A 113119-nucleotide genomic window follows, 5' to 3' on the forward strand; every position below is an offset into this window, starting at 1 on the left:
ACAGCGGGGAACTCCGCGCCGACCTCGACATCGAGCTGGCCATGACGCTGCTCAGCGGGCCCATGCTGATCCAGCGGGTGCTGCGCTGGCACCCCGAGCTGGACGAGCGGATCCTCCCCGAGCGGGTCGTGGACAGCGTGCTCGAAGGCCTCCGCGCCCGCTGACCCCCGGCCGCCCGGGTCAGGCGGCCGGGGTGCGCAGGCGGTGCAGGCGCAGCGCGAGCTGCACCTCCAGGGCGCGCTCCGGCTTCTGCCAGTCCGCGCCGAGCAGCTGCCCGACCCGCTCCAGCCGCTGGGTCACCGTGTTGACGTGCACGTGCAGCAGCTCCGCGGCACGGGCCAGGCTGCCGCCCACCCCGAAGTACGCCTCGAGGGTCTTCACCAGCGCCGTGCCGCGCCGGGCGTCGTAGTCGACCACCGGCCCCACCGTCGCGGTGAGGAAGCGGGCCACGTCCCGGTCACCCGAGTCGCCGACCGCACCCAGCAGCAGCCCCACGAAGCCCAGCTCGGCGGTGCTCGCCCCCTGCCCGGCCCGGCCCAGCGCACCCAGCGCGGTCAGGCACCGCTCCGCCTCGGCGAACGTCGTGGCCAGCGAGGCGGGCCCGGTCGACGGCCCGCTCGAACCGGCGGTCACCGGGCGGCCGGTCACCCGGGACAGGTCCCGGGCCACCGCCCGGGCCGCGCCACCCGCGTCCTGGCCGGGCAGCATGAGCACCACCCGCCCGTCGCGCGCCGCGGCCAGCCCGCCCCGGGTCGAGGCGTACGTGGTCGCCCAGGAGAGCACCCGCTGCCGGGCCGAGCCGGTGGCGGCGATCGCGTCGTCGCCGACCGCCACGAGCACGTGCGGGGCGTCCAGGTCCACGCCGAGCCGGCGGGCGCGGCTGCGCAACGCGTCGGCGTCGCGCAGTGGCCGGGCGATCAGGTCGTCCAGCAGCTCGCCCCGGACCCGCCCCTCCGCCTCGGCCACCGTCCGGCGGAACAGCAGCAGCAGCGCCGTGACCAGCGCGGCGCGCTCCAGGATCCGCTGGTCGGCGTCGACCAGCTCGCCGTCCGGGCGCAGCACCAGCGCGCCCAGGTTCTCCGCACCGGCGACCACGGCGGCGTACCAGAGCGGACCCCGGCGGACGCTGCGCCCCTCGGTGCGGGAGGCGGCCACCGCCTCGACGATGTCCGCCCGGTCCGGCTCCTCGATCTCGCCCACGCGGGCCAGCCGCCGCCCCTCGGCGTCCAGCGCCAGCAGCGCCCCGCCGAGCACCTCGGTGACCGCCGCCGCCACGTCCTCCATCCCGCCGCCGCGCACCACCAGGGCGGTCATCCGGTCGTGGGCGGCCGCGGCCCGCTCCACCGAGCTGCTGTGCGCCCGGATCGTGCTGTTCGCCGCCGACAGCTCCTCCAGCGCCGACCGGGTCTCGGCCAGCAGCCGGGCCGTGTCGATGGCCACCGCGGCGTGCGCGGCCAGGGAGACCAGCAGCGACACCTCCTCCCGGGCGAACGGCCGGGCGGAGCGGTTGGCCGCGTACAGCACGCCGATCACGCTCGACCCGAGCCGCAGCGGGACACCGAGGATGGCCACCAGGCCCTCCTCGCCCACCCCGCCGTCGATCTCCCCGGTGTGCTTGAAGCGGTCGTCCTCCTGGTAGTTCGAGGTGACGTACGGCGTGCCGGTCTGCGCCACGAGACCGCCCAGGCCGTCGCCCATCTCCAGCCGCAACCGCTGGAACCGCGCCGAGATCGACCCGTCGGTCACCCGCATGTAGGTGTCGCCGCGCTCGTCGTCGTTGAGCGTCATATACGCCACGTCGGTGCCGAGCAGGATCCGCGCCCGGTGCACGATGGCCCGCAGCACGTCGTCCAGGTCCCGCAGCCCGGCCAGGTCGCTGGCCGTGTCGTACAGGCCGGACAGCTCGGTCTCCCGGCGGCGCCGCCGCTCCAGCAGCGCGCGGACGCGCAGCGCCACCAGCTTGGCCTGCTCCAGCTCGGCGAGGCGCTCGGCGGGCAGGCCGGCGGCGCGGGCGGCGACCAGCGGCCCCTCGAACTCGACCGCGGCGGCCTCCCGCGCCAGCAGCTCCAGGAACTCGACCGGCGACGACATGACCGACATTGTGCGCGAGGCCACTAGTTGGCCGTCCAGCCCCCGTCGAGGGCGATCGACGCGCCGGTGATGAACGCGGCGGGCGGCGAGCACAGGTACGCCACCAGCTCCGCCACCTCCTCCGGCTCGATCAGCCGCTTGATCGCCGCCCGGGCCAGCATGATCTTCTCGACCACCTCGTCCTCGCCGATGCCGTGGCTGGCCGCCTGGTCGGCGATCTGGCTCTCCACGAGCGCGGTCCGCACGTACGCCGGGTTGATGCAGTTGGCGGTCACCCCGTGCGCGGCGCCCTCCAGCGCCACCACCTTCGACAGCCCCTCCAGGGCGTGCTTCGCCGACACGTACGCCGCCTTGTACGGCGAGGCACGCAGCCCGTGCACCGAGGAGATGTTGACGATCCGGCCCCACCCGTTCGCGTACATCCGGGGCAGCGCCCGGCGGATCAGCAGGAACGGCGCCTCGACCATCACCCGCTGGATGTACTCGAAGCGCTCGACGGGGAAGTCCTGCACCGGCGCGACGTGCTGGAGGCCGGCGTTGTTGACGACGATGTCCACGTCGACGTCGAGCCGGTCCACCGCCTCCGCGTCGGCCAGGTCGACGCCCTCCGCCCGGCCGCCCGCCTCCGCGGCCACCGCCTTGGCCGCCTCCACGTTGCGGTCGACCACCAGCACCGCCGCGCCGGCCGCCGCCAGGCGCAGGGCGCAGGCCCGTCCGATGCCGCCGCCACCACCGGTCACCAGCGCGGCGCGACCGGAGAGGTCGACGTTCACGACGTGGGGGACCGCCACGGGTTCTGCCGTCATGGCGCAAGAAGTTACGAGCTGTGTGGCCGGCGGCACATGGGCCGGCGACACATACTCGACCGCTTCAGTGTGTGGCGCGGATCGAGTGCGCCGCTCCCGGCGTGTCCGGCCGGTCGGGCGTCGGACCGCACCAGTAGGGTGTCGAACACACGTACTGCTGGAGCTCGGGGAGGAGGCGGCGTGCGCGTGCTGGGCGTCGACCCGGGGCTGACCCGGTGCGGGGTCGGCGTGGTCGAGGGCGTGCCGGGCCGCCCCTGCACGCTGGTCGCCTACTACGTGGTCTACACCGATCCCGCCGACGACCTGCCGCTGCGCCTGCTGCACCTGGACCGCTCGCTCACCGAGCTGGTCGCCGAGCACCGCCCCGACGCCGTGGCCGTCGAGCGGGTGTTCAGCCAGCACAACGTCCGCACCGTGATGGGCACCGCGCAGGCCAGCGGGATCGCCGTGCTCGCCGGGGCGCGGGCCGGGCTGCCCGTGCAGACGTACACCCCGAGCGAGGTGAAGGCGGCGGTGACCGGTTCCGGCCAGGCCGACAAGGCGCAGATGACCGCCATGGTGACGCGGCTGCTGCGGCTGCCCGAGCCGCCCCGCCCGGCCGACGCCGCCGACGCCCTGGCCCTGGCCATCTGCCACGTCTGGCGCGGCGGCACCCGGTCCAAGCTGGCCGCCGCGGCGGAGCGGGCACGACGAGGAGGAACGCGATGATCGCCAGCGTGCGCGGCACGGTGACCGCGACCGGTCCGGACCACGCCGTGGTGGAGGTGGGCGGCATCGGCCTGGCCGTGCAGTGCGCCCCCGGCACCATCGCCGAGCTGCGGGTGGGCCAGACCGCCCGGCTGGCCACGAGCCTGGTCGTCCGGGAGGACTCGCTCACCCTCTACGGCTTCGCCGACGACGACGCCAAGCAGCTCTTCGAGCTGCTCCAGACCGCCAGCGGGGTCGGGCCGCGGCTGGCCCAGGCGGTGCTCGCCGTGCACACCCCGGACGCGGTCCGCAAGGCCATCGCCAACGCCGACACGGTGGCGCTCACCCGGGTGCCCGGCATCGGCAAGAAGGGCGCCGAGCGGCTCGTGCTCGAACTGCGTGACCGGATCGGCCCGGTACCGGTCGGGGTCGACGGCGCGGCCGGGGTGACCGGCGGCGCCTGGCCGGAGCAGGTCCGCCAGGCCCTGATCGGGCTCGGCTGGACCGCCGCGCAGGCCGAGCAGGCGGTGGCCGCGGTCGCGGAGACCGTCGACGGGGAGACCCCGCCCGTGCCGGTCCTGCTCAAGCAGGCCATCCGCCTCCTGGGCCGCACGCGATGACGGGCGACAACCTCGTCTCGGCGTACGTCAGCGACGCGGAACGGGACGCGGAGGCCAGCGTCCGGCCCAGGCGGCTGGAGGAGTTCATCGCCCAGCACCGGGTCCGCGATCAGCTCGACCTGCTGCTCCAGGGCGCCATGCGGCGCGGCTCCCCGCCCGACCACATCCTTCTCTCGGGGCCGCCCGGCCTCGGTAAGACCACCCTGGCCAACATCGTGGCCGCCGAGCTGGGCTCGGGGATCCGGGTGACCAGCGGCCCCGCCATCGAGCGCTCCGGTGACCTGGCCGCCATCCTGACCAGCCTCGCCGAGGGCGACGTGCTCTTCATCGACGAGATCCACCGGATCGCCAAGCCGGCCGAGGAACTGCTCTACAGCGCCATGGAGGACTTCCGGGTCGACGTGGTGGTCGGCAAGGGTCCGGGCGCGACCGCCATCCCGCTCGACGTCGAGCCGTTCACGCTGGTCGGTGCCACGACCCGGTCCGGCCTGCTCACCGGCCCCATGCGGGACCGGTTCGGCTTCGTGGCGCACCTGGACTTCTACTCACCGGCCGACCTGGAGGCGCTGCTGCACCGCTCGGCGCGGATCCTCGGGGTGCCGATCACCGCGGACGGGGCGGCGGAGATCGCCGGCCGGTCCCGGGGCACGCCCCGGATCGCCAACCGGCTGCTGCGCCGGGTCCGCGACTTCGCCGAGGTCCGCGCGGAGGGGGTGGTCAACCTGGAGACCGCCCGGGCGGCCCTGACCGTCTACGACGTCGACGCGCTGGGCCTGGACCGCCTGGACCGGGCGGTGCTCACCGCGCTGGTCGACTCGTTCCGGGGCGGGCCGGTGGGGCTGTCGACCCTCGCCGTGGCGGTGGGGGAGCAGCCGGACACGGTCGAGGAGGTGTGCGAGCCCTTCCTGGTGCGGGCCGGGCTGCTGGCGCGTACGCCGCGCGGCCGGGTCGCCACGGCCGCCGCCTGGCACCATCTGGGGCGTACGCCACCGAATGGTACATTTGGCGCGGATGCCGCTCCGGTGCCCGATCTGTTCTCGGCGCAGGCCGATCAGCCGTGATGCGAACGTGATCTGTGCCGCATTCGGTGTTCTCAGGTGCAGGGATTAGACTTCGCCGCGGTTTGTACAGGACGTGAGAACTCGCCTCCGCTCCGGTGCCCCACCGGGCGGCGCGGAGGCCAATGGGAAGGTCGACAACCGTGCTTTACGCAGCAGCGAGTGGCGGGGGAGCCGGCGGTCTGACGCCGATCCTCATGATCGCTCTGCTCTTCGGCGTCATGTACTTCATGATGATCCGCCCCCAGCAGAAGCGTCGCCGTGAGGCCGAGCAGATGCAGTCCGCGCTGGGCGTGGGCGACGAGGTGGTCACCATCGGCGGGCTCTACGGCACGGTGACCGGGGTCGAGGACGAGACCGTCCTGCTCGAGGTCGCCCCGGGCGTGCAGACCCGGTACGCGCGCCCGGCGATCGCCCGCGTGGTGAAGCGGGTCGAGGCCCCCGAGGCCGAGACGATCACCGAGGAAGCCGAGCCGGTCAAGGAGTGACCACCGGCCCCGGACGGGGCAGCGGATTCACTCACACAAGTGGATAGTTGGGTCGGCGTCCGACGCCGGCACGCGGGGAACCCCGCGCGACGCCGCCGCGTCGTGCGCCGGGGAGGCGTGCCGTCCGGCGGCGCCGACCCCCCGGAGCAGTCGGGCGGACACCCCCGGCCCGACAATCTCGCCGCTGCCGAAGCGGCGCGACCGTACAGGGAGACAGGACAGCCGTGGCACCACCTCAGGGACAGATGCGCCCCGGACGGCAGCTCGCCGTCCTCGGGTTCATCTTCGTCGTCCTCTATCTTTTGGTGTTCTTCTCGGGCGGCGCCAGCGGTGGCTGGAAGGACCGGCTGGAGCCCCGGCTCGGCCTGGACCTCATCGGCGGCACCCGGCTGACGCTCGAGGCCACCAACACCGTGGACGGCAAGCCCCCGACCTCCGCCAACCTGGAGGAGGCGCGCCAGATCATCGAGAACCGGGTCAACGCCTACGGCGTGGCCGAGGCCGAGGTGGTCACCGAGGGCAACCGGAACATCGTCATCTCCCTGCCCGGCCAGAACCGGGACCTGACGAACGTCGGTGAGGCCGCCGAGCTGCGCTTCCGCAAGGTGCTCAAGGCCACCGACGGCAGCGGCGCCGCCGCCGCGCCCGCCCCGACCGCCAGCGCCACGCCGGCCCCGTCGGGCAGCGCAACGCCGGCCCCGTCCGGCAGCGCGACCCCGCAGCCGTCGGGCAGCGCCGCGCCCAAGGCGACCGCGTCGCCGACCGCCGGCGGTCAGGGCGGCATGGCCCCGACGCCGAGCGCCAGCGCCGCCGCACCGACCCCGTCGGCCACGCCGAGCGCCGCCGCGCCGAGCCCGAGCGCCAGCGAAGCGCCGGTGCCGCAGAGCATCGAGCAGCAGCGCAAGGCCATCGAGCAGAAGGTGGGCGCCGCCGCCTGGGCCGCCGCGTCCGGCCTCCAGGCGCCGGCCGACCTCTCCGCCGACCCGTCGCTGGCCGCCAAGCTCAAGCCGTTCGGCACGCTCTCCCCGCAGGAGATCGCGGTCCTGCCGGTCGGGATGCAGTTCAACGTCCCGACCATCACCTGCCAGCAGCTCGACAACCGGCCGGCCGCGTCGATCAAGGACGAGAACCAGCAGGCCGTGGCCTGCGAGTCCGGCGCCAAGTACCTGCTCGACAAGGCCAAGGTGCTGGGCACCGACGTCGACGACGCCAACGCCGTGCTCGACCAGACCAGCGCGTGGGTGGTCAGCCTGAACTTCACCGGCAAGGGCCAGGAGAAGTGGACGGCGCTGACCCGCGAGGCGTTCAACAACGAGGGTCAGGCCTGCGACCAGACCGCGCTCGGCCAGGACGGCAAGTGCCGGGTCGCCGTGGTGCTGGACAACGAGATCGTGTCCTCCCCGGAGATCCAGGGCGTGCTGACCGGTGACTCGCAGATCACCGGCAGCTTCGACAACAAGAGCGCCAACGCGCTGGCCAGCCAGCTCCGCTACGGCGCGCTGCCGGTGACCTTCGAGCCGCAGGAGCAGCAGAACGTCACGGCGACGCTGGGCGACAGCCACCTGAAGGCGGGCCTCCTGGCGGCCGGCATCGGCATGCTGCTGGTCATCATCTACTCGTTCTTCTACTACCGGCTGCTCGGCTCGGTCATCTTCCTGAGCCTGGTGCTCTCGGCGCTGCTGGTCTTCGGCGCGCTCGTGGTGCTCGGCCGGTCGATCGGCTTCACCCTCACCCTCGCCGGCATCGCCGGCATGATCGTGTCACTCGGTGTGGCGGCGGACTCGTTCGTCATCTACTTCGAACGGCTCAAGGACGAGATCCGGGAGGGCCGCAGCCCCCGCAGCGCCGTGCCGCGGGCGTGGGTCCGGGCCCGCCGGACGATCATCTCGGCGAACGCCATCACCCTGATGTCGGCCGTGGTGCTCTACATCGTCTCGGTCGGCGCGGTGAAGGGCTTCGCCTTCGCGCTCGGCCTGGCGACCGTCCTCGACCTGGTCGTCGTGTTCCTCTTCCGCCACCCGATCATGACGATGTTCGCCCGGACCCGGGCGTTCCTGTCCCCGCGGGTCAGCGGTCTCGGCCGGGCCCTGCCGGCCCGGTCGGCCGAGTCGGGCTCCGCCCGCAACCCGCGCGTCAAGGAGGCCTGAGATGGCTAAGAGTGGTCTGGCCGCCCGGCTCTACCGGGGCGAGGCCGATCTCAACATCGTCGGGAAGCGCAAGCTCTGGTTCGGCGTGGCCGGCGTGCTGGTGCTGATCGCCGTGCTGAGCTTCCTGCTCAGCGGTTTCAAGCTCGGCATCGAGTTCGCCGGCGGCAACTCGTTCCAGGTGCCGGCCAGCGTCGGCACCCTGGAGCAGGCCGAGGCGAAGGTCGACGCGGCGCTCGCCGCCAAGGGCGGCGGCGCCGAGGTGGTCACCGCGCAGAAGGTCGGCAGCACCAGCGGCGAGTACTACGAGCTGCGCACCGGGCAGCTCTCCGCGGAGCAGGCCAACGAGGTCAAGACCGAGATGGCGCAGTCGTTCGGCATCCAGGCCGACCAGATCAGCGGCAGCCAGGTCTCGGAGGCGTGGGGCAGCCAGGTCACGTCGCGCGCCCTGCTCGGTCTCGTGATCTTCGTGGCGGTGGTGGCGATCTACCTCATCCTCCGCTTCGAGTGGCGGATGGCGGCCGCGGCGATCGCGTCGCTGTTCACGAACCTGGTGCTCACGGCCGGCATCTACTCGTTGGTCGGCTTCGAGGTCACCCCGTCGACGATCATCGGCTTCCTCACGATCCTGGGCTTCGCGCTCTACGACGTGGTGGTGGTCTTCGACAAGGTCCAGGAGAACACCCGGGGCATCACCGCCAACAACAACCAGACCTACGGCGAGGCAGCCAACCTCGCGTTGAACCAGAGCCTCATGCGGTCGCTGAACACCTCGGTGGTCGCGCTGCTCCCGGTCGGCGGCCTGCTCTTCATCGGTGCCGGCCTGCTGGGTGCGGGCACCCTGAAGGACCTGGGTCTGGTCCTCTTCGTCGGTATGGCGGTGGCCTTCCTGACCTCGATCCTGCTGGCCACCCCGCTGCTGGTGCTGCTCAAGAACCAGGACCCGCGGATCAGCGCCCACAACAAGCGGGTGCTGGCCCGCCGGGGCGCCATCGCCCGCGGCGAGGTCACCCCGAAGGGCGCCCCGCGCGCCGCGACGGCCACGGCCGACGAGGCCATCGACCCCGAGGCGGCCGCCCTGGCCGGCGCCGCCCCCAAGGTCGGCGCCCGGCCGGCCGGCAAGCGCCCCAGCGGCGCCCGGGGCGGGCGCCCCGCCGGTGGCGGGGGCAACCGGCCCGGTGGCGCGAAGCGCCGCTGACCGCCCACCCGGTAGAGATCGACCTGGCGGCGTCCGCCATGCTGTGAAAGCGGCATGACGGACGCCGCCGTCGTTCGAGAGGACATGGGACGCACCGTGACGGAGACCCACACCACCGGGGTACGGGGAGACAGCGGCCCGGAGGTCGCCCGCCTGGTCGCCAGCCGGGTGCTGGACGTGCCGGACTTCCCGAAGCCCGGGGTCATGTTCAAGGACCTCATGCCGCTCTTCGCCGACGGCGCCGCCTTCCGCGAGGTGATCGACGGGATCATCGCGTACCACGGGCGGGACTCGTTCGACGCGGTGGTCGGCATCGAGGCGCGCGGGTTCGTGCTGGCCGCGGCCGTCGCGTACGCGACCGGGGTCGGCGTGGTGCCGGTGCGCAAGGCCGGCAAGCTGCCCCGGGCCACCCACTCGGCCTCCTACGCCCTGGAGTACGGCGAGGCGACCCTGGAGGTGCACCAGGACGCCTTCACGGCCGGCCACCGGGTCCTGGTCCTGGACGACGTGCTCGCCACCGGCGGCACCGCCGAGGCCACCCTGGACCTGGTGGAGCGGGCCGGCGGCACGGTGGCCGGTTTCACCGTCCTCATGGAGCTGGGCTTCCTCAAGGGCCGGGAGCGGCTCGCCCCACGTCCGGTCCATGCCCTGCTGACCGTTTGAGCCGACCGGCCCGTCGGGCGGACCCGGTGCGGTCCGTCCGGCGGAGCGGCGGCGTACCCTGCGTACGGGTAGCATTGCCCTTTGCTTGACCGGCCGGGTGACCGTCCGGTCAGCGCGCGGGGCTGCCGGGCCGCGAGGTTCCGATGCCCGGCGCGGAACAACTCCGGCCCCTCGGCCGGTTGGACAGGACGTCGGCCGCACGGCCGGCGCAACCCGGCGAGCGGTGAGGAGGCCGGTGTCCCACGATGTCGTCCCTCCGGTGGAGGGCACGGTGCACCCGACAGGCGACGCGGACGGCTCGGTGACCGAGCGGAGCGGCAACCCGCCGGCACCGCTGACCGGGCCGGAGGTGAAGGCGGACGGCGGGGCGGTCGTGGTGCCGTTCCCGACCGACGGCGCGGCGGACCCCACGCCGGCCGGCGGCTTCGCCCTCTCCAACGCGCCGACCGGCCGCCGGGTGCGCGCCCGGCTGGCCCGGTTCAACGCGCCCTGGCAGACCTCGCAGGTCAGCGAGGTGCTGGAGCCGCTGATCGCCACCCACCGCGAGAACCACCCGAAGGCCGACGCCCGGCTGCTCCAGCGTGCCTTCGACACGGCCGCGCGCTGGCACTCGGGTCAGTACCGCAAGTCCGGTGACCCCTACATCACCCACCCGCTCGCCGTGGCGACCATCCTGGCGAACCTGGGCATGGACACCACCACCCTGGTCGCCGCGCTGCTGCACGACACGATCGAGGACACGGAATACACCCTCGACCAGATGCGCGCCGACTTCGGCGGCGAGGTGGCCCTGCTGGTCGACGGCGTCACCAAGCTCGACAAGGTCAAGCTGGGCGACGCGGCCAAGGCGGAGACGATCCGCAAGATGGTCGTGGCCATGGCGAAGGACCCGCGCGTCCTGGTGATCAAGCTGGCCGACCGGCTGCACAACATGCGTACCCTGACCTTCCTGCCCCGCCCCAAGCAGGAGCAGAAGGCCAAGGAGACCCTGGAGATCCTCGCCCCGCTGGCCCACCGCCTCGGTATGAACACGATCAAGTGGGAGCTGGAGGATCTCGCCTTCGGCACCCTGTTCCCGAAGCGGTTCGAGGAGATCAACCGGCTGATCGGGGAGCACCAGCCGCAGCGCGAGGCGCTGCTGCGCCAGGTGACCCAGAAGGTGTCCACCGACCTGAAGGCCGCCAAGATCAAGGCGGAGACGACCGGCCGGCCGAAGCACCTCTACTCGATCTACCAGAAGATGATCGTGCGGGGGCGCGACTTCAACGACATCTACGACCTGGTCGGGGTGCGGATCCTGGTCGACACGGTGCGGGACTGCTACGCGGCGCTGGGCGTCATCCACGCCAACTGGCAGCCGGTGCCGGGCCGGTTCAAGGACTACATCGCCATGCCCAAGTTCAACATGTACCAGTCGTTGCACACGACGGTCATCGGGCCCACCGGCAAGCCGGTGGAGATGCAGATCCGCACCTACGCGATGCACCGCACCGCCGAGTTCGGCATCGCCGCGCACTGGAAGTACAAGGAGCACAAGGGCACCCCGGTGGTCGGCCCGCCGGCGCACATCGACGAGATGACCTGGCTGCGCCAGCTGCTGGACTGGCAGCGCGAGGCGGCCGACCCGAGCGAGTTCCTCGACGCGCTGCGGTTCGACCTGTCCAGCCAGGAGGTGTACGTCTTCACCCCGAAGGGCGACGTCATCCCGCTGCCGACCGGGTCGACGCCGGTGGACTTCGCGTACGCGGTGCACACCGAGGTCGGGCACAAGTGCATCGGCGCCCGGGTCAACGGCAAGCTGGTGCCGCTGGAGTCGACGCTCTCCAACGGCGACGTGATCGAGATCTTCACCTCGAAGTCCGACACGGCCGGCCCCACGCAGGACTGGCTCGGCTTCGTCAAGAGCCCGCGCGCCCGCACCAAGATCCGCCAGTACTTCAACAAGGAGCGGCGGGAGGAGGCGATCGAGGCCGGCAAGGACTCGATCGTCAAGGCGATGCGCAAGCAGGGCATGCCGCTGCAGCGGATGCTCACCTCCGACGCGCTCATGGCGATCGCCCGGGACCTGCACCTGGCCGACGTGGCCTCGCTCTACGCCGCGGTCGGCGACAGCCAGGTCTCCGCCCAGTCGGTGGTGCAGAAGCTGATGGCCGCGTACGGCGGCGAGGAGGGCGCGGCGGAGGACATCGCCGAGACCGCCGTCGCCACCCGGCCGCCGCGCAGCCGGCAGAGCAGCGCCGACCCGGGCGTGGTGGTCCGGGGGGTCAGCGACGTCTGGATCAAGCTGGCCCGCTGCTGCACCCCGGTGCCGCCGGACGCGGTGTTCGGCTTCGTCACCCGCTCCGGCGGGGTGAGCGTGCACCGGGACGACTGCGCCAACGCCGAGGACCTGCGGGCGCAGAGCGAGCGGGTGGTCGAGGTGAGCTGGAAGCTCACCTCCGCCTCGACCTTCCTGGTGGCCATCCAGGTGGAGGCCCTCGACCGGCACAAGCTCCTCGCGGACGTGACCCGGGTGCTCTCCGACGAGCGGGTCAACATCCTCTCCGCGACGGTCACCACCACCCGGGACCGCGTGGCGGTGAGCCGGTTCAGCTTCGAGATGGCCGACCCGAAGCACCTGGGGCACCTGCTGGCCGCGGTCCGCAAGGTCGACGGCGTCTTCGACGCCTACCGGGTCACCTCGGGCGCCTGACCCGGGGCACACACGGAAGAAGCGCCCGCCGGCGGCCTGCCGGCGGGCGCTTCGTCGTCGTGCGGTCGGGTCAGGCGCCCTGGATGTCGCTCATGCTCAGCTTCTTGATGACGATCTCCTTCTTCGGGTGACCGCCGCCGGCCTGCTGGGCGAAGGCGCCGTCGTCACCGGCCGCCGCCACCTGCTTCACCACGTCCATGCCGCCGGTGACGGTGCCGAGGACGGTGTAGTTGGGGTCGAGCTGGGAGTCGCCGTAGACGATGAAGAACTGGCTGCCCGTGCTGCCCGGCTGGCCGGAGTTGGCCATCGCGATGACGCCCTCCGGGTACGGGGGCCGCTTGTCGGTGGGCAGGTTCTCCTCGCCCACGTTGTAGCTCGGCCCGCCGGTGCCGTCGGTCTCCCGCCAGCCGTTGCCGGTCGCGCTCGGGTCGCCGCACTGGAGCACCTTGATGCCCTGGGTGACGAGCCGGTGGCACTTGGTGTTGTCGAAGAAGCCCTTGCTGGCCAGGTGGGTGAAGCTGCCCGCGGTGCACGGCACCAGACTGCGGTCGAGCTTCGCGGTGATCGGGCCCAGATTGGTGTCGATCGTCATCGTCTGGGTGCCCTTGGCGGCCTGCTGGGTCGGAGGCAGCCCGACGTCCTTGATCTGCTTCGGGCGCCCCTCCTTGGCGACCTCGTTGTACGTGCACTGCGAGAACCCCGGGTTGCCGGCGGTGTTCTGCTTCTCGTCGTCACCGCCGAGCGACGTGGCGAGCCAGACGGTGCCGGCCACGACGAGCACCAGCACGGCCGCGGCGCCGACGATGGCCTGGGTCTGCCGGCGCTTGCGGGCCCTGGTGGCGCGCTCGGCCATCTCCCGCTCGAGGCGGGCCCGCGCCGCCGCGCGCTGCCGCTCTCTCGTGGACGTCACGGTCACTCCTCACATGCTTCTCGGGTACGGCGCGACGCGCCGCTGCTCAGGTGGGTCGGCCGGGTCAGCCGGCGCTGGGGCTCGCCGCCGGCCCGCTCGTGGCGGCCGGCGCGGCGTTCGGCTCGCCGACGGTGAGGCTCTGGATCACCACGTCCGTCTTCGGCTTGACCTTGGCCCCACTCCCATTGTCCACGGTCGGCAGGGCACCGATCTTCTCCACCACGTCGAGGCCGCCGGTGACCTTTCCGACGATCGTGTAGCCCGGGGTCGGCGGGTTGAAATCCTTGAAGAAGATCAGGAACTGGCTGCCGTTGCTGCCGGGCGGGTTGCCGATCATGGCGACCGTGCCCTTCGGGTAGGCCGGGGCCTGCGCCGGCGCCGGCGAGGCCGACGGGCTGGCCTCCGGCTTGGTGGGGACGTTCTCGTTGTAGAACGAGTAGGTCGGGCCGCCCAGCCCACTGCCGCTCGGGTCGCCGCAGCGCAGCGCCCCCTCGGTGGTGATCTCGTGGCACTTGGTGTTGTCGTAGAACGACTTGCCGGCCAGGAACGAGATGCTCGCCGCGCCGCACGGTGCGGAGGCCAGGTCCAGGTCGGCGGTGATCGGGCCGCCCTGGTTGGTGGTGACCGTCATGGTGCGGGTGCCGGCGGTGGGCAGGCCCTTGGTGGGTGGGGTGCCGCCGACGTCCTTGAGGTTGGTGTTGGCCGTGGCGTCCTGCGGCGTCCAGAGGCAGGTGTCCTCGGCGGCCGGCTTCTTCGGATCGGAGTCGAAGGCGCCGAGCGCCCAGGCCGAGCCGACCACGATCAGCGCGAGCACCACGGCGGCGCCGACACCGGCCTGGATCTGCCGGCGGCGCTTCGCGGCCGCGGCCCGCCGGGCGAGCTGCCGGTCGAGCTTGGCCCGCGCCAGTTTGCGCTGTCGGTCCCTGCTGGAAGCCACCCGTGCTCCCCTTCCTCTACCCTGGTCCTCGCCGGCGCCGGGCGCTGCCCGCCCGCGCTCGCGGGGGTGCGCCACGCCACACGCCCGCCAGAGTGTACGGGTACCGGCTGGGAAAGTGGTGTACGAGGTCCAGCCTCGGTTTATCGGGCGTTGTCACTGTGCCTGGCGGGGCGACTGGGGCCGGTGGTCGGCGAAACCCGGTCGCCCGTGCCGCTAGGCTGCTGACAGGGACGACGAACCGGACGGAAGGGGAGCGGACGTGCTCGTGGCCGGCTTTCCCGCGGACGCCTTCGGCACCAACTGCTACGTGGTGGCGACCGCGCCGGGGGAGCAGTGCGTGGTGGTCGACCCCGGCATCGGGGTGCTCGACCGGCTCGACGCCGTGCTCGCCGAGCACCGCCTGCACCCGGCCGCCGTGCTGCTCACCCACGGCCACCTCGACCACACCTTCTCGGTGGCCCCGGTCTGCGGCGCGCGGGGCATCCCCGCGTACGTCCACCCGGAGGACCGGGAGCTGCTGGCCGACCCGTCCAAGGCGCTCTCGATGGACCTAACCCAGCTCTTCGGCGGGCGGCTGCCGTACGCGGAGCCGGACGACGTGGCGGAGCTGACCGACGGCGCGACCCTGTCGCTGGCCGGGTTGGAGATCACCGTCGACCACGCCCCCGGCCATACCGGCGGGTCGGTGCTGTTCCGGCTGCCCGGCGCCGGCTCGCCCTGGGAGGCCGAGCAGATCTGCCTCTCCGGTGACGTGCTCTTCGCCGGCTCGATCGGCCGCACCGACCTGCCGGGCGGCAGCATGCCCCGCATGCTGGCCAGCCTCCGGGAGAAGGTCCTCCCGCTGGCCGACGACACCGTCGTCCTGCCCGGCCACGGCCCGCAGACCACCGTCGGCCGCGAGCGCGCGACCAACCCGTACCTCGTCGAGGTGTCGGGCACCGGCGGCGCGCGCCCGGCGGCACCCGCCCGCGGCCTGTAGCCGCACCACGACCTCCCCGCGCGGGTCCCGCGCGGGACGCAAGGAGTACGCCATGAGCAAGCCCACGCCCATCTCCGGCTTCCCGGAATGGACGCCCGCCCAGCGCATGATCGAGCAGTTCGTGCTCGACCGGATCCGCGCCACCTTCGAGCTGTACGGTTTCGCACCCCTGGAGACCCGCTCGGTCGAGCCCCTCGACCAGCTGCTGCGCAAGGGGGAGACCTCGAAGGAGGTCTACGTGCTGCGCCGGCTCCAGGCCGACACCGACGGTCCGGCCGGCGACGACGCCCTCGGCCTGCACTTCGACCTGACCGTGCCGTTCGCCCGGTACGTGCTGGAGAACGCCGGCAAGCTCCAGTTCCCGTTCCGCCGCTACCAGATCCAGAAGGTGTGGCGGGGCGAGCGCCCGCAGGAGGGGCGCTACCGGGAGTTCCTCCAGGCCGACATCGACATCGTCGACCGGGACACCCTGCCGGCCCACTACGAGGCCGAGATGCCGCTGGTGATCGGCGACGCCCTGCGATCGCTGCCGATCCCGCCGGTGCGGATCCAGGTCAACAACCGCAAGATCTGCGAGGGCTTCTACCGGGGCGTCGGGCTGACCGACCCGGAGGCGGCACTGCGCGCCGTCGACAAGCTCGACAAGATCGGCCCGGCGAAGGTCGCCGAGCTGCTGGCGGAGACCGCCGGGGCGAGCGAGGCGCAGGCCAAGGCGTGCCTGGCCCTCGCCGAGATCTCCGCGCCGGACGCCTCGTTCGCCGACGCGGTGCGCGCCCTCGGGGTGACCGACCCGCTGCTGGACGAGGGCATCGCCGAGCTGACCGCGGTGGTGGAGACCGCCGCCGCGCACTCGCCCGGCCTGTGCGTGGCCGACCTGCGGATCGCCCGGGGCCTGGACTACTACACGGGCACGGTCTACGAGACGCAGATGATCGGCTACGAGCGGTTCGGCTCGGTCTGCTCCGGCGGCCGGTACGACAACCTGGCCAGCTCCGGCAACGTCCGCTTCCCCGGGGTGGGCATCTCGATCGGCGTGACCCGGCTGCTCGGCCTGCTCTTCGGCGCGGGCGCCCTGTCGGTCTCCCGGGACGTGCCGACCTGCGTGCTGGTCGCCGTGACCACCGAGGAGGAGCGGCCGGCGAGCAACAAGGTCGCCGAGGCGCTGCGCTCCCGGGGCGTCCCGACCGAGGTGTCGCCGAGCGCGGCCAAGTTCGGCAAGCAGATCCGGTACGCCGAGCGGCGCGGCATCCCGTACGTCTGGTTCCCCGGCGCGGAGGGCGACGAGGTGAAGGACATCCGCTCGGGCGAGCAGGTGCCTGCCGCCGCGGGGGAGTGGACGCCGCCCCGGGCCGACCTGAAGCCGCTGGTGGGGCCGGCCGCCGCTGGCGTCTGACGACGATTGGACCTACGGTGGCGTAAGTTACGCCACCGTAGGGAGATCGCCGTGACCGTGCTCAGCCAGACCGCTCTGCTCCTCGAACTCGAACCCGTGGTCGAGAAGAACCTCGACCGGCACCTGTCGCTGGCCAAGGAGTGGTTCCCGCACGAGTACGTGCCGTGGAGCGAGGGGCGGACGTTCGACGGCCCGCTCGGCGGGGAGCCGTGGACGGAGGCGGACTCGACGCTGCCCGAGGTGGCCCGCACAGCGCTGATCGTCAACCTGCTCACCGAGGACAACCTGCCCTCGTACCACCACGAGATCGCAACGCTGTTCGGGCGGGACGGCGCGTGGGGGACCTGGGTGCACCGGTGGACCGCCGAGGAGGGGCGGCACGGCACGGCGATCCGCGACTACCTGACGGTGACCCGGGCGGTCGACCCGGTGGCCCTCGAACGGGCCCGGATGACCCACATGTCGGCGGGCTACGTCAACACCCACGACGACGAGGTGCTGCACTCGCTGGCGTACGTGTCGTTCCAGGAGCTGGCGACGCGGATCTCGCACCGCAACACCGGCCGGGCGACCGGCGACCCGGTCTGCGAGGCGCTGCTGGCCCGGGTGGCGGCCGACGAGAACCTGCACATGGTCTTCTACCGCAACCTGCTCGGCGCCGCGTTCGAGCTGGCCCCGAGCCAGGCCATGCGGGCCGTGGCCGACGTGCTGGCCGACTTCCAGATGCCGGGCGTGGGCATCGACGGCTTCGCCCGCAAGTCGGTGGCGATCGCCCTGGCCGGCATCTACGACCTGCGCCAGCACCGGGACGAGGTGGTGGTCCCGGTGCTGCGCCAGTGGAACCTGTTCGAGGCGACCGGTCTGGACGCCGACGGCGAGGCCGCCCGCGACCAGATCGCCGCCCACCTCGACATGCTGGAGACCCAGGCGTCCCGCTTCGAGGAGAAGCGCGCAGCCCGCGCCTCCCGCCTAACGGCGACCCGCTGACCCCTCCGCCCCCTCCCCTCCACCCCTCCGCCGCGTCGATCATGGACTTGTGGTCCCGGACAAAGGTGGATGAGAGCGGCACCTCGGGCGCCACGACTCCATGATCGACGGGGTGGGGTGGGGTGGCGGTGGGGCGGGTTACGCGGGGTGGTCCAGGGGGAACAGGAGGCAGCTTGACGTGGCGTGGGCGATCAGGCGGCCCTGTCCGTCGGTCAGGCGGGCCTCGGCCAGGGCGGTGCGGCGGCCCCGCTGAAGCACGGTGCCCTCGCAGCGCAGGGTGCCGCTGGCGACGGTGACCGGCCGGAGGAACTTCACGTTCAGATCCAGCGAGGTGTAGCCGACGCCGGCCGGCAGCGTGGTGTGCACGGCGCAGGCGGCCGCCGTGTCCAGCAGCGTGGAGAGGACGCCGCCGTGCACGGTGCCCAGCGGGTTGTAGTGGAACTCCTGCGGCACGAGCTCGACCGCGACGCGGCCCTCGTCGGCCTCCATCCGGGACATGTCCAGGAGGTGCATAACCGGTGGCGCGGCCAGTTCCCCGGCGATCATCGCGCGCAGCAGCTCGAGGCCGCCGCGCCGGCCGATGTGGGCGGCCCCGGCCACCGGGTCGGACCAGGTGAAGGTGCGGCTGCGCTCCTGCGTCTGTGTCATGGACTCAGCCTCGCAGCGCGTTGCTGAGTCTGTCAATCAGACCTAGCCTGGTCGGCATGAGACCCGCGGCACTGGACTGGTCGGTGGAGAACTGCACGATCGCCCGCGCCATGGAGATCCTCGGCGAGCGGTGGACCCTGGTCGTGCTCCGCGAGGTCTTCAACGGCGTGCGCCGCTTCGACGACATGCGGGTGCGCACCGGCATCCCCCGGCAGGTGCTCACCAACCGGCTGGCCATGCTGGTCGAGCAGGGGGTGCTACGACGGGAGCCGTACCGGGAGCCGGGCAGCCGGCTGCGGCACGAGTACCGGCTCACCGACAAGGGCCTCGATCTCTGGCCGGTGCTCGTGGCGGTACTCGGCTGGGGCGACCGCTACCTGGCCGACCCCGACGGCTCGCCGCTGGACGTGGCCCACCGTGACTGCGGCGCCGAGGTGCGGGTGGCGCTGCGCTGCGCCGAGGGGCACGACGTGACCGACCCGCGCGACGTGCTGCCGCGACCGGGACCGGGCGCCCGCCGCCGGAGCTGAGCGCGCCGCCCGGCTCTGACACCCAACGGCGTCGATGTTGCTTCGCGGTTACATCGTACGGCCCCGCGAATTCGGGCAAAGCCACGTCTTGCTTACGATCTTAAATATGTGAATACTTGGGTCGCCCGGACGGTTTCCCCAGGTCGGCCGGGTTGCCCCCGGGCGCGTCTGCATGACAGTGCCCGTCACCCCCACCCGGAGGTTGTTACATGCGACCCACGAGGTCAATGCTCCGCCGCGCCGCCGTCGTCGCCATGGCCGGCACCCTGGTCACCGGCTCGCTGCTCGGCGCACCCGCCCAGGCGGCCCCCGCCTCGCCCGCGTCGCCCGACGCCGCCGCCGCCCTCGCCACGAAGCTCGGAGACCGCGCCGCCGGCGCGTACGCCGACAGCAGCGGCACCATGGTCGTCGCGGTGACCGACGCCGCGGCCGCCCGCCAGGTCCGCGCCGCCGGCGCCACCCCGAAGCTCGTCACCCGGGGCGCCGACAAGCTCGCGGCCGCCACCAACGAGCTGGAGCGGTCCGCCAAGATCCCCGGCACCGCCTGGTGGACCGACCCGGCCACCAACCAGGTCGTCGTCTCCGTCGACAGCACCGTGACGGGCGCCAAGCTGGACAAGGTCAAGGCCGCCGCCGCCCGCACCGGTGGCGCGGTCCGGATCGAGGCCGAGGCCGGTGTGCTGAGCACCCGGATCTCCGGCGGCAACGCCATCTACGCCGGCGGCGGCGGGCGCTGCTCGCTCGGCTTCAACGTGCGCAGCAGCTCCGGCGTGAAGTACTTCCTCACCGCCGGGCACTGCACCAACATCTCGGCGAGCTGGTACAGCAACTCCGCCCAGACGAGCCTCCTCGGCAGCCGGGCCGGCACCAGCTTCCCCGGCAACGACTACGGCATCGTGCGCTACAGCAACCAGACCACCACCCAGCCCGGCAACGTCTACCTCTACAACGGCAGCTACCAGGACATCACCGCCGCTGGCAACGCGTACGTGGGCCAGAGCGTCCGGCGCTCCGGCAGCACCACCGGCGTGCACAGCGGCTCGGTGACCGCCCTGAACGCCACCGTGAACTACGCCGAGGGCAGCGTCTCCGGCCTGATCCGCACCACCGTCTGCGCCGAGCCCGGTGACAGCGGCGGCTCGCTCTTCGCCGGCAGCACCGCGCTCGGCCTCACCTCCGGCGGCAGTGGCAACTGCTCCTCCGGCGGCACCACCTACTTCCAGCCGGTGACCGAGGCGCTCAGCGTCTACGGCGTCAGCGTCTACTGATCGACACCACGTGAGCGGGCCGCCGGGCGACCGGCGGCCCGTTCCGCGTCTCCGGCCCGCCGGCACCGCGCCCCGCCGGCCGGGGTCGGTCAGGTGACCGGCGTGTCCGGCCGGGCCGGGTCCGCCACCGGCGGGTCGGGCCGCAGCGCCGACCAGCGGCGGTGTGCCCGGCGCGCGGAGAGGACGGCGGCCAGCGGCCAGAGCGCGACGGCGAGCGCCGCTACCCGCTCGGCCAGCCCGGTCCGCGAGCCGCCGGTCACCTCGACGACGAACCAGCCGAAGAGGACCAGCAGCAGCGCGGTCGCGGCCAGCGCCACCGGGCGGCGGAACGCCCACGGCGGTGTGCCGGCGGGCGAGGCGGCCACGCCGCGCGGCACGGCCCGGGGCAGCCGCAGCGCCGACCCGGCCGGCCAGAGCGACAGGGCGAGCACCGCGATCGTGGCCACCGTCCCGTGCGCCGGCGAACCGCCGACCTGCGGGCGGGGAAAGGCGATGAGCGCGATGGTGGCCATCCCGCCGAGCGCCAGCAGGAACCGGCTGGGCAGCCCGGCCGCATGCAGGACCAGCGCCGTGCCCAGGTAGCAGCAGCCGAGCAGCGCCAGGCAGCCCGCCATCAGCCACGGGTCGGTGGCGCCCTCGCCGGCCAGCTCGCTGATCGTGTCGCGGACCGGGTCGTAGCCGGACGGCTGGCGGGCCCCGGCCACCGTCCAGCCCGCCACCAGCAGGACGGGCGCCGCAGCGGCCGTGGCCACGGCCCAGCTCGGTACGGCACGCACCCGGCCACGGTAACCGCCCGGACCGGCCCCGGCGCGGGGTTCGTCCCGGCCCGTCCCGCCGGGTGCCCGGGAGCCGGCCCGCCCGCCCTGACAGAATGCGGGGAGCAGACGTGGACCAGATGAGGAGACGCAAGCCGTGATCCGTACCCACAATGCCGGAAGCCTGCGCGCCGCGGACGCCGGCTCGACGGTGACGCTCGCCGGGTGGGTGGCCCGCCGGCGCGACCACGGCGGTGTCATCTTCGTCGACCTGCGCGACGCCTCCGGCGTCGTGCAGGTGGTGTTCCGCGAGGAGGACGCGCACGCGCTGCGCAACGAGTTCTGCGTCAAGGTGACCGGTGAGGTGACCCGCCGCCCCGAGGGCAACGAGAACCCCGACCTGCCGACCGGCGAGGTCGAGGTGACCGTCGCCGCGCTGGAGGTGCTCTCCGAGGCCGCGCCGCTGCCGCTGCCGGTCGACGACCAGATCGAGGCCGGCGACGACATCCGCCTCAAGTACCGCTACCTCGACCTGCGCCGCGGCGGCCCGGCGAAGGCCATGCGGCTGCGCTCGCGGGCCAACCAGCTCGCCCGCGCGGTGCTGCACGAGCGGGACTTCCTGGAGATCGAGACCCCGACGCTGACCCGCTCCACCCCGGAGGGCGCCCGCGACTTCCTGGTCCCGGTCCGCCTCCAGCCGGGCAGCTGGTACGCGCTGCCGCAGTCGCCGCAGCTGTTCAAGCAGCTGCTCATGGTCGGCGGCATGGAGCGCTACTACCAGATCGCCCGCTGCTACCGGGACGAGGACTTCCGCGCCGACCGGCAGCCGGAGTTCACCCAGCTCGACATCGAGATGTCCTTCGTCACCGAGGACGACGTGATCGACCTCGGCGAGGCGATCGTGGCGAAGCTCTGGTCCGACCTGGCCGGTTACGAGATCCCGCGGCCGATCCCGCGGATCACCTGGCACGACGCCATGTCCCGGTACGGCTCGGACAAGCCGGACCTGCGCTACGGCGTCGAGCTGACCGAGCTGACCGACTACCTGCGCGGCACGGAGTTCCGGGTCTTCGCCGGCGCGATCGACGCGGGCGGCTACGTGGGTGCGGTGGTCATGCCGGGCGGCGCGAGCCAGACCCGCAAGGAGCTGGACGGCTGGCAGGACTGGGCCAAGGCGCGCGGCGCGCGCGGCCTCGCCTACGTGGTGCTCGACGCGGAGACCGGTGAGGCGCGCGGCCCGGTGGCCAAGAACCTCTCCGAGGCGCACCTGGCCGGCCTGGCCGACGCGGTCGGCGCGAAGCCGGGCGACGCCGTCTTCTTCGCCGCGGGCACGGACGCCCGGGAGGCGCAGGAGCTGCTCGGCGCCGCCCGGATCGAGATCGCCAAGCGGGCCAAGCTGGTCGACGAGAGCGCCTGGGCGTTCTGCTGGGTGGTCGACGCGCCCATGTTCGAGAAGACGGACGAGGGCGGCTGGACCGCCGTGCACCACCCGTTCACCTCGCCGAACGCCGAATGGGTGGACCGGTTCGAGGAGGCGCCGGACCGGGCGCTGGCCTACGCCTACGACATCGTCTGCAACGGCAACGAGATCGGCGGCGGCTCCATCCGTATCCACCGCGGCGACGTGCAGCAGCGGGTGTTCGACCTGCTCGGCATCACCGCCGAGGAGGCGCAGGACAAGTTCGGCTTCCTGCTGGAGGCGTTCAAGTACGGCGCCCCGCCGCACGGCGGCATCGCGTTCGGCTGGGACCGGGTCTGCATGCTGCTGGCCGGCGCGGAGTCGATCCGCGAGGTCATCGCCTTCCCGAAGACCCGCGGCGGCTTCGACCCGCTGACCGGCGCGCCGACGCCGATCACCGCCCAGCAGCGCGCCGAGGCGGGCATCGACGCCAAGCCGAAGGCCCCGACTGGCCCGCACGCCGGCACCGCCGGCCCGGCCGCTCCGGTGGCCGACCCGACCTGATCCGCCGCTCCTCGCCGTCGATCATGAGGATGGCCGGGGCCGCTCCGGCGTGTCCCGCGGCTGTCCTCATGATCGACGCGGGGCGAGGGGTGGATGGACGGCGGCTGCCCCTCGGGCGTTCCTCGGGGCGGCGGACTCAGGACGGCCGGCGTGCGGCATGGGCCCGGATGAGTCCCTCGACGCCGTGGAGAAAGGTCTCGGAGATCAGCGCCGGGTCGAACAGGCACCCGGCCGCCATGGCGCCGTCGCGGAGCATGACGAAGTGCCGCGCGCCGGACTCGGCCTCGGTTTCCTCGATGCTCGCCAGCAGGGTGGTGATCGTGTCGAGGAACCACTGCCGATGCGCGAGGACGGCCTGGTGCACGGGGTGGTCGGGGTCGGGATACTCCGCCACGGCGTTCAAGAAGGCGCAGCCGCGGAAGCCGGCGGACCGGATGTCGCGGGCGATCGACTCCGCGATGGCCCGCAGGGCGTCGGGTGCCGGCAGGGCGGCGGCGGAGGCTGCGTCCACCTGCTCACGGATGGCGTGATCGGCCGCCCGCAGATAGGCGAGGACGAGATCCTCCTTGCCCGGGAAGTGCCGATAGAACGTGGCCCGGGTCACCTTCGCCTCGGCGATGATCCGATCCACGCCGACGGAGTGGATTCCCTCGCCGTAGAAGATCCTGGTCGCGGTGGTGAGGAGGCGCTGCCGCGCCTCGGACGGCCGGACGCCGGAGTCGCTACGTGCCATGGGCCCAGCCTAACGAACAGAACGTTCGGTCTTGACGGGGGCGGGGCGTCGTCGTTACGTTACGACAAGACAGAACGTTCGTTCTGCTGGCGTGATGCGCCAGCCGCGTGCCCCCTCTCGTCGCGGTCCCTCAGGAACCACCGGAAGGATGACCATGACCTCGACCATCGTTGCCGCCCCCGGCATCCCGACCACGGCGTCCGCCCTGCGACGGCTGTACTTCGTCCGCTTCGCCTTCGCCATCGTGTGGGCCGGCGTGGCGTTTGCGCTCGCCCGAGACCTCAGCCCTCTCGCCGTCACGCTCTTCGTGATCTACCCGCTGTTCGACGTGGCCGCCGCCGTCGTCGACGCCCGCGCGTCGCGCGCCACCGGATCGCCCACCTTGCTGTACGTGAACATCGCGGTCAGCCTGCTCGCCGCGATCGGACTGGCCGTCGCCGGCACGTCCGGCGTCCCGGCGATGCTGCGCGTCTGGGGTGCCTGGGCGATCGTGGCCGGGCTCGTGCAGCTGATCGTGGGTGCAACCCGCCGCGGCATGGGCGGCCAGTGGCCGATGATCATCAGCGGTGGCCTCTCCGTGCTCGCCGGCGGGTCGTTCGTCGCGGCCGCCTCGGCGGACAACCCGGCGCTGACCAACGCGATCGGCTACGCCATCCCCGGCGCGGTCTTCTTCCTCATCTCGGCCGTCCGCCTCGGCCCCGCCCGGAAAGCGAGCTGACCTGGCGAACACGAGATGTGGCTGCGTTTTGCTGGCGGCGTAGTTTCCCGGAGGCGTACGGCCGCATGCCGAGGTGGCGTCGGGTCACGCCTCGGAGTCGCGATCGCCAAATGCCGACTTCTCGGGCCCGACCGACGGGGCGGCAGGCTCCAGCGGCCGTCCCCGGCTCAGCAGCGCGTCGAGTAACGCGACCAGGGCCAGCACTCCGGCCACCACGCTCAGCCCGACCATCGGTGCCCAGCGGGCCAATGCGGGCGTGAACAGCAGCAGGGCCACCAAGCCGAGCACCCGGGACTCGGAGACCCGGCCGAAGATCTCGTATTCCAGCAGCGTTCGGGCGACGAGGAAGAGCACCGGGCCGCCGACCACGAACAGGAGCAGACCGGGCCGTGGCGGCCCGAACGGATGGTCGATCACCACCTCGTAGCCGACCGCGGTGACGAGCACGCCGAGCACGATCAGCAGGTGCGCGCGTTCCGACACCGTGCCGAGCCGGCCGGGCTTTCCCGCCCGACCCAACGCCTCGGGCAGCAGCAGGCCGGCGCGGTGGAAGTAGATCCGCCAGAGCAGCGCACTGGTGGCGAATGCGATCCCGAAGGCCGCGGCCCGCACCGAGGAGTAGCCCGCGCCGCCGAACACCATGCTGATGACCAGGATCGTCTCTCCGAGTGCGACGAGGAACATCTGCTGGTGACGGTCGGCAAGATGCGTCCCCGCGATCCGCCATTGGTGCACCGCCGAGGCTCCGAGCCGCGGCACCGGCCAGCCCAGTGCCCAGGCGAGGTAGTCGACAGCGAGGGCGGCAGCCCACAGCGGCAGGCGAAGTGCGTCGGGTCCCACCGCGCCGGCCAGCCAGAGCGGCGCGCTCGCCGCGGCCCATGCGGCAAGCCGGAGCGGCACCAGACGTCGCGGGTGGCCACGCAGCGCGGCGGCGACCACCAGCGGCCGCACCACCATCACCACCAGGTACGCGGCGGCGAACGGCAGCGCTCGCTCCTCCAGGGCGCGTGGCAGCGTCACCGCCATGACCAGGCCGGCGAACATGGTGCCGACCACGACGGCCTGGATGATCGACCGCTCTGGTTCGTAGCGACTGGTGATCCAGACGGTGTGGGACCAGATCAGCCAGAGCGCCAGGAAGAGCAGCAGGGTGCCGCCGAGCCCCACGACGAGCGCCCAGCCGGTGTGAGCGCTCCGATCGACGAACCGTTGTGTGACCCGGGTGAGGGCCACGACGAAGGCCAGGTCGAAGAAGAGCTCCAGGAACGTGGCACGACCCGAACTCGTGGGAGGGCGCAGCAGGCCGGCCCCTCGTCCCCCCGCCATCGTCGCCTCCGTCCCCCTCGCCGCACCAACGAGCCAGCCGCCGGAGACGTCGCGTCTGCCTCGACGGCGTCCCCCGCACCCCGCTGCGCGCCCCGTGGCCCGGCCTGATCCTGACTCGACGCAGGGTCCGCGCCATGATGGCGCGGGCCTTTCGACGTCTGGAGGACGGGATGAACCTGCTCGTGGTGGGGGCCAGCGGCTTCCTCGGTGCCGAGGTGTGCCGGCAGGCGGTCGAGGCGGGGCACCGGGTGGTCGGCACGTACCACTCGGCCGCCGTCGCCGTGCCGGGTGTCGCGCCGCGCCGCCTCGACGTCACCGACCGCGCCGCCGTGCGCGCGCTGCTGACCGGGGTACGCCCCGACGCCGTCGTGGCCACCCCCTACCGGTACGGCGACTGGACGGTCACCGCGGACGGGGCGGCCCACATCGCGTGCGCCGCCGCCGAGGTGGGTGCCCGGCTCGTGCACCTGTCCAGCGACGCGCTGCACGGCGGCCGGCCGACGCCCTATCTGGACGACGACGTGCCCACGCCGGTGAACGCGTACGGGGCGGCGAAGGCGGCCGCCGAGACGGCGGTGCGGGCGGTGGACCCGGGGGCGCTGCTGGTGCGGACCTCGCTGATCGTGGGGGAGGGGAGCAAGCAGATCCAGCTCTGCCGGGACGCCCTGGCCGGCCGGGCCGTCCTCTTCACCGACGAGGCCCGCTGCCCCGTGCACGTGTCCGACCTCGCCGCGGCGGTGCTCGAACTGGTGCCCACCGATCTGGCCGGCCCGCTCAACGTGGCCGGCCCGGAGGCGGTCAGCCGTGCCGAGATGGGGCTGCTCGTGGCCCGCCGGCTCGGTCTCGACGCCGGTGGGCTCAGGACGACCACCACCGCAGAGCTGGGCCGGCGCCACCCCGGGGAGGTGCGCCTCGACTCGTCCCGGGCCGCCGGGCTGCTGCGTACCCGCCTGCGCGGCATCACTGAGGTGCTGGTCTGACCTTCCTTGCACAGTTTCTGTGCACAACTCTTGTGCACAGAAACTGTGCACAGATATTGTGCATGGCATGGACATCGAGGGATCGCGTCCCGAGCCGCGCGAGGTGCGGCTGGACCACCGACAGGCGCGGGTGCTGGCCCACCCGCTGCGGATGCGCCTGGTCGGCGCCCTGCGGGTGAAGGGCCCGTCGACCGCCACGGCGCTGGCCGAGATGCTCGGCACCAACACCGGCGCCACCAGCTACCACCTGCGGCAGCTCGCCGAGGTGGGGCTCGTCGTGGAGGACCCGGACCGGGGTACCGGCCGGCAGCGCTGGTGGCAGGCCGCGCACGACGTCACCAACTGGGAACCGAGCGACTTCGACGACGACCCGGACGCCCGCGCCGCCATCGACTGGATCCAGGGTGACCAGGTGCGCCTCCTGGCCCAGCACGCCGAGCAGTGGTTCGCCACCCAGCACGAGTGGGCGCCGGAGTGGCGGGACGCCTTCGGCATGAGCGACAGCTTCATGACCGTCCCGGCCGCCCGGCTCACGCAGATCCAGGCCGAGGTCTGGGAACTTCTCGAACGCCACCGCAGCGAGGCCGACCCGGCCGAGCCGGGCGCCGAGCCGGTGCAGATCTTCCTCGCCACCTACCCGCTGCCCAAGGAGTTCCGGTGACCGCGCTCTCCGTACGCCAGGTCCGGTTCCGTTACCTCACCCTCTACGGGCTGCGCTGGCTGCCCACCGGCCTGCTCATCCCGGTGATGATCCTGCTCATGCAGGAGCGCGGCCTGTCGCTGTCCCAGATCGGCCTGGTGGCCACCGCGCAGGGCGTGCTCGTGCTGGCGCTGGAACTGCCCACCGGCGGCCTGGCCGACGCGCTCGGCCGCAAGCCGGTGCTGTTCGTCGCCTGGGCGGTCTGCCTCGTCTCGCTGGTGCTCTTCGTGGTGGCCGACTCGTTCTGGATGTTCTTCCTGGTCTGGGCGTTGCAGGGGATCTACCGGGCGCTCGACAGCGGCCCCCTGGAGTCCTGGTACGTCGACGCCACCCTGGCCGCCGACCCGGAGGCCGAGTACGAGCGCGGGCTCGGCTGGGCCGGCACGGTCATCGGTGTCGCCATCGGCGCCGGCGCGCTGCTCGGCGGCGGCCTGGTCGCGCTCGGGCCGGTCGGGCCGGTCAGCGCGCTGACCCTCCCCGTGCTGGTGGCCATCGTCCTGCAGGCGGCCGCGCTGGTCGCGCTCACCGTGCTGCTGGTGGAACACCGGCCGGCCCGGGGCGCCGCCGCCGTGCGGGCCTCGGTGGCCGAGGCACCCCGGATGGTCGGCCAGGCCGTCGGCCTGCTGCGCCGCAACCGGGTGCTGCTCGCGCTGGTCGCCGTCGAGCTGTTCTGGGGCTTCGGCATGATCACCTTCGAGTCGCTGCTGCCGGTGCGCCTGGCCGAGGTGGTCGGCGGCGCCGACCGGGCCGCCGCGCTGCTCGGCCCGGCCAGTTCGGCGGCCTGGCTGGCCAACGCGGCCGGCGCCGCGCTGACCCCGCTGCTGCTGCGCCGCCTCGGTGCCGCGCCCGCCGCCGCGCTCATGCGGGTGCTCCAGGGCGTCACCGTGGTCGGGATGGGCCTGCTCGCCGGCCCGGTCGGCGTGCTCATCGCCTACCTGGCCTGCTACACCGTGCACGGCGCGTCGAACCCGCTGCACATGGGGCTGCTGCACCGGCAGGTCGACGGTCCCTACCGGACCAGCGTGCTCTCGCTGAACTCGATGATGGGCCAGCCGGCCGGCGCGCTCGGCGCGGTGGTGCTGACCGCCCTGGCCGACGCCACCAGCGTCACCGTCGCCATGCTGGTCGGCGCCGTGGTGCTCGCCGTGGCCGCCCCCCTCTACCTGCCGGCCTGGCGGGTCGGGCGCCGGACGGCGACGGCGGAGCCCGAGGCGGGCGAGCAGCGGCCCGGTGACTCGGCCGCCGGCCCGGGCCACCCCGGCCGGGCGCTCGACCCCGCCGGCCCGGTGGACCCCGGCACGGTCGTCGTCTCCGCGCCGGCCCGGTCGGACTGACCGCCGCTTCGCCCCGTCCGGCCGGTCACTGCCGGCCGGGCGGGGTCCCGGGGGTGCGGAAACCGCCGGACCGGCGAGGTGGCGCGCGCCGGGTGGTTGAGGGGCCGGGCGTGGTGGCGGGGCTGAGTCGGAGGTGGTCGTGGTGGGTGGGTCAGGCCAGGTGGACCGAGGTGCGGGGCTCGGTGCCGGCGTAGCCGAGCCGGCGGTAGAGCCGGATCGCCCCCACGTTGGCGGTGTAGACGCCGAGCGCCACCTGGTCGTGCCGGCCCAGCAGGGCACGGGTCATCCCGGCGGTGAGCGCCGCGCCGAGCCCGCGGCCCCGCCGGTCGGGCGCCACGGTCAGCCCGGCCAGGAAGCCGATGTCCCCCCGGCTCCGGTCGGCCCCGCACGCCACCAGGCGGTCGCCGTCGCGGATGCCGTACCAGTCGACGATGCGCGGGTCGCCCGGGCGGGAGGTCGTGCTGGGGAAGGCCTCCTCGATGAGCGCGGCCAGCGCGGGGTGGTCGGCCTCGCCGAGGCGGACGACCCGCCCCTCCTCCGGCTGCTCCGGCGGCGCGGCGGTGGTCCAGAGGAAGTCCCACTCGTCGAGCCGGGCCACGGTGAGGCGGTCGACCACCGCCGCCGGGTCCGTCCGGGGCAGGTGCAGCCACTGGCCGGCGTGCAGCGTCCCGTCCGCCACCAGGCCCGCGAAGACGTCCAGCGCCGGCCCGGGCGCCCCGAGCGCGCCGCCGGCCGGCCCGTGCTCCGGCGGGAGCAGCCAGCCGACCGCACCGTCCCGCCGCCAGCCCCGCGCCTCCTGGTCCCGCCAGAGGGCGTGCCGGGCGTACGGGTGGTGACCGGTGGCGGCGAGCAGGGTGTCCCGCCCCAGCAGGACCTGGTCGGCAGTGATCATGCGGCCAGCCTACGAGAGGAGAACTCGTGACTCCCGTCCACTCCGTACGACCGGTGCGACTGACCGGTTCCCGCTGCGAGCTGCGCGAACTGGGTGACGCCGACGTCGCGTCGCTGTACGCGCTGATGACCGACCCGCGGGTCTTCGACCGGGTGCTCGACGAGCAGCCGCCCTCCCCGGACGAGCTCCGGGACGCCGTGTCGGCGTGGCGGGCCGAGGCCGACGGCGACCCGCGACCGGTGTACCGGCTGGCTGCCGTCGAGGGCGACCGGCTGGTCGGGCTGGGCACCCTGACCGTGGAGAGCCCGCAGCACCGGCGTGGGGAGATCGGCTACGTGGTGCACGCCGACCACTGGGGCCGGGGCCTCGGCAGCGAGATCGCCGGCCTGCTGCTGCGGCTCGCGTTCGAGCAGGTGGGCCTGCACCGCGTCGAGGCGACCACCCGCCCGGACCACGTCGCCTCGGTCCGGGTGCTGGAGAAGGCCGGCCTGCGGCGGGAGGGGATCAGCCGGGACCACCTGCTGGTCCGCGGCTCCTGGTGGGACTCGGTCCGGTACGCGATCCTCGCCACCGACCGCTGACGCGACCGGCCGTCGGCAGGGCGGGCGTTCCACGGTGGAGATTGACGAACAGACCGATTGGGTACATCCGTCGCCGACCTACTGGGACCCCCCACCGGAGGAACGACCATGCTCGCCATTCTCGCGGCCATCGTGTTCGGCTTCGCCCTGTTGATCGATTTCCTGAACACGAACCTCGGCGCGCCCGACCTGTTCAACACCCACACCCTCATGCTCATCGGCTTCCTGCTGCTCTCCCTCTACCTGGCCGGGGTCGGCTCGGGCACGCGGGGCGGTGGCGGCGGCCGGTGGTACCGGGGCCGGCGCCCGGGTCGCGGCTGACCGGAAACGACCATCCGGGCCGGGCCGGCGGCGCGATTCCAGCGTCGTCGGCCCGGCCCGGTACTGTTCTCGTGATGGAATCCGACGCCCTCTTCACCCTCGGCGAGCCCGCCGGAGCGCCCAGCGCCCCCGCAGGTTCCGGCGGCGTCGACGGGTTCACCGCCGCCGCGGCGGATTCGCCGCTGCCCGTCCGGATGCGGCCGGCCACCATCGACGAGCTGGTCGGCCAGGACCACCTGCTCGCGCCCGGCGCCCCGCTGCGCCAGCTGGTCGAGTCCGCGGCCCCGATGTCGGTGATCCTCTGGGGGCCGCCCGGCAGCGGCAAGACCACGATCGCGCACCTGGTGGCCCGCGCCACCGACCGCCGCTTCGTCGCCATGTCGGCCCTGACGGCCGGAGTGAAGGACGTGCGGGCCGTCATCGAGACGGCCCGCCGCCAGCGCCGCGCCGGTGGCCCGCCGACCGTGCTCTTCATCGACGAGGTGCACCGCTTCAGCAAGACCCAGCAGGACTCGCTGCTCGCCGCCGTCGAGGACCGCACGGTCACCCTGCTCGCGGCGACCACCGAAAACCCGTACTTCTCGGTCATCTCGCCGCTGCTGTCCCGCTGCGTGCTGCTGACCCTCCAGCCGCTCGACGACGACGCCGTCCGCGGCCTGCTGCGCCGCGCGGTCGCCGACGAGCGCGGGCTGGGCGGCGCGCTCACCCTGGCGACCGACGCCGAGGACCACCTCGTCCGCCTCGCCGGCGGTGACGTCCGCAAGGCGCTCACCGCGCTGGAGGCGGCGGCGGCCACCGCGACCGCCCGCGGCGCCGACCGGATCGACCTCGCCGTGGCCGAGCAGGCCGTCGACGTGGCGGCCGTCCGCTACGACCGCGACGGCGACGCCCACTACGACGTGACCAGCGCGTTCATCAAGAGCATGCGCGGCTCGGACGTGGACGCCGCGCTGCACTGGCTGGCCCGGATGCTGGTGGCCGGTGAGGACGCCCGGTTCATCGCCCGGCGCATGGTGATCTTCGCGAGCGAGGACGTCGGCATGGCCGACCCCACCGCGCTGACCGTCGCCACCGCCGCCGCGCACGCCGTGGAATACGTCGGCCTGCCCGAGGCCCAGCTCAACCTGGCCCAGGCGGTCATCCACCTGGCCACCGCCCCGAAGTCCAACTCGGCCACCACCGCCATCGGCGCGGCCATCGCCGACGTGCGCGCCGGCCGCGGCGGTGTGGTGCCACGCGGGCTGCGCGACTCCCACTACGCCGGCGCCCGGGGCCTCGGGCACGGCACCGGTTACCGCTACCCTCACGACGACCAGCGCGGGGTGGTCACCCAGCAGTACGTCCCGGACGACCTCGTCGGGACCGACTACTACCAACCCAGCGGGCACGGCGCGGAGCGGGCGGTGGCCACCCGGCTCCCGTTGCTGCGCCGGATCGTGCGCGGGCTGCCCGCGCCACCGGCACGGGTCGAGGCCGCGGTGAGCGGCGCCCGCCCGGCGGACGCCGCGCGGGCCGACGGCGCGAACGAGGGCGGCGGCGACGCCGTCGGGGAGGGTCAGCAGTGATGGCGCGTGGTCCGGAGCGGCCGGCGGACGGCCCCGACGAGCGGCGGGACCCGCGTGCCAAGGGCCGTCGGTGGGGCCGGGGCAGGGCCGACGCCGAGCCGGCCGAGGCGACCGGGGGCGAGGAGTTCGGCTGGATCGACGACCTGCGGACGGCCAAGCAGCAGCGCAGCGACCTCGGCCCGGACGGGGAGGCGCCCGGCGCCGTACCGCCCGCCCGGGGCGGACTGCCGCCCGCCGCTCCGGGGCCGCGCCCCGGTCCGTCCGCGCCGCAACCGCCCGGGGCCGCCCACCCGTCCGCGCCGCAACCGCCCGCGGCTGCCCGCCCGGCTGCGCCGCAACCGCCCGCGGCTGCCCGCCCGGCTGCGCCGCAACCGCCCACGCCCGCCCGCCCGGCTGCGCCGCAACCGCCCGCCGCCGCCCGCCCGGGGGCGGCACCGCAGTCCGGAGCCTCCCGGCCCGGGCCGGAGGCCCCGCCCGCCCGCCGTGGCGCCGAGGCCGGCCCGGCCGGGCCCGCCACGCCGCCGCCGCGCCCCGGCGGCCCCGATCCGGCGGCCCCGCGCCGCCCCGTCGACGGGCCGTGGCCCGGCGCACCCGAACCGCCCCGGCGCCCCGCCGAGCCCACCCGCGGCCCCGGCGAGGCGTCCCGCCCGCCGCGCCGCAACCCGGACGCGCCGACCGGCCAGCAGCCGCCGGCTCCCGGCCGGGCGAGCGGCCCGCCCGGCCCGCGCGTCGCGCCCCCCGCCGGGCCGATGCCCGGCCGGGCCGGCCAGGGCCCCGCAGCCGAACGCGGTTACGGCGGCCCGAACCCCGGTCCCGCCTGGCCCGGCCCGGACGGTGCCCGGAACGCGGTTCCGGCCGCCCCGCCCACCCCGCGCGGCCGGCACGGCGCCGAGGCGCCCACCGGCCCCCGGCCGGGTGGCGTGGACCCCGCGGCGCGCCCCGTCTCCGGTGGCGGCCGGCGAGCTCTGCCCGACGACGTCGACCCGGGCGCCCGCCCCGTCTCCGGCGCCGGTCGCCGGTCGGCCCCCGACGGCGGCGCGCCCGCGCCGGGCCGTCGCGGCGCACCCGGCGTCGACCCCGGCGTCCGGCCCGTCTCCGGCGGCGGCCGGCGAGCGGCGCCCGAGAGTGCTCCGCCCGCCGCCGGCCACCCGGCCGCCACGGGCGCCGGCGACCCCGCGGTACGGCCCGTCTCCGGCGCCGGCGGGCGCGCCACCGTCGAGCCCGGGCGCACCGGCGTGCCCTCGGCGCGCGCCGCCGCGCCCGGTGTCGGCCGCCCCGCCGACCCGGTGACCGGCGGACCCCAGCCCGGTGACCCGCAGCCGCGCCGGGGCCGCGCCCCGCAACGCCCCGATCCGTCCACCGTCGGCGGGCCTGTCGTCGACGGTGCCGTCGGTCGGCCCGGTGGCCGACGTCGCGCCGGGGACGCGGACCAGCCGGTGGTGCCGCGCAGCGGGAACGCCCCGCCGCTGCCCGGTGCCGGTCCCGACATCGACCGCCGAGCGGACGGCCCCACCCCGATCCCGCGCCGCGCCGCCGCCGCGCCCGCCCCCCGGCCCGGCGCCGACGTCCCGCCCGCGGGCCGCCGCGCGGGTACCGTCCCGCCCTCCACGCCGGGCCACCACGCGGCTCCCGACGCCCCGGCGGTCCCACCCGGGCGCCGGGCCGCGCCCGACGACACCGCGTCGCCGGCCACCGGGCGCGGCGGGCCGGACGCCGTCGCCGCCCCGCGAGGCCGCCGTGCCGCTCCCGACGAGACGGCCATGCCGTCCGGCCGGCGGGCTGCCGCCGGCGACGCCACGGCGCCGGGCCGCCGGAGTGCCCCCGACGGCACGACGCCGACGCCCGGCCGCCGGGTCCCCGGCGACGTCCCGCCGGCGTCCGGCCGCCGGGCCGCGCCGGATGCGCCGGCCGAGCGCCCTGCCGCTCCCGACGCCCCGACCGGCCGCCGTGCCACCGCAGACCCCCCGGCGGGCCGCCGTGCCGCCCCCGACGCCCCGACCGGAAGCGGCGTACCCGGCGACGCTCCGCCGGCCCCGCGACGCGCGGCCCGCGAGGCCGCCGACGAGGCCCGGCCGCAGCGGCCCGAGCGGCCCGCGGACTGGCTCCGACAGGCCGGCCGCACCTCGCACAGCGATCCCGCCATGCCGGCCGTCCGCCGCCCCGGCGGCCCCGCCGACGATCCGGCCGCCGCACGGCACGGTGGACCGGCCGGCCCGGACCGTGGCGCGGCCGGCCCGGACCGTGGCGCGGCCGGCCGGGCCGGCGCGGCCGTGCCGCCGCTGAAGCCCGACCAGGCCGCTCCCGCCCGCGGCGCGGCCCGTCCCGGCGGCCCGGCCGGTCCCGGCGACGGCGACCGCACCGGCGGGCTGCCGCCCGTCGGCCCCCGGCCCGGGGGACGCCCGCCCGCCGACGACCCGGCCCGCACCGGTGGTTTCCCCGCCGGCGGTGACCCCGCCCGCACCGGTGGTTTCCCCGTCGGCGGTGACCCGGCGCGCACCGGTGGCCTGCCGACGGGCGATCGTTCCGGCCGGCGTGGTCCGGCCGGTGCCGGTGGTTTCGCCGCCGGCGACCCGGCCCGGACCGGCGGGTTCCCGACCGGCAGTGAGCCGGAGCGCGCCGGTCCCGACGCCGGCCGTCGCCCCGCCGCGCCGGGACGCACCGGAGCGGGTCCAGCCGGCGGCGACGCCCGTGGTACAGCCCGTGGCGCGGCCCGCCCGGACGGCGGAGCGCCGACCGGCGACCTCCACCCGGCCGGGGAGCCCCGCGCCGCGGCCGCTGCGGCGCCGGTGGCCCGGGCTGCCGCCGGGGTGGCCCGCCCCACGGGCCCGGATGAGCGCCCGGCCGGCCGGGCGAACGCGCCGGCGCCCACGCGGCCCGGCCCCGGTGGCCAGGGCGCGGTGCCGCCGGGACCCGGTGCGCCGGCGGTGGCGCGGGCCGCGGCGGTCGTACCCCCGGGGGAGCCGGCCGTGGCGCGGGCGGCCGCCGTCGTACCGCCGGGGGAACCGGCGGGGGCGCGGCCGGGACCGGGTGACGGCGCCGGACCAGCACTGCGCCGGGCCGAGGCCGGTCCGGGGGAGACCGACGACGCGGTGGGCGGCCTGCGGGGCGCCCGCTCCGAGCTACGCCGGCAGATGCGCGAGCGGCGGCGGCTGCGGATGGGCATCCTCGCCCTGGTCAGCGTGCTGCTGCTCGGCGCCGTGCCGCTCTACTTCGGGCTGCGCACGCTGAGCCACGACCCGGTCTTCGACACCCTCGACGCGCTGAGCGTGCCGGGCTGGGCGGCGACGAAGACCGTCGACAACGTCAGCGGGAGCCGATGGTGCTTCCAGGACTGCCGGCTGCGGGAACGCACCGTCGAGTCGCAGAAGGCCTGGAAGGAGACCGCGCAGGCCTACGAGGCGGCCCTGTCCGAGGACGGCTGGCGGCGCTGGAAGGTGGACCGCTGCCCGGAGCAGCAGGTCAAGGGCAGCTACACCTGCTGGCGGCGGGACGAGCTCACCCTCGACCTCTGGGTACGCGAGCCCACCTGCGTGCCGCCGGCGGTGGAGGGTGTGGCCCCGCCGTCTCCCGCGCCCAAGCCCGCAGCGGGGGAGTGCGCCGGCTCGTTGGTGTCGGTGAAGGTGCGCAATGCGATCGACGACGAGCGGACCGGCCCGCAGCCGACCACCGATCCGTCACTCACCGGTGAGGATCCGTACCCGACCCTCACCGACGACCCGCTCGGTGAACCGACACCGTCACCGTCCTGAGCCGGTTTCCATCACGGACGGTAGGGTCTGGGGCTGGCGGGCCCGCCCGCGCCCGCTGACCGGTCCCGGGTCGGCGGGCGGCGGACCGGGTAGGTACGGTCGCGCGTCCCGGGGCGTCGGGCCCCGGGACCCTGCTTGAGGAGGACATGCGCGTGAGTGGCGGAGAAATCGCTTGGCTGATCCTGGCCGGCGCGTTCCTGATGCTGGTGCTCGTGCTGGCGGTGCCGATCCTGCGGCTGCGGCACACCGTCGACGCGACGACCCGCATGATCACCGAGCTGAACGACCGCACCACCCCCCTGCTCACCGACGTCAACACCACGGTGAAGAACGTCAACGTCGCGCTGGAGCAGGTGCAGACCTCCCTCGACGGGGTCAACCTGCAACTCGCCAAGGTGGACACCATGACCACCCACGCGCAGAACGTCACCGCCAACGTGGCGAACCTGGCCGCCGTGGTCTCCGCCGCCGCCGCCAACCCGCTGGTCAAGGTGGCCGCGTTCGGTTACGGCGTGCGCAAGGCCGCCGCCGCCCGCCGGCACGCGGAGGACGAGCGCGAGGCCCGCGACATCATCAAGCAGCAGCGCCGCGCGGCCAAGCGCGCCAACCGCTGACCTGGCCGGCTTACCGCGGGAGGATGAGAGCATGAGGCGGTTGTTCTGGCTGGGCATCGGCCTGGCCGTGGGCGTGCTGGTGGTCCGCAAGGCCACCAAGACCGCGCAGGCGTACACGCCGGCGGGCATCGCCAGCGGGCTGTCCGAGTCGGCCGGCGGTCTCGTCGAGTCGGTCCGCAGCTTCGTGGACGACGTCCGGGCCGGCATGGCCGAGCGCGAGCAGGAGATCCACGAGGCCTTCGCCCGCGGCGAGGCGTACGACGACCAGTTCGCCGAGCTGCGGGAGGACCCGCGGTTCGGTGACCGAGAGATTTTCCCGGAGGAGCACCAGCGATGAAGACGGCGGAGATCAAGCGGCGGTACCTCGCCCACTTCGAGGCCAACGGCCACACGGTGGTGCCGTCCGCTCCGCTGCCCGCCATCAGCGACCCGAACCTGCTGTTCGTCAACGCCGGCATGGTGCAGTTCGTGCCCTACTTCCTGGGCCAGCAGACCCCGCCGTACCGGCGCGCGGTCAGCGTGCAGAAGTGCATCCGGACGCCGGACATCGACGAGGTCGGCAAGACCAGCCGGCACGGCACGTTCTTCCAGATGAACGGCAACTTCTCCTTCGGCGACTACTTCAAGGACGGCGCCATCCCGCTGGCCTGGGACCTGGTCACCAAGCCGGTCGAGGCGGGCGGATTCGGGCTGGACCCGGAGCGGATCTGGCCGACGGTCTACCTGGACGACGACGAGGCGTTCCAGATCTGGCGGTCGGTGGGCGTCCCCGCCGAGCGGATCGTCCGCCGGGGCAAGGCCGACAACTTCTGGTCGATGGGCATCCCGGGCCCGTGCGGCCCCTGCTCCGAGCTGTTCTACGACCGCGGCCCCGAGTACGGCCGCGAGGGCGGCCCGGCGGTCGACGAGGACCGCTACATGGAGTTCTGGAACCTCGTCTTCATGCAGTTCGAGCGGGGTCCGGGCACCGGCAAGGAGGACTACCCGATCCTCGGTGAGCTGCCGGCGAAGAACATCGACACGGGCATGGGCCTGGAGCGGATGGCCTCCATCCTCCAGGGCGTCGACAACCTCTACGAGATCGACGAGGTCCGGCCGATCCTGGCCCGGGCCGCCGAACTCACCGGCAAGCGCTACGGCGCGCACTCCGGCCACGTGGCCAGCGAGTCGCACCCGGACGACGTGCGGCTGCGGGTGATCGCCGACCACGTGCGCACCGCGCTCATGCTCATCGGCGACGGGGTGACCCCGTCGAACGAGGGCCGCGGCTACGTGCTGCGCCGGATCATGCGCCGGGCCATCCGGGCGGTCCGCCTGCTCGGCTACCAGGACCGGGCGCTGCCGGAGCTGCTGCCGGTGGCGCGGGACTGCATGGCGCCGTCGTACCCGGAGCTGGCCGAGGACTTCGGCCGGATCTCCCAGTACGCGTACGCGGAGGAGGACGCCTTCCTCGCCACCCTGCGGGCGGGCACCACGATCCTGGACACCGCCATCGCGGAGACCAAGTCGGCCGGGCAGGCGTCGATCTCCGGCGACAAGGCGTTCCAGCTGCACGACACGTACGGCTTCCCGATCGACCTGACCCTGGAGATCGCGGCCGAGCAGGGCCTCCAGGTCGACGCGGAGGGCTTCCGCCGGCTGATGGCCGACCAGCGCAGCCGGGCCAAGGCCGACGCCCAGGCGCGCAAGACCGGGCACACCGACGTGTCGGCGTACCGGTCGGTGCTCGACGGCGGCGGGGCGGTGGAGTTCACCGGCTACACCGAGCTGACCCGGGAGTCCCGGGTGCGCGCGCTGCTGGCCGGCGGCGCGCAGGTGGCCGCGGCGGTCGAGGGCGACACCGTCGAGCTGGTGCTCGACACCACCCCGTTCTACGCCGAGGGCGGCGGCCAGCAGCCCGACCAGGGCCTCATCACGGTGGGCGGCGGCCAGCTGGAGGTCTTCGACGTGCAGCAGCCGGTGCCGGGTCTGATCGTGCACCGGGCCAAGGTGCTGCGCGGCGAGGTGCGCGCCGGGGAGACCGGCTACGCCGAGATCGACGTGTCCCGCCGGCGGGCCATCTCCCGCTCGCACACGGCCACCCACCTGGTGCACCAGACCATGCGCAACTTCCTCGGCGAGTCGGCCACGCAGGCGGGTTCGCTGAACGCGCCGGGCCGGCTGCGGTTCGACTTCAACACCCCGACCGGGGTGGCGCCGAGCGTGCTGCACGACGTGGAACAGCAGGTCAACGAGGTGCTGCTCGCGGACCTGGAGGTGCACGCCTTCATCACCACGCAGGAGGAGGCGCGCCGGATCGGCGCCATGGCCCTGTTCGGCGAGAAGTACGGCGAGCGGGTCCGGGTCGTCGAGGTCGGCGACTACGCCCGCGAGCTGTGCGGCGGCACGCACGTGGCCCGCTCGGCCCAGCTCGGCCTCGTCAAGATCCTCTCCGAGGCGTCGGTCGGCTCCGGCGTGCGCCGCATCGAGGCGCTGGTGGGCATGGACGCCTTCGGCTTCCTGGCCCGTGAGCACCTGCTGGTCTCCCGGCTCGCCGAGCTGTTCCGGGTCCCCGGCGACCAGGTCGCCGACCGGGTGGAGCAGACCGTCACCCAGCTCCGCGACGCCGAGAAGGAGCTGGAGAAGCTCCGCGCCCAGCTCGTGCTCGGCGGGGCCGCGGCCCTGGCGGCGCAGGCGAAGGACGTGCGCGGTGTCGCGTACGTCGGCACCGAGGCGCCCGAGGGCGCGGCCGGCAACGACGTGCGGACCCTGGCGCAGGAGATCCGGGGCCGGATCGATCCGGCCCGCCCGGCCGTGGTGGCGGTGGCCGCCCGCGCCAACGGCAAGGCGTCCCTCGTGGTGGCCGTGAACCAGGCCGCCCGGGGTCGGGGCCTCACCGCGAAGGACCTGGTGAAGGCGGCCTTCTCCGGCCGCGGCGGCGGCAGCGACGACCTCGCGCAGGGCGGTGGCCTGCCCGCCGCGGAGGCGCCGAACCTGCTGGCCACCGTGGAGAAGGCGATCGCCGACGCCTGATGTGCGCACCGATGGAAGCCAGGGCGGACCACTCGGTCCGCCCTGGCCCGTACCGGGGGAAAGGTGTCCGGTAGATGGCTGAAGTGTCCCGTGGTGTCCGGCTCGGCGTCGATGTGGGCCAGGTCCGGGTCGGGGTGGCCCGCTCCGACCCGCACGGCATCCTGGCCACCCCGCTGGTCACCCTGGCCCGCGACCTGACGGCCGCGCCGGACGCGGTCCCCGCTGACATGGCCGAGCTGGTCCGGCTGGCCGCGGAGCACGAGGCGGTCGAGATCGTGGTGGGACTGCCGGTCAACCTCGCCGGGAAGCATGGCCCCGCGGCGACGAACGTCTCGGCGTACGCTGCCCGGTTGGCCGATGTAATGGGGACGATTCCGGTGACGCTGACGGACGAGAGGATGTCGACCGTGGTGGCGAGTCGTAGGCTGGCCGAACGGGGCGTCCGGGGTAAGCGCCAACGGGCGGTGGTCGACCAGGCCGCCGCGGTGGAGATTCTGCAGAGCTGGCTGGACGCGCAGCGGAGGCGGACGCAATGATCGACGATCTTGATCTGGGCTTCGACGAGGCGGAGAGGGGGGAGAAGGGCCGGCACCGGCGCGGCGCCGTGCGCAAGCGCAACGGCAAGTCGGGTGGCGGCCACGGCAAGACCATCTTCGCCCTGTTGATGGCGCTCGTGCTGCTCGGCGGCATCGGCGGCGGTGCCTACGTCGGCTTCGACCGGATCCGCAACCACTTCGTCACCCCCGACTACGACGGCCCCGGCTCGGGCGAGGCACTGGTCGAGGTGAAGGCCGGCGACACCCTCACCGACATCGGGAACACCCTCTACGACGCCGGTGTGGTGAAGAGCACGAAGGCGTTCATCGAGGCCGCCGACGCGAACTCGCGCAGCAAGAACATCCAGGTCGGCCGCTACAAGGTCCGCAAGCAGATGAAGGCCGCGGACGTGATCACGCTGATGCTCGACCCGAAGAGCCGGGTGATCAACGGGGTGACCATCCCCGAGGGCACGATCAGCCTGAACATCTACCAGATCCTCTCGAAGCAGACGAAGATCCCGGTCAAGGACTTCCAGGACGCCGCGAAGGACCCGGTCAAGCTGGGTGTGCCCGCCTTCTGGTTCAACCGGGAGGACGGCAAGAAGGGCCCGAAGAGCATCGAGGGCTTCCTCTACCCGTCGACCTACGAGATCCCGCCGAAGGCCACGGCCGAGCAGATCCTGTCGATGATGGTGGACGAGTTCCTCCGCGTCACACAGGAGCTCGACTTCGTCGACCGGGCGCAGAAGGAACGGAAGATCTCCCCGTACGAGGCGCTGATCACCGCCTCCATCGCCGAGGCCGAGTCGGTCAACGCGGTGGACCTGCCGAAGGTGTCCCGGGTGATCTACAACCGGGTCTACGCCGGCAAGATCGGCTGCAAGTGCCTCGGCATCGACAGCGGCATCAACTACTACTTCCGTCTCCAGGGCAAGGATCCGAAGGACTCCGACGACCTGCTGCAGAGCGAGATCAACGACCTGAAGAACCCGTACAACACGCACAACGTGGCGGGCCTGCCGATCACCCCGATCAGCAACCCGGGCCAGGCCGCGCTCAAGGGCGCCCTGGAGCCGCCGGCCGGCGACTGGATCTTCTTCATGACGGTCGACAAGAAGGGCACCATGGGCTACGGCTCGAATGACGCCGACTTCCGCAAGCTGCAGAAGCAGATGTGCGACAACAAGGTGCTCACCGGGGAGAACTGCACCTGATGAAGGCCGCCGTCGTCGGCCGGCCGATCGCCCACTCGCTCTCCCCGGTGATCCACAACGCCGGGTACGCGGCGGCCGGGCTGACCGGGTGGTCGTACACCCGGATCGAGTGCGGGGCCGACGAGCTGGCCGGCCTGGTCGCGGGCCTGGGCCCGGAGTGGGCCGGCCTGTCGGTGACCATGCCGGGCAAGGAGGCGGCGCTCGCGCTGGCCGACGAGGCCTCGCCGGTCGCCGCCGCGGTCGGCGCCGCCAACACGCTGGTACGCCGGCCGGACGGCACCTGGTACGCCGACAACACCGACGTCGGCGGCATGGTCGACGTGCTCACCGCCGCCGGGTGCGTCTCCGGCGCCACGGTCACCGTGCTCGGCGCGGGCGGCACCGCCCGGGCGGCCGTCGCGGCGGCGGCCCGGATCGGCGCCGCCGAGGTGACCGTGGTGGCCCGCCGCCCGGAGGCGGTGCGGGAGCTGGGCCCGACGGCCGCGGCGCTCGGGGTTCCGCTGGCCGGCGCGCCCTGGGACGGCGCTCCGGCGCACGCCCGGGCCGACCTCGTGGTCTCCACGGTGCCGAAGGGCGTGGCCGACCCCCTCGCGGACAACTTCGACTGGCGGCCCGGGACGGTCTTCTTCGACGTGGTCTACGACCCGTGGCCCACCCCGCTCGCCGCGGCGGCGCTGGCCGCCGGCTGCCGGGTGGTCTCCGGGCTGGACCTGCTGCTGGCCCAGGCGGTGGGCCAGTTCGAGCAGTTCACCGGTGTGTCCGCCCCCCGGGAGGCGATGCGCGCCGCGCTGGCGTCCGCAGGGCGGGACGCGGCGGGCAGTGCGAGGTCTCGCACACCGGGCGTGACAGACTGACCGCTGTGTTGCGCTGGCTGACTGCAGGTGAATCGCACGGACCCGCCCTCGTCGCGCTGCTGGAGGGGGTGCCCGCCGGCATCGAGGTGACCACCGCCGAGATCTCCGGCGAGCTGGCCCGGCGCCGGCTCGGCTACGGCCGCGGCGCCCGGATGTCCTTCGAGCAGGACGAGATCGAGATCATCGGCGGGCTCCGGCACGGTGTGACCATCGGCAGCCCGGTGGCCATCCGGGTGGGCAACTCGGAGTGGCCGAAGTGGCGCACCGTGATGGCCGCCGACCCGGTCGACGCGGAGGAGCTGGCCGGGCAGGCCCGTAACGCCCCGCTCACCCGCCCCCGCCCCGGGCACGCCGACCTGGCGGGCATGCAGAAGTACGGCCACACCGACGCCCGGCCGATCCTGGAGCGGGCCAGCGCCCGGGAGACCGCCGCCCGGGTCGCCGTGGGCGCCGTCGCCAAGGCCCTGGTCCGGCAGGCGCTCGGCGTCGAGATCGTCTCCCACGTGGTGGAGCTGGGCCCGATCGGCGTGAAGCCCGGCCTGCGGCCGACCCCGGAGGACGCCGCCCGGATCGACGCCGACCCGCTGCGCTGCCTCGACCCCGAGGCCAGCGCCCGGATGGTCGCCGAGGTCGACGCCGCCAAGAAGGCCGCCGACACGCTCGGCGGTGTGGTCGAGGTGCTGGCGTACGGGGTGCCGCCGGGCCTGGGCAGCCACGTGCAGTGGGACCGCAAGCTCGACGCCCGCCTCGCCACCGCGCTCATGTCGATCCAGGCCATCAAGGGCGTGGAGATCGGCGACGGCTGGCAGCAGGCGCGTTCCCGCGGCTCCGAGGCGCACGACGAGATCCTGCCCACCGCCACGGGCGTGCGCCGGGTGACCGACCGGGCCGGCGGGCTGGAGGGCGGCATCACCACCGGTGAGCCGCTGCGGGTGAAGGCGGCTATGAAGCCGATCTCCTCGCTGAACCGGGCGCTGTCCACGGTCGACGTGCTCACCGGGGAGCCGGCCACCGCCATCAACCAGCGCTCCGACGTGTGCGCCGTGCCGGCCGCGGCCGTGGTGGCCGAGGCCATGGTGGCTCTGGTGCTGGCCGAGGCGACGGTGGAGAAGTTCGGCGGCGACTCGGTCGCCGAGATGCGCCGCAACCTGACCGGCTACCTCGACGCCCTGGTGATCCGGTGAGCACCCGGCCGGTCTGCGTGCTGGTCGGGGCGCCCGGCTCCGGCAAGACCACGGTGGGGCAGGCGCTCGCCGCGGCGCTCGGCGTCGAGTTCCGCGACACCGACGCCGACATCGAGCAGCTCGCCGGCAAGCCGATCCCGGAGATCTTCGTGGACGAGGGGGAGGAGCACTTCCGTACCCTCGAACGGGCCGCCGTGGCGGCGGGCCTGGCCTCGCACGCGGGGGTGCTCGCCCTCGGCGGCGGCGCGGTCCTCGCCGAGGAGAACCGCGCCGCGCTGATCGGGCACACCGTGGTGCACCTGTCCGTGGAGCTGCCCGACGCGGTCAAGCGGGTCGGTCTCGGGTCCGGCCGGCCGCTGCTGGCGCTGAACCCGCGCGCCACCCTGAAGCACCTCATGGAGCAGCGCCGCCCGCTCTACGCCGAGGTGGCCACCGCGACCGTGCTCACCGACGGGCGCACCCCGGAGGAGATCGCCGGCGAGATCGCCGCCCTGCTCAAGCCCTGACCGGGACCGAGCCGGCCCCGAGATCGTCCGGTCAAACATCGGCGGATCGGGCACGGAGTGGACAGACGCCGCCCCGCGGTCGTCCGCTGGACTAGGCTGCCCGCGATGGACGAGGTGACCCGGATTCCGGTCGGCGGCGACCGGCCGTACGACGTGCTGGTGGGACGCGACCTGCTCGACCCCCCGCCCCGGCTGCTGCCCGGCGCCGAACGGGTGGCCTTCCTGCACGCGCCCCCCCTCAAGGGGCTGGCCGAGGAGCTGGCCGAGCGGGTGCGCGCGGCGGGAGTGGCCCCGCTGCTCATGGAGGTGCCGGACGCCGAGGCGGGCAAGCACGTCGACGTGGCCGCGGCCTGCTGGGACCGGCTCGGCGAGGCGGGCTTCACGCGTACCGACGCAGTGGTCGGGGTGGGCGGCGGCGCGGTGACCGACCTGGCCGGGTTCGTGGCGGCCACCTGGCTGCGCGGGGTGCGCTGGGTACCGGTCGCGACGTCCCTGCTCGGCATGGTCGACGCCGCGGTCGGCGGCAAGACCGGCATCAACACGGCCGCCGGCAAGAACCTGGTCGGCGCCTTCCACCCGCCCGCCGGGGTGATCTGCGACCTGGCCACGCTCGACAGCCTGCCGCCGGCCGACCTGGCCGCCGGCATGGCCGAGGTGGTCAAGTGCGGGTTCATCGCCGACCCGGTGATCCTCGACCTCGTGGAACGGGACCCGGCTGCCGCGCTGGACCCGGCCGGGCCGGTGACCCGCGAGCTGATCGAACGGGCGGTGCGGGTCAAGGCGGACGTGGTCTCGGGTGACCTGCGCGAGTCCGGGGTGCGCGAGGTGCTCAACTACGGGCACACGCTGGGCCACGCGATCGAGAAGGTGGAGGGCTACCGCTGGCGGCACGGCCACGCCGTCGCGGTGGGCCTGGTCTACGCGGCCACCCTCGCCCGGCTGGCCGGGCGGCTGGACGCGGCGACCGCGGAGCGGCACCGGGCCGTGGTGGCGGCGCTCGGCCTGCCCACCGGCTACCGGGCCGACGCCTGGCCGGACCTGCTGGCCGCCATGCGGGTGGACAAGAAGGCCCGGGGGAGCCGGCTGCGCTTCGTGGTGCTCGACGGGCTCGGCCGCCCGGCGATCCTCGAGGCGCCCTCGGACGAGCTGCTGGCGCGGGCCTACGAGGAGATCAGCTCATGAGGGTCCACGTGCTCAACGGGCCGAACCTGGGCCGGCTCGGCACCCGCCAGGTCGACGTCTACGGGGTCACCAGCTACGCCGAGCTGGTGACCATGTGCGAGACGACCGGCCACGAGCTGGGTCTGGACGTGGTGGTCCGGCAGACCGACGCCGAGCACGAGCTGCTGGGCTGGCTGCACGAGGCGGCCGACGAGGGCGCGGCCGTGGTGCTCAACCCGGCGGCCTGGTCGCACTACTCGATCGCGGTCCGGGACGCCTGCGCCATGCTGCGCGGCCCGCTCGTCGAGGTGCACATCTCCAACATTCACGCCCGGGAGGAGTTCCGGCACCACTCGGTGGTCTCCGCGGTGGCCACCGGGGTGATCTGCGGGCTGGGCGTGGACGGCTACCGGCTCGCCCTGCACCACGTGGCCCGGCGCCTGGCCGACGGCGCCGCCTGACGACGGTTCCGGTGCCGGTCCCGGTGCGGGTCCCGTCCCGGCCGGTTGAGCCGCGGCCGCGTTCGTGGCTCTCCGTGTTTGTTCCCTAGGTCACCCACCGTGATACTCCTCGCCGCCCGGCCGGCTGCCCTTCTCCTCGCTTTGCTCTGCAGCCATGGACGCACAGGGCGGTTGACCTGCGGGTGGCGTGAACCTGGTCGGGCGGGACGCGGTGGCCGCTGATCGCGGAGCGTCACCGCTGCGCCGATGGCTGCAGAGCAAAGGCGGCGGCGGGTGGGTCCGGGGCGCACAGCTTCGGTTGCGCTGCGTGACGTTCCGCACGTCCGGGTCGTGTCCAGCACGGCGACCCGGTTCGACACAGCTAGTAGACTTCGTAGGTCTGTCCGCCAATTGATGATCAAGGCAGGAAATGGCCACCACCAACGACCTCAAGAACGGCCTGGTACTCAACCTCGACGGCGAGCTGTGGTCCGTCGTCGAGTTCCAGCACGTCAAGCCCGGTAAGGGCGGTGCGTTCGTGCGTACCACGCTGAAGAACGTGCTGTCCGGCAAGGTGGTCGACAAGACCTTCAACGCGGGCACCAAGGTCGAGACCGCCACCGTCGACAAGCGCACCATGCAGTACCTCTACGCCGACGGCGAGGACTACGTCTTCATGGACCTGGAGACGTTCGACCAGATCACCGTCCCCGGCGGCACCGTCGGCGAGGCGGCCAACTACCTCCTCCCCGAGGCCGAGGCCACCGTCGCCACCCACGAGGGTGTGCCGCTCTACATCGAGCTGCCGACCTCGGTCGTGCTCGAGATCACCTACACCGAGCCGGGCCTGCAGGGCGACCGGTCGACCGGCGGCAACAAGCCGGCGACCGTCGAGACCGGCGCGACCGTGCAGGTGCCGCTCTTCATCACCACCGGCGAGAAGATCAAGGTCGACACCCGCGACGGCCGTTACCTCGGCCGAGCCTGATGGCTGAGGGTCCCAAGCAGCAGATGCCGGCGCGCCGCAAGGCGCGCAAGCGGGCGCTGGACGTGCTCTTCGAGGCCGACCTGCGGGACCGGCCGCCCGTCGAGGTGCTCGCCGGCTACCTGGAGCGGATCGAGAAGCCCCGCCCCGAGCACGTCGACTACGCCGTGGCCCTGGTCGAGGGCGTGGCGGCCCACCTGGACCGGATCGACGAGGTGATCGCCAGCTACGCCGAGGGCTGGACGCTGGACCGGATGCCGGCGGTCGACCGCAACCTGGCCCGCATCGCGGTCTACGAGCTGCTCTACGTCGACGAGATCGACGACGCGGTGGCGATCAGCGAGGCCGTCGAGCTGGCCCGGCAGATGTCGACCGACGACTCGCCGCGCTTCCTCAACGGCATCCTCGGCCGGATCGCCGAGTACGCCACCCGCTGAGGCCCCCACGGCAACTCCGGCTCAGCGCGTCTGATGCGCGCTGTGACCTGGAGCCGCCGACGACGAAGGGCCCGCGCCGTCCGGCGCGGGCCCTTCGTCGTGAACGGGTCAGGACGCGAAGAACGCCCGGGGGTCGGCGACCAGCACACCGTGCTCGGTGAGCCGCTCGATCAGGCCCGACGGCGAGGCGTCGTAGACGATCGCGAGGGCGCGCAGGTCGTCGGCGCGGATGGAGAGCACCCGGCCGTTGTAGTCGCCGCGCTGCTGCTGGATGGCGCGGGCGTACCGGGCGACGTAGGCCAGGTCCTCGGAGGCCTCGTCGTAGAGCCGCTCCAGGTCCAGAACGATCTTGCTGGTGGGCTCGTGGCGCACCCCGCTGCCGTCGGGCAGCAGCTCCGAGACGGGCACGCGGTAGAAGTCGGCCAGCTCCGCCAGGCGGGACACGGTGACGGCGCGGTCGCCACGCTCGTACGAGCCGACCACCACGGCCTTCCACCGCCCGTTCGACTTCTCCTCCACCCCCTGCAGGGACAGGCCCTGCTGCTGGCGGATGGAGCGCAGGCGGGCGCCCAGCGACTTGGCGTATTCAGAGGGCATTCGGACACTCCCAGTGCTGCTCGGGGTTCTCCCAGCTATCGCTACGGAGCGTGACGGTACGGGGATTGCGACACGCGGTCAAGTGTTCGTGACGTCCCCGGTCGTACTGGCGTACGGCTTGTCCCCATTTCTCCACGCTGACCCGCCGGTCAGTACCGGCGGCGGCCGGCCCGGTGACCGCTGGTAACGTGGCGTGAAGCCCCGGTCCGGGCCCTCCGCGGCCCCCCGGAGTCGACAAGACGTCCTTTAACGACCCGTCCCGTGAGGCGGGGAAGGAGGTCCGCCGTGGCCTACCCACCGGCTGCCCACCCGTCGCCGCCGCGACAACCCTCGGTGAAGGTGATCCTCTCCGCCGCCGACGTGTCGCGGGTGGTCGACCGCATCGCCCACCAGATCCTCGAGAAGACCCAGGGCGCCGCCGACACCGTCCTGCTCGGCATCCCCACCCGCGGGGTCCCGCTCGCGAGGCGCCTCGCCGCCCGGATCAGCACCTTCGAGGACGTGACCGTCCCGGTCGGCGTGCTCGACATCACGCTCTACCGCGACGACCTGCGCCGGCACGCCACGCGCGCGGTCGGCCCCACCGAGCTGCCCCCCGGCGGGATCGACGGCCGGCGGGTGATCCTCGTCGACGACGTGCTCTTCTCCGGCCGCACCGTGCGGGCCGCCCTGGACGCGCTCAGCGACGTCGGCCGTCCGGCCTCGGTGCAGCTCGCCGTCCTGGTCGACCGGGGGCACCGCCAGCTGCCGATCCGCGCCGACTACGTCGGCAAGAACATCCCCACGGCGCTCGCCGAGAACGTCAAGGTCACCCTGGCCGAGACCGACGGCGCCGACGAGGTACGCCTGCACGGAGGCGCCGCATGATCCGCCACCTGCTCTCCGGGGCCGACCTGGACGCGGCCACCGCCACCGAGATCCTGGACACCGCGGCCGAGATGGCCACCGTGGCCGGCCGCGAGGTCAAGAAGCTGCCCGCCCTGCGCGGCCGGACCGTGGTGAACCTCTTCTACGAGGACTCCACGCGGACCCGGATCTCGTTCGAGGCGGCCGCCAAGCGGCTCAGCGCCGACGTGATCAACTTTTCCGCCAAGGGCTCCAGCGTCGCCAAGGGGGAGAGCCTGAAGGACACCGCGCTCACCCTCCAGGCGATGGGTGCCGACGCGGTGGTCGTCCGGCACCCCGCCTCCGGCGCTCCGCACCGGCTGGCCAACTGGGTGGACGGCTCGGTGGTCAACGCCGGCGACGGCACCCACGAGCACCCCACCCAGGCGCTGCTCGACGCCTACACGATGCGCTCCCGGCTGGGCCGCCTGGACGGCCTGCACGTGGCGATCGTCGGCGACGTGCTGCACTCCCGGGTGGCCCGCTCCAACGTGCTGCTGCTCTCCACCCTCGGCGCGAAGGTCACCCTGGTCGGCCCGCCGACCCTCATCCCGGTCGACATCTCGCCGGCCCTCGCCCCCGGCACCGATGTCTCCTACGACCTCGACGCCGTTCTTCCGGGTGTGGACGTGGTGATGATGCTGCGGGTGCAGCGGGAGCGGATGAACGACTCCTACTTTCCCTCGGCCCGCGAGTACGCCCGCCGCTACGGCCTGGACGGGCCGCGGATGCGCCGGCTGCCCGGGCACGCGATCGTCATGCACCCCGGCCCCATGAACCGGGGGATGGAGATCACCCCCGAGGTGGCCGACTCGCCCCGCTCCACCATCGTCGAACAGGTCGCCAACGGGGTCTCCGTGCGGATGGCCGTCCTCTACCTGCTGCTCGGAGGGAACAACCGGTGACCGCGTACCTGATCCGGAACGTGAGTGTGGTCGGCGGCGCGCCGACCGACCTGCTGATCCGCGACGGCGTCGTGGCGGAGACCGGCGCCGGCCTGGCCGCGCCGGACGCCACGGTCCTCGACGCCACCGGCCTGGTGGCCCTGCCCGGCCTGGTCGACCTGCACACCCACCTGCGCGAACCGGGCCGGGAGGACGCCGAGACCGTCGAGTCCGGCTCCCGGGCCGCGGCGCTCGGCGGCTACACGGCGGTCTGCGCCATGGCGAACACCTCGCCGGTGGCCGACACGGCCGGCGTGGTCGAGCAGGTCTGGCGGCTCGGCCGGGAGGCCGGGCTGGTCGACGTGCAGCCGATCGGCGCGGTCACCGTCGGCCTGGCCGGTGAGCGCCTGGCCGAGCTGGGCGCCATGGCCGACTCCGCCGCCCGGGTGCGGATCTTCTCCGACGACGGGCACTGCGTCGCCGACCCGAAGCTGATGCGCCGGGCCCTGGAGTACGTCAAGGCGTTCGACGGGGTGATCGCCCAGCACGCCGAGGAGCCCCGGCTCACCGAGGGCGCGCAGATGCACGAGGGCGAGGTGTCCACGCGGCTCGGGCTGACCGGCTGGCCGGCGGTCGCCGAGGAGGCGATCATCGCCCGCGACGTGCTGCTGGCTGAGCACGTCGGCAGCCGCCTGCACATCTGCCACGTCTCCACCGCCGGCAGCGTCGAGGTGCTGCGGCACGCCAAGGCGCGGGGGGTGAAGGTCACCGCCGAGGTGACCCCGCACCACCTGCTGCTGACCGACGAGAAGGCCACCACCTACGACCCGGTCTACAAGGTCAACCCGCCGCTGCGCACCGCCGCCGACGTCGCCGCGCTGCGGGCGGCCCTGGCCGAGGGCGTCATCGACATCGTCGCCACCGACCACGCGCCGCACGCCGTGGAGGACAAGGAGTGCGAGTGGGCGTACGCCCGGCCGGGCATGCTCGGCCTGGAGACGGCGCTCTCCATCGCGCTGGACGTGCTCGGGCCGCAGTGGGACCTCATCGCCGAGCGGATGTCCCGGACCCCGGCCCGGATCGCCGGACTGGACGGCCACGGCCTCGACCCGGCCCCCGGCGTACCGGCCAACCTGACCCTGGTCGACCCGGCCGCCCGCCGCGTGATCGAGCCGGCGGAGCTGGCCAGCCGCAGTCGCAACACCCCGTACGCCCGCATGACGCTGCCGGGTCGCATCGTGGCGACCTTCCTGCGCGGCGAGCCGACGGTCCTGGACGGAAAGGCTGTCAAGTAAATGGCGAAGCGCAGAAGCGCGATCCTCGTCCTGGAGGACGGGCGCACGTTCCACGGCGAGGCGTACGGCAGCGTCGGGGAGACCTTCGGTGAGGCCGTCTTCAACACCGGCATGACCGGCTACCAGGAGACCCTCACCGACCCCTCCTACCACCGCCAGGTGGTGGTGCAGACCGCGCCGCACATCGGCAACACCGGCGTCAACGGCGAGGACGACGAGTCCGCCCGGATCTGGGTGGCCGGCTACGTGGTGCGCGACCCGGCCCGGATCGGCTCCAACTGGCGGGCCACCGGCGGCCTGGAGGACCGGCTCGCCGCCGAGGGCGTGGTCGGCATCAGCGGTGTGGACACCCGGGCGCTCACCCGGCACCTGCGCGAGCGCGGCGCCATGCGGGTCGGCATCTCCAGCGTCGACGACGACGCCGCCGGCCTGCTCGACCGGGTCCGCCGCGCGCCGCAGATGGTCGGCGCGGACCTCTCCGCCGAGGTGACCACCGAGAAGCCGTACGTCGTCGAGGCGGTCGGCGAGCACCGGTTCACCGTGGCGGCCCTGGACCTGGGCATCAAGCGCAACGTGCCGCGCCGGCTCGCCGCCCGCGGCGTGACCACCCACGTGCTGCCCGCCGGCTCCTCGATCGAGGACCTGCTGGCCACCGGCGCGGACGCGGTCTTCTTCTCGCCCGGGCCGGGCGACCCGGCCACCGCCGACGGGCCGGTCGCCCTGGCGCGGGAGGTGCTGGGCCGGCGGATCCCGCTGTTCGGCATCTGCTTCGGCAGTCAGATCCTGGGCCGGGCGCTGGGCTTCGGCACCTACAAGCTGGGGTACGGCCACCGCGGCATCAACCAGCCGGTGCTCGACCGGGCCACCGGCAAGGTCGAGGTGACCAGCCACAACCACGGCTTCGCGGTCGACGTGTCGGGCGCGGCGCACGGCGCGGTCGTCCCCGACCAGGTGATCGACACCGAGTTCGGCGGCGTCCAGGTCTCCCATGTCTGCCTCAATGACAACGTGGTCGAGGGGCTGCGGGCCAAGGACGTGCCCGCCTTCACCGTCCAGTACCACCCGGAGGCGGCGGCCGGCCCGCACGACGCGGACTACCTCTTCGACCGTTTCGCCGAGCTCATCGAAGGCGGGAAGAATGCCTAAGCGCTCAGACCTCAAGCACGTCCTCGTCATCGGTTCCGGCCCGATCGTCATCGGTCAGGCCTGCGAGTTCGACTACTCCGGCACCCAGGCCTGCCGGGTGCTGCGCAGCGAGGGGATCCGGGTCAGCCTGGTCAACTCCAACCCGGCGACGATCATGACCGATCCGGAGTTCGCCGACGCCACCTACGTCGAGCCGATCACCCCGGAGTTCGTCGAGCTGGTCATCGCCAAGGAGCGCCCCGACGCGCTGCTGCCCACCCTGGGCGGCCAGACCGCGCTGAACACCGCGGTGGCCCTGCACGAGGCCGGCGTCCTGGACAAGTACGGCGTCGAGCTGATCGGCGCCAACATCGACGCCATCAACCGGGGCGAGGACCGGCAGCTGTTCAAGGACATCGTGGCCAAGGCCGGCGTACGCCTCGGTCTGGACGACCCGTCGGCGCTGGTGCCCCGCTCCCGGGTCTGCCACTCGATGGACGAGGTCCGGGAGACCGTCGCCGACCTGGGCCTGCCGGTCGTGATCCGGCCGTCGTTCACGATGGGCGGGCTGGGCTCCGGCATGGCGCACACCGACGAGGACCTGACCCGGATCGCCGGCGCCGGCCTGGCCGCCAGCCCGGTGCACGAGGTGCTCATCGAGGAGAGCGTGCTCGGCTGGAAGGAGTACGAGCTCGAACTCATGCGCGACCGCCACGACAACGTGGTGGTGGTCTGCTCGATCGAGAACGTCGACCCGATGGGCGTGCACACCGGCGACAGCGTGACCGTGGCCCCGGCCATGACGCTGACCGACCGGGAGTACCAGCGCCTGCGCGACCTCGGCATCGCGGTGCTCCGCGAGGTCGGCGTCGACACCGGTGGCTGCAACATCCAGTTCGCCGTGAACCCGGCCGACGGCCGGATCGTCGTGATCGAGATGAACCCGCGGGTGTCCCGCTCCTCGGCGCTCGCGTCGAAGGCCACCGGTTTCCCGATCGCCAAGATCGCCGCGAAGCTGGCCATCGGCTACACCCTCGACGAGATCCCCAACGACATCACCCTGAAGACCCCGGCGGCCTTCGAGCCGACCCTGGACTACGTGGTGGTGAAGATCCCCCGGTTCGCGTTCGAGAAGTTCCCGGGCGCCGACCAGGAGCTGACCACCACCATGAAGTCGGTGGGCGAGGCCATGAGCCTCGGGCGCAACTTCACCGAGGCGCTGAACAAGGCCATGCGCTCGATGGAGACCACGCGGGGCGGGTTCTGGACCCGGCCCGACCCGGCCGGCGCCACGAAGGAGAACACCCTCGCGGCGCTGCGGATGCCGCACGACGGCCGGATCTACACGGTGGAGCGGGCGCTGCGGCTGGGCGCGTCGATCGCCGAGGTGGCCGAGGCGTCCGGCGGGATGGACCCCTGGTTCCTGGACCAGATCGCCGCGCTCGTGGAGCTGCGCGCCGAGATCGTGGCCGCCCCGGTGCTCGACGCCCAGCTGCTGCGCCGGGCCAAGCGGGCCGGCCTCTCCGACCGGCAGCTCGCCGCGCTGCGGCCCGAGCTGGCCGCCGAGGACGGCGTCCGCACCCTGCGCCACCGGCTCGGCATTCGTCCGGTCTACAAGACGGTGGACACCTGCGCGGCCGAGTTCGAGGCCACCACGCCCTACCACTACTCGACCTACGACGAGGAGACCGAGGTCCGGCCCTCGGACCGGCCGAAGGTGCTCATCCTGGGCTCCGGGCCGAACCGGATCGGGCAGGGCATCGAGTTCGACTACTCCTGCGTGCACGCGGTCATGGCGCTGCGGGAGGTCGGCTACGAGACGGTGATGGTCAACTGCAATCCGGAGACCGTCTCCACCGACTACGACACCGCCGACCGGCTCTACTTCGAGCCGCTGACCTTCGAGGACGTGCTGGAGGTCTGGCACTCCGAGGACTCCTCCGGCCGGGCGGCCGGCGGTCCCGGCGTGGTCGGGGTGGTCGTGCAGCTGGGCGGGCAGACCCCGCTCGGCCTGGCGCAGCGGCTCAAGAACGCCGGCGTGCCGATCGTCGGCACCTCCCCGGAGTCGATCCACCTGGCCGAGGAGCGCGGCGCGTTCGGCGCGGTGCTGGCCCGGGCGGGGCTGCGCGCCCCGGCGCACGGCATGGCCACCTCGTACGACGAGGCCAAGGCGATCGCCGACGAGATCGGCTACCCGGTGCTGGTCCGCCCGTCGTACGTGCTCGGCGGCCGGGGCATGGAGATCGTCTACGACGATGCCACCCTGCGCGACTACATCGGCCGGGCCACCGACATCTCGCCGGACCACCCGGTCCTCGTCGACCGCTTCCTCGACGACGCCATCGAGATCGACGTGGACGCCCTGGTCGACGCCGACGGCGCGGTCTACCTGGGCGGCGTCATGGAGCACATCGAGGAGGCCGGCATCCACTCCGGCGACTCCTCGTGCGCGCTGCCGCCGATCACCCTGGCCGGCTCGCACCTGGCCGAGGTCCGCCGCTACACCGAGGAGATCGCCCGCGGGGTCGGCGTGAAGGGCCTGCTCAACGTCCAGTACGCGCTCCAGGGCGACACGCTCTACGTGCTGGAGGCCAACCCGCGGGCCTCCCGGACGGTCCCGTTCGTCTCCAAGGCCACCGCCGTGCCGCTGGCCAAGGCGGCGGCCCGGATCGCGCTCGGCGCCACCATCGCCGAGCTGCGCGCCGAGGGGTTGCTCCCGCCCACCGGTGACGGCGGGACGATGCCGGCCGACGCCCCGATCGCGGTCAAGGAGGCGGTGCTGCCGTTCAAGCGGTTCCGCACCCCGTCCGGCAAGGGCATCGACGTGCTGCTCGGCCCGGAGATGAAGTCCACCGGCGAGGTGATGGGCATCGACACCAACTTCGGGCACGCCTTCGCCAAGTCGCAGTCCGCCGCGTACGGGTCGCTGCCGACCGCCGGGAAGATCTTCGTCTCGGTGGCCAACCGGGACAAGCGCGGCATGATCTTCCCGATCAAGCGCCTGGCCGACCTGGGCTTCGAGATCGTCGCCACCACCGGCACGGCCGAGGTGCTGCGCCGGCACGGCATCGCCTGCGAGCAGATCCGCAAGCACTACGAGTCGGGCGAGGGCGAGGACGCCGTCTCGCTGATCCTCGGCGGCGACGTGGCCCTGGTGGTGAACACCCCGCAGGGTTCCGGCGCGAGCGCCCGCTCCGACGGCTACGAGATCCGTAGCGCCGCCGTGACGGCGGACATCCCCTGCGTCACGACGGTGCCCGGCGCGGCCGCCGCGGTGATGGGCATCGAGGCCCGCATCCGAGGCGACATGCGCGTCCGCCCCCTCCAGGAGCTCCACGCCGCTCTCCGGGCCGGCGAGTGACCACCCCGGCACCCCCGGCCCCGGCACCCCCGGCCGCGACGGGGGTGGGTGCGCGGTGATCTTCGAGAAGGTGGCTCGGCCCTGGTTGTTCCGCCTTGGGGGTGGGGACGCCGAGGTGGCGCACGAGTGGACCCTCGGGCGGCTGGCCTCGGTCTCCCGGCGACCGGCCGTCCTCGGGGCACTGCGGGCGCGGTACTTCCGGGCGGCGCCCCGGACCGTGTTCGGGGTGGAGTTCCCGAATCCGGTCGGGCTGGCGGCCGGGATGGACAAGAACGGGGTGGCGCTGCCGGCGTGGCCGGCGCTGGGCTTCGGCTTCGTCGAGGTCGGCACCGTCACCGCGCACGCCCAGCCGGGCAATCCCCGGCCACGGCTGTTCCGGCTGCGCGACAGCGAGGCCGTGGTCAACCGGATGGGCTTCAACAACGCCGGCGCCGAGGCCCTCGCGGCCCGGCTGGGCACGCTGCCGCGCCCGCTCGGCGTGCCGCTGGGCATCTCGCTCGGCAAGTCCAAGGTGACCCCGCTGGACGAGGCCGTCGAGGACTACCTGGCCTCGTACCGGGCGCTGAAGGGCCACGGGGACTACTTCGCCGTCAACGTGTCCTCGCCGAACACGCCGGGGCTGCGGTCCCTTCAGGACCGGTCCCACCTGGACGCGCTGCTCGCGGCACTGGTGGGGGAGAAGCCGGTGCTCGTGAAGATCGCCCCCGACCTCACCGAGCCGGCCGTCGCCGAGCTGCTGGAGGTCTGCCTCGACCGCGGCGCGGCCGGGGTGATCGCCACCAACACCACCCTGGCCCGCGACGGGCTCGCCCCGGCCGACCGGGCGCGGGGCGCGGAGACCGGCGGCCTCTCGGGCCGCCCGCTGGCCGCCCGCGCCCGCGAGGTGGTCGCCTTCGTGCACCGCGAGACCGGCGGCCGGCTGCCGGTCATCGGCGTGGGCGGCATCGTCGACCCGGACGACGCGGCCCGGATGTTCGACGCCGGCGCGAGCCTCGTCCAGCTCTACACCGGCGTCATCTACCGGGGCCCGGCCCTGGTCCGCTCGATAACCCAGGCGACCGCCCGGCGCTGACCCCGTCCGCACGCGATCTTGCAGTTACTGCCCCGGCACACCGCTCAATTCGGGCGAACCGCGGACCGGAACTGCAAGATCGCGGGGGAGGGGGGGAGGAAGGAGAACCGTGACGCCCGAGGAGATCCTCGCCGCCGACCGCCGGCACGTCTGGCACCCGTACGCGGCCCTGCCGCCGGCCGGCCCACCGTACGTGGTGGACAGTGCCGAGGGCGTGCGGCTGCGCCTGGCCGACGGGCGGGAACTGGTCGACGGCATGTCGTCCTGGTGGGCGGCCATCCACGGCTACCGGCACCCGGTGCTGGACGCCGCCGTCACCGACCAGCTCGGCCGGATGAGCCACGTGATGTTCGGGGGCCTCACCCACGAGCCCGCCGTACGCCTCGCGCGGACCCTTGTGGAGCTGGCCCCGGACGGCCTGGAGCACGTCTTCCTGGCCGACTCCGGCTCGGTGAGCGTCGAGGTGGCGGTGAAGATGTGCCTGCAGTACCAGCGGGCCCTGGGGCGGCCGGAACGCCGCCGGCTGGGCACCTGGCGGGGCGGCTACCACGGCGACACGTTCCACCCCATGAGCGTCTGCGACCCGGAGGGCGGCATGCACCACCTCTGGGGCGACGTGCTGCCCCGGCAGGTGTTCGCCCCGGTGCCGCCGGCCGGCTTCGACAGCCCGCCCGACCCGGCGTACGAGGCGGCGCTGGTGGACGCCGTCGAGCGGCACGCCGGCGAGCTGGCCGCGGTCATCGTCGAGCCCGTGGTGCAGGGCGCCGGCGGGATGCGCTTCCACAGTCCGCACTACCTGCGGGTGCTGCGCGAGGTGACCCGGGCGCACGGCATCCTGCTGGTCTTCGACGAGATCGCCACCGGCTTCGGCCGCACCGGCACCATGTTCGCGGCCGAGCACGCCGGGGTCGCCCCGGACGTGCTCTGCGTCGGCAAGGCGCTCACCGGCGGCTACCTGACCCTGGCCGCGGCGCTCTGCACCCCGGAGGTGGCCCGGGCCATCTCCGCCGACGGGGTGCTGGCGCACGGCCCGACGTTCATGGGCAACCCGCTCGCGTGCGCGGTCGCCAACGCCTCCCTGGGCCTGCTGCGGGCCGGGGACTGGGCCGGGCAGGTGGCAAGGGTCTCCGAGGGGCTGCGGGCCGGCCTCGAGCCGCTGCGCGGCACCCCCGGGGTGGCCGACGTGCGGGTGCTCGGTGCGATCGGTGTGGTCCAGCTCGACCACGAGGTGGACATCCCCCGGGCGACCGCCGCTGCGGTCGCGCAGGGGGTCTGGCTACGGCCGTTCCGGGACCTGGTCTACACCATGCCCCCGTACGTCACGGACGAGGCGGACGTGGCCCGGATCGCGGCCGGAGTCGAGGCGGCGGTCAAGGCGGGCTGAGCCCGCACGAGGAGAGGGAGAGTCGCGATGGAGAGTTTCGGCGCCCGCCTGCACCGGGCCGTGACCGAGCGGGGACCACTCTGCGTGGGCATCGACCCGCACCCCGGGCTGCTGGCCCGCTGGGGCCTGCCCGACGACGTCGAGGGCCTGGACCGGTTCTGCCGGATCGTGGTGGAGGCCATCGGCGACCGGGTGGCCGTGGTCAAGCCCCAGTCGGCGTTCTTCGAGCGCTTCGGGTCCCGTGGTGTCGGAATTCTTGAGTCAACTATCCGACAGTTGCGAAATTCGGGCTCGCTCGTTCTCCTCGACGTCAAGCGCGGCGACATCGGCTCGACGGTTAGCGCGTACGCCTCGGCGTACCTCGATCCATCCAGCTCGCTGTATGTCGACGCGGTCACCGCGAGTCCCTACCTGGGGGTGGGTTCGCTCGCGCCGATGTTCGACCTGGCGGCCGCCCACGGCGGCGGCGTGTTCGTCCTGGCGCTCACCTCGAACCCGGAGGGCGCCGCCGTGCAGCGCGCGGTGGGGGCCGACGGGCGCACCGTGGCGCAGACCGTCATCGACGAGATTTCCCAGCTCAACCGGGGTGCCGAGCCGCTCGGCAGCTTCGGGCTGGTGGTCGGCGCGACGATCGGTGACACGGGTCACGACCTCGCCGCGGTGAACGGTCCGCTGCTCGCGCCGGGGCTGGGCGCACAGGGCGCGACGGCCGCCGACCTGCGTACCGTCTTCGGCTCCGCCCTGCCCTCGGTGCTGCCGTCGTACTCCCGCGAGGTGCTGGGCGCGGGGCCGGACGAGGCCGCCCTGCGGGCCGCCACCGACCGCGTGCTGGGCGAGTGCCGGGCGGCCCTGGCCACCGTGTGACTGACTGACGGCTCGGTCACTTTCCGTTGATCTTCGCGCGTCCACGTTGCCGAAAACGCCGTTGACCGCTAGTTTTCCCCGCGCTGGGAACCACGGACCCCTTTGGTTGCCAGCGACACCACGTTTCACAGCTGCGGTGGTGCGCCCCGCCCGCCGTACTAGGGACCTGAGGAGAACTGGTGCCGCTCCCGTCACTGACCCCCGAGCAGCGCGCTGCCGCGCTGGAGAAGGCCGCGGAGATCCGCAAGGCCCGTGCTGAGCTGAAGGAGCAGCTCAAGCAGGGCAAGACCACCCTCGCCACCGTCCTCGAGCGGGCCGAGTCCGACGACGTCGTGGGCAAGCTGAAGGTTTCGGCCGTGCTCCAGGCGATGCCGGGCATCGGCAAGATCCGGGCCACCCAGATCATGGAGAAGCTCAAGATCGCCGACAGCCGCCGGCTGCGTGGCCTGGGCGAGCAGCAGCGCAAGGCGCTGCTTGGAGAGTTCGCCGCCAACTGAACGGCCCACCGTGTAGAAACAAGCGGTGAGCACGGATGACGAGGCGCGCCCGGCGGCTCGGCTCACTGTCCTGGCCGGACCTTCGGGGGCCGGCGGGGAGAGTGTCGTCGAGCTCGTCCGGGCGCGCTTTCCGTCCGTGTGGGTGCCGGTGGCGGCCACCACCCGGCCGGCGTGCCCCGGCGAGGTGGACGGCGTCGACCGGCTCTTCCTCGGCGCGGGCGACTTCGACCGGATGGTCGCGGCCGACGAGCTGCTGGAGTGGAGCCGGATCGGGCCGTACCGGCGCGGGGTGCCGCGCGCCGGCGTGCGGGCCCGGCTCGCCGAGGGCCGGCCGGTGCTGCTCCCGCTGGACCTGCCGGGCGCGCTCGCCGTCCGGGCCGTGCTGCCGGACGCGCGGCTGGTGCTGCTCGTCCCGCCCGCGTACCGGCCCGACCCGGCCCTCGCGGCCGCCTTCGCACACGCCGTGGTGCACGACCGCACCGAGCGCGCGGCCGATGAGCTGGTAGGCTTGCTCGGTTCTTCCTTCCTGGCTCCGGCCCGACCGCGCCCGAGCGGTTGAGCGGCCACCGCTCCTGAGAGGCCACCGCCCCCGGGCGGTGCACAACGACGCAGAGGTTATTTCGTGGGATCCATCGCCAACCCCGAAGGCATCACCAACCCGCCGATCGACGAGCTCCTCGAGAAGACCACCTCGAAGTACGCGCTGGTGATCTTCGCCGCCAAGCGCGCGCGCCAGGTCAACGCCTACTACAGCCAGCTCGGTGAGGGCCTGCTGGAGTACGTCGGCCCGCTGGTGGAGACCACCCCCCAGGAGAAGCCGCTCTCCATCGCCATGCGCGAGATCAACGCGGGTCTGCTCACCGCCGAGCCGACCGACCAGCCGTAAGCACCGCCCGCGCCGATGGCCGCCGAGATCGTCCTCGGGGTCGGCGGCGGCATCGCCGCCTACAAGGCGTGTGAGCTGCTCCGGCTCTTCACCGAGTCGGGTCACCGCGTCCGGGTCGTGCCGACCGCGTCGGCGCTCCGTTTCGTCGGGGCGCCGACCTGGGCCGCGCTGTCCGGCCAGCCGGTCGCCGACGACGTCTGGTCCGACGTGCACGAGGTGCCGCACGTCCGCCTCGGGCAGCACGCCGATCTGGTCGTGGTGACGCCCACGACCGCCGACCTGCTCGCCAAGGCCGCCCACGGCCTCGCCGACGACCTGCTCACCAACACCCTGCTGACCGCGCGCTGTCCGGTGGTGCTGGCGCCGGCCATGCACACCGAGATGTGGGAGCACCCCGCCACCGTCGCCAACGTGGCCACCCTGCGGTCCCGCGGCGTCGTCGTGATCGAGCCCGCGGTCGGCCGGCTCACCGGCAAGGACACCGGCAAGGGCCGGCTGCCCGACCCGGCCGAGATCTTCGCGGTCGCCCGGCGGGCCCTCGCGCGTGGTGGCGCCGCCCCCGCGGACCTGGCCGGCCGGCACGTGGTGGTCACCGCCGGCGGCACCCGCGAGCCGCTCGACCCGGTCCGCTTCCTCGGCAACCGCTCCTCCGGCAAGCAGGGTTACGCGTTCGCCCGGGCCGCCGTGGCCAGGGGCGCCCGGGTCACCCTGGTCTCGGCCAACGTCGCGCTCGCCGACCCGGCCGGCGCCGACCTGGTCCGGGTGGGCAGCACCGAGGAGCTGCGGAAGGCGACCCTGGAGGCGGCCGCCGACGCCGACGCCGTGGTGATGGCCGCCGCGCCCGCCGATTTCCGCCCGGCCACCTACGCGCCCGGTAAGATCAAGAAGTCGGACGACGGCAGCGCGCCCACCATCGAGCTGGTCACCAACCCCGACATCGCGGCCGAGCTGGGCCGGCGCCGGCGGCCCGAGCAGGTGCTGGTGGTCTTCGCCGCCGAGACCGGCGACGCCGAGGCCAACGGCCGGGCCAAGCTCGCCCGCAAGCGCGCCGACCTCATCGTGATCAATGAGGTCGGTGTGGACAAGGTCTTCGGAGCCGAGACCAACGCCGCCACGGTGATCGGGGCGGACGGGTCGGTGCACCGAATGCCCGAGCAGCCCAAGGAGGATCTGGCCGACGCCGTCTGGGACCTCGTGGTCGCTCGACTGGGTGCGCAATCCTGACGGTTGGTCACCCTCGGTTCCGCGGGTCACCCTGGGAGCACGATGGCTAAACTGCCGCCGAGCGACCTTTAAAAGTCTTCACATGCTTAGGAGTGCCGTGACACGTCTCTTCACGTCCGAATCGGTCACGGAAGGCCACCCGGACAAGATCGCCGACCAGATCAGTGACGGCATTCTCGACGCGCTGCTCGCCCAGGACCCGCACAGCCGTGTCGCGGTCGAGACCCTGATCACCACGGGCCAGGTGCACGTCGCCGGCGAGGTGACCACCAAGGCGTACGCCGACATCCCGACCATCGTGCGGGACACCATCCTGTCGATCGGCTACGACTCGTCGAAGAAGGGCTTCGACGGCGCCTCCTGCGGCGTGAGCGTCTCCATCGGCGCCCAGTCGCCCGACATCGCGCAGGGCGTGGACAACGCGTTCGAGCTGCGTACCGGCTCGTCGGAGAGCGCGCTCGACGCGCAGGGCGCCGGCGACCAGGGCATGATGTTCGGCTTCGCCTGCTCCGAGACGCCCGAGCTCATGCCGCTGCCGATCGCGCTGGCCCACCGGCTCGCCCGCCGGCTCGCCCAGGTCCGCAAGGACGGCACGATCCCCTACCTGCGGCCCGACGGCAAGACCCAGGTGACCATCGAGTACGACGGGCTGCGCCCCGTCCGGCTCGACACCGTGGTGGTCTCCAGCCAGCACGCGGCGGACATCTCGCTCGAGTCGCTGCTCACCCCGGACGTCCGCGACCACGTCATCACCCCCGAGCTGGAGGGCCTCGGCCTGGACACCGAGGGCTACCGGCTGCTGGTCAACCCGACCGGGCGCTTCGAGATCGGCGGCCCGATGGGCGACGCCGGCCTCACCGGCCGGAAGATCATCGTCGACACCTACGGCGGCTACGCCCGGCACGGTGGCGGCGCGTTCTCCGGCAAGGACCCGTCCAAGGTGGACCGCTCCGCCGCGTACGCCATGCGCTGGGTGGCCAAGAACGTGGTCGCCGCCGGCCTGGCCGAGCGGTGCGAGGCGCAGGTCGCGTACGCGATCGGCAAGGCCCACCCGGTGAGCCTGTTCATCGAGACCTTCGGCACCGAGACCGTGCCGGTCGCCTCGATCGAGAAGGCCGTCGCCGAGGTCTTCGACCTGCGCCCGGCCGCGATCATCCGGGACCTGAACCTGCTCCGCCCGATCTACCAGCAGACCGCCGCCTACGGCCACTTCGGCCGTGAGCTGCCGGACCTCACCTGGGAGAGCACCGACCGGGCCGCCGACCTCAAGTCGGCCGCGGGAGCCTGACCGCCACCAGGCGGGGCGACCGGCGACCCGCCGAGGGGTCGCCGGTCGCTCGCGTCTGCGTGGACGTGCCCCTGCCGCACCTCGACCGCCCCTTCGACTACCTGGTCCCCGACACCCTGGACGCCGACGCCCGGCCCGGGGTGCGGGTGAAGGTCCGCTTCGCCGGTCAGCTCGTCGACGGCTGGCTGCTGGAGCGCGTGGCGGAGTCCGCGCACCCGAAGCTGGCGTACCTGGAGAAGGTCGTCTCCCCGGTGCCGGTGCTGGCGCCGGAGGTGGCGGAGCTGGCCCGCGCGGTGGCCGACCGCTACGCCGGCAGCCTCGCCGACGTGCTCCGGCTCGCCGTCCCGCCCCGGCACGCCCGGGTCGAGAAGGACGTCACCGCAACCGAACCGGCCGCCACCCCCGACGAGCCCGCGAGCGATCCCACACCGGTCGACCCGCGCGGCTGGCGCGACTACCCGGCGGGGCCGGCGCTGCTGCGCGCGCTCACCGCCGGCCGGGGACCCCGGGCCGTCTGGTCCGCGCTGCCCGGCGAGGACTGGGCCGACCGGTACGCCGACGCCGTGGCCGCCACCGTGGCCGGCGGCCGGGGCGCCGTGGTCGTGGTGGCCGACGCCCGGGACCTGGACCGGCTGGACGCCGCCCTGACCGCCGTCCTCGGGCCCGCCCGGCACGCCTGCCTGTCCGCCGCGGCCGGACCGGCCCGCCGCTACCGGGCGTTCCTCGCCGCCCGCCGGGGCGACGTGCCCGTGGTGATCGGCACCCGGGCGGCCATGTTCGCCCCGGTCGAGCGGCTCGGCCTCGTGGCGATCTGGGACGACGGCGACGACCTGCACGCCGAGCCCCGGGCGCCCTACCCGCACGCCCGGGAGGTGCTGCTCACCCGCGCCCAGCTCACCGGGGCCGGGGCCCTCGTCGGGGGCCACGCCCGCACCGCCGAGGCCCAGCTGCTCGTGGAGACCGGCTGGGCCCGCGAGGTGGTCGCCGACCGGGCGACCGTGCGGGCGCGGATGCCGGCCATCGCGCCGACCGGCGACGACCCGCACCTGGCCCGGGACCCCGGTGCCGCCTCCGCCCGGCTGCCCAGCCTGGCCTGGACCACCGCCCGGGACGCGCTCCGCGCCGACCTGCCGGTGCTCGTGCAGGTGCCCCGCCGCGGCTACCTGCCCTCGGTGGCGTGCGCCGACTGCCGGGCCCCGGCCCGCTGCCCGCACTGCGCCGGTCCGCTGGGCCTGCCCTCGGCCGAGGGGGCGCCCGCCTGCCGCTGGTGCGGCCGGGTCGCCGCCGCGTACGCCTGCCCGGAGTGCGGCGGGCGGCGGCTGCGCGCCTCGGTCACCGGCGCCCGGCGGACGGCCGAGGAGCTGGGCCGCGCCTTTCCCGGTGTGCCGGTGCGCACCTCGGGGCGGGAGGAGGTGCTGGCGACCGTGCCGGCCGGCGCCGGCCTGGTGATCGCCACCCCCGGCGCGGAACCGGTCGTGGAGGGCGGCTACGGGGCGGTGCTGCTGCTCGACTCGTGGGCGTTGCTCACCCGGGCCGACCTGCGGGCCGGTGAGGAGGCGCTGCGCCGCTGGCTGGCCGCCGCCGCGCTGGCCCGGCCGGGGTCGGCCGGCGGCCGGGTCGTGGTGGTCGCCGACGGCGCCCTCGCGCCCGTGCAGGCGCTGCTGCGCTGGGACTCCGCCTGGTTCGCCGGTCGGGAGCTTGCCGAGCGCCGCGAGCTGGGCTTCCCGCCGGCGGTGCGGATGGCCAGCGTCACGGGCGTGGCCGACGCGGTGGCGGACCTGCTGGCCGGCGCCCGGCTGCCGGACGACGCCGAGGTGCTCGGCCCGGTGCCGGCCGACGAGGGCCGGGAGCGGATGCTGGTCCGGGTGCCCCGGGCCCGGGCCGCCGCCCTGGCCGGTGCGCTGCACGCGGCCGCCGGGCAGCGCAGCGCCCGCAAGGCGGCCGACCCGGTCCGGCTCCAGATCGACCCGCTCAGCCTGTTCTGAGCCCGCCCGCCACCCGTGACGTGCCGCACCCGGACCGTCGCGTACGGTCGTGACCTGGGGTTTGCCGGACACCTCGTCCGGCAAATGGGTGGAAGACGCGTGATAGCATCGCCCGTCATGCCCAGGCGCACGACGGCTCCCGGGCGCGGCGCGGCGCAGGGGGTGCGTCGAGCCGACGCGGATTCGATGATGTCAATCAGCCGGTGATCAGGGGTGGACCAGTCGTGACCGTTCGTCAGTCGATCGTCTTCAACGGTGACCTCGGCAGCGGCAAGAGCACCGTTTCCGTCGAGATCGCCAAGCGGCTGGGGCTGCGCCGGGTCAGCGTCGGCGACCTCTACCGCCAGATGGCGCAGGAGCGGCAGATGACCGCCCTCCAGCTCAACCTGCACGCCGAGCTGGACCAGGCCGTGGACGGCTTCGTCGACCAGCTCCAGCGGGACATCGCCGCCTCGGGCGAGAGCCTGGTCATGGACTCCCGGCTCGCCTGGCACTTCTTCACCGACGCGCTCAAGGTGCACATGATCACCGAGCCGACCGAGGCGGCCCGGCGGGTGCTGGCCCGCCCCTCCGGCCCGGCGGAGAGCTACGCCTCGCTGGAGGAGGCGAAGGCCAAGCTCCGCGAGCGCAGCGAGAGCGAGCGTGGCCGGTTCATCGTCCGATACGGCGTCGACAAGGCCCGGCTGCGCAACTACGACCTGGTCTGCGACACCACCCGGGCCACCCCCGAGCAGGTGATCCAGCACGTCATCGACGTCTACGAGGGTCGGCTCGGCGCCGACGTGCTGCGCGACGGCCAGCCGCTGCTGCTGCTCGACCCGGCCCGGGTCTACCCGACCGAGGACATCGCCACCCTGCGCGGGCTGTGGGACTCGGAGTTCGTCGGCGAGGTGGCCGGGTCCGGTGACGAGGCCCTGGAGCCGCTGACCATCGGTTACACCGGCGAGTACTTCTTCGTGGTCGACGGTCACCGCCGGCTCAGCGCCGCCCTCCAGAGCGGCTTCCCGCTGGTCCCCGCCCGGCTGGTCGCCGAGGTCGACGAACCCGTGGTCGGCGGGCTGAGCGCGGTGGACTTCTTCGCCGCCCAGGCCCGGCCCAGCCTGATCCACGACTGGGAGGCCGCGCACGGCCTCGCGCTGCCGCTGCCCGAGCACGCCCTGCTGGGCGGGGACGCGGTGCTGGCCGGGGAGCCGGGCACCGGCGCCTGACCGCCGGCCCGCCCGGGCCCTCGACTCCGCCCGGCGGCGCCTGGCCAGGCCCTGCTCAGGCCGTTGCCACCCGCTCGGCCGCCCGCTGCGCCGCCGCCGCCGCGAACGCGCGGATCATCGGGTGCGGTTCATCGCCGTCGCCGGTCAGCTCCGGCTGGAAGAGGGTGGCCAGGAAGAACGGGTGCCCGGGCAGCTCAGCCACCCGGACCTCGCCGTCGTCGTCGTGTCCGGTGAACCGCAGGCCGTGCGCGACCAGGGTGTCCAGGTAGCGGTGGTTGAGGCCGTAGCCGCACTGGTACCGCTCGATGCTGCGCTCGACGCCGGCGACCCGCTGGGCCAGGGAGCCCGCGGTGAACCGGACCCGCCCCTCATGACCGCGCAGCGCGCAGGCGAGCGGTTCGATCAGCAGCTCGTCCGCCGCCGGCGTGTTCTCGGCGTGGGCGACCCCGGTCAGGCCGCAGACCGCCCGGGCGTACTCCAGCAGGGCGTGCTGGAACCCGCCGCAGGTGGCCAGGAACGGAATGCCGGCGGACCGGGCGCGGCCCGCCGCGTGCAGCGCGCCCTCCTCACTGCGGTACGGGCTGCCCGGCAACAGCCAGATGGCGTCGAACTCGTCCAGCCTGCTCGTCGGCACCTCGGGCGTGGGAATCCAGTACGCGTCGACGTCGGTGCCGTGCCGCTCGCGCAGCGCGGCCAGCAGGGCCGGCACCCGGACGTGGGCGCGGACGGCGGGGGAGTGGTCGGCGACCAGGGCAAGTCGGGGAACGATCATGGGATCATCCTGACCCGGGCTCGGCCATCAAAGCCAACGATGATCCCTGCTGGACCGATCAGGAAGGCTTATCGAGGTGGACCCGCACCTGCTGCGCACCTTCACCGCCGTGGCGCGGCTGCGCTCGTTCTCGGCTGCGGCGGCGGAACTCGGCTACACCCAGTCGGCGGTCAGCCAGCAGGTCGCCGCGCTCGAAGCCGACCTCGGCGTACGCCTGCTCCAGCGTCGCCCGGTGGCGCCCACCGAGGCGGGGGAGCGGCTGCTGGCGTACGCCGGGCCCATTCTGCTGCGGCTGGCCACCGCCCGGGCCGACGTGGCACGGCTGGGCACCCCCCGTCCCGGACCACTGCGGGTGGGCGCCACGCCGCTGGCCGCACCGTCGGCGGCGGCGCTCGCCGCCGCCCAACCGGCGCGCGGGCTGGTGCTTCGGGTGGGGCCTCGGGCGGACCTGGTCCAGCAGGTCGGCAGCGACGAGCTCGACGTGGGCCTGCTCGACGGCTTCGTCACCCCCAGCGATCCCCTACCGGTCGTCGAGGCGGGGCTGATCGCCACCGCTCCGCACGACGAGCAGCCCGCGGTGGTGGCGCTGCCCCGATCCCACCCGCTCGCCGGCCGATCGGGCCTGTCCCTGGCGGACCTGGCGGTCGCCCGCTGGATCGACGCGCCGGACGTCGCGGCGCCGCTGCCGCAACTGCGGGCCGCCGCCGGCGCCGACGGCTTCCGGCCGGCCGTCCGCTACGACGGGACGGATGCGGCCGGCCTCCTGGCCGCGGTGGCGGCCGGGCACGGCCTCGCGGTGCTGCCGGCCGGGCCGGTTCGCGGCCACCCCGGGCTGGTCGGGGTCGACCTCGTCACACCGCGCCTGATGCACCGCATCGAGGCGGTCCGGCCCGCGGAGCCGGCGGGGGATCGCCGGGTCCGGCCGGCGGGAGCATGATGGAGGCCTCCGACGCCTGGGGAGGCCGAATCGTGGACCCTGCCGACGCCCTCGCCCTGCTGCTGTCGCCCCAGGGGCGGGTGAACCCCTACCCGACGTACGAGCGGTTGCGCGACCACGGCGCGGTGGTCCCGGCGGGGCCGGCGTTCCACCTGGTCACCGGCTATGCGGAGGCCGACGCGATCCTGCGGGACGCCCGGTTCGGAGTGATGGACGACGACCTGCGCGACCAGATCCTCCCCGGCTGGCGGGAGAGCCCGGCGGTCGCCTCGATCTCCCGCTCGATGCTGCGCACCAACCCGCCCGACCACAGCCGGATGCGCCGGCTCGCCGCCGGCGCGTTCACCCCGCGCCGGATCGCCGCCCTGCGCGACGTCGTGGAGGCGCAGGCCGACGAGCTGATCGACCGGATGCTGGCCCGCGCCCGGGCGGGGGAGCCGGTCGACTTCATGGCCGAGTTCGCGTACCCCCTTCCGGTGGCGGTGATCTGCGCGCTGCTCGGCGTGCCGGCGGCGGACCGGCCGCTGTTCCGGCGCTGGGCCACCGACCTCACCGGCGTCCTGGAGCCGGAGATCAGCCCCGACGAGCTGGCGCTGGCCGACCGGGGCGCCACCGAGCTGCGCGACTACTTCACCGAGCTGGTCGCGGCCCGGCGGCGCGCCCCGGCCGACGACCTCACGACCGCGCTCGTGCAGGCCCACGACACCGACGGCGACCGGCTCTCCGGGGACGAGCTGCTGTCGAACCTCGTCGTCCTGCTGGTGGCCGGCTTCGAGACCACCACGAACCTGCTCGGCAACGGCCTCGTGGTGCTGCTCGACCACCCGGCCGCGGCGGCGACCCTGCGCGACCAACCCGAGTTCGCCCCCGGCTACGTCGAGGAGCTGCTGCGCTACGACTCACCGGTGCAGCTCACGTCCCGGATGAGCACCGAGCCGACCCGCTACGGCGGGGTGGACCTGCCCGCCGGGAGCTGGCTCATCGTGCTGCTGGGGGCCGCCAACCGGGACCCCGGCCGCTACCCGGAGCCGGCGCGGTTCGACCCCTGGCGTCCCCAGGTGCACCCGCTGTCCTTCGGCGCCGGCCCGCACTACTGCCTCGGCGCGGGCCTGGCCCGGCTGGAGGCGCAGGTGGCGTTCCCGCTGCTGCTGCGCCGGCTGCCCGGCCTCGCCCTGGCCGGGCCGGGCGAGCGGCGGATCCGGCTCACCCTGCGCGGCTACGCGACCCTGCCGGTCACCGTCGGTGACGGGGCGGCGCGGGTCACCGATCGCGGTACGCCGGCCGGGGCGACCGGACCGACTCCGTAGACTGGTACGGCACCACTCGTCCCAGACAAGGAGCCACTCCGCGTGACCGTCCAGCCCATCCGTCTGTTCGGCGATCCGGTGCTGCGCACGCCGGCCGACCCGGTGGTCGATTTCGACGCCGAGCTGCGCAAGCTCATCGCCGACCTGACCGACACGATGCGCGAGCAGAGCGGCGCCGGCCTGGCCGCGCCGCAGCTCGGGGTGGGCCTGCGGGTGTTCACCTTCGACGTGGACGACGTCCTCGGGCACCTGGTCAACCCCGTGCTCGAGTTCCCCGACGAGGAGGAGCAGGACGGCCCGGAGGGCTGCCTGTCCATCCCGGGGCTCTACTTCGACACGAAGCGCCGGCAGAACGTCATCGCCAAGGGCTTCAACGGCTACGGCGACCCGCTGCAGATCGTCGGCACCGGCCTCATGGCCCGCTGCGTGCAGCACGAGACCGACCACCTCGACGGGGTGCTCTTCGTCGACCGGCTCGACCCGGCCGGCCGCAAGGAGGCCATGAAGGCGATCCGGCAGGCCGAGTGGTACGACGACGCCGCCCCGCCGACGGTCAAGCTCAGCCCGCACGCCGCCGGCAACCCCTTCGGCCTGGGGCGGTGACCCGGATGCGCCTGGTCTTCGCCGGCACGCCGGCCGTCGCCGTGCCCGCGCTGGACGCCATCGCGGCCTCCGGTCACGAGCTGCTCGCCGTGGTCACCCGCCCCGACGCCCCCGCCGGCCGCGGGCGGGGCCTGGTCCGCTCCCCGGTCGGCGCCTGGGCCGACGCGCACGGCGTCGAGGTGCTCACCCCGGCGCGGCCGCGGGAGCCCGAGTTCCTCGACCGGCTCCGCGAGCTGGCCCCGGACTGCGTGCCGGTGGTCGCCTACGGCGCGCTGGTGCCGCCGGCGGCGTTGGAGATCCCCCGGCTCGGCTGGATCAACCTGCACTTCTCGCTGCTGCCCGCCTGGCGCGGCGCGGCGCCCGTGCAGCACGCCGTGCTGCACGGCGACGAGCTGACCGGTGCCAGCGTCTTCCAGCTGGAGGAGGGCCTGGACACCGGCCCGGTCTACGGCACCGTCACCGCCGAGGTGCGGCCCGCCGACACCTCCGGGGACCTGCTGGAGCGGCTCGCCCACTCCGGCGCCGGGCTGCTCGTGGCCGTGCTCGACGCGCTGGAGGCCGGCACCGCCCGGGCCGAGCCGCAGCCGGCCGACGGGGTCTCCCTCGCGCCGAAGCTCACCGTCGAGGACGCCCGGGTCCGCTGGGCCGACCCGGCCTTCGCCGTGGACCGCCGGATCCGCGCCTGCACGCCGGCCCCGGGCCCGTGGACCACCTTCCGCGGCGACCGGGTCAAGCTCGGCCCGGTCACCCCGGTGGCCAACGGCCCGGAGCTGAAGCCTGGCGAGCTGCTCGTGGAGAAGGCCCGCGTGCTGGCCGGCACGGGCACCGTGCCGGTGCAGCTCGGCGAAGTGCGCGCGGCCGGCAAGAAGGCCATGTCGGCCGGCGACTGGGCGCGCGGCGCCCGGGTCGCCGCCGGTGAGGTGCTCGCGTGACCGGGCCGTCCGAGCCCGGGCGTTTCCCCGACGAGGGTCCGCGCGGCGGCCGCTCCGGCGACGCCGGGCGGTTCACCGGCGGCGACCGGTCCCGGGACCGGGGCCGGCCGGAGCGCGGCGAGCGTCCCGCGCGCCGGGGTGACGGGCCGCCGCGCGAGGGGCGTTTCGGCGCCGACCGGCGCGGCGGCGTCCGGCGGCCGGCCCGGCCGGCCGTGGACCTGCCCCGGCACGTCGCCTACCAGGCGATCGCCGCGGTGCACCGGGACGACGCGTACGCCAACCTCGTGCTGCCGGCGATGCTCCGCGACGAGGGGCTGACCGGCCGGGACGCCGCCTTCGCCACCGAGCTGACGTACGGCACGCTGCGCCACACCGGCACCCTGGACGCGATCATCACCGACGCGGCCGGCCGGGACGTGGAGCGGATCGACCCGCCGGTGCGGGACGCGCTGCGGCTCGGGACCTACCAGCTCCTGCACACCCGGGTGCCGGCGCACGCGGCCGTGTCGTCCACCGTGGACCTGGTCCGCACGGTCGGTCCCGGGGCCACTGGCTTCGCCAACGCGGTGCTGCGCGAGGTGGCCGGCCGGGACATCGACGGCTGGGTGGCGAAGCTCGCCCCGTCCGAGGAGACCGACCCGATCGGCCACCTGGCGCTGGCGTACAGCCATCCGCAGTGGATCGTGCGGGCCTTCGCCGAGGCGCTCGGCGGCGACCTGCGCGAGACCGCCCGCCTGCTCATCGAGGACAACGAGCGCCCGCCGGTACACCTGTGCGCCCGGCCTGGCCTGGCCGACCCGGTGGCGCTGGCCGACGAGGTCGGCGGGGCGCCGGGCGCCTTCTCGCCGTACGCGGTCTACCTGTCCGGCGGCGCGCCGGGCGAGCTGGCGGCGGTGATCGAGGGGCGCGCCCACGTCCAGGACGAGGGCTCCCAGCTCGTGGCGAACGCCCTCGCGGTGGCGCCGCTGGACGGCCCGGACGGCCGCTGGCTCGACCTGTGCGCCGGTCCCGGCGGCAAGGCCGGCCTGCTCGGCGCCCTGGCCGCGGAGCGCGGCGCCCGGCTCACCGCCGTCGAGGTGGCCGAGCACCGGGCCCGGCTGGTCGCCCAGGCCACGCGGGGCCTGCCGGTCACCGTGCTGAACACCGACGGCCGCACGGTCGGGGCCGACCCGAAGCTGCCGGAGGGGCACTTCGACCGGGTGCTGGTCGACGCCCCGTGCACCGGGCTCGGCTCGCTGCGCCGCCGGCCGGAGTCCCGCTGGCGCCGCCAGCCGTCGGACCTGCCGCCGCTGACCCGGTTGCAGCGGGAACTGCTCACGGCGGCGCTGCGCGCGGTCCGGCCGGGCGGCCTGGTCGCGTACGTGACCTGCTCGCCGCACACGGTGGAGACGCACGTGACGGTGACCGAGGCGTCGCGCCGGTGCGGCTTCCCGGTCGACTTCGTCGACGCCCGCCCGCTGCTGCCCGCCGGCATGCCCGGGCTGGGGGACGGGCCCACGGTCCAGCTGTGGCCGCAGCGGCACGGCACGGACGCGATGTTCCTGGCGGTGCTGCGCAGGGGCTGAGCGCGGGCCCGGCCGACGGGCCGAATGTCCACAGGTGAACCAGAAAAGCGGGACCGGCCACGCCGGTCCCGCTTTGTGTCATGTGACATCCCCGTTGACTCTTACATCGATACATGTAACTGTTCCGATCAGTCCGGCGCCGAGGCTCCCACCGGGGCCCACGGGTCGCGCCACCCCCGCCAGCACGTCCCGCCGACCCCCACGAGGAGTCATCATGAGACGCAGAACGCCGACCGCGGGCCTCGCGCTCGCCCTCTTCGCCGCCGTGACGGCGACCCTGGCCGCCCCCGCACCGGCCGGCGCCGCCCCCGCACCCGTCAGCGCCGCCCCCGCGCTCGCCGCCGCCGCGCCGGACATCTCGGTGACCAACGTCCAGGCCCACCTCACCCAGCTCAACAGCATCGCCACCAGCAACGGCGGCAACCGGCGGGCCGGCTCGGCGGGCCACACCGCCTCGGTCAGCTACGTGAAGGCCAAGCTCCAGGCCGCCGGCTACACGGTCTCCGAGCAGGTCTGCACGACCTGCACGTACCGGTCGAACAACCTCATCGCCGAGTGGCCGCAGGGCCCGGCCGACCAGGTGGTCATGTTCGGCGCGCACCTGGACAGCGTCTCCGCCGGCCCGGGCATCAACGACAACGGCTCCGGTTCGGCCACCCTGCTGGAGAACGCGCTGGTCCTCGCCCAGCAGAACCCGAGCATGACCAAGCGGGTCCGGTTCGCCTGGTGGACCGACGAGGAGCAGGGCCTGAACGGCTCGGAGTTCTACGTCAACTCGCTGAGCGCCACCCAGAAGGGCTACATCAAGGGCTACTACAACTTCGACATGGTCGCCTCGACCAACGGCGGCTACTTCATCAACCGGCTCACCTCCACCACCGCGGCGCCCCTGAAGGCGTACTGGGACTCGCTGAACCTCCAGCCGGAGGAGAACGTCGAGGGCCAGGGCCGCTCCGACGACTACTCCTTCCAGCAGGCCGGCATCCCCACCTCCGGCTACGCGGCCGGCGCCAGCGCCCGCAAGACCACCGCCCAGGCCGCCAAGTGGGGCGGCACCGCCAACTCCGCGTACGACTCGTGCTACCACCGCTCCTGCGACACCACCAGCAACATCAGCGCGACGGTGCTCAACCGCAGCGCCGACGGCGTGGCGTACGCGATCTGGCAGCTCGCGGTCGGCGGCGGCACCCCGACCAACGACTTCTCCGTCGCGGTGAGCCCCACCTCCGGCAGCGTCGCCCGGGGCGGCTCCACCACGGCCACGGTCAGCACCGCCACCACGAGCGGCAGCGCCCAGACGGTGAGCCTGTCGGCCACCGGCGCACCCAGCGGGGTGACGGTGAGCTTCAGCCCGTCCTCGGTCACCTCGGGCGGCTCGGCCACCATGACGGTCGCCGCCTCCGCGACGGCGGCCACCGGCACCTTCACCATCACGGTCACCGGCACCGGCTCGGTCACCCGCAGCGCCGGCTACACCCTCACGGTGACCGGCACGGGCGGCTGCTCCGGCGGCCAGCTCATCGCCAACAGCAGCTTCGAGTCGGGCAGCACGCCGTGGACGGCCACCTCGGGTGTCATCACGAACTCGTCGAGCCAGGCGGCCCGGACCGGCAGCTACAAGGCCTGGCTGGACGGCTACGGCAGCACCCACACCGACACGCTGTCGCAGTCGGTGAGCATCCCGGCCGGGTGCGCCGGCTACACCCTGTCGTTCTGGCTGCACATCGACACGGCCGAGACCACCACGAGCGTCGCGTACGACAAGCTGACCGTGCAGGTCGGCTCGACCACCCTGGCGACGTACTCGAACCTCGACAAGGCGAGCGGCTACACGCAGCGCAGCTTCAACCTGGCCGCGTACGCCGGGCAGACCGTCACGCTGAAGTGGACCGGGGTCGAGGACGCCTCGCTCCAGACCAGCTTCGTCGTCGACGACGTGACGCTCCAGGTCGGCTGAGCGACCCGGGCGGGGTGGGCCGCGAGCCCGCCCCGCCCGCGCTCAGGTGACCGGCAGCGCCTTGGTGCCGCCGCCCTTGAGCGAGCGGGTGAGCGTGCGGTCCTCGACCCAGAGGAAGCACTGCACGCCGCGGTCGCCGTCCTGCCACTCCTCCTTGTAGGGGTGGTAGATGATCGTGCCGGCGCGGTAGACGAGGTCGCCGTTGTTCGGCACCTTGACGTACTTCGCGATCAGCCCGCGGCAGCCCTTGTGCGCCCGCAGCGGCGTGCGCTCGAACTCGGCGTAGCTGATGTCGGGGAAGTCGTAGACCCCCACGAACTCGGCGTGGTGCTTGGCGGTGCAGGCGACCGGCTTCATCTCCTCCACGTGGTCCTTGCGGAGCTTCGGCTCGTAGCAGCCCAGCGCCAGCGGCGAGCCGGGCTTCAGCGCGTTCCGCAGGGTGCCGCGGCGCGCGACGACGCTGCCGTCGTCCAGGCTGGCCACCTCGGAGACGTCGCAGCGGAACCAGCGGGCTCCGCCGGTCCAGGCCGGGGCCGACGGGAAGACCACCGACAGCCGCAGCCGCCCCGAGCGCCACTCGGCGCCGACCGCCTTGTCGACCTGCTCGCCGCACTCGGCGTGGGCGGTCCGGGTGCCGGTCGAACCGGCGCGCGGGGGAGTGCCGCGCCCGGCGTCCGGGCCGGTCAGGGTGCCCACGTGCAGCGTCTCGGCGCGGTGCGTGGTGGCGCAGTCGACCGGGTTCCAGCCGCTGAGGTAGCCGATGTCCTGGACGGTGGGGTGGCAGGTGCCGGCCTGCGGAACGAACGCCACCGGGGCGGCGAGGGCGGGCCATTCGTCGGTCAGGTCGCGGTCGACGCCGGCCGGCGCCCCGCAGCCGCCGAGCGCCAGCGCGGCCGTGACACCCACGGCGACCGCCGCCCACCATCGCCGCATCGCGACCGACCTCCCCGTCGTCCCTGGTCGCCCGACCGGCGCGGAGCGCCGGGCACGCCTCGGCGGTGCAGCATACGGCACCGGGGGCTCAGCCGACGGGTAGTCCCGCCGGACCCGCCCCGCGTACCGAGCGGGTCAGCCTCCGGTCGTCGCTCCACAGGAAACAGCGCACCCCCCGGTCACCCTCCTCCCACTCCCGCTGCGACGGCGGGTAGAAGATCGATCCGGCCCGGTACGGCAGGTCGGCGTTGTTCGGCACCGCGGCGAAGGCGGCGATCAGCGCCATGCAGCGGCGGTGCACCTGCGGGGCGGCCCGGGTGAAGTCCGCCCAGCTCATGTCCCGTTCCTCGAAGACGCCCACGAACTCGGCGCGGTGCGGCTCGGTGCACAGCACCGGGGCCATGTAGTTGAGGTTCTCGCCGATCAGCTTCGGGTCGAAGCAGCGGTGCACCAGGGGGCTGTCGCCCACCATGGCGCCGCGCAGGCTGCCAGCCCGGTTGATCGGCCGGGTGTTGTCGATGCTGTCGGTCTCGGCCAGGTCGCAGCGGAACCAGCGGGCGCCGGCCACCCAGGCGGTAACCGGGGGCAGCGCGATGTTCAACGTGAGCCGGGCGGTGTGCCAGTCCCCGCCGATCACCTCCCGGGCCCGCTGGTCACACTCGGCGCGGGCGGTGCGCAGCGCGGGTGAGCCCGGCTCCGGCCGCGCGCCCTGGGCGGCCGGCCCGGTGAAGGTGCCGACGTGCACCGACTCGGCCAGGTGGCTGCCCGCGCAGTCGACCGTCTCGTAGGTGGCGGCCTGCACCACGGCGGTGAGCCGGGGCAGGCACGCGTCCGTGGCGGGTACGAACAGGCGCGGCGCCGGAAGTGCGGCCCAGTCGTCGGTGAGGTCCCCGTCGGCGCGGTGCGGCGGGACACAGCCGGTCAGGGCCACCGTCGCCGTGCCGGCCAGCGCCAGCGCCAGGAGCCACCGTCGCATCGTCCGCCCTTCCCGGGAGATGACAGCCGGTCGCCGCGGCCGTGCGGTGTTCCCCGCGGCCGGGCGTGCAGCATACGTGACAGTCCCTGTAGGAGTTTCGCCCTGTTTCGATCGATCGGCCAGTCACGGATGCCTATTCGTGCCGACTTTCCGTGCCGGACCGCCCGATTCTGCACCGCGGGTCACGGCCGGGTCACAGCGGGCTGCCGGCGGAGCCGCGCTGCCGACGGCGGGTGACCGCCTTCGTACACTGGCCCGGTGACCGTACCGCCGCTGATCGTCGCGCCCAGCATCCTGGCCGCCGACTTCGCCCGCCTCGCCGACGAGGTCCGCGCCGTCGAGCACGCCGCGGACTGGTTGCACGTGGACGTCATGGACAACCACTTCGTGCCCAACCTGACCATCGGGCTGCCGGTGGTGCAGAGCCTGCGCGCGGCGACCCAGCTGCCCTTCGACGTGCACCTCATGATCGAGGACCCGCGCCGGTGGGCGCCCGGATACGCCGATGCCGGGGCGTACAACGTGACGTTCCACGCCGAGGCGTGCGACGACCCGGTGGCCCTGGCCAAGGACCTCCGCTCGGCCGGGGCGAAGGCGGGGCTGGCGATCGACCGGGACACCCCGATCGAGCCGTACCTGGAGCTGCTGCCGAGCTTCGACACGCTGCTGATCATGACGATCAAGGCCGGCTTCGGCGGCCAGCGGTTCATCCCGCAGTTGCTCGACAAGGTGCGCACCGCCCGGCGGCACGTCGCGAGCGGCCACCTGGAGCTGCGCATCGAGGTCGACGGCGGGATCGCGGCGGACACCATCGAGCAGGCCGCCGCGGCCGGCGCCGACGCCTTCGTGGCCGGCACCGCGGTCTACGGCGCCGACGACCCGGCCGAGGCGGTCCGCCGGCTGCGCGGGCTGGCGGAACGCGCGGCGACCGGGGCCTGAGATGGACCCGGCCGGCGACCGACCCGACGTGATCCTGGTCGTCGACGACGACGAGGACATCGCCCGCTTCGTCGAGTTCAACCTGCGGCTGCACGGGTTCGAGGTGCTGCACGCCGGCGACGGCCAGGAAGCCCTCGAGGTCATCGAGCGGCACCGGCCGGACCTGGCCGTGGTCGACCTCATGATGCCGCGGATCGACGGCCTGGAACTGACCCGCCGGCTGCGCGCCGACCCGATGACCTCGGCCCTGCCGGTGATCATGCTGACCGCCAAGGGCATGACCTCCGACAAGGTCAACGGCCTCAGCGCGGGCGCGGACGACTACCTCGTCAAGCCCTTCGACACCGCCGAGCTGGTCGCCCGGGTCAGCTCCACGCTGCGCCGCAACAAGGAGTTCCGGGAGGTCTCGCCGCTGACCGGGCTGCCCGGCAACAGCCGGATCCGGCGGGAGATCAGCGACCGGGTGCGCAGCGGCGTCGACTACGCCGTCGGCTACATCGACATCGACCGGTTCAAGAGCGTCAACGACCGCTACGGCTTCGTCTGCGGCGACGAGTTCATCTCGGCGCTGGCCCGCAGCCTGCACCGCGCGGTGGTCTCGATCGGCCTGCCGCCGGCCTTCCTCGGCCACGTCGGCGGCGACGACTTCGTCATCGTCTGCACCCCGTCCCAGGTCCGGCCGCTGACCAGCCGGGCCGTGGTCGACTTCGAGAAGGCCGCCGACGCCCTCTACGACGCGACCGACCGGGAGCGCGGCTTCGTCGAGCTGAAGGACCGGCGGGGGAACATCCGCCGGGCCGCCCTGGTCACCCTGTCCATCGGCGTCTCCCTGTCCGACTCCGGCAAACGGTTCACCGATCCCCTGGAGGCGATCGCCGTCGCCTCCGAGATGAAGACGGTCGCCAAGAGCCAGCCCGGGTCATACGTCGCGGTCGACCGCCGCCGGGGCGTGACGTGACGATCCGGCCCCGCTGTGAAGTAGCTCGCCTCTGTGGCGCGGGGCCCCGCCCGGCGTGTAAGACTTCCGGTGTACCCACCACGCGCTGGCGGGGCTCGGTGAAATTCCGAACCGGCGGTGATCCACGGTCCGACCGTGGTAAGCCCGCGACCCGGACGGCTTCGGCCGGACGGTGGACCTGGTGAGAATCCGGGGCCGACGGTTGGGGTGCGGCTCGTCCGCCCCCAGACAGTCCGGATGGGAGACAGCGCGCGGACGGGGAGGGCCCTGCCGGGCGCTGAGCACCCTCAGCCGCCGCGTGGGCTCCCCGGGGTCGGCTGTGCCGTCCCCGGACCTCCGCCGCCGCGTGTCCGCGGCACCCGTGCCGCACCGCTCCCAGGCCCGCCCGCGCGCGACCGGCGAGCGAGAGGGCAGGGCAGGCGATGGCGAGCGTCTCCGTGGACGAGGCGATGCGTCGCGCGATCGCGCTGGCCGCCCGCGGCCTCGGCGCGACCAGCCCCAACCCGGTCGTCGGCTGCGTCCTGCTGGACGCCGACGGCGAGGTCGCCGGCGAGGGCTTCCACGCGTACGCGGGCGGACCGCACGCCGAGATCGTCGCGCTGGCGCAGGCCGGCAAGCGCGCCCGGGGCGGCACCGCCGTGGTCACCCTGGAACCCTGCGACCACACCGGCCGCACCGGCCCCTGCAGCCACGCGCTCATCGCGGCCGGCGTCGGCCGCGTGGTGGTCGCCGTCCCGGACCCCAACCCGGTCGCCTCCGGCGGCGCGGCCACCCTGCGCGCCGCCGGCATCCAGGTCGAGCTCGGCGTACGCGCCGAGGAGGCCGAGGCCGGCAACGTCGCCTGGCTCACCTCGATGCGCCGCGGCTGGCCGTACCTGATCTGGAAGTACGCGGCCACCCTCGACGGGCGCTCCGCGGCAGCCGACGGCACCAGCATGTGGATCACCTCGGAAGCGGCCCGGATCGACGTGCACGCCCTGCGCGGCACCGTCGACGCGGTGATCGCCGGGGTGGGCACGGTGCTGGCCGACGATCCCCGGCTCACCGCCCGCAACCTGCGCGACGGCACCCTGGCCATCCGGCAGCCGCTGCGGGTGGTGGTGGACAGCTCGGGGCGTACCCCGGCGCAGGCCCGGGTCCGCGACGGCGCCGCCCGGACCTGGGTGGCCACCGCCGCGGAGGTCGGCGCGGGCCCGGACGGCCGGGTCGACCTCGCGGCCCTGCTCGCGGAGCTGCACCACCGCGGCGTGCGGGCCGCGCTGCTGGAGGGCGGCCCCACCCTGGCCGGGGCGTTCCTCGCCGCCGGCCTCGTCGACAAGATCGTCGGGTACGTCGCGCCGAAGCTGCTCGGCGCCGGCCCGACCGCGTTGCTGGACGCCGGCGTGACGACCATCGCCGACGCCATCGACCTGGAGCTCACCGACGTTACGCAGGTCGGTCCCGACCTGCGGATCACCGCGCTGCCCCGGAAGAGGGAGGCCTGACATGTTCACCGGCATCGTCGAGGAACTGGGCGAGATCGTCCGGACCACGGAGACCGGGGGTGACTCGGCGCTGGTCGCGGTCCGCGGCCCGCTGGTCACCTCGGACGCCCGGCACGGCGACTCCATCGCGGTCAACGGGGTCTGTCTCACCGTGGTCGACGTCGACAGCGGGACCTTCACGGCCGATGTGATGGGGGAGACGCTGCGGCGCACCGCGCTCGGCGCGCTGCGCCCCGGCGACCCCGTCAACCTGGAGCGGGCCGCCGCGCTGAACAGCCGCCTCGGCGGCCACCTGGTGCAGGGGCACGTCGACGGGGTCGGCGAGGTGCTGTCCCGGGAGCCGGCCGCCCAGTGGGAGACGGTCCGGTTCCGGCTTCCCGGCGGGCTGGCCCGGTACGTGGTGGAGAAGGGCTCGATCACCGTCGACGGCATCTCGCTGACCGTCGCGGAGGTCGGCGACGACTGGTTCTCCGTCGGCCTGATCCCCACCACCCTCAAGCTCACCACCCTCGGCGCCAAGGGCGTCGGCGACCCGGTGAACCTCGAGGTGGACGTGCTGGCCAAGTACGTCGAGCGGCTGCTCGGCGACCGCGTGGGCGGAGGCGACCGGTGACCGGCCCGCTCGGCTGGCTGCTCGACGCCCAGGTGCACGTGGCCGGCTCGCCGGTGCTGGTCCGGGAGATCGTCGGCAACGTCTTCGGCCTCGCCTCGGCGCTGCTCGGGCTGCGCCGGGTGGTCTGGGCCTGGCCGGTCGGCATGATCGGCAACGCGCTGCTGTTCACCGTCTTCCTCGGCGGGGTGTTCGCCACCCCCCAGGCGCACGACCTCTACGGCCAGGCCGGCCGGCAGGTCTTCTTCTTCGCCGTCAGCGTCTACGGCTGGTGGCGCTGGTCGCGCAACCGCCGCTCCGGCGGCGGGGAGCAGCCGGCGGTCGTCCCGCGCTGGGCCACCTGGCGGGAGCGGCTCGGCCTGCTCGCCGCCGCGGCGGTCGGCACCGCGGCCGCGTACCCGGTGCTGGCCGTGCTGGGCTCCTGGGGGCCGCTGCCGGACGCCTGGATCCTCGTCGGCAGCCTCCTCGCCACCTATGGCATGGCCCGGGGCTGGGTGGAGTTCTGGCTGATCTGGATCGCCGTCGACGCCGTCGGCGTGCCGCTGCTGCTCCAGGGCGGGTTCTACCCGTCGGCCGCCATGTACCTGGTCTACGGCGGGTTCTGCGCCGCCGGCCTGTACGCCTGGTGGCGGACCTCCCGCGCCACCCCGCCCGCCCGCACCCCGATCCCGCCGACGTACTCGGAGGCCGTGGCATGAGCAGCTTTGGCAGCATCGAGCAGGCGGTGGCGGACATCGCCGCCGGCCGGCCCGTCGTGGTGGTGGACGACGAGGACCGCGAGAACGAGGGCGACCTGATCTTCGCGGCCGAACTGGCCACCCCGGAGCTGGTCGCGTTCATGGTCCGCTACACCTCCGGCTACATCTGCGTGCCGCTCACCGAGAGCGAGTGCGACCGGCTGGACCTGCCGCCCATGCACCACACCAACCAGGACCGCCGGGGCACCGCCTACACGGTGACCGTGGACGCGCGGGAGGGGATCAGCACCGGCATCTCCGCGGCCGACCGGTCGCACACCATCCGGCTGCTCGCCGCCGCGTCGACCGACCCGACCGACCTGGCCCGCCCCGGGCACGTGGTGCCGCTGCGCGCCCGCGAGGGCGGGGTGCTGCGCCGCCCCGGGCACACCGAGGCGGCCGTGGACCTGACCCGGCTGGCCGGGCTGCGCCCGGCCGGGGTGCTCTGCGAGCTGGTCAACGACGACGGCACCATGATGCGCCTGCCCGACCTGGAGAAGTTCTGCGCCGAGCACGGGCTGACCCTGGTCACCATCGCGGACCTGATCGCGCACCGGCGGCGCACCGAGAAGCAGGTCGAGCAGGTCGCCGAGGCGCGGATGCCCACCCCATACGGGGTGTTCCGGGCGCTCGGCTACCGCGCCGAGCACGACACCGCCGAGCACGTGGCGCTGGTCATGGGTGACCTGGGCGACGGGAAGGACGTGCTGGTGCGGGTGCACTCCGAGTGCCTCACCGGGGACGTCTTCGGCTCGCTGCGCTGCGACTGCGGCCCCCAGCTGCAGGCCGCGCTGGCCCGGGTGGGGCAGGAGGGCCGGGGCGTGGTGCTCTACGTGCGCGGGCACGAGGGGCGCGGCATCGGCCTGCTGCACAAGCTCCAGGCGTACCAGCTCCAGGACCAGGGGCGGGACACCGTGGACGCGAACCTCGACCTGGGGCTGCCGGCCGACGCGCGGGACTACGGCACCGGCGCGCAGATCCTCTACGACCTCGGCGTCCGCTCGATGCGGCTGCTGACCAACAACCCCGCCAAGCGGGCCGGCCTGGAGGGGTACGGCCTCACGGTGAGCGGCCGGGAGGGGCTGCCGGTGCGGTCCAACCCGGAGAACGTGCGCTACCTGCGCACCAAGCGGGACCGGATGGGCCACCTCCTGGAGGGGCTGGACGAGGTGACCGAGGCGCCGATGGGCCGCCCGGTGGCCGGCGACGAGATCGGAGCGTAGACATGGCGGGATTCGGCGAACCGGGCGTGGCCGCGGTGGACGCCGGCGGGCTGACCGTCGGCATCGTGGCGGCGCGCTGGCACGGCGACCTCACCGACCACATGGTCGACCGGGCGGTGGCCGCCGCCGAGGCGAGCGGCGCGCGGGCGGTCGTGGCCCGGGTGGCCGGCTCGGTCGAGCTGCCCGTGGTGGCCCAGGCCATGGCCCGCCGGTACGACGTGGTGGTCGCGCTCGGCGTGGTGGTGCGGGGCGCCACCGCGCACTTCGACTACGTGTGCCAGTCGGTCACCGAGGGGCTGACCCGGGTGGCGCTGGACGAGGGCAAGCCGGTGGCGCACGGGGTGCTCACCGTGGAGACCATCGAGCAGGCCCGGGACCGGGCGGGGCTGCCCGGCTCGGCGGAGGACAAGGGCTGGGCGGCCACGGTGGCGGCGCTGGACGCCGCGCTGGCCATCCGCGGCCTCGACGCCACCAGCGGCCACCGGGTCGGCTTCGCCTGATCCGGCCGCCCGCTGCCCGGCTTGGCCCCGCCGGCCCGGACACGGGTCCTGGATCTCCCGGGCGATCGGCACGTGGATGGTGCCGACTTCTCCCCGCCTGTCGAGCTGATGTCACCAACGACTCACCGCGACAGGGCCGGTCGGCCCACGAGTACCCGGCCGGCACGGCCGTCGGGAGGCCTGCGCCGCGTCCTGGTGAGTCGTTTCCGACGTCAGCTCGACAGGCGCCCACGAGCTACCGCCGGCTGCCGGAGGCCCGCCCCTGCTCCCCGGCCCCGCCAGGTCGCCGGGCGAGCCCGGCCTCCGATGGGCGGTGACGGCCCCGACAGCGTCGAGCATGCGCAGCCGGAGCGGGTGCGCGAAGGCGCGCAGGGGCCCACGATGTGGTCGGCCGACCCGGGGGGAGGCGTCACCCGGGGCGGCTGGAAGAATCGCCTTCCGTGAAGACGTTCGAGGAGTTGTTCGCCGAGCTGCAGGCCAAGGCCGCCGCCGGCGCCCCGGGCTCGGGCACGGTCGCCGCCCTGGAGAAGGGTGTGCACTTCATCGGCAAGAAGGTCGTCGAGGAGGCGGCCGAGTCGTGGATGGCGGCCGAGCACGAGGGCCCGGAGCGGGCCGCGGAGGAGATCTCCCAGCTGCTCTACCAGACCCAGGTGCTGATGCTGGCCACCGGTCTCGAGCTGAAGGACGTCTACCGACATCTCTGAGTGCCCCGTCCGCTGATCACCTGATCGATCGAAGGAGCACTCCATGCTGCGTGTCGCCGTACCCAACAAGGGCGCCCTGGCCGAGTCGGCCGCCGGGATGCTGCGCGAGGCGGGCTACCGCCAGCGCACCGACCCGAAGGACCTGGTCTGCCGGGACGAGCCCAACGACATCGAATTCTTCTACCTGCGCCCCAAGGACATCGCCACCTACGTCGGCTCCGGCGACCTGGACGTCGGCATCACCGGGCGGGACCTGCTGGTCGACTCGGGCGCGCCGGCCGAGGAGGTCGTCGACCTCACCTTCGGCCGGGCCACCTTCCGGTTCGCCGCCCGCCCCGACGACGTGGACTCGGTGCAGCAGCTCGGCGGGCGCCGGATCGCCACGGCGTACCCGGGGCTGGTCGAGCGGCACCTGGCCGACCTGGGCGTGAAGGCCGAGGTCATCCGGCTGGACGGCGCGGTGGAGAACGCCATCCGGCTCGGCGTGGCCGACGTGGTCGCCGACGTGGTGGAGACCGGCGCGACGCTGCGCCAGGCCGGTCTCGTGGTCTTCGGCGAGCCGCTGCTGCGCTCCTCGGCGGTGCTGGTCCGCCGGGCCGGCGCGCCCAGTGGCTCCCAGCAGGAGCAGCTGCTGCGCCGGCTGCACGGCGTGCTGGTGGCCCGCCGCTACGTGATGCTCGCCTACGACGTGCCGGCCGGCCTGCTGGACCGGGCCAGCTCGCTCACCCCGGGCATCGAGTCGCCGACCGTCTCCCCGCTGCACCGCGAGGGCTGGGTGGCCGTGCAGGCCATGGTGCTCCGCGACGACGTCCACCGGATCATGGACGAGCTGTACGAGCTGGGCGCGCGGGCCATCCTGGTCACCAACATCCACGCCTGTCGCCTGTGAGGCCGCTGCCGGTCCCGGCCGCCCTGGCCGTGGTCGTCCTGGGCGGGGTGGCCTCGGCCGCGCAGGGCGTGGTCAACTCCGAGCTGGGGGAGCGGGCGGGCGACCCCCTCGTCGGCGCCATGGTCAACAACCTCGGCGGTTGCCTCGTCGTGCTGCTCGGGCTGGTCACCGTCCCGGCCATGCGCACCGGGCTGGCCGGGCTGCGCCACTCCGGTCTGCCCTGGTGGGCCTACCTGGGCGGGCTGGGCGGCGCCGCGATCGTGGTGATCGGCCCGATCGTGGTGCCGGCGCTCGGGGTGGCGGTCTTCACGATCGCCCAGGTGGCCGGGGGCAGCCTCGGTGGGCTGGCCGTCGACCGGGCCGGCCTGGCCGCGACGGGCCGGCTGCGGCTCACCGCGCCCCGGGTCGTCGGTGCGCTGCTCGGGATCGGCGCGGTGACCATGGCCCAGCTCGGCCGGCCGGTCGGCGACCTGGCCGTCGGGCTGGTGCTGCTCTCGGTCGTCGGCGGCCTCGCCGTGGCGCTGCAGTCCGCGCTCAACGGCCGGGTCGCCGCCGCGGTCGGGCCGGCCGCCGGGCTGGCGCTGAACTTCGCGGTCAGCACCTCGGTGATCGCCGCGGTGGCGGCGCTGGCCGGTGCCCTGGCCACCCGCCCGGACTGGCCCGCCCAGTGGTGGCTCTACGTCGGCGGCCTGTTCGGCGTCGGCATCGTGCTCGCCCTGCTGGTCGGCGTCCGCGCCGCCGGGGTGCTGCGCACCGGCCTCGCGCTGGTGGCCGGGCAGCTCGGCGGGGCCCTGGTGCTGGACGTGGCGGTCCCCGGCGGCGCCGGGGTGCGCCTGCCCGTGCTGGCCGGGGCGGTGCTCACCGGGGTGGCCGTGGTGGTGGCCGGCGTGCGGCGGCGTGCCCCGCGCCGTGTGGCGGCGGAACGCGAGCCCGAGCCGGATGGCAGACTGGTTTCGTGAGTGATTCGGTGGTGACCGTGCGGCCGCGGCGGGTCCGGGTGGTCTGCTGGGCGTCGGCCGTCACGCTGCTGGTGGTGTTCAGCCTGGTGGCCACCTCCCTGACCGGCGCGACGGGCGACGGCTACGGCAGCTTCCAGCGGGGCGACCAGCTCGCCATGGTGGGGCTGGGTGTCTTCGGGGCCCTGGGCTTCCTGCTCTTCACCCGCCCCCGGGTGGTGGCCGACGCCCGGGGTGTCCGGGTCCGGAACGTGATCGGCTCGTACGAGCTGCCCTGGGAGGTGATCCGCGGGGTCCGGTTCGACCGGGGCGCCCCGTGGGCCAGCCTGGAGCTGCACGACGACGACCTGCTGCCGATGGTCGCGCTCCAGGCGGCCGACAAGGAGCGGGCCGTGGAGGCCGTCCGCGCCCTGCGCCGCCTGCACCAGGCCCACCTGGCCGCCCTGGCCGGCGATCCGGCGACCCCGCGCTGACCCGGTTTGGGGCGGGCTGCGCCGAGGGTGTAGTGTTGCGGGGTCGACCAGACTGCCCTGCGGGCGGTCCTGAAGCGGAGCGCCTGCTCCCACCCGAGTCGCCCCCGTAGGTGGCCGGGTCCCGGTCTCCCGGTTCCGGGCACGTCCCGGTCCCGGATGCGCGATCCTGTGATCGTGCCGACCGGTCGAGTGGGCCCTGGCATACGCCGGGGCCTTCTGCTTTCCGGGTCGGCTCCCGTCCGGGAGCCAGCGGAGTCGGCACCGTAGGAGACTCGACTCGAGGAGGCCCCATCAGCGTCGAACCACGCGTGAACGAGCAGATCCGGGCACGTGAGGTCCGACTGGTCGGCCCTGAGGGTGAGCAGGTGGGCATCGTCCCGCTGGAGCGCGCCCTGCAGCTGGCCGCGGACGTCGACCTGGACCTGGTCGAGGTTGCGCCGATGGCGCGCCCGCCGGTGTGCAAGCTCATGGACTTCGGCAAGTTCAAGTACGAGAGCGCACTGAAGGCGCGCGAAGCGCGGCGTAACCAGCAGCAGACCGTCATCAAGGAGATGAAGCTCCGGCCGAAGATCGACCCGCACGACTACGAGACCAAGAAGGGTCACGTGGTGCGGTTCCTGAAGGCGGGCGACAAGGTCAAGGTGACGATCATGTTCCGCGGTCGCGAGCAGAGCCGCCCGGAGCTGGGTTACCGGCTCCTGCGCCGGCTCGAGTCCGAGATCACGGATCTGGGATACGTCGAGGCCGCGCCGAAGCAGGACGGCCGAAACATGATCATGGTTCTCGCTCCGCACCGGGCCGTGAAGGCCTCCGCGGTCGCCGCCACGGCGTCCCGCGGTGGTCCTCGGGACCGGGCCGCGGAGGAGTCGGCCGCCCCGGCAGGTGGCGAGACCCCGGCGGCCGGCGAGACCGCAGCAGCCGGTGAGACCGGCCCGACCGCTGACACCAGCGGCCAGTAACAGGGAGAGACGTTCCACATGCCGAAGATGAAGAGCCACACGGGTATGGGCAAGCGGGTCAAGGTGACCGGCAAGGGCAAGATCGTCGCCCAGCAGGCCGGCCTCCGCCACAACCTGGAGAAGAAGCCCTCCACCCAGACCCGTCGGCTGACCGGCACGGTCGAACTGGCCAAGGCCGAAACCAAGCGCATCAAGAAGCTGCTCGGCCGCTGACGCGCGCCACCTGAACCGAAGAAGGAGTTGAGATGGCACGCGTCAAGCGGGCTGTGAACGCCCAGAAGAAGCGTCGTACCCTGCTGGAGACCGCGAGCGGCTACCGCGGTCAGCGCTCCCGGCTCTACCGCAAGGCCAAGGAGCAGGTGCTGCACTCGATGCAGTACTCCTACCGGGACCGTCGCGACCGCAAGGGCGACTTCCGGCAGCTCTGGATCCAGCGGATCAACGCCGGCGCCCGGGCCAACGGCCTGACCTACAACCGGCTGATCCAGGGCCTGCGCCTGGCCGGCATCGAGGTCGACCGCAAGATCCTGGCCGACCTGGCCGTCAACGACGCCGCGGCGTTCGCCGCGATCGTCGAGCTGGCCCGCGCCGCCGTGGCGGCCGAGGGCACCGGTGGCGCCGCGGCCCAGGCCGCCTGACCCACCCGTACCAGCAGATCGAGGCGTCTCCCATGCCGTCAGCACCGCACGGGAGGCGCCTCGACGCTGTTCCCGGCCCGTTCACCCCGCGTACCCCGCGGGTGGTCGCCGCCCGCCGGCTCCAGCGCCGGCGGGACCGGGAGGCCACCGGCCGGTTCCTGGCCGAGGGCCCGCAGGCCGTCCGCGAGGCGCTCGCCCGCGCCGGCACCGTGGTCGAGCTGTTCGGCACCCCGGCCGCCCTGGACCGGCACGCCGACCTCGCCGCGCTGGCGGCCCGGTCCGACGTACCGGTCTCCGAGGTCACCGACGAGGCCCTCGCCGCGCTCGCCGAGACGGTCGCGCCGCAGGGGCTCGTGGCCGTCTGCCGGCACCTCGACGTGTCCCTGGACGCCGCCCTGGCACGCGGGCCGCGCCTGGTCGCGGTGCTCGCCGAGATCCGGGACCCGGGCAACGCCGGGACCGTGCTGCGCACCGCCGACGCGGCCGGCGCGGGCGCCGTGGTCTTCGCGGGCGACGCCGTCGACCCCTACAACGGCAAGTGCGTGCGGTCCTCCGCCGGCAGCCTGTTCCACGTCGACGTGGTCCGCGCCACCGACCCGGTCGCCGTGGTCGCGGCGCTGCGGTCCGCCGGGCTCACCGTCCTCGCCACCACGGGGTACGGCGACAGCGACCTCGACGACCTCGCCGACGCGGGCCGGCTGGCCGCCCCGACCGCCTGGCTCTTCGGCTCCGAGGCGCACGGGCTGCCCGAGGAGCTGACCGCCGCGGCCGACGCCCGGGTCCGGGTGCCGCTGCACGGGCGCGCCGAGAGCCTGAACCTGGCTGCGGCCGCGGCCGTCTGCCTGTACGCTTCAGCCAGAGCACTGCGCCGACCCGATGGTCCGCGCGGCCACACAGCAGGGGAGTCAGCCGGATGATGAACGCGCCTCGGCGTTCGTTTAGCCAGCCCGCCGGTGTCGGCGGGCGGCGGGCCTGACCCTTCCTCCTGCGCGATCTCCCACCGGCGGGCTGCGGCGAAGCCGCGCGTCCGTAGACTCGCCTAGCCGCCCGTGAGGGCCGGCGCCGCCGTGAGGGAGTGCCCGTACGCCATGAGCTACCGCAACGATCCGTACGACCCGAAGCAGGTCGCCCTGCTCGATCCGGACGCCCTGGGCGCGGCCGTGGCCGACGCCGAGAAGGCGTTCGCCGCCGCCGCCGACCCGGACGCGCTGACCGCGCTGCGCCCGGCGCACCTCGGGGACCGGTCCCCGGTGTCCCTCGCGCGCCGGGAGATCGGCGCGCTGCCGCCGGCCGCCAAGTCCGACGCCGGCAAGCGGGTCAACGAGGCCCGCCGCGCCATCGAGACCGCGTACGCGGCCCGGCAGGAGGTCCTGGAGCGCGAGCAGGCCGAGCGGGTGCTGGTCGAGGAGCGGGTGGACGTCACCCTGCCCTACGACCGCCGGCCGCGCGGCGCCCGCCACCCGCTGAGCACCCTCATGGAGCAGATCAGCGACCTGTTCGTCGGGATGGGCTACGAGGTGGCCGAGGGCCCCGAGGTCGAGCTGGAGTGGACCAACTTCGACGCGCTGAACATCCCGGCCGACCACCCGGCGCGCGGCCTCATGGACACCTTCCACATCGCACCGCAGGAGGGCACCGCGGTAGCGGCATCCGGTGGCGCAGCGAGTTCGGGCCTTGTTCTTCGCACCCACACCTCGCCGGTGCAGGCGCGCACCATGCTGACCCGCAAGCCGCCGATCTACGTGGTGGTGCCCGGCCGGGTCTACCGCACCGACGAGCTGGACGCCACCCACGCCCCGGTCTTCCACCAGGTCGAGGGCCTGGTGGTCGACAAGGGCATCACCATGGCCCACCTGCGCGGCACGCTGGACCACTTCGCGCGGGCCATGTTCGGCGAGGGCGCGAAGACCCGGTTCCGGCCGCACTACTTCCCGTTCACCGAGCCGTCCGCCGAGTTCGACGTCTGGTTCCCGGAGCACCGGGACGGTCCGCAGTGGGTCGAGTGGGGCGGCTGCGGCATGGTGAACCCGCGGGTGCTGCGCGCCTGCGGCATCGACCCGGAGGTCTACTCCGGATTCGCCTTCGGCATGGGCATCGACCGGACGGTCATGTTCCGGCACGGGGTCAGCGACATGCGGGACATGGCCGAGGGCGACGTGCGGTTCACCCGCGCGTTCGGGGTCTGACGGTGCGGGCACGAGTTACGGAGACGGTGGTTTAACAGTCATGCGAGTTTCTGTCAGTTGGCTGCGGGAGTACGTCGACCTCCCGGCCGACCTGCCCACCGGCGACCTGGAGCAGGCGCTGGTCGACCTCGGCATCGAGGTCGACTCGGTGGTGGACCTGCGGGAGACCGTCACCGGCCCGCTGGTGGTCGGTGAGGTGCTGGAGATCGAGGAGCTGACCGGCTTCAAGAAGCCGATCCGGTTCTGCCGGGTGGACGTCGGCGCCGCCAACGGCACCGGCGAGCCGCAGGAGATCGTCTGCGGGGCGCGCAACTTCGCCCAGGGCGACCGCGTCGTGGTGATCCTCCCCGGCGGTGTGCTGCCGGGCGACTTCCACATCGGCGCGCGCAAGACCTACGGGCGCAACTCCAACGGCATGATCACCTCGGCCAAGGAGCTGGGCCTGGGCGACGACCACTCGGGCATCATCGTGCTGCCCGAGGACAGCCCGGCCAAGCCCGGCGACGACGCCCGCCCGGTGGTGGGCCTCGACGACGTCGTGGTCGAGCTGGAGATCACCCCGGACCGCGGGTACGCGCTCAGCGTCCGGGGCATCGCCCGCGAGCTGTCGCACGCCCTCGGGGTGCCGTTCCGCGACCCGGCCGACATCCCGGCCCCGGGCGCGACCGCCGAGCCGGCGTACCCGGTCGAGGTGCGCGACACCGTCGGCTGCGACCGGTTCGCCGCGCGGATGGTCCGCGGCGTCGACCCGACCGCGCAGACCCCGGGCTGGATGTCCCGGCGGCTCACCGTGGCCGGCGTCCGCAGCATCTCGCTGCCCGTCGACATCACCAACTACCTGATGCTCGAACTCGGCCAGCCCATGCACGCCTTCGACGCGGACCGGATCACCGGCCCGCTGGTGGTCCGCCGCGCCGAGGCGGGGGAGAAGCTGACCACGCTGGACGGTGTCACCCGCACGCTGGTCGCCGAGGACATGGTGATCTGCGACGACACCGGTCCGATCTCGCTGGCCGCGGTCATGGGCGGCGAGACCAGCGAGGTCGTCGCCACCACCACCGACGTGCTCTTCGAGGCGGCGCACTGGGACCCGGCCATGGTCGGGCGCACCGCGCGGCGGCACAAGCTGTTCAGCGAGGCGGCCAAGCGCTGGGAGCGGGGCGTCGACCCGGCGCTGCCGCTGGTCGCGCTGGAGAAGGCGGTCCGGCTGCTCGCCGAGCACGCCGGCGGCACCGTCGGCGCCGAGATCCTCGACCTCGACCACGTCCGGCCGCGTACCCCGGTGGCCCTGCCCGTGGACCTGCCGTCGCGCCGCGTCGGCGTGGCGTACCCGCCGGAGCGGGTCGTGGAGCTGCTGGAGCAGGTCGGCTGCGCGGTCACCCGGGGCGCCGACCGGCTCGGCGACGACCCGGGCGAGACGGGCGTTGCCGCCGCGGCCGGTGATGAGGTCCTGAGCGTCACCCCGCCGACCTGGCGGCCCGACCTCACCGACCCCGCGGACCTGGTCGAGGAGGTGGTCCGCCTCGACGGCTACGACCGGGTGCCGTCGGTGCTGCCCACGGCACCGCCCGGCCGCGGCCTCACCCCGTCGCAGCAGCGCCGCCGGGCGGTCGCCCGGTCGCTCGCCGAGCGCGGGTACGTCGAGGTCCTGGCGCACCCGTTCGTCTCCGCGGAGCTGGCCGACCAGCTCGGCCTGCCGGCCGACGACCCGCGCCGCCCCGCGGTGCGGGTGGCCAACCCGCTGTCCGAGGAGGAGCCGCTGCTGCGCACCACGCTGCTCGGCCCGCTGCTCGGCATCCTGAAGCGCAACGTCGGCCGGGGCCAGCGGGACGTGGCGATCTACGAGATCGGCGTGGTGTTCCACCCGCGTCCCGGCGCGGGTGCCCCGCCGGCCATGGGCGTCGACCGGCGCCCCACCGACGAGGAGTTCGCCCGCGCCGACGCCGTGGTGCCGGCCCAGCCGCGGCACGTCGCCGTGGCGCTCACCGGGGAGATGGAGCCGACCGGCTGGTGGGGCGCGGGCCGTCCGGCCGGCTGGGCGGATGCCGTCGAAGCGGGCCGGACGGTGCTGGCCGCCGCCGGCATCCCGGCCGACCGGGTCACCGTGCGGGCCGCCGAGCGCGCCCCCTGGCACCCCGGCCGCTGCGCCGAGCTGCTGGTGGACGGCACCACCGTCGGGTACGCCGGTGAACTGCACCCCACCGTGGTGGCCACGCTGGAGCTGCCCCGGCGGACCAGCGCCATGGAGCTGAACCTGGACGCGCTGCCCGAAGCGCCGGTGGTGTCTGGTCCGGCCGTCTCCACGTTCCCGCCGGCCCTCATCGACGTGGCGCTCGTGGTGGACGAGTCGGTGCCGGCCGCCGAGGTGGAGCGGGCCCTCGCCGAGGGGGCCGGCCCGCTGCTGGAGGACGTCCGCCTCTTCGACGTGTACGCGTCCGAGCAGCTCGGCGCGGGCCGCCGGTCGCTGGCGTACAAGCTGACGTTCCGCGCCCCGGACCGGACGCTCGCGGGCGAGGAGGCGGTGGCCGCCCGCGACGCGGCGGTGGCCGAGGCGGCCCGCCGCTTCGGCGCCACCCTGCGCGGCGCCTGACGGCACACCGGACGGGCCCCACCCACCACGGGTGGGGCCCGTCCGCGCGCTCAGCCGGTGTAGGGCAGCGTGATCCGGGAGGAGTCGCCGACGCCCAGTGTCGTCGGGGTGCCGCCGATGGCGTTCCACACCTCGACCCGCACCGTGCCGCCGGTCAGGTCGCCGAGGGCGCCGGTGGCGGAGCGCAGCCCCTGGGTCTGCCGGTAGTGCTCCCAGCCGGGTACGGGATCGGTGGCGAAGTAGGCGTACGTCTCCACCCGGTCCCAGCCGCCGTCGCCGGTCCGGTCGTACGAGACCCGCACCTGGACCCCGTCGCCCACGGCGGTGCCGGCGTCGACGGAGAGGTCGAAGGCGGTGGCCCCGCCCGTCCACCGGGCGGTGACACCCCGGGCCGTGAAGACCTGCGGGTTGGTGGGCGTGCCGTCGTGGTTGCCCCCGGCCGCGGCCACGCTCACCGTGCCGGGCGCCCCGGTGGCCGGGTCGAGCCCGCCGCCGGCCCGCAGGTAGCGGGTGGCGCTGAACGGGCCCGGGGTGGCCGTGGCCGACGGGCTGGGCGAGGGGCTCGGGCCGCCGCCGGGGCCGAACGGGCTGAGCGTGATGCCGGCGGCCCGGGGGTCGCCGTCGTGCACGAGCGATTCCTGGTTGAGCACGTCGTCGAAGGCGAACCCGTACGCCTTCCCGTCGGCCATGTTGGCGTGCACGATCCGCGAGTAGTGGTTGGTGAGCGTGCCGCGGTAGAAGTCGGCCGGCCCGCCGGAGGGCTGCACGTCGAGGGTGCCGAGCGTGGAGCGGTGCAGCGCGGCGCAGAGGGTCCGGGCGATCGGGCCGACCACCAGGTCGTTGGGGGCGGCCAGCGCGCCGTCGCAGCCCCACACGTCCGCGCTGGACGGCCGGCGGAACGTCGCCACCTGCCGGCCCGCGCCGTCGGTGAAGGTGAGCACGTCGCCGCTGGTCCGCCCGTAGTAGCGCACACCCGGCTGGTCGGTGAAGGGCACGACGGTCAGGGTCCGGGTCGCGTACGCCTGCCAGGCGGAGGCGATGTAGGGGTCGAGGTAGGTGCGGCTGAACAGCCCGGCGTCGGCGGCCTTGCCGGGGGCGAGCACCCGCAGCATCGTGCCGTCGGAGCGGGTCTGCACCGCGCCGCTCCAGCCCGCCTGGGCGCGGATCGCGGCGATGACCCGGTTGCGCCCGTCGTCGACGGGTTGCCCGGTCCGCCGGATGGTCCCGGTGGCGCCCGTGACGCTCACCGCGTGCGGCACGGCGAACATGTCCACCTGCGAGCTGTTGAGCCAGAGCCCGGCGTCGTTGTAGGTGAACTCGGACCAGTCGAACAGCAGGTCCCGGTTGGGGTCGCCGGCCGCCCAGGGCGCGGGCTGGACCAGGCCGTCCGGGGTGAGGAAGAGCTTGAGCTTGGCGCCGAAGGAGAAGTAGACCCGGCCGGAGAGGTTGCGGGGCAGCCGCAGCACCGTGCTCGCCCCGTTGGCCGGGCCGGGCACGGCGACGTCCGGTGCGGGGGTGGGCGGCAGTCCACCGGCCGGCCAGGGTGTGAAGGCGCCGCCGGCGGTGACGTACCCGAGCCGTCCGGTGGCCAGGTCGGTGCCGAGGACGTACAGCCAGGTGGGCTCGGTGCGGCCGGTGGCGTTGGTGACGGTCAGCGGGAGCAGGGCGGGGCCGGTGGCGCGGGCCAGCGAGGCGGCCGCCACGGCGCCGGTGGTGGCCAGCGCGAGCGCGAGCAGGGCGCGCAGCAGTGTCCGGGGGGTGGGCACGGGGGGCTCCTTCCACCCGCCGCGGCCTGCGGCGGGCGCGGGGTGGTGGGCATGGTGGGGTGGCGCGGACGCGGGCGGGACGACCCGAGAGAGCGCTCTCTCAGCATCGGGTAGGCATAAGCAACTGTCAATGCAATGGGCCTCCGTGCAGTCTCATGCGCCACACCGTATGAACTTGCAGCAGCGGATCATCGCTGCTAGCCTTCGTTGCATAGTCATGCGGAGGTGAGTATGGGCATTCGAGTCGCGGTCGCGGGCGCCAGCGGGTACGCCGGCGGCGAACTGCTCCGGCTCCTCGCCGGGCACCCCGAGTTCGAGCTGGTCACCGCCACCGCCCATGCGTCCGCCGGCCGGCCCGTCGCCGCCGTACACCCGCAGCTCGCCGGGCTGGACCTCGTGTTCGGGGCGACCGACCCCACCACCCTGGCCGACGCGGACCTGGTGTTCCTGGCGCTGCCGCACGGGCAGTCGGCGGCCCTCGCCGCGGCCCTGCCCGGTGCGGCCAAGGTGGTCGACCTCGGCGCGGACCACCGGCTGCGCGACGCCGGGGCGTGGGCCCGCTACTACGGCGGCGACCACGCCGGCGCCTGGACCTACGGGCTGCCCGAGCTGCCCGGCCAGCGCGCCGCGATCGCGGCGTCCGCCCGGGTCGCCAGCACCGGCTGCTACGCGGTCGCCACCACCCTGGCGCTCGCCCCGCTGATCGCCGCCGGGGCCGTCCTCCCCGCCGACGTGGTGGTCGTCGCCGCGTCCGGCACCTCCGGCGCCGGCCGGTCCGCCAAGCCCCACCTGCTCGGCAGCGAGGTGATGGGCGACCTGTCGCCCTACAAGGTGGGCGCCCACCAGCACGTGCCGGAGATCAAGCAGGCCACCGGCGCGACCAGCCTCTCCTTCACCCCGGTCCTGGCCCCCATGCCGCGGGGCATCCTGGCCACCGTCACGGCCGTCCCCACCGGCGGCGCCGACCCGCGCGAGGTGCTTGCCGCCGCGTACGCCGACACGCCCTTCGTGCACCTGCTGCCCGAGGGGACGTGGCCGCACACCGCCGCCACGGCCGGCTCGAACTCCTGCCACCTCCAGGCCACCGTCGACGCCGACTCCGGCCGGGTGATCGTGGTCAGCGCCATCGACAACCTGGGCAAGGGCGCGGCCGGCCAGGCCGTGCAGAACGCCAACCTGATGTTCGGCCTCCCCGAGACCACCGGCCTGTCGACCTTCGGAGTCGCACCATGACCGTCACCACCCCCCGGGGCTTCCGCGCCGCCGGCGTGGCCGCCGGCCTCAAGGCCAGCGGCGCCGGCGACGTCGCCCTCGTCGTCAACGACGGCCCCGACGCCGGGGTCGCCGCCGTCTTCACCGCCAACCGCGTCAAGGCCGCCCCGGTGCTCTGGAGCCAGCAGGTCGTCCGCGGCGGCGTGGTCCGCGCCGTGGTGCTCAACTCCGGCGGCGCCAACGCCTGCACCGGCCCGGCCGGCTTCCAGGACACCCACGCCACCGCCGAGCACACCGCCGCCGCGCTCACCGCCAGCAGCCCCCGGCTCATGGTCGGCGCCGGCGAGGTGGCGGTCTGCTCCACCGGCCTGATCGGTGAGCGGCTGCCCATGCAGAAGCTCCTCCCGGGCGTCCGCGGCGCGGTGCGCGGCCTGTCCCGCGACGGCGGTCACCCGGCCGCCGAGGCGATCATGACCACCGACACCCGGCCGAAGACCACGGTGGCCCGGGGGAGCGGCTGGACCGTCGGCGGCATGGCCAAGGGCGCCGGGATGCTCGCCCCGGCCATGGCCACCATGCTCTGCGTGCTGACCACCGACGCGGTCGCCGGGCCGGAGACCCTGGACGCCGCGCTGCGGGCCGCCACCCGGGTCACCTTCGACCGGGTCGACTCCGACGGCTGCATGTCCACCAACGACACGGTGCTGCTGCTGGCCAGCGGCGCCTCCGGCATCGAGCCCAGCGTCGCGGAGCTGACCGCCGCGGTGACGGCCGCGTGCCACGACCTGGCCCAGCAGCTGATCGCCGACGCCGAGGGCGCCACCAAGCAGATCGCCATCGAGGTGGTCGGCGCCGCGAGCGAGGACGAGGCCGTCGAGGTGGGCCGCTCGGTGGCCCGGAACAACCTGGTGAAGACCGCGCTGTTCGGCAACGACCCGAACTGGGGCCGGATCCTCGCGGCCGTCGGCACCACCGCCGCCGCGTTCGAGCCCGACGGCGTGGACGTGGCGGTCAACGGCATCTGGGTGTGCCGGGGCGGCGCCGCCGCCGAGGACCGGGCCAAGGTCGACCTCGCGGGCCGGGACGTCACCATCCGCATCGACCTGCACGCCGGTGACGCGGCGGCCACCATCTGGACCAACGACCTGTCGCACGCGTACGTCCACGAGAACTCGGCGTACTCGACATGAGCCTCACCGCCGACCTCACCCGGGCCCAGGCCAAGGCCGAGACGCTGATCGAGGCCCTGCCCTGGCTGGCCCGCTTCTCCGGCGCCACCGTCGTGGTCAAGTACGGCGGCAACGCCATGGTCGACCCCGAGCTCCAGCGGGCGTTCGCCGCGGACATGGTCTTCCTCCGGTACGCCGGCCTCAAGCCGGTCGTCGTGCACGGCGGCGGGCCGCAGATCTCCGCCATGCTCGGCCGGCTCGGCATCGCCAGCGAGTTCAAGGGGGGCCTGCGGGTCACCACCCCCGAGGCCATGGACGTCGTCCGGATGGTCCTCGTGGGGCAGGTCGGCCGGGAGCTGGTCGGGCTGATCAACGCACACGGCCCGTTCGCCGTCGGCCTCTCCGGCGAGGACGCCGGGTTGTTCACCGCGGTGCGCCGCCCCGCGTACGTGGACGGGGAGCCGGTGGACGTCGGCCAGGTCGGCGACGTGGAGTCGGTCGACGTCTCCGCGGTGGCCGACCTCATCGCGGCCGGCCGCATCCCGGTCATCTCCACGGTCGCGCCGGACGCCGACGGGGTCCTGCACAACCTCAACGCGGACACGGCCGCCGCCGCGCTGGCCGTCGCCCTCGACGCGCGCAAGCTGGTCGTCCTCACCGACGTGCCCGGCCTCTACGCGGACTGGCCCGACACGGCCAGCCTGGTCAGCGAGATCACCACCGACGACCTGGCGAAGCTGCTGCCGTCCCTGGAGTCCGGGATGGTCCCCAAGATGGAGGCCTGCCTGCGGGCGGTGCGCGGGGGAGTGCCCGCCGCGCACGTCGTCGACGGCCGCGTCGCCCACTCCACGCTCCTCGAAGTGTTCACCTCGGAAGGATTCGGCACGATGGTGGTGGCGGAATGAGCACGCTCGTGCAGCGGTGGGGCGCCACCATGATGGACAACTACGGCACCCCGCCGCTGGCGCTCGTCGCCGGCTCCGGCGCCGTCGTGGTCGACGAGGCCGGTCGGGAGTACGTCGACCTGCTCGGCGGCATCGCGGTCAACGCCCTCGGCCACGCCCACCCGGCCGTGGTGGCCGCCGTGTCCAAGCAGGTCGCCACCCTCGGCCACGTGTCGAACCTGTTCGTCGCCGAGCCGCCGGTGGCCCTGGCCGAGCTGCTGCTCGCGCTGGCCGGCCGGCCCGGCCGGGTGTTCTTCGCCAACTCGGGCGCCGAGGCCAACGAGGCCGCGTTCAAGCTGTCCCGGCTCACCGGGCGCACCCATGTGGTGGCCACCCACGGCGGCTTCCACGGCCGCACCATGGGCGCCCTGGCGCTGACCGGCCAGCCCGCCAAGGCCGACCCGTTCCGCCCGCTGCCCGGCGAGGTCACCCACGTCCCGTACGGCGACGCGGCCGCCCTGGCCGGGGTGGTCACCGACGCCACCGCCATGGTGATCGTCGAGCCGATCCAGGGGGAGAACGGCGTCGTCGTGCCGCCGCCCGGCTACCTGGCCGAGGCCCGCCGGATCACCGCGGCGCACGGCGCGCTGCTCGTGGTCGACGAGGTGCAGACCGGCATCGGCCGCACCGGGCACTGGTTCGCCCACCAGGCCGACGGCATCGAGCCGGACGTCGTCACCCTGGCCAAGGGCCTCGGCGGCGGGCTGCCGCTCGGCGCCTGCCTGGCCTTCGGGCGGGCCGCCGACCTGCTCACGCCCGGCTCGCACGGCACCACGTTCGGGGGAAACCCGGTCAGCTGCGCCGCCGCGCTCGCCGTGGTCGCCACCATTGCCAACGAGGGGCTGCTCGACCACGTGAAGCGGATCGGGGAGCGGCTGCGGCGCGGCGTCGAGGGGCTGAACCACCCGCTCGTCGCCGAGGTACGCGGCGCCGGCCTGCTGCTGGGCATCGTGCTCGACGCGCCGGTCTCCGGCGCGGTGACCGGCGCGCTGCGCGAGGCGGGCTTCCTGGTCAACCCGGTGCAGCCGGGCGTGGTCCGGCTCGCCCCGCCGCTGATCCTCGACGCCGGCCAGGTCGACGCCTTCCTGGCCGCACTCCCGGCCGCCCTCGACGCCGCGGCCCCGGCCGCCGCCCCCACGGAGGTTTCCGCATGACCCGGCACTTCCTCCGCGACGACGACCTCTCGCCCGCCGAGCAGGCCGCCGTGCTCGACCTGGCCGCCCGGATGAAGGCCGACCGGTACGCCCACAAGCCCCTCGCCGGCCCGAGGTCGGTGGCGGTGCTCTTCGACAAGCAGAGCCTGCGCACCCGGATCTCCTTCGACGCCGGCATCGCCGAACTGGGCGGGCATCCGCTCGTGGTGGACACCCAGGTCACCCACTTCGGCCGGGGCGAGACCCTCGCCGACGCCGGCCGGGTGCTGTCCCGCTACGTCGCCGCGATCGTGCTGCGCACCCACGGCGACGACCGGATCGCGGAGGTCGCCGCGCACGCCACCGTGCCGGTGGTCAACGCGCTCACCGACACCTACCACCCCTGCCAGCTCCTCGCCGACCTGCTCACGGTCCGGGAACGCTTCGGCGGCACCGCCGGCCGCACCCTGGCGTACGTGGGGGACGCGGCGAACAACATGGCCCATTCCTACCTGCTGGCCGGGGCGACCGCCGGGATGCACGTGCGGATCGCCGGCCCGGCCGGCTTCCACCCGGACCCCGAGATCGTCGCCCGGGCCGAGAAGATCGCGGCCGGCACCGGCGGTTCGGTGCGGGTGCTCACCGACCCGGCCGAGGCGGTCTGCGGCGCCGAGGTGATCGCCACCGACACCTGGACCTCGATGGGCCAGGAGTCCGACGGCCAGGACCGGGTCACGCCGTTCCTGCCCTACCAGGTCAACGACGCGCTGCTCGGCCACGCCGTGGCCGAGGCGATCGTGCTGCACTGCCTGCCCGCCCATCGGGGCGAGGAGATCACCGACGAGGTGCTCGACGGGCCGCACAGCGCGGTCTTCGACCAGGCGGAGAATCGCCTGCACGCCCAGAAGGCGCTGCTGACGTTTCTCCTGGAGGCATCCACACCATGACCGCCCCGCTGACCCGTACCGCCCGGCACGCCCGCATCGTCGAGCTGATCCGGGACACGGCCATCCACTCGCAGACCGAGCTGGCCGACCTGCTCGCCGGCGACGGCATCCAGGTCACCCAGGCCACCCTCTCCCGCGACCTCAAGGAACTCGGGGCGGTCACCGCCCGCGGCGGCGACGGGCGGGGCGTCTACCTGATCCCCGAGGACGGCCACCGGCCGCTGCGCGAGGCCGAGGCGGCGCCGGCGCGCCTCGTCCGGCTGCTGCGCGAGCTGCTCAACGGGGTCGACTCCAGCGGCAACATCGCCGTGCTGCGCACCCCGCCGGGCGCAGCCCACTATCTGGCCAGCGCGTTGGACCGAGCGGGCCTGTCCGAGATCGTCGGCACCATCGCCGGCGACGACACCATCCTCGTCGTGGCCCGCGAGGCCGACGGCGGCGCCGCGTTGGGCGACAAGCTCGCCGCGTGGGCCCGCCGGGAAGAGAACATTGAAGGGAGCACCACACCATGACCGAGCGGGTCGTCCTGGCGTACTCCGGGGGTCTCGACACCTCCGTCGCCATTCCCTACCTGGCCGAGCAGACCGGCGCCGAGGTGATCGCGGTGGCGGTCGACGTCGGCCAGGGCGGCGAGGACCTGAACGCCATCCGGCAGCGCGCGCTGGACTGCGGCGCCGTCGAGTCCGAGGTGGTCGACGCGCGCGACGAGTTCGCCGCCGAGTACTGCCTGCCGGCGATCCGGGCCAACGCCCTCTACATGGACCGCTACCCGCTGGTCTCCGCGCTGTCCCGGCCGCTGATCGTCAAGCACCTGGTGGCCGCGGCCAAGAAGCACGGCGGCACCATCGTGTCGCACGGCTGCACCGGCAAGGGCAACGACCAGGTCCGCTTCGAGGTCGGCCTGAGCGCGCTCGCCCCCGACCTGAAGATCATCGCCCCGGCGCGGGACTTCGCCTGGACCCGGGACAAGGCCATCGCGTTCGCCGAGGAGAAGGGCCTGCCGATCGACGTGTCGGCGAAGTCGCCGTACTCCATCGACCAGAACCTGTGGGGCCGCGCGGTCGAGACCGGCTTCCTCGAGGACATCTGGAACGGCCCGATCGAGGACCTGTACTCGTACACCGCCGACCCGGCCGAGCCGCGGGACGCCGACGAGGTGGTCATCACCTTCGACGCCGGCGTGCCGGTCGCCGTCGACGGCGAGACCGTCACCCCGTACCAGGCGATCCTGGAGCTGAACCGGCGCGCCGGCGCCCAGGGCGTCGGCCGGCTCGACATGGTCGAGGACCGCCTGGTCGGCATCAAGAGCCGCGAGGTCTACGAGGCGCCCGGCGCCATCGCGCTGATCGCCGCGCACCAGGAGCTGGAGGCGGTCACCGTCGAGCGGGACCTGGCCCGGTTCAAGCGCGGCGTCGACCAGCGCTGGGGCGAGCTGGTCTACGACGGTCTCTGGTTCTCGCCGCTGAAGAAGGCCCTCGACGCGTTCATCGACGACGCCCAGCAGCACGTCTCGGGCGAGGTGCGGCTCACCCTGCACGGCGGCCGGGCCACCGTCACGGGCCGGCGCTCCGAGGCCAGCCTCTACGACTTCGGCATGGCCACCTACGACACCGGGGACACCTTCGACCAGTCCCTCGCCAAGGGCTTCGTGCAGCTCTGGGGCCTGCCCAGCAAGATGGCCGCCGCGCGGGACGCCCGGCTCGGCGGGGCGCAGTCTTGACCTTCACAATGGGTGGGGTGGACGACAAGAGCCTGACCGAGAACAGCGCCCCCGCCAACCGGACGAGCCTCTGGGGAGGCCGGTTCGCCGGCGGCCCCGCCGAGGCGCTCGCACGGCTGTCGGTGAGCGTCCAGTTCGACTGGCGCCTCGCCCCGTACGACATCGCCGGCTCCCGGGCGCACGCCCGGGTCCTGGCCGGCGCCGGCCTGCTCGACCCCGACGAGCTGGGGCGGATCCTGGCCGCGCTGGACGACCTGGAGGCCGCCTGCGCCGCCGGGACGTTCCGCCCGACCGTCGACGACGAGGACGTGCACACCGCCCTGGAGCGCGGGCTGCTGGAACGGCTCGGCAGCCTCGGCGGCAAGCTGCGCGCCGGCCGCTCCCGCAACGACCAGGTCGCCACCGACCTGCGGCTCTACCTGCGCGACCACGCCCGCGGCGTGGCCGCCCGCCTGGTCGAGCTCGCCGAGGCCCTGGTCGAGCAGGCGGAGCGGCACGTGGACACCGCCGCGCCCGGCATGACCCACCTCCAGCACGCCCAGCCGGTCACCTTCGGGCACTGGCTGCTCGCCCACGTGCAGCCGCTGCTGCGGGACCTGGAGCGGCTGCGCGACTGGGACCACCGGTGCGCCGTGAGCCCGCTCGGCGCCGGCGCGCTCGCCGGTTCCGGCCTGCCGCTGGACCCGGTGGCGGTCGCCAAGGAGCTGGGCTTCCGCACGTCCTTCGCCAACTCGATGGACGCGGTGGCCGACCGGGACTTCGTGGCCGAGTTCCTCTTCGTCACCGCGATGATCGGCGTGCACCTGTCCCGCCTCGGCGAGGAAGTGGTGCTCTGGACGTCGCAGGAGTTCGGCTGGGTCGAGCTGGACGACGCGTTCGCCACCGGGTCGTCGATCATGCCGCAGAAGAAGAACGCGGACATCGCCGAGCTGGCCCGGGGCAAGTCCGGCCGGCTGGTCGGCGGTCTGATGAGCGTGCTCACCATGCTCAAGGGCCTGCCCATGACCTACGACCGGGACATGCAGGAGGACAAGGAGCCTGCCTTCGACGCGGTCGACACCCTGGAGCTGCTGCTGCCCGCCCTCGCCGGGATGATCTCCACGATGACGGTCCGGGTGGACCGGCTGGTGGCGACCGCGCCGTCGGGCTTCTCGCTCGCCACCGAGGTCGCCGACTGGCTGGTCCGGCGCAACGTGCCGTTCCGCGACGCGCACGAGATCACCGGCCGGCTGGTGGCGCTCTGCGCGGCCCGCGACTGCGCCCTGGACGAGGTCTCCGACGACGACCTGGCCGCGGTCAGCGAGCACCTCGACCCCTCGGTGCGGGACGTGCTCTCGGTGCGCTCGGCCCTGGCCGCCCGGACCACCCCCGGCTCCACCGGCCCCGGGCCCGTGGCCGACCAGCTCGCCACCGCGGCGGACAAGCTGACCGGCTGGCGGGACTGGGCGGCCGAGCGGGTCGTGCCCCGCTGAGTCCGACGCCCCGCGCGGTGGCCCGGCCGCCGCGCGGGGTCAGGCCGTGGGGCGCTCACGCTTGGGCAGCTTCGCCACCACCGCGTCGTACGACCCGTCGAGCGCCTCGCGCAGCTCGTCGTCGGGGATGTCGCCGTCGAGCCGCAGCGTGTTCCAACCCGAGCGGCCGATGTAGGGGGAGGGGCGGGCGTCCTCGGGGAACCGGTGCACCCACTCGTCGGCGACCTCGCGGGACGGGCCGCACTTGACCCCCACCCGCGCCTCGCCGTCCGCCGACCCGAGGAAGGCGAAGATCCGGCTGCCCACCTTGACCACCTCGTCGCCCTCCCACGGCTGGTCCAGCCAGGCGCCCGGCTTGGCCAGGCAGTAGGACAGCATCTCCTCGCGCGTCATCGCATCCCTCCCGTGCCGGTCACCGGCACAGTCTGACCCGCGGCTGTGACAGCCCGCCCGCCTCAGTCGCCGGTGCCGGTGCGCACGGTGAGCCGCTCGTAGCGCTGCCGGGCCGCCTGGGCGCTGCCCAGCCCCAGCCCGAAGGCGATGGCCTGCCAGGTCATGCCCCGGCCGCGGGCCACCTGCAGCAGCCCCGCCTCCAGCGCGTCGACCTCGGCGCGGACGTGCGGGATCAGGGTCAGCGCGGCCATCAGGTCGGCCTGGTCGACCGGCTCCTCGCCCTCCGCCAGCTCCGCCCCGCCCGCGAGCGCCATCACCAGCGTCGCCGCCTCGTAGGCGTCGGGGACGTCGGGGTGCGCGTAGCGCCGGCGGCGGGCGTCGGTGCCGGCGTGCCGCTCGGCGATCCGCAGCAGCGCCGCGTAGTTGCGGTGCGCCCGGGCCTGGGCAGCATCCGGAGCGGTGAACGGGTCGTTGTCCATGGTGACCATGTCGTCGATCCCACACCCTTGAACGGCATTTTGTCAACACCCCGTTGAAAGCAACTTGCGCTCACCTTCGGGAATCCGGCTAGGGTTTCCCGGTGACCGCGACCGACCTCTCCGCTCTCTCCGACCTGCTCGCGGGCCCGGTGGTTCCCGCCGCCCGCGGGTTGCTCGGCTGCCGGCTCACCGGGCACGGGGTCACCGTGCGGATCACCGAGGTCGAGGCGTACGCGGGCACCGCCGGTGACCCGGCCTCGCACGCCCACCGGGGTCGCACCCCGCGCAACGCGGTGATGTTCGGCCCCGCCGGGCACGCCTACGTCTACTTCACCTACGGGATGCACTGGTGCGTGAACGTGGTGACCGGACCGGACGGCGAGGCCTCGGCCGTGCTGCTGCGGGCCGGCGAGGTGGTCGACGGCCTCGACGTGGCCCGGGAGCGCCGCCCGGCCGTACGCAAGGATGTGGATCTCGCGCGCGGGCCCGCCCGGCTGTGCGCGGCGCTCGGCATCGACCGGTCCGTCTACGGCGCCGACCTGCTCGGCGACGGTCCGGTCCGGCTGCGCCTCCCGCTCTTGCCGGTGCCCGACGCGGCGGTCACGGCCGGCCCCCGGGTCGGTGTCACCGGCGCCCACGACGTGCCCTGGCGCTTCTGGATCACGGACGACCCGACGGTGAGCGCCTACCGGCGGCACGTGCCCCGGACCCGACGCTGACTCGCGCTCGGCGCGGCGGGCCGGAATCCTGTCGGTGGGTGTGGCGATAATCACGGCACCCGTCGACGAGGGAGGACCGGCATGACCACGTTGCTCGCTATCGGCACCGGCAAGGGGCTCTTCCTGGCCACCAGCTCCGACCGCCGCGACTGGGCGCTGAGCGGCCCGCACTTCCCGATGACCGGTGTCTACGCGGTCGCCGTCGACAAGCGCCCCGGCCGGCCCCGGCTGCTCGCGGGCATGACCAGCTCACACTTCGGTCCCAGCGTGGCCACCAGCGACGACCTCGGCGGCTCCTGGCTGGAGCCCGAGCAGGCCCCGGTGGCGTTCCCGGCCGACACCGGGGCCAGCCTGAATCGGGTCTGGCAGCTCACGCCGGCCGGCCCGGACCAGCCCGACGTGGTGTGGGCGGGCACCGAACCGTCCGCGCTGTTCCGCTCCGACGACGGCGGGCGCAGCTTCAGCCTGGTCCGGGCGCTCTGGGACCATCCGCACCGCGAGCAGTGGGGCGCCGGCTTCGGCGGCCAGGCCGTCCACAGCGTGCTCCCGCACCCGCGCGACCCGGCCCGGATGGCGGTGGCCATGTCCACGGGCGGGGTCTACCGCACCGAGGACGCGGGCGCGACCTGGGCGCCCGGCAACACTGGGATCCGGGCGTACTTCCTGCCCGACGAGTGGCCCGAGTTCGGCCAGTGCGTCCACAAGATCGCCCGGGACGCCGGCGACCCCCACCGGCTGTACGCGCAGAACCACCACGGCGTCTACCGCTCCGACGACGACGGGCACACCTGGACCTCGATCGCGGCGGGCCTGCCCAGCGACTTCGGCTTCCCGATCGTCGCCCACCCGTCCCGTCCCGGCACCGTCTACGCCTTCCCGCTGACCGCCGACGGCGAGCGGTTCCCCACCGACCGGCGCTGCCGGGTCTACCGCTCGGCCGACGCGGGCGGGAGCTGGGAGCCGCTCACCGCCGGCCTGCCCGATGGGCCCTTCTATCCCTCGGTGCTGCGCGACGCCATGTGCGCCGACGACCACGACCCGGCCGGCGTCTACTTCGGCACCCGCTCCGGCGAGGTCTACGCCAGCGCCGACGAGGGCGACTCCTGGTCGCTGGTGGCCGCGCACCTGCCCGACGTGCTCTGCGTCCGGGCCGCGGAGGTCTGAGTGGTCACCGTGCTGCTGCCCGGCCCGCTCCGGTCCGAGGCGGGCGGGGAGAGCCGGCTGACCGTGGCCGCCGGCGGCACCCTGCGGGCGGTCCTCGACGAGGTGGCCGCCACCTGGCCCCGGCTGGCCCGCCGGATCCGCGACGAGCGCGGCGACCTCCGCCGGTACGTGAACGTCTACGTCGACGGCGAGGACTGCCGCCACACCGGCGCCCTGGACACGCCGGTCCCCGACGACGCCGAGATCCAGATCCTCCCGTCGGTGGCGGGCGGCTGACTCCCGGAGGGGGTGAGGTGGGCCACCCGGGGGCCGGCCGGGCGTGGAATAGTTGCTTCGTCAAATATGTTGTGCGGAGCGATTCCGGGCCGGAGGGCCCGGACCCCACGCAAGGAGCTGGTCATGCAGTTCGGGATTTTCACCGTCGGCGACGTCACGGTCGACCCGACCACCGGGCGGGCACCGTCCGAGCATGAGCGGATCAAGGCCATGGTGGCCATCGCGCAGAAGGCCGAGGAGGTCGGGCTGGACGTGTTCGCCACCGGCGAGCACCACAACCCGCCGTTCGTGCCGTCGTCGCCGACCACCATGCTCGGCTACATCGCGGCTCGCACCGAGCGGCTGCTGCTGTCCACCTCGACGACGCTGATCACCACCAACGACCCGGTGAAGATCGCCGAGGACTACGCGATGCTCCAGCACCTGGCCGGCGGCCGGGTGGACCTCATGATGGGCCGCGGCAACACCGGCCCCGTCTACCCCTGGTTCGGGCAGGACATCCGCAACGGCATCCCGCTCGCCATCGAGAACTACGACCTGCTGCACCGGTTGTGGCGGGAGGACGTGGTCGACTGGAAGGGCCGGTTCCGCACGCCGCTGCAGTCGTTCACCTCGACCCCGCGCCCGCTCGACGGCGTGCCGCCGTTCGTCTGGCACGGCTCGATCCGCAGCCCGGAGATCGCCGAGCAGGCCGCGTACTACGGCGACGGCTTCTTCGCCAACCACATCTTCTGGCCCAAGGAGCACACCCAGCGGATGGTCGCCCTCTACCGGCAGCGCTTCGCGCACTACGGCCACGGCTCGGCCGACCAGGCCATCGTCGGCCTCGGCGGGCAGGTCTTCATGCGGAAGAACTCCCAGGACGCGGTCCGCGAGTTCCGGCCGTACTTCGACAACGCCCCGGTCTACGGGCACGGGCCGTCGCTGGAGGAGTTCACCCGGGAGACCCCGCTGACCGTTGGCAGCCCGCAGCAGGTCATCGACCGCACGCTGGGCTTCCGCGAGTACGTCGGCGACTACCAGCGCCAGCTCTTCCTCATGGACCACGCCGGGCTGCCGCTCAAGACCGTCCTGGAGCAGCTCGACCTCCTGGGCGAGGAGGTCGTCCCGGTGCTGCGCAAGGAGTTCGACTCGCTGCGCCCGGCGCACGTGCCCGAGGCGCCGACGCACGCCTCGCTGCTGGCCGCGGCGGGCGGCGCCAAGGACAGCACCGTCCACGCCGTCGACGACGTCACCGGCAAGGCGCCCGAGGAGGACCGATGACCCGCCGGACGCTGACCGTGGTCTCGGCCGGCCTCAGCCAGCCCTCGTCGACCCGGCTGCTCGCCGACCAGCTCGCCGCGGCCGCCCGCGACGAGCTGGTCCGGCGCGGCGACGAGGTGGAGATCCGCACGCTGGACCTGCGGGAGTACGCCCACGACGTCGTCAACCACGTGCTCACCGGCTTCCCGCCGGCCGCCCTGCGCGACGCGCTCCACGCAGTGGCGGGGGCGGACGGGCTGATCGCCGTCACCCCGATCTTCAACGCCTCGTACAGCGGCCTGTTCAAGTCGTTCTTCGACGTGGTCGAGAAGGAGGCGCTGGCCGGCCGGCCGGTGCTGATCGGGGCCACCGGCGGCACGGCCCGGCACTCGCTCGCCCTGGAGCACGCGGTCCGGCCGATGTTCGCGTACCTGCGGGCGGTCGTGGTGCCCACGGCGGTCTTCGCCGCGCCGGAGGACTGGGCCGGCGACGGCGAGGACAGCGCGCTGCGGGCCCGGATCCGGCGGGCCGGCATCGAGCTGGCCGAGCAGGTCGACCGCAGACCGGCGGCGACCGGCCCGGCCGACCCGTTCGCGCTCACCACCAGTTTCGAGGACCTGCTCGCCGGCCGCGACCCGTCCTGACCCCGGCGGGCCGGCCCGCGACCTCAGTCGCCGGCCGGCTCGTACGGGTGGGCCACCAGCACCGGGCAGTGCGCGTGCTGCACCAGCGCCTGGCTGACCGAGCCGAGCAGCAGCCCGGCGAAGCCGCCCCGGCCGCGGGAGCCGACCACCACGAGCGCGGCCTCGCCGCTCGCCTCGATGAGCGCCTGCTCCGGGGACTCGCCCCGCAGGGGCCGCTCGACCACGTTCAGCACCGGGTGGTCGGTGCGGATCCGGGCGGCCGCACCGGCCAGCAGCTCCGCCGACTCGGCCTGCGCGGCCGCGGTGGCCTCGGCCGCGGCATCCGGCGCCACGGCGCCCCGCTCCGGCGTGCGGACGTGCACCAGCACCAGGTCGGCGTCCCGGCGGACCGCCTCGTCGGCGGCGAGCCGCACGGCGTTCCCGGCCGGCTCGGAGCCGTCCACCCCGGCCAGCACCGGCCCGCGTACCGGGATCGGCTGCTCGGCCGGGCGGACCACCAGCACCGGGCAGTGCGCGTGCTGCGCCACCTGGTTGCTGACCGAGCCGAGCAGCAGCCCGGTGAACCCGCCCACGCCCCGGCTGCCCACCACCACGAGCTCCGCCCGGCGGGACTCCTCGATGAGGGTGACGCCCGGGCCGCCGGCCACCTGGCGCACCTCCACCCGCAGCCCCGGATGCCGGTCGACCAGCTCGGCGGCCACCTGTTCCAGCATCTTCCGCGACTCCTCGGTGGGGGCGGGGACCCCGAGGTCGTACGGGTTCAGCGGCACGCCGTAGCCGAGCGGGTGCAGGTAGCCGTGCACCACGTGCAGCGGCCGGGACCGGGCCACGGCGGCCCGCGCGGCGTGTTCGGCGGCGGTGAGGCTGGTCGACGATCCGTCGACGCCCACCACGACTGGTCGGTTCATCGGCATCCCTCCGGTCGGCTCCGCCCATTGTCGACGACGACCCCGCCGTTCGAGCACGAACACGGCGGTCCGCGCCGGCCCGGGACCAACGGCCCTGCCGCCGCGGGCCGGACGGGGGTGCACTGGTGGGGACGACCCAGGACCCGTGGGAGGCGACCATGACCCCGCTGGAGATGCTCCGCGCACACCCCTTCCTCGCCGGGCTGCCCGAGGAGTGGCTGCCCCCACTGACCGGCTACGCCCGCCCGGTGGTCTGGCACACCGGGCACCGGCTGTTCCGCGCCGGGCAGCCGGCCGAGCGGTTCTGGCTGGTTCGCGGCGGCCAGGTGGCGCTGGACTTCCCGGTGCCCCGCCGTGGTGACGTGGGGATCGAGACGATCGGCCCGGGCGGGGTGCTCGGCTGGTCGTGGCTGTTCCCGCCCTACCGCTGGCAGTTCGGGGCGGTGGCCGCGCAGCGCAGCACGGCCGTCGAGTTCAACGCCGCGGGCGTACGCCGGCTCATGGAGTCCGACGACGCCCTCGGCCGGCAGCTCACCACCCGCTTCATGAGCGTCGTGGTGGACCGGCTGCACGCGTCCCGGGTGCGGCTGCTCGACCTGTACGGCTACCCGACGGCCCTGCCGCCGACCGGCTGACCGACCGTGTGCCGGTGGACCACCAGGTCGTCCACCTCCAGCCGGCCGATGCGCAGCTCCCGGATCACCGCCCGGCGGACGGCCAGGCGGGCGATCACCAGCCGGCCGATCGCCACGGCGCCGATCGCCGCCACGGCGAGCGCCAGCGGCGCGGCCGCCGTCGGGCCCAGGGCACGCGGGCCGGCCGCCGTCGGGCCGACCACGCGGGCGCGGAGGGTACGCACCCGGCTCCGCGGGCGCAGGAGCATCCTGTTCACCCGTGGATCGTCCGCTCCAGCCCGCTTCGTCCAGCGCCGATTCCGGCACCGGTCCACCGACCGGGTGACGTGACGTCGCCGGATCCTGTCGGTGGTCCCGCGTATCCTCCGCCCGTGACCAGTGACGTGCAGCTCCGCCCGGTGCGCGACGACGACCTGCCCCTGTTCTTCGCCCACGAGCAGGATCCGCAGGCCAACTGGATGGCCGCGTTCGGCCCGAAGGACCCGGCCGACCGGGCCGCCTTCGACGCCCACTGGGCGCGCATCCGGGCCGACCCGCGCATCGTCAACCGCACCGTGACCGTCGACGGCACGGTGGTCGGGCGCGTGGCCGCCTTCCCGGTGGGGGAGCGCACCGAGGTCAGCTACTGGATCGACTCCGCCCACTGGGGGCGCGGCCACGCCACCGCGGCGCTCGCCGCGCTGCTGCGGGAGCTGCCGCAGCGGCCGGTGCACGCCCGCGCCGCCAAGGACAACGCCGCCTCCCTCGCCGTGCTGCGCAAGTGCGGCTTCGTCGTGGTCGGCGAGGACTCGGGATACGCGGAGAGCCGCGGCGCCGACGTCGAGGAGTACGTCCTGGAACTGCCCGCCTAGCGGTTCATGCCGGCAGCCAGGGCCTGAGCCAGGGCCGAACGCCAGTCCTCCAGCGGCGGCAGCTTCGCGGCGGCCCAGCGTTCGTGGCCCAGCACGCTGTAGGCCGGACGGGAGGCGGGACGCCGGTAGCGGTCGCTGGTGGTCGGCCGGATGCGATCGGGGTCGAGGCCGCGCAGGGCGAACACGGCACGGGCGAGGTCGTACCAGGTCGCCTCGCCCGATGCGGTGCCATGGTAGGCGCCGGGAGCGGCCCGGCCGGCCAGCGCCGCGTCGGCCAGCGCGACGAGCCGCTCCGCCAGCCGGTACGACCAGGTGGGTTGCCCGCGCTGGTCGTTCACCACGTCGAGCCACTCGCGTTCCTCGGCCAGCCTCAGCATGGTCGCGACGAAGTTGGGTCCGTGTTCGCCGTAGAGCCAGGCCGTGCGCACGAGGTAGCCCGTGTGGGGAAGGAGCTTGGCGACGGCGAGCTCTCCGGCGAGCTTGCTGCGCCCGTACGCGTTGACCGGGAAGGTGGCGGCGTCCTCCGGGTACGGCTCGGTGGCGTCGCCGGGGAAGACGTAGTCGGTGGAGATGTGAATCATCCGCGCGCCCGTTGCGGCGCAGGCCCGGGCCAGGTGGGCGACCGCGTCGCCGTTGACGGCGGTGGCCACCTCCTCCCGCGTCTCGGCCCCGTCCACGTCCGTCCACGCGGCAGTGTTGATCACGAGGTCGTGCCCGGCGACAGTGGCGTGCACCGCGTCCGGGTCGGTGATGTCGAGTTCGGCGCGGGTGGTGGCGGTGACCGACAGGTCGGCTCGGGAGCGCAGTACGGCCACCACCTCCCGGCCCAGCATCCCGGCGGCGCCGGTGACGAGTAGCCGACTCATGCCGCCACGGCCGAGGTGCCGCCCGCCTTCAGCGGCTCCCACCAGGCCCGGTTGTCCCGGTACCACTGGACGGTCTGCGTCAGGCCGCGCTCGAGGTCGATGCTCGGAACGTATCCCAGTTCCTCCCCGATCTTGGTGATGTCCAGCGAGTAGCGGCGGTCGTGACCCTTGCGGTCGGCGACCGGCGTGACCCGGTCCCATCCGGCGTCGCAGGCTGCCAGCAGCCGGGCGGTGAGTTCCTTGTTGGTCAGCTCGGTGCCGCCGCCGATGTGATAGACCTCGCCGGCGCGGCCCTTCTCCTGGACCATCGCGATGCCGCGGCAGTGGTCGTGCACGTGCAGCCAGTCGCGGACGTTGCCGCCGTCGCCGTAGAGCGGGACGGTCCCACCGTCGAGCAGGTTGGTGACGAACAGCGGGATGACCTTCTCCGGGAACTGGTACGGCCCGTAGTTGTTGGAGCAGCGGGTGACCACCACGTCCATGCCGTGGGTGCGGTGGTAGGCCAGAGCCAGAAGGTCCGAGCCGGCCTTGGCGGCCGAGTACGGGGAGTTCGGTGACAGCGGCCAGGTCTCCGTCCAGGAGCCCTCGTCGATGGAGCCGTACACCTCGTCCGTGGAGACGTGCACGAACCGGTGCGTGCCATGGCGCAGCGCGGCGTCGAGCAGCGTCTGGGTCCCCAGCACGTTGGTGGTGACGAACGGCACGGCACCGGTGATGGAACGGTCGACGTGGGATTCGGCGGCGAAGTGGACGATCACGTCGTGATCGGCCACGACCTCGTCGACCAGCGCCGCGTCGCAGATGTCGCCCAGCACGAAGCGCAGGCGCGGATCCTCGCGCACCGGAGCGAGGTTGTTCAGGTTGCCCGAGTAGGTGAGCTTGTCCAGCACGGTCACCGCGGTGGGCTCGATACCGGGAACCCCGGCAGCGTCGCCACCGGGCCTCCCCAGCAGCATCCGCACGTACTCCGACCCGATGAAACCGGCTCCGCCGGTGACCAGGACTCTCATGGGTGACTACCTTCCGTGGGCGGCGGGGGTCGCACCGAAGTCTGGGGCGGCCGGCTGGGTCCGGCAGGCCGGATAGTCCGGCAGGTGGCCCGCTGCCCGCGCTTCGGCCAGGGTCGGGGCGGCGGCGTCCCGTGCCGACAGCAGCGGCGCCTCGGTCGGCCAGCTGATCGCCAGCTCGGGGTCGAGCGGGTGCACGGCGTGCTCCGCGGCCGGGTTGTAGGTGGTGGAGCAGAGGTAGCTGAGGGTGGCGTCGTCGGTCAGTGCGCAGAAGCCGTGTCCCAGGCCCTCGCTCAGGTAGACGGCGCGGCGGTCCTCGTCGTCGAGACGGACCGCCTCCCACCGCCCGAAGGTCGGCGAGCCCACGCGGACGTCCACCACCACGTCGATGACCGCCCCCCGGACGCACGTCACGTACTTGGCCTGGCCGGGGGGCACGTCGGCGAAGTGGATGCCACGGACGACCCCGTGCGCGGAGACCGAGAGGTTGGCCTGGGCGAGCCGCAGCGGATGGCCGACCACGGCGGCGAGCCGGTCGAAGCGGTACCACTCCAGGAACAATCCGCGGGGATCGCCGTGCTGCTGCGGGCTGATCTCCCAGGCCCCGTCGATGCTCAACGGCCGGATCTTCATCGGCGCACCTCCCGATTGTTCTGCTGGTCCACCAGGCCGAGCAGGTAGTCGCCGTATCCACTCCTGGACAGTGGCTCGGCCAGCGTCCGCAGCTGGCCGTCGTCGATCAGGCCGGCCCGCCAGGCGGCCTCCTCGACACAGCCGATCTTCATGCCCTGGCGTTCCTCGATGACCCGGACGAACTCGGCGGCCTGCATCATCGAGGTGAAGGTGCCGGTGTCCAGCCAGGCGGTGCCCCGGTCGAGCACCGTCACGGAGAGCTCGCCCCATTCGCGGTAGGTCTCGTTGACCGCCGTGATCTCCAGCTCGCCCCGTGCGCTCGGGGTGAGCTTGCCGGCGATGTCGACCACCCGGTTGTCGTAGAAGTACAGGCCGGGCACGGCGTAGCGGGACTTCGGTCGCGCCGGCTTCTCCTCGATCGACAGCACCCGCCCGGCCGCGTCGAAGTCGACCACCCCGTACTCGCCCGGGTTGGCCACCGGGTAGGCGAAGACCCGCCCACCGACCAGGTCGGCGTGGTCGGCGAGCTGCCGTCCGAGGCCGACGCCGTGGAAGATGTTGTCGCCCAGGATCAGCGCGACCGGCTCGTCGGCGATGAAGTCCGCGCCCAGCAGGAACGCCTGTGCGATGCCCTCCGGACGGGCCTGCGTGGTGTACGCCAACCGCAGGCCCCACTGGCTGCCGTCACCGAGCAGCCGCTGGAACTGGGCCTGGTCCTCCGGCGTGGTGATCACCAGGATCTCGCGTACCCCGGACATCACCAGCGTGGACAGCGGGTAATAGATCATCGGCTTGTCGAACACCGGCATCAACTGCTTGGAGACTGCCAGGGTGACCGGCCACAGCCGAGAACCGGTGCCACCAGCGAGAAGGATTCCGCGCATGTGGCGGAGGCTACCGGCCGAACGGCGTCATCTTGATGTGCTGTCAGCAATCACTTCTGACAACGCCCGAAAGTCGCGCCGATGCCCTCGACCGGTTGTCCCGGGTAACTGGACGGACCATTGTGAAACGCCGGTTCGGCGCCGTGTCCGGCACCGGGTGGCCGACGCCTTGTCGGCAATTCGACTTTGACTTAGAAATACCGAAAGCGACGCTGGCGCACTGAGTGGATGCTCAGCATGCTCTTAGCTTAGTCGGACTCGCCTTCGCATCCCCGGCATGGGGCGCCTGGATGTGAGGTATTCGCGGGTTCCGCAGCAACTCGGGCTGGACGGCGAGCCGACGGGGCAAACGGCTGGTCGCCCTGCGTACGTGGGGACGGTGTGCATTGCTGGATGTAGCGCAGGTCGTCGATGAAGAGGCAATTCGAGGCGGCGCGTCAGCGCCGCCTGGACATTCTGGCGCGCCAACCCGGACCGGCTGGCAGACTCGATACGTCGTCACACTGTGCGTGCTCGACCTGATGGTCGGAGTGGCGTCCGCGGCCGTGGCCCTGGTCGTCCGGTTCGGCTCGTCGACGGTCGAGTCCCACAACAACGGCCATCTGTGGGTCACCCTTGCTCTGCCGTTTGCCTGGATGGTCGCCCTCACCCTCAACCGAGCGTATGAATCACGTCATCTGTTCGTGGGAAATGACGAGTACGCACGAGTGTTCCAATCCGGACTCACGTTTAGCGCCGGCCTGGCGGTCGCCTCATTCGCGTTCGAATTCCCGCTCGCCAGGGGATACCTGATCATCGCGACTCCGCTGCTCGTCGTGGCCGGCGTCGGGATGCGGTACCTGGTTCGTCGGCGCCTGCACGGCTCCTGGGCACGTGGCGAGCGGCTGCACCGGGTGATCCTGGTCGGGCACGAGTTCCCCGTCGCCGAGATGGCCAAGCGGTTGCGACGCGAGCGCTTCCACGGCCTCGGCGTGATCGGCGCCTGCCTGCCGCAACCGGCCGCGTCCGTG

The 113119-nt window shown here is 74.0% G+C and carries 111 protein-coding genes and 1 riboswitch (2 of these 112 running past the window's edge); of the genes, 89 read left to right on the plus strand and 22 right to left on the minus strand.

Annotation, left to right across the window (positions count from 1 at the left end; genetic code table 11):
- Positions 1–164, plus strand: the 3' portion of a protein-coding gene (locus GCE86_RS04870) for a TetR/AcrR family transcriptional regulator (protein WP_154225816.1). The gene continues 445 nt to the left of window position 1, outside the view; 164 of the gene's 609 nt are visible here — the last part of the coding sequence; its start codon lies off the left edge, out of view; it ends in the stop codon at positions 162–164.
- Positions 165–180: 16 nt separating this feature from the next.
- Here GCE86_RS04870 and GCE86_RS04875 read toward each other — a convergent pair whose 3' ends face one another.
- Both GCE86_RS04875 and GCE86_RS04880 read right to left on the minus strand, forming a co-directional pair.
- Positions 181–2100 (minus strand): helix-turn-helix domain-containing protein, encoded by a 1920-nt coding sequence (locus tag GCE86_RS04875; protein ID WP_091263680.1) that lies wholly within the window; start codon positions 2098–2100, stop codon positions 181–183.
- A 14-nt stretch (positions 2101–2114) separates the two neighbouring features.
- Entirely contained in the window at positions 2115–2897 is a 783-nt protein-coding gene (locus GCE86_RS04880) for a 3-hydroxybutyrate dehydrogenase (protein ID WP_154225817.1), read from the minus strand.
- Positions 2898–3077: 180 nt separating this feature from the next.
- Here GCE86_RS04880 and ruvC point away from each other — a divergent pair, with 180 nt between their 5' ends.
- The 8 genes from ruvC to GCE86_RS04920 all read left to right on the plus strand — a co-directional run bounded on the left by ruvC (position 3078) and on the right by GCE86_RS04920 (position 12447).
- Positions 3078–3605 (plus strand): crossover junction endodeoxyribonuclease RuvC, encoded by a 528-nt coding sequence (gene ruvC, locus GCE86_RS04885; RefSeq protein WP_154225818.1) that lies wholly within the window; start codon positions 3078–3080, stop codon positions 3603–3605.
- Positions 3602–4204 (plus strand): Holliday junction branch migration protein RuvA, encoded by a 603-nt coding sequence (gene ruvA / locus GCE86_RS04890; RefSeq protein WP_154225819.1) that lies wholly within the window; start codon positions 3602–3604, stop codon positions 4202–4204. Before ruvC ends, ruvA begins: the two co-directional genes overlap by 4 nt.
- The gene (gene ruvB / locus GCE86_RS04895; protein ID WP_154225820.1) at positions 4201–5265 is read left to right on the plus strand and encodes a Holliday junction branch migration DNA helicase RuvB; all 1065 of its coding nucleotides are present in this window, start codon (positions 4201–4203) and stop codon (positions 5263–5265) included. The genes ruvA and ruvB overlap by 4 nt, the downstream gene beginning before the upstream one ends.
- Before the next feature lie 140 nt (positions 5266–5405).
- On the plus strand, positions 5406–5750 hold the full coding sequence (gene yajC, locus GCE86_RS04900) for a preprotein translocase subunit YajC (RefSeq protein WP_187399590.1): 345 nt from the start codon (positions 5406–5408) through the stop codon (positions 5748–5750).
- A 224-nt stretch (positions 5751–5974) separates the two neighbouring features.
- Positions 5975–7897, plus strand: coding sequence for a protein translocase subunit SecD (gene secD / locus GCE86_RS04905; RefSeq protein WP_208818070.1), 1923 nt, complete (start codon positions 5975–5977; stop codon positions 7895–7897).
- A gap of 1 nt (position 7898) precedes the next feature.
- Positions 7899–9092, plus strand: a complete 1194-nt coding sequence (gene secF, locus GCE86_RS04910) for a protein translocase subunit SecF (RefSeq protein ID WP_154225821.1) — start codon at positions 7899–7901, stop codon at positions 9090–9092.
- Between the two features lie 96 nt (positions 9093–9188).
- Positions 9189–9755 (plus strand): adenine phosphoribosyltransferase, encoded by a 567-nt coding sequence (locus GCE86_RS04915; RefSeq protein WP_091321705.1) that lies wholly within the window; start codon positions 9189–9191, stop codon positions 9753–9755.
- A gap of 259 nt (positions 9756–10014) precedes the next feature.
- Positions 10015–12447, plus strand: a complete 2433-nt coding sequence (locus GCE86_RS04920; protein WP_208818110.1) for a RelA/SpoT family protein — start codon at positions 10015–10017, stop codon at positions 12445–12447.
- Positions 12448–12517: 70 nt separating this feature from the next.
- On the opposite strand, the gene GCE86_RS04925 is transcribed toward GCE86_RS04920, so the two are convergent.
- On the minus strand, positions 12518–13357 hold the full coding sequence (locus tag GCE86_RS04925; RefSeq protein WP_154225823.1) for a peptidylprolyl isomerase: 840 nt from the start codon (positions 13355–13357) through the stop codon (positions 12518–12520).
- Between the two features lie 64 nt (positions 13358–13421).
- The gene (locus tag GCE86_RS04930; RefSeq protein WP_154225824.1) at positions 13422–14294 is read right to left on the minus strand and encodes a peptidylprolyl isomerase; all 873 of its coding nucleotides are present in this window, start codon (positions 14292–14294) and stop codon (positions 13422–13424) included.
- Positions 14295–14553: 259 nt separating this feature from the next.
- Here GCE86_RS04930 and GCE86_RS04935 point away from each other — a divergent pair, with 259 nt between their 5' ends.
- Genes GCE86_RS04935 through GCE86_RS04945 form a run of 3 tightly spaced genes read left to right on the plus strand, consistent with a single transcriptional unit; the run spans position 14554 to position 17653 of the window.
- Positions 14554–15273, plus strand: coding sequence for an MBL fold metallo-hydrolase (locus GCE86_RS04935; RefSeq protein ID WP_154225825.1), 720 nt, complete (start codon positions 14554–14556; stop codon positions 15271–15273).
- 52 nt (positions 15274–15325) lie between these two features.
- On the plus strand, positions 15326–16666 hold the full coding sequence (gene hisS / locus GCE86_RS04940) for a histidine--tRNA ligase (protein WP_154225826.1): 1341 nt from the start codon (positions 15326–15328) through the stop codon (positions 16664–16666).
- A 51-nt stretch (positions 16667–16717) separates the two neighbouring features.
- Positions 16718–17653: an acyl-ACP desaturase gene (locus GCE86_RS04945; RefSeq protein ID WP_154225827.1), complete on the plus strand. Its 936-nt coding sequence runs from the start codon at positions 16718–16720 to the stop codon at positions 17651–17653.
- 138 nt (positions 17654–17791) lie between these two features.
- Here the strand turns inward: GCE86_RS04945 and GCE86_RS04950 are convergent, their stop codons facing one another.
- A complete protein-coding gene (locus tag GCE86_RS04950) occupies positions 17792–18301 on the minus strand; it encodes a PaaI family thioesterase (protein WP_154225828.1) in 510 nt (169 codons plus the stop codon).
- 56 nt (positions 18302–18357) lie between these two features.
- On the opposite strand from GCE86_RS04950, the gene GCE86_RS04955 reads away from it, so the two are divergent.
- Together GCE86_RS04955 and GCE86_RS04960 are read left to right on the plus strand one after the other, a co-directional pair.
- Positions 18358–18831, plus strand: a complete 474-nt coding sequence (locus tag GCE86_RS04955; protein ID WP_154225829.1) for a winged helix-turn-helix transcriptional regulator — start codon at positions 18358–18360, stop codon at positions 18829–18831.
- A gap of 209 nt (positions 18832–19040) precedes the next feature.
- Positions 19041–20099 (plus strand): S1 family peptidase, encoded by a 1059-nt coding sequence (locus tag GCE86_RS04960; RefSeq protein WP_154225830.1) that lies wholly within the window; start codon positions 19041–19043, stop codon positions 20097–20099.
- Positions 20100–20188: 89 nt separating this feature from the next.
- On the opposite strand, the gene GCE86_RS04965 is transcribed toward GCE86_RS04960, so the two are convergent.
- Complete coding sequence (locus GCE86_RS04965) at positions 20189–20875, minus strand: DUF998 domain-containing protein (protein WP_244317181.1); 687 nt, start codon at positions 20873–20875, stop codon at positions 20189–20191.
- 136 nt (positions 20876–21011) lie between these two features.
- On the opposite strand from GCE86_RS04965, the gene aspS reads away from it, so the two are divergent.
- The gene (gene aspS, locus GCE86_RS04970) at positions 21012–22817 is read left to right on the plus strand and encodes an aspartate--tRNA ligase (RefSeq protein ID WP_154225831.1); all 1806 of its coding nucleotides are present in this window, start codon (positions 21012–21014) and stop codon (positions 22815–22817) included.
- 136 nt (positions 22818–22953) lie between these two features.
- On the opposite strand, the gene GCE86_RS04975 is transcribed toward aspS, so the two are convergent.
- Positions 22954–23550, minus strand: a complete 597-nt coding sequence (locus GCE86_RS04975) for a TetR/AcrR family transcriptional regulator (RefSeq protein ID WP_154225832.1) — start codon at positions 23548–23550, stop codon at positions 22954–22956.
- Positions 23551–23704: 154 nt separating this feature from the next.
- On the opposite strand from GCE86_RS04975, the gene GCE86_RS04980 reads away from it, so the two are divergent.
- Positions 23705–24268 (plus strand): hypothetical protein, encoded by a 564-nt coding sequence (locus tag GCE86_RS04980; RefSeq protein ID WP_154225833.1) that lies wholly within the window; start codon positions 23705–23707, stop codon positions 24266–24268.
- Between the two features lie 84 nt (positions 24269–24352).
- On the opposite strand, the gene GCE86_RS04985 is transcribed toward GCE86_RS04980, so the two are convergent.
- On the minus strand, positions 24353–25594 hold the full coding sequence (locus tag GCE86_RS04985) for a low temperature requirement protein A (RefSeq protein ID WP_154225834.1): 1242 nt from the start codon (positions 25592–25594) through the stop codon (positions 24353–24355).
- A gap of 170 nt (positions 25595–25764) precedes the next feature.
- Between GCE86_RS04985 and GCE86_RS04990 the strand changes: the two genes are divergently transcribed.
- From GCE86_RS04990 to GCE86_RS05000, 3 genes are all read left to right on the plus strand, one after another.
- Positions 25765–26574 (plus strand): SDR family oxidoreductase, encoded by an 810-nt coding sequence (locus GCE86_RS04990; protein WP_154225835.1) that lies wholly within the window; start codon positions 25765–25767, stop codon positions 26572–26574.
- Positions 26575–26641: 67 nt separating this feature from the next.
- On the plus strand, positions 26642–27235 hold the full coding sequence (locus GCE86_RS04995; RefSeq protein ID WP_154225836.1) for a winged helix-turn-helix domain-containing protein: 594 nt from the start codon (positions 26642–26644) through the stop codon (positions 27233–27235).
- Positions 27232–28608 carry an MFS transporter gene (locus GCE86_RS05000; RefSeq protein ID WP_154225837.1) on the plus strand — a complete coding sequence of 459 codons (1377 nt, stop codon included), beginning with the start codon at positions 27232–27234 and terminating at the stop codon, positions 28606–28608. Before GCE86_RS04995 ends, GCE86_RS05000 begins: the two co-directional genes overlap by 4 nt.
- Positions 28609–28759: 151 nt before the next feature.
- On the opposite strand, the gene GCE86_RS05005 is transcribed toward GCE86_RS05000, so the two are convergent.
- Positions 28760–29500 carry a GNAT family N-acetyltransferase gene (locus GCE86_RS05005; RefSeq protein WP_154225838.1) on the minus strand — a complete coding sequence of 247 codons (741 nt, stop codon included), beginning with the start codon at positions 29498–29500 and terminating at the stop codon, positions 28760–28762.
- Positions 29501–29526: 26 nt separating this feature from the next.
- On the opposite strand from GCE86_RS05005, the gene GCE86_RS05010 reads away from it, so the two are divergent.
- The 16 genes from GCE86_RS05010 to nusB all read left to right on the plus strand — a co-directional run bounded on the left by GCE86_RS05010 (position 29527) and on the right by nusB (position 46662).
- A complete protein-coding gene (locus tag GCE86_RS05010) occupies positions 29527–30081 on the plus strand; it encodes a GNAT family N-acetyltransferase (RefSeq protein WP_154225839.1) in 555 nt (184 codons plus the stop codon).
- A gap of 108 nt (positions 30082–30189) precedes the next feature.
- Entirely contained in the window at positions 30190–30402 is a 213-nt protein-coding gene (locus GCE86_RS05015; protein ID WP_154225840.1) for a hypothetical protein, read from the plus strand.
- Positions 30403–30476: 74 nt separating this feature from the next.
- Positions 30477–31967 carry a replication-associated recombination protein A gene (locus GCE86_RS05020; protein ID WP_154225841.1) on the plus strand — a complete coding sequence of 497 codons (1491 nt, stop codon included), beginning with the start codon at positions 30477–30479 and terminating at the stop codon, positions 31965–31967.
- Positions 31968–35098: 3131 nt separating this feature from the next.
- Positions 35099–35716 (plus strand): hypothetical protein, encoded by a 618-nt coding sequence (locus GCE86_RS05025; protein WP_154230336.1) that lies wholly within the window; start codon positions 35099–35101, stop codon positions 35714–35716.
- A 152-nt stretch (positions 35717–35868) separates the two neighbouring features.
- A complete protein-coding gene (locus GCE86_RS05030; protein WP_154225842.1) occupies positions 35869–36330 on the plus strand; it encodes a DUF948 domain-containing protein in 462 nt (153 codons plus the stop codon).
- Positions 36331–36361: 31 nt separating this feature from the next.
- Positions 36362–36667 carry a hypothetical protein gene (locus GCE86_RS05035; RefSeq protein ID WP_154225843.1) on the plus strand — a complete coding sequence of 102 codons (306 nt, stop codon included), beginning with the start codon at positions 36362–36364 and terminating at the stop codon, positions 36665–36667.
- Positions 36664–39342 (plus strand): alanine--tRNA ligase, encoded by a 2679-nt coding sequence (alaS, locus tag GCE86_RS05040; RefSeq protein ID WP_154225844.1) that lies wholly within the window; start codon positions 36664–36666, stop codon positions 39340–39342. The genes GCE86_RS05035 and alaS overlap by 4 nt, the downstream gene beginning before the upstream one ends.
- Positions 39343–39416: 74 nt before the next feature.
- The gene (gene ruvX, locus GCE86_RS05045; RefSeq protein WP_154225845.1) at positions 39417–39878 is read left to right on the plus strand and encodes a Holliday junction resolvase RuvX; all 462 of its coding nucleotides are present in this window, start codon (positions 39417–39419) and stop codon (positions 39876–39878) included.
- Positions 39875–41095: an endolytic transglycosylase MltG gene (gene mltG / locus GCE86_RS05050; protein WP_154225846.1), complete on the plus strand. Its 1221-nt coding sequence runs from the start codon at positions 39875–39877 to the stop codon at positions 41093–41095. Before ruvX ends, mltG begins: the two co-directional genes overlap by 4 nt.
- Positions 41095–41949, plus strand: a complete 855-nt coding sequence (locus GCE86_RS05055) for a shikimate dehydrogenase (protein WP_154225847.1) — start codon at positions 41095–41097, stop codon at positions 41947–41949. The genes mltG and GCE86_RS05055 overlap by 1 nt, the downstream gene beginning before the upstream one ends.
- A 5-nt stretch (positions 41950–41954) precedes the next feature.
- Positions 41955–43133, plus strand: a complete 1179-nt coding sequence (aroC, locus tag GCE86_RS05060; protein ID WP_154225848.1) for a chorismate synthase — start codon at positions 41955–41957, stop codon at positions 43131–43133.
- Positions 43130–43639, plus strand: coding sequence for a shikimate kinase (locus tag GCE86_RS05065; RefSeq protein WP_154225849.1), 510 nt, complete (start codon positions 43130–43132; stop codon positions 43637–43639). Before aroC ends, GCE86_RS05065 begins: the two co-directional genes overlap by 4 nt.
- 105 nt (positions 43640–43744) lie before the next feature.
- Positions 43745–44821 (plus strand): 3-dehydroquinate synthase, encoded by a 1077-nt coding sequence (gene aroB / locus GCE86_RS05070; RefSeq protein WP_154225850.1) that lies wholly within the window; start codon positions 43745–43747, stop codon positions 44819–44821.
- Positions 44818–45261: a type II 3-dehydroquinate dehydratase gene (gene aroQ / locus GCE86_RS05075; RefSeq protein ID WP_154225851.1), complete on the plus strand. Its 444-nt coding sequence runs from the start codon at positions 44818–44820 to the stop codon at positions 45259–45261. The genes aroB and aroQ overlap by 4 nt, the downstream gene beginning before the upstream one ends.
- 409 nt (positions 45262–45670) lie before the next feature.
- Entirely contained in the window at positions 45671–46228 is a 558-nt protein-coding gene (gene efp / locus GCE86_RS05080; protein ID WP_154225852.1) for an elongation factor P, read from the plus strand.
- 23 nt (positions 46229–46251) lie between these two features.
- Positions 46252–46662, plus strand: coding sequence for a transcription antitermination factor NusB (gene nusB / locus GCE86_RS05085; RefSeq protein ID WP_204342919.1), 411 nt, complete (start codon positions 46252–46254; stop codon positions 46660–46662).
- A 108-nt stretch (positions 46663–46770) separates the two neighbouring features.
- On the opposite strand, the gene bldD is transcribed toward nusB, so the two are convergent.
- Positions 46771–47259 carry a transcriptional regulator BldD gene (gene bldD / locus GCE86_RS05090; RefSeq protein WP_013285505.1) on the minus strand — a complete coding sequence of 163 codons (489 nt, stop codon included), beginning with the start codon at positions 47257–47259 and terminating at the stop codon, positions 46771–46773.
- A gap of 285 nt (positions 47260–47544) precedes the next feature.
- Between bldD and pyrR the strand changes: the two genes are divergently transcribed.
- From pyrR to GCE86_RS05165, 15 genes are all read left to right on the plus strand, one after another.
- Positions 47545–48126 carry a bifunctional pyr operon transcriptional regulator/uracil phosphoribosyltransferase PyrR gene (pyrR, locus tag GCE86_RS05095; protein ID WP_154225854.1) on the plus strand — a complete coding sequence of 194 codons (582 nt, stop codon included), beginning with the start codon at positions 47545–47547 and terminating at the stop codon, positions 48124–48126.
- Positions 48123–49049, plus strand: coding sequence for an aspartate carbamoyltransferase catalytic subunit (locus GCE86_RS05100; RefSeq protein ID WP_091263768.1), 927 nt, complete (start codon positions 48123–48125; stop codon positions 49047–49049). Before pyrR ends, GCE86_RS05100 begins: the two co-directional genes overlap by 4 nt.
- The gene (locus GCE86_RS05105) at positions 49046–50323 is read left to right on the plus strand and encodes a dihydroorotase (RefSeq protein WP_154225855.1); all 1278 of its coding nucleotides are present in this window, start codon (positions 49046–49048) and stop codon (positions 50321–50323) included. Before GCE86_RS05100 ends, GCE86_RS05105 begins: the two co-directional genes overlap by 4 nt.
- Complete coding sequence (gene carA / locus GCE86_RS05110; protein ID WP_154225856.1) at positions 50324–51469, plus strand: glutamine-hydrolyzing carbamoyl-phosphate synthase small subunit; 1146 nt, start codon at positions 50324–50326, stop codon at positions 51467–51469.
- Complete coding sequence (gene carB / locus GCE86_RS05115; protein WP_154225857.1) at positions 51462–54809, plus strand: carbamoyl-phosphate synthase large subunit; 3348 nt, start codon at positions 51462–51464, stop codon at positions 54807–54809. The genes carA and carB overlap by 8 nt, the downstream gene beginning before the upstream one ends.
- 55 nt (positions 54810–54864) lie before the next feature.
- Entirely contained in the window at positions 54865–55881 is a 1017-nt protein-coding gene (locus tag GCE86_RS05120; protein ID WP_154225858.1) for a quinone-dependent dihydroorotate dehydrogenase, read from the plus strand.
- A 109-nt stretch (positions 55882–55990) separates the two neighbouring features.
- Positions 55991–57265: an adenosylmethionine--8-amino-7-oxononanoate transaminase gene (locus GCE86_RS05125; RefSeq protein WP_154225859.1), complete on the plus strand. Its 1275-nt coding sequence runs from the start codon at positions 55991–55993 to the stop codon at positions 57263–57265.
- Between the two features lie 27 nt (positions 57266–57292).
- Positions 57293–58129, plus strand: coding sequence for an orotidine-5'-phosphate decarboxylase (pyrF, locus tag GCE86_RS05130; RefSeq protein ID WP_154225860.1), 837 nt, complete (start codon positions 57293–57295; stop codon positions 58127–58129).
- Between the two features lie 179 nt (positions 58130–58308).
- Complete coding sequence (gene mihF / locus GCE86_RS05135) at positions 58309–58626, plus strand: integration host factor, actinobacterial type (RefSeq protein WP_013285515.1); 318 nt, start codon at positions 58309–58311, stop codon at positions 58624–58626.
- Between the two features lie 25 nt (positions 58627–58651).
- Complete coding sequence (locus tag GCE86_RS05140; protein ID WP_154225861.1) at positions 58652–59185, plus strand: nucleoside/nucleotide kinase family protein; 534 nt, start codon at positions 58652–58654, stop codon at positions 59183–59185.
- 63 nt (positions 59186–59248) lie between these two features.
- Positions 59249–59512 carry a DNA-directed RNA polymerase subunit omega gene (rpoZ, locus tag GCE86_RS05145; RefSeq protein ID WP_007075826.1) on the plus strand — a complete coding sequence of 88 codons (264 nt, stop codon included), beginning with the start codon at positions 59249–59251 and terminating at the stop codon, positions 59510–59512.
- A gap of 15 nt (positions 59513–59527) precedes the next feature.
- Positions 59528–60736: a bifunctional phosphopantothenoylcysteine decarboxylase/phosphopantothenate--cysteine ligase CoaBC gene (coaBC, locus tag GCE86_RS05150; RefSeq protein ID WP_154225862.1), complete on the plus strand. Its 1209-nt coding sequence runs from the start codon at positions 59528–59530 to the stop codon at positions 60734–60736.
- Positions 60737–60818: 82 nt separating this feature from the next.
- A complete protein-coding gene (metK, locus tag GCE86_RS05155) occupies positions 60819–62024 on the plus strand; it encodes a methionine adenosyltransferase (protein ID WP_091263785.1) in 1206 nt (401 codons plus the stop codon).
- A 59-nt stretch (positions 62025–62083) separates the two neighbouring features.
- A complete protein-coding gene (locus tag GCE86_RS05160) occupies positions 62084–64009 on the plus strand; it encodes a primosomal protein N' (RefSeq protein WP_244317183.1) in 1926 nt (641 codons plus the stop codon).
- A gap of 224 nt (positions 64010–64233) precedes the next feature.
- The gene (locus GCE86_RS05165) at positions 64234–65217 is read left to right on the plus strand and encodes an AAA family ATPase (protein WP_154225864.1); all 984 of its coding nucleotides are present in this window, start codon (positions 64234–64236) and stop codon (positions 65215–65217) included.
- Positions 65218–65272: 55 nt separating this feature from the next.
- On the opposite strand, the gene GCE86_RS05170 is transcribed toward GCE86_RS05165, so the two are convergent.
- Positions 65273–65989: a CTP synthase C-terminal region-related (seleno)protein gene (locus GCE86_RS05170; RefSeq protein WP_154225865.1), complete on the minus strand. Its 717-nt coding sequence runs from the start codon at positions 65987–65989 to the stop codon at positions 65273–65275.
- Positions 65990–66065: 76 nt separating this feature from the next.
- On the opposite strand from GCE86_RS05170, the gene GCE86_RS05175 reads away from it, so the two are divergent.
- The 6 genes from GCE86_RS05175 to GCE86_RS05200 all read left to right on the plus strand — a co-directional run bounded on the left by GCE86_RS05175 (position 66066) and on the right by GCE86_RS05200 (position 73290).
- Entirely contained in the window at positions 66066–66926 is an 861-nt protein-coding gene (locus GCE86_RS05175) for a LysR family transcriptional regulator (protein ID WP_154225866.1), read from the plus strand.
- Positions 66926–68233, plus strand: a complete 1308-nt coding sequence (locus GCE86_RS05180; protein WP_154230337.1) for a cytochrome P450 — start codon at positions 66926–66928, stop codon at positions 68231–68233. The genes GCE86_RS05175 and GCE86_RS05180 overlap by 1 nt, the downstream gene beginning before the upstream one ends.
- A gap of 42 nt (positions 68234–68275) precedes the next feature.
- Positions 68276–68836, plus strand: coding sequence for a peptide deformylase (gene def, locus GCE86_RS05185; RefSeq protein WP_091309716.1), 561 nt, complete (start codon positions 68276–68278; stop codon positions 68834–68836).
- Positions 68837–68841: 5 nt separating this feature from the next.
- Positions 68842–69768, plus strand: a complete 927-nt coding sequence (gene fmt, locus GCE86_RS05190; RefSeq protein WP_154230338.1) for a methionyl-tRNA formyltransferase — start codon at positions 68842–68844, stop codon at positions 69766–69768.
- A complete protein-coding gene (locus tag GCE86_RS05195) occupies positions 69765–71333 on the plus strand; it encodes an RsmB/NOP family class I SAM-dependent RNA methyltransferase (RefSeq protein WP_244317185.1) in 1569 nt (522 codons plus the stop codon). Before fmt ends, GCE86_RS05195 begins: the two co-directional genes overlap by 4 nt.
- Positions 71334–71547: 214 nt before the next feature.
- On the plus strand, positions 71548–73290 hold the full coding sequence (locus GCE86_RS05200) for a M28 family peptidase (protein WP_154225867.1): 1743 nt from the start codon (positions 71548–71550) through the stop codon (positions 73288–73290).
- 42 nt (positions 73291–73332) lie between these two features.
- On the opposite strand, the gene GCE86_RS05205 is transcribed toward GCE86_RS05200, so the two are convergent.
- Both GCE86_RS05205 and GCE86_RS05210 read right to left on the minus strand, forming a co-directional pair.
- Positions 73333–74223, minus strand: coding sequence for a septum formation family protein (locus tag GCE86_RS05205; RefSeq protein WP_154225868.1), 891 nt, complete (start codon positions 74221–74223; stop codon positions 73333–73335).
- An 88-nt stretch (positions 74224–74311) separates the two neighbouring features.
- Positions 74312–75199: a septum formation family protein gene (locus GCE86_RS05210; protein ID WP_154225869.1), complete on the minus strand. Its 888-nt coding sequence runs from the start codon at positions 75197–75199 to the stop codon at positions 74312–74314.
- Positions 75200–75457: 258 nt separating this feature from the next.
- Here GCE86_RS05210 and rpe point away from each other — a divergent pair, with 258 nt between their 5' ends.
- The 17 genes from rpe (at position 75458) to pheT (ending at position 91045) form a co-directional block, all read left to right on the plus strand.
- Complete coding sequence (gene rpe / locus GCE86_RS05215; RefSeq protein WP_154225870.1) at positions 75458–76138, plus strand: ribulose-phosphate 3-epimerase; 681 nt, start codon at positions 75458–75460, stop codon at positions 76136–76138.
- A 1-nt stretch (position 76139) separates the two neighbouring features.
- Complete coding sequence (locus GCE86_RS05220; protein WP_154225871.1) at positions 76140–77096, plus strand: GGDEF domain-containing response regulator; 957 nt, start codon at positions 76140–76142, stop codon at positions 77094–77096.
- An 80-nt stretch (positions 77097–77176) separates the two neighbouring features.
- Positions 77177–77349: riboswitch (FMN riboswitch) on the plus strand.
- Between the two features lie 169 nt (positions 77350–77518).
- Complete coding sequence (ribD, locus tag GCE86_RS05225; RefSeq protein WP_154225872.1) at positions 77519–78580, plus strand: bifunctional diaminohydroxyphosphoribosylaminopyrimidine deaminase/5-amino-6-(5-phosphoribosylamino)uracil reductase RibD; 1062 nt, start codon at positions 77519–77521, stop codon at positions 78578–78580.
- A gap of 1 nt (position 78581) precedes the next feature.
- Entirely contained in the window at positions 78582–79193 is a 612-nt protein-coding gene (locus tag GCE86_RS05230) for a riboflavin synthase (protein WP_154225873.1), read from the plus strand.
- Positions 79190–79888, plus strand: a complete 699-nt coding sequence (pnuC, locus tag GCE86_RS05235) for a nicotinamide riboside transporter PnuC (RefSeq protein ID WP_154225874.1) — start codon at positions 79190–79192, stop codon at positions 79886–79888. The genes GCE86_RS05230 and pnuC overlap by 4 nt, the downstream gene beginning before the upstream one ends.
- Positions 79885–81150: a bifunctional 3,4-dihydroxy-2-butanone-4-phosphate synthase/GTP cyclohydrolase II gene (locus GCE86_RS05240; RefSeq protein WP_154225875.1), complete on the plus strand. Its 1266-nt coding sequence runs from the start codon at positions 79885–79887 to the stop codon at positions 81148–81150. Before pnuC ends, GCE86_RS05240 begins: the two co-directional genes overlap by 4 nt.
- A 2-nt stretch (positions 81151–81152) precedes the next feature.
- Positions 81153–81650: a 6,7-dimethyl-8-ribityllumazine synthase gene (gene ribH / locus GCE86_RS05245; RefSeq protein WP_154225876.1), complete on the plus strand. Its 498-nt coding sequence runs from the start codon at positions 81153–81155 to the stop codon at positions 81648–81650.
- A gap of 440 nt (positions 81651–82090) precedes the next feature.
- On the plus strand, positions 82091–82354 hold the full coding sequence (locus tag GCE86_RS05250; protein WP_154225877.1) for a phosphoribosyl-ATP diphosphatase: 264 nt from the start codon (positions 82091–82093) through the stop codon (positions 82352–82354).
- A gap of 43 nt (positions 82355–82397) precedes the next feature.
- Positions 82398–83243: an ATP phosphoribosyltransferase gene (hisG, locus tag GCE86_RS05255; protein ID WP_154225878.1), complete on the plus strand. Its 846-nt coding sequence runs from the start codon at positions 82398–82400 to the stop codon at positions 83241–83243.
- On the plus strand, positions 83240–84202 hold the full coding sequence (locus GCE86_RS05260) for a DMT family transporter (protein ID WP_154225879.1): 963 nt from the start codon (positions 83240–83242) through the stop codon (positions 84200–84202). The genes hisG and GCE86_RS05260 overlap by 4 nt, the downstream gene beginning before the upstream one ends.
- Positions 84199–84672 (plus strand): PH domain-containing protein, encoded by a 474-nt coding sequence (locus tag GCE86_RS05265; RefSeq protein ID WP_244317187.1) that lies wholly within the window; start codon positions 84199–84201, stop codon positions 84670–84672. Before GCE86_RS05260 ends, GCE86_RS05265 begins: the two co-directional genes overlap by 4 nt.
- Positions 84673–84980: 308 nt before the next feature.
- Positions 84981–85631, plus strand: a complete 651-nt coding sequence (gene infC, locus GCE86_RS05270; protein WP_091263828.1) for a translation initiation factor IF-3 — start codon at positions 84981–84983, stop codon at positions 85629–85631.
- Positions 85632–85649: 18 nt separating this feature from the next.
- Positions 85650–85844, plus strand: a complete 195-nt coding sequence (rpmI, locus tag GCE86_RS05275; protein ID WP_148426695.1) for a 50S ribosomal protein L35 — start codon at positions 85650–85652, stop codon at positions 85842–85844.
- 32 nt (positions 85845–85876) lie between these two features.
- Complete coding sequence (gene rplT / locus GCE86_RS05280; RefSeq protein ID WP_091263835.1) at positions 85877–86269, plus strand: 50S ribosomal protein L20; 393 nt, start codon at positions 85877–85879, stop codon at positions 86267–86269.
- Between the two features lie 32 nt (positions 86270–86301).
- Positions 86302–87186, plus strand: coding sequence for a TrmH family RNA methyltransferase (locus GCE86_RS05285; protein ID WP_154225880.1), 885 nt, complete (start codon positions 86302–86304; stop codon positions 87184–87186).
- 171 nt (positions 87187–87357) lie between these two features.
- Positions 87358–88455 (plus strand): phenylalanine--tRNA ligase subunit alpha, encoded by a 1098-nt coding sequence (gene pheS, locus GCE86_RS05290; protein WP_154225881.1) that lies wholly within the window; start codon positions 87358–87360, stop codon positions 88453–88455.
- A 40-nt stretch (positions 88456–88495) separates the two neighbouring features.
- Positions 88496–91045, plus strand: coding sequence for a phenylalanine--tRNA ligase subunit beta (gene pheT, locus GCE86_RS05295; RefSeq protein ID WP_154225882.1), 2550 nt, complete (start codon positions 88496–88498; stop codon positions 91043–91045).
- A gap of 50 nt (positions 91046–91095) precedes the next feature.
- Here the strand turns inward: pheT and GCE86_RS05300 are convergent, their stop codons facing one another.
- On the minus strand, positions 91096–92811 hold the full coding sequence (locus GCE86_RS05300; RefSeq protein WP_167537029.1) for a beta-1,3-glucanase family protein: 1716 nt from the start codon (positions 92809–92811) through the stop codon (positions 91096–91098).
- Positions 92812–93042: 231 nt separating this feature from the next.
- On the opposite strand from GCE86_RS05300, the gene argC reads away from it, so the two are divergent.
- From argC to argH, 8 genes are read left to right on the plus strand one after another with little or no spacing between them, the layout of a single operon-like run.
- Positions 93043–94044, plus strand: coding sequence for an N-acetyl-gamma-glutamyl-phosphate reductase (gene argC / locus GCE86_RS05305; RefSeq protein WP_154225883.1), 1002 nt, complete (start codon positions 93043–93045; stop codon positions 94042–94044).
- The gene (gene argJ / locus GCE86_RS05310; protein ID WP_154225884.1) at positions 94041–95213 is read left to right on the plus strand and encodes a bifunctional glutamate N-acetyltransferase/amino-acid acetyltransferase ArgJ; all 1173 of its coding nucleotides are present in this window, start codon (positions 94041–94043) and stop codon (positions 95211–95213) included. The genes argC and argJ overlap by 4 nt, the downstream gene beginning before the upstream one ends.
- Positions 95210–96097 (plus strand): acetylglutamate kinase, encoded by an 888-nt coding sequence (gene argB / locus GCE86_RS05315; protein ID WP_154225885.1) that lies wholly within the window; start codon positions 95210–95212, stop codon positions 96095–96097. Before argJ ends, argB begins: the two co-directional genes overlap by 4 nt.
- Positions 96094–97290: an acetylornithine transaminase gene (locus GCE86_RS05320; RefSeq protein WP_154225886.1), complete on the plus strand. Its 1197-nt coding sequence runs from the start codon at positions 96094–96096 to the stop codon at positions 97288–97290. Before argB ends, GCE86_RS05320 begins: the two co-directional genes overlap by 4 nt.
- Positions 97287–98216 carry an ornithine carbamoyltransferase gene (gene argF, locus GCE86_RS05325; protein ID WP_154225887.1) on the plus strand — a complete coding sequence of 310 codons (930 nt, stop codon included), beginning with the start codon at positions 97287–97289 and terminating at the stop codon, positions 98214–98216. Before GCE86_RS05320 ends, argF begins: the two co-directional genes overlap by 4 nt.
- Entirely contained in the window at positions 98213–98728 is a 516-nt protein-coding gene (locus tag GCE86_RS05330; protein ID WP_154225888.1) for an arginine repressor, read from the plus strand. The genes argF and GCE86_RS05330 overlap by 4 nt, the downstream gene beginning before the upstream one ends.
- Positions 98725–99936 (plus strand): argininosuccinate synthase, encoded by a 1212-nt coding sequence (locus GCE86_RS05335; RefSeq protein ID WP_154225889.1) that lies wholly within the window; start codon positions 98725–98727, stop codon positions 99934–99936. The genes GCE86_RS05330 and GCE86_RS05335 overlap by 4 nt, the downstream gene beginning before the upstream one ends.
- Positions 99937–99944: 8 nt before the next feature.
- Complete coding sequence (argH, locus tag GCE86_RS05340; protein ID WP_154230341.1) at positions 99945–101408, plus strand: argininosuccinate lyase; 1464 nt, start codon at positions 99945–99947, stop codon at positions 101406–101408.
- A gap of 39 nt (positions 101409–101447) precedes the next feature.
- On the opposite strand, the gene GCE86_RS05345 is transcribed toward argH, so the two are convergent.
- Both GCE86_RS05345 and GCE86_RS05350 read right to left on the minus strand, forming a co-directional pair.
- Complete coding sequence (locus GCE86_RS05345; protein WP_154225890.1) at positions 101448–101801, minus strand: MmcQ/YjbR family DNA-binding protein; 354 nt, start codon at positions 101799–101801, stop codon at positions 101448–101450.
- A 62-nt stretch (positions 101802–101863) separates the two neighbouring features.
- Positions 101864–102289: a DNA-binding protein gene (locus tag GCE86_RS05350; protein WP_154225891.1), complete on the minus strand. Its 426-nt coding sequence runs from the start codon at positions 102287–102289 to the stop codon at positions 101864–101866.
- A gap of 92 nt (positions 102290–102381) precedes the next feature.
- Here GCE86_RS05350 and GCE86_RS05355 point away from each other — a divergent pair, with 92 nt between their 5' ends.
- The 5 genes from GCE86_RS05355 (at position 102382) to GCE86_RS05375 (ending at position 106325) form a co-directional block, all read left to right on the plus strand.
- On the plus strand, positions 102382–102999 hold the full coding sequence (locus GCE86_RS05355; protein WP_154225892.1) for a DNA-3-methyladenine glycosylase: 618 nt from the start codon (positions 102382–102384) through the stop codon (positions 102997–102999).
- An 81-nt stretch (positions 103000–103080) separates the two neighbouring features.
- Complete coding sequence (locus GCE86_RS05360; RefSeq protein ID WP_154225893.1) at positions 103081–104163, plus strand: WD40/YVTN/BNR-like repeat-containing protein; 1083 nt, start codon at positions 103081–103083, stop codon at positions 104161–104163.
- A complete protein-coding gene (locus GCE86_RS05365; protein ID WP_154225894.1) occupies positions 104164–104439 on the plus strand; it encodes a ubiquitin-like small modifier protein 1 in 276 nt (91 codons plus the stop codon).
- Positions 104440–104562: 123 nt separating this feature from the next.
- Positions 104563–105702, plus strand: a complete 1140-nt coding sequence (locus tag GCE86_RS05370; RefSeq protein ID WP_154225895.1) for an LLM class flavin-dependent oxidoreductase — start codon at positions 104563–104565, stop codon at positions 105700–105702.
- Entirely contained in the window at positions 105699–106325 is a 627-nt protein-coding gene (locus GCE86_RS05375) for an FMN reductase (RefSeq protein ID WP_154225896.1), read from the plus strand. Before GCE86_RS05370 ends, GCE86_RS05375 begins: the two co-directional genes overlap by 4 nt.
- 23 nt (positions 106326–106348) lie before the next feature.
- On the opposite strand, the gene GCE86_RS05380 is transcribed toward GCE86_RS05375, so the two are convergent.
- Positions 106349–107239 carry a universal stress protein gene (locus GCE86_RS05380; protein WP_154225897.1) on the minus strand — a complete coding sequence of 297 codons (891 nt, stop codon included), beginning with the start codon at positions 107237–107239 and terminating at the stop codon, positions 106349–106351.
- A gap of 119 nt (positions 107240–107358) precedes the next feature.
- Here GCE86_RS05380 and GCE86_RS05385 point away from each other — a divergent pair, with 119 nt between their 5' ends.
- Positions 107359–107868, plus strand: coding sequence for a cyclic nucleotide-binding domain-containing protein (locus GCE86_RS05385; RefSeq protein WP_244317189.1), 510 nt, complete (start codon positions 107359–107361; stop codon positions 107866–107868).
- Here the strand turns inward: GCE86_RS05385 and GCE86_RS05390 are convergent.
- The gene (locus tag GCE86_RS05390; protein WP_239543135.1) at positions 107838–108116 is read right to left on the minus strand and encodes a hypothetical protein; all 279 of its coding nucleotides are present in this window, start codon (positions 108114–108116) and stop codon (positions 107838–107840) included. The two genes, GCE86_RS05385 and GCE86_RS05390, sit on opposite strands and share 31 nt — an antisense overlap.
- 123 nt (positions 108117–108239) lie before the next feature.
- Between GCE86_RS05390 and GCE86_RS05395 the strand changes: the two genes are divergently transcribed.
- Entirely contained in the window at positions 108240–108719 is a 480-nt protein-coding gene (locus GCE86_RS05395; RefSeq protein WP_154225899.1) for a GNAT family N-acetyltransferase, read from the plus strand.
- Here GCE86_RS05395 and rfbD read toward each other — a convergent pair.
- From rfbD to rfbA, 4 genes are read right to left on the minus strand one after another with little or no spacing between them, the layout of a single operon-like run.
- On the minus strand, positions 108716–109585 hold the full coding sequence (gene rfbD, locus GCE86_RS05400; protein ID WP_154225900.1) for a dTDP-4-dehydrorhamnose reductase: 870 nt from the start codon (positions 109583–109585) through the stop codon (positions 108716–108718). The genes GCE86_RS05395 and rfbD overlap by 4 nt on opposite strands.
- Positions 109582–110595, minus strand: coding sequence for a dTDP-glucose 4,6-dehydratase (gene rfbB, locus GCE86_RS05405; RefSeq protein ID WP_154225901.1), 1014 nt, complete (start codon positions 110593–110595; stop codon positions 109582–109584). Before rfbB ends, rfbD begins: the two co-directional genes overlap by 4 nt.
- Positions 110596–110601: 6 nt before the next feature.
- Positions 110602–111225, minus strand: coding sequence for a dTDP-4-dehydrorhamnose 3,5-epimerase (gene rfbC, locus GCE86_RS05410; RefSeq protein WP_154225902.1), 624 nt, complete (start codon positions 111223–111225; stop codon positions 110602–110604).
- Positions 111222–112109, minus strand: coding sequence for a glucose-1-phosphate thymidylyltransferase RfbA (gene rfbA, locus GCE86_RS05415; protein WP_154225903.1), 888 nt, complete (start codon positions 112107–112109; stop codon positions 111222–111224). Before rfbA ends, rfbC begins: the two co-directional genes overlap by 4 nt.
- A 509-nt stretch (positions 112110–112618) precedes the next feature.
- On the opposite strand from rfbA, the gene GCE86_RS05420 reads away from it, so the two are divergent.
- Positions 112619–113119: the 5' end (the start) of a sugar transferase gene (locus tag GCE86_RS05420; RefSeq protein ID WP_338106366.1), read on the plus strand. Its footprint extends 876 nt past the window's final position; only the first 501 of its 1377 coding nucleotides appear in the window; its start codon is at positions 112619–112621; its stop codon lies off the right edge, out of view.

Source organism: Micromonospora terminaliae (assembly GCF_009671205.1).
GTDB classification, from domain to species: Bacteria; Actinomycetota; Actinomycetes; order Mycobacteriales; family Micromonosporaceae; genus Micromonospora; species Micromonospora terminaliae.

Coding starts and splice junctions, on each gene's coding strand:
- GCE86_RS04875 (WP_091263680.1), bottom strand. CDS start 2,100: ATGTCGGTCATGTCGTCGCCGGTCGAGTTCCTGGAGCTGCTGGCGCGG.
- GCE86_RS04880 (WP_154225817.1), bottom strand. CDS start 2,897: ATGACGGCAGAACCCGTGGCGGTCCCCCACGTCGTGAACGTCGACCTC.
- ruvA (WP_154225819.1), top strand. CDS start 3,602: ATGATCGCCAGCGTGCGCGGCACGGTGACCGCGACCGGTCCGGACCAC.
- ruvB (WP_154225820.1), top strand. CDS start 4,201: ATGACGGGCGACAACCTCGTCTCGGCGTACGTCAGCGACGCGGAACGG.
- secF (WP_154225821.1), top strand. CDS start 7,899: ATGGCTAAGAGTGGTCTGGCCGCCCGGCTCTACCGGGGCGAGGCCGAT.
- hisS (WP_154225826.1), top strand. CDS start 15,326: ATGAGCAAGCCCACGCCCATCTCCGGCTTCCCGGAATGGACGCCCGCC.
- GCE86_RS04950 (WP_154225828.1), bottom strand. CDS start 18,301: ATGACACAGACGCAGGAGCGCAGCCGCACCTTCACCTGGTCCGACCCG.
- GCE86_RS04955 (WP_154225829.1), top strand. CDS start 18,358: ATGAGACCCGCGGCACTGGACTGGTCGGTGGAGAACTGCACGATCGCC.
- GCE86_RS04960 (WP_154225830.1), top strand. CDS start 19,041: ATGCGACCCACGAGGTCAATGCTCCGCCGCGCCGCCGTCGTCGCCATG.
- GCE86_RS04975 (WP_154225832.1), bottom strand. CDS start 23,550: ATGGCACGTAGCGACTCCGGCGTCCGGCCGTCCGAGGCGCGGCAGCGC.
- GCE86_RS04980 (WP_154225833.1), top strand. CDS start 23,705: ATGACCTCGACCATCGTTGCCGCCCCCGGCATCCCGACCACGGCGTCC.
- GCE86_RS04985 (WP_154225834.1), bottom strand. CDS start 25,594: ATGGCGGGGGGACGAGGGGCCGGCCTGCTGCGCCCTCCCACGAGTTCG.
- GCE86_RS04990 (WP_154225835.1), top strand. CDS start 25,765: ATGAACCTGCTCGTGGTGGGGGCCAGCGGCTTCCTCGGTGCCGAGGTG.
- GCE86_RS04995 (WP_154225836.1), top strand. CDS start 26,642: ATGGACATCGAGGGATCGCGTCCCGAGCCGCGCGAGGTGCGGCTGGAC.
- GCE86_RS05005 (WP_154225838.1), bottom strand. CDS start 29,500: ATGATCACTGCCGACCAGGTCCTGCTGGGGCGGGACACCCTGCTCGCC.
- GCE86_RS05015 (WP_154225840.1), top strand. CDS start 30,190: ATGCTCGCCATTCTCGCGGCCATCGTGTTCGGCTTCGCCCTGTTGATC.
- GCE86_RS05020 (WP_154225841.1), top strand. CDS start 30,477: ATGGAATCCGACGCCCTCTTCACCCTCGGCGAGCCCGCCGGAGCGCCC.
- GCE86_RS05025 (WP_154230336.1), top strand. CDS start 35,099: ATGCGCGAGCGGCGGCGGCTGCGGATGGGCATCCTCGCCCTGGTCAGC.
- GCE86_RS05035 (WP_154225843.1), top strand. CDS start 36,362: ATGAGGCGGTTGTTCTGGCTGGGCATCGGCCTGGCCGTGGGCGTGCTG.
- alaS (WP_154225844.1), top strand. CDS start 36,664: ATGAAGACGGCGGAGATCAAGCGGCGGTACCTCGCCCACTTCGAGGCC.
- ruvX (WP_154225845.1), top strand. CDS start 39,417: ATGGCTGAAGTGTCCCGTGGTGTCCGGCTCGGCGTCGATGTGGGCCAG.
- mltG (WP_154225846.1), top strand. CDS start 39,875: ATGATCGACGATCTTGATCTGGGCTTCGACGAGGCGGAGAGGGGGGAG.
- GCE86_RS05055 (WP_154225847.1), top strand. CDS start 41,095: ATGAAGGCCGCCGTCGTCGGCCGGCCGATCGCCCACTCGCTCTCCCCG.
- aroB (WP_154225850.1), top strand. CDS start 43,745: ATGGACGAGGTGACCCGGATTCCGGTCGGCGGCGACCGGCCGTACGAC.
- aroQ (WP_154225851.1), top strand. CDS start 44,818: ATGAGGGTCCACGTGCTCAACGGGCCGAACCTGGGCCGGCTCGGCACC.
- efp (WP_154225852.1), top strand. CDS start 45,671: ATGGCCACCACCAACGACCTCAAGAACGGCCTGGTACTCAACCTCGAC.
- nusB (WP_204342919.1), top strand. CDS start 46,252: ATGCCGGCGCGCCGCAAGGCGCGCAAGCGGGCGCTGGACGTGCTCTTC.
- bldD (WP_013285505.1), bottom strand. CDS start 47,259: ATGCCCTCTGAATACGCCAAGTCGCTGGGCGCCCGCCTGCGCTCCATC.
- GCE86_RS05100 (WP_091263768.1), top strand. CDS start 48,123: ATGATCCGCCACCTGCTCTCCGGGGCCGACCTGGACGCGGCCACCGCC.
- carA (WP_154225856.1), top strand. CDS start 50,324: ATGGCGAAGCGCAGAAGCGCGATCCTCGTCCTGGAGGACGGGCGCACG.
- carB (WP_154225857.1), top strand. CDS start 51,462: ATGCCTAAGCGCTCAGACCTCAAGCACGTCCTCGTCATCGGTTCCGGC.
- pyrF (WP_154225860.1), top strand. CDS start 57,293: ATGGAGAGTTTCGGCGCCCGCCTGCACCGGGCCGTGACCGAGCGGGGA.
- coaBC (WP_154225862.1), top strand. CDS start 59,528: ATGGCCGCCGAGATCGTCCTCGGGGTCGGCGGCGGCATCGCCGCCTAC.
- metK (WP_091263785.1), top strand. CDS start 60,819: ATGCTTAGGAGTGCCGTGACACGTCTCTTCACGTCCGAATCGGTCACG.
- GCE86_RS05170 (WP_154225865.1), bottom strand. CDS start 65,989: ATGATCGTTCCCCGACTTGCCCTGGTCGCCGACCACTCCCCCGCCGTC.
- GCE86_RS05180 (WP_154230337.1), top strand. CDS start 66,926: ATGGAGGCCTCCGACGCCTGGGGAGGCCGAATCGTGGACCCTGCCGAC.
- fmt (WP_154230338.1), top strand. CDS start 68,842: ATGCGCCTGGTCTTCGCCGGCACGCCGGCCGTCGCCGTGCCCGCGCTG.
- GCE86_RS05200 (WP_154225867.1), top strand. CDS start 71,548: ATGAGACGCAGAACGCCGACCGCGGGCCTCGCGCTCGCCCTCTTCGCC.
- GCE86_RS05205 (WP_154225868.1), bottom strand. CDS start 74,223: ATGCGGCGATGGTGGGCGGCGGTCGCCGTGGGTGTCACGGCCGCGCTG.
- GCE86_RS05210 (WP_154225869.1), bottom strand. CDS start 75,199: ATGCGACGGTGGCTCCTGGCGCTGGCGCTGGCCGGCACGGCGACGGTG.
- GCE86_RS05220 (WP_154225871.1), top strand. CDS start 76,140: ATGGACCCGGCCGGCGACCGACCCGACGTGATCCTGGTCGTCGACGAC.
- ribD (WP_154225872.1), top strand. CDS start 77,519: ATGGCGAGCGTCTCCGTGGACGAGGCGATGCGTCGCGCGATCGCGCTG.
- GCE86_RS05230 (WP_154225873.1), top strand. CDS start 78,582: ATGTTCACCGGCATCGTCGAGGAACTGGGCGAGATCGTCCGGACCACG.
- GCE86_RS05240 (WP_154225875.1), top strand. CDS start 79,885: ATGAGCAGCTTTGGCAGCATCGAGCAGGCGGTGGCGGACATCGCCGCC.
- ribH (WP_154225876.1), top strand. CDS start 81,153: ATGGCGGGATTCGGCGAACCGGGCGTGGCCGCGGTGGACGCCGGCGGG.
- hisG (WP_154225878.1), top strand. CDS start 82,398: ATGCTGCGTGTCGCCGTACCCAACAAGGGCGCCCTGGCCGAGTCGGCC.
- rpmI (WP_148426695.1), top strand. CDS start 85,650: ATGCCGAAGATGAAGAGCCACACGGGTATGGGCAAGCGGGTCAAGGTG.
- rplT (WP_091263835.1), top strand. CDS start 85,877: ATGGCACGCGTCAAGCGGGCTGTGAACGCCCAGAAGAAGCGTCGTACC.
- GCE86_RS05285 (WP_154225880.1), top strand. CDS start 86,302: ATGCCGTCAGCACCGCACGGGAGGCGCCTCGACGCTGTTCCCGGCCCG.
- pheS (WP_154225881.1), top strand. CDS start 87,358: ATGAGCTACCGCAACGATCCGTACGACCCGAAGCAGGTCGCCCTGCTC.
- pheT (WP_154225882.1), top strand. CDS start 88,496: ATGCGAGTTTCTGTCAGTTGGCTGCGGGAGTACGTCGACCTCCCGGCC.
- argC (WP_154225883.1), top strand. CDS start 93,043: ATGGGCATTCGAGTCGCGGTCGCGGGCGCCAGCGGGTACGCCGGCGGC.
- argJ (WP_154225884.1), top strand. CDS start 94,041: ATGACCGTCACCACCCCCCGGGGCTTCCGCGCCGCCGGCGTGGCCGCC.
- argB (WP_154225885.1), top strand. CDS start 95,210: ATGAGCCTCACCGCCGACCTCACCCGGGCCCAGGCCAAGGCCGAGACG.
- GCE86_RS05320 (WP_154225886.1), top strand. CDS start 96,094: ATGAGCACGCTCGTGCAGCGGTGGGGCGCCACCATGATGGACAACTAC.
- argF (WP_154225887.1), top strand. CDS start 97,287: ATGACCCGGCACTTCCTCCGCGACGACGACCTCTCGCCCGCCGAGCAG.
- GCE86_RS05330 (WP_154225888.1), top strand. CDS start 98,213: ATGACCGCCCCGCTGACCCGTACCGCCCGGCACGCCCGCATCGTCGAG.
- GCE86_RS05335 (WP_154225889.1), top strand. CDS start 98,725: ATGACCGAGCGGGTCGTCCTGGCGTACTCCGGGGGTCTCGACACCTCC.
- argH (WP_154230341.1), top strand. CDS start 99,945: ATGGGTGGGGTGGACGACAAGAGCCTGACCGAGAACAGCGCCCCCGCC.
- GCE86_RS05345 (WP_154225890.1), bottom strand. CDS start 101,801: ATGACGCGCGAGGAGATGCTGTCCTACTGCCTGGCCAAGCCGGGCGCC.
- GCE86_RS05350 (WP_154225891.1), bottom strand. CDS start 102,289: ATGGTCACCATGGACAACGACCCGTTCACCGCTCCGGATGCTGCCCAG.
- GCE86_RS05360 (WP_154225893.1), top strand. CDS start 103,081: ATGACCACGTTGCTCGCTATCGGCACCGGCAAGGGGCTCTTCCTGGCC.
- GCE86_RS05370 (WP_154225895.1), top strand. CDS start 104,563: ATGCAGTTCGGGATTTTCACCGTCGGCGACGTCACGGTCGACCCGACC.
- GCE86_RS05375 (WP_154225896.1), top strand. CDS start 105,699: ATGACCCGCCGGACGCTGACCGTGGTCTCGGCCGGCCTCAGCCAGCCC.
- GCE86_RS05380 (WP_154225897.1), bottom strand. CDS start 107,239: ATGCCGATGAACCGACCAGTCGTGGTGGGCGTCGACGGATCGTCGACC.
- GCE86_RS05390 (WP_239543135.1), bottom strand. CDS start 108,116: ATGCTCCTGCGCCCGCGGAGCCGGGTGCGTACCCTCCGCGCCCGCGTG.
- rfbD (WP_154225900.1), bottom strand. CDS start 109,585: ATGAGTCGGCTACTCGTCACCGGCGCCGCCGGGATGCTGGGCCGGGAG.
- rfbB (WP_154225901.1), bottom strand. CDS start 110,595: ATGAGAGTCCTGGTCACCGGCGGAGCCGGTTTCATCGGGTCGGAGTAC.
- rfbC (WP_154225902.1), bottom strand. CDS start 111,225: ATGAAGATCCGGCCGTTGAGCATCGACGGGGCCTGGGAGATCAGCCCG.
- rfbA (WP_154225903.1), bottom strand. CDS start 112,109: ATGCGCGGAATCCTTCTCGCTGGTGGCACCGGTTCTCGGCTGTGGCCG.